At 63.6% G+C, this 112,810-nt stretch carries 109 protein-coding genes and 2 tRNA genes (2 of these 111 cut by a window edge); 69 read left to right on the top strand and 42 right to left on the bottom strand.

Annotated features, from left to right (window positions below; genetic code table 11):
* Positions 1-395, bottom strand: partial view of a hypothetical protein gene (locus HCN50_RS26670; RefSeq protein ID WP_171712861.1) — the 5' portion only. Its footprint begins 64 nt before the window's first position; the window shows 395 of its 459 coding nt (coding positions 1-395); its start codon is at positions 393-395; its stop codon lies beyond the left edge, outside the window.
* A gap of 114 nt (positions 396-509) precedes the next feature.
* Between HCN50_RS26670 and HCN50_RS26665 the strand changes: the two genes are divergently transcribed.
* The 3 genes from HCN50_RS26665 to HCN50_RS26655 all read left to right on the top strand — a co-directional run bounded on the left by HCN50_RS26665 (position 510) and on the right by HCN50_RS26655 (position 3,227).
* Complete coding sequence (locus tag HCN50_RS26665) at positions 510-1,331, top strand: pirin family protein (RefSeq protein WP_171712860.1); 822 nt, start codon at positions 510-512, stop codon at positions 1,329-1,331.
* A 64-nt stretch (positions 1,332-1,395) separates the two neighbouring features.
* Positions 1,396-2,310: a phosphoribosylaminoimidazolesuccinocarboxamide synthase gene (locus HCN50_RS26660; RefSeq protein WP_171712859.1), complete on the top strand. Its 915-nt coding sequence runs from the start codon at positions 1,396-1,398 to the stop codon at positions 2,308-2,310.
* 113 nt (positions 2,311-2,423) lie between these two features.
* Positions 2,424-3,227 (top strand): crotonase/enoyl-CoA hydratase family protein, encoded by an 804-nt coding sequence (locus HCN50_RS26655; protein ID WP_171712858.1) that lies wholly within the window; start codon positions 2,424-2,426, stop codon positions 3,225-3,227.
* 6 nt (positions 3,228-3,233) lie between these two features.
* Here HCN50_RS26655 and HCN50_RS26650 read toward each other — a convergent pair whose 3' ends face one another.
* Positions 3,234-4,727, bottom strand: coding sequence for an NAD-dependent succinate-semialdehyde dehydrogenase (locus HCN50_RS26650; RefSeq protein ID WP_171712857.1), 1,494 nt, complete (start codon positions 4,725-4,727; stop codon positions 3,234-3,236).
* 251 nt (positions 4,728-4,978) lie between these two features.
* Positions 4,979-5,299 carry a hypothetical protein gene (locus HCN50_RS26645; RefSeq protein ID WP_171712856.1) on the bottom strand — a complete coding sequence of 107 codons (321 nt, stop codon included), beginning with the start codon at positions 5,297-5,299 and terminating at the stop codon, positions 4,979-4,981.
* Between the two features lie 373 nt (positions 5,300-5,672).
* Here HCN50_RS26645 and HCN50_RS26640 point away from each other — a divergent pair, with 373 nt between their 5' ends.
* Positions 5,673-6,866 (top strand): serine hydrolase domain-containing protein, encoded by a 1,194-nt coding sequence (locus HCN50_RS26640; RefSeq protein ID WP_171712855.1) that lies wholly within the window; start codon positions 5,673-5,675, stop codon positions 6,864-6,866.
* Positions 6,867-7,066: 200 nt separating this feature from the next.
* Here HCN50_RS26640 and HCN50_RS26635 read toward each other — a convergent pair whose 3' ends face one another.
* The 4 genes from HCN50_RS26635 to HCN50_RS26620 all read right to left on the bottom strand — a co-directional run bounded on the left by HCN50_RS26635 (position 7,067) and on the right by HCN50_RS26620 (position 9,579).
* Positions 7,067-7,462: a PIN domain-containing protein gene (locus HCN50_RS26635; RefSeq protein ID WP_171712854.1), complete on the bottom strand. Its 396-nt coding sequence runs from the start codon at positions 7,460-7,462 to the stop codon at positions 7,067-7,069.
* Positions 7,459-7,689: an AbrB/MazE/SpoVT family DNA-binding domain-containing protein gene (locus tag HCN50_RS26630; protein WP_171712853.1), complete on the bottom strand. Its 231-nt coding sequence runs from the start codon at positions 7,687-7,689 to the stop codon at positions 7,459-7,461. Before HCN50_RS26630 ends, HCN50_RS26635 begins: the two co-directional genes overlap by 4 nt.
* Positions 7,690-8,054: 365 nt before the next feature.
* Positions 8,055-8,255 carry a hypothetical protein gene (locus tag HCN50_RS26625; RefSeq protein ID WP_171712852.1) on the bottom strand — a complete coding sequence of 67 codons (201 nt, stop codon included), beginning with the start codon at positions 8,253-8,255 and terminating at the stop codon, positions 8,055-8,057.
* Between the two features lie 322 nt (positions 8,256-8,577).
* Complete coding sequence (locus tag HCN50_RS26620) at positions 8,578-9,579, bottom strand: adenosine kinase (RefSeq protein WP_171712851.1); 1,002 nt, start codon at positions 9,577-9,579, stop codon at positions 8,578-8,580.
* A gap of 141 nt (positions 9,580-9,720) precedes the next feature.
* Between HCN50_RS26620 and murJ the strand changes: the two genes are divergently transcribed.
* From murJ to trmB, 17 genes are all read left to right on the top strand, one after another.
* On the top strand, positions 9,721-11,265 hold the full coding sequence (gene murJ, locus HCN50_RS26615; protein WP_171712850.1) for a murein biosynthesis integral membrane protein MurJ: 1,545 nt from the start codon (positions 9,721-9,723) through the stop codon (positions 11,263-11,265).
* A gap of 68 nt (positions 11,266-11,333) precedes the next feature.
* The gene (gene trpS, locus HCN50_RS26610; RefSeq protein WP_171712849.1) at positions 11,334-12,386 is read left to right on the top strand and encodes a tryptophan--tRNA ligase; all 1,053 of its coding nucleotides are present in this window, start codon (positions 11,334-11,336) and stop codon (positions 12,384-12,386) included.
* A gap of 147 nt (positions 12,387-12,533) precedes the next feature.
* Positions 12,534-13,028 carry a universal stress protein gene (locus HCN50_RS26605; protein WP_171712848.1) on the top strand — a complete coding sequence of 165 codons (495 nt, stop codon included), beginning with the start codon at positions 12,534-12,536 and terminating at the stop codon, positions 13,026-13,028.
* Positions 13,029-13,145: 117 nt separating this feature from the next.
* The gene (locus HCN50_RS26600) at positions 13,146-13,715 is read left to right on the top strand and encodes a NifU family protein (protein ID WP_171712847.1); all 570 of its coding nucleotides are present in this window, start codon (positions 13,146-13,148) and stop codon (positions 13,713-13,715) included.
* Between the two features lie 92 nt (positions 13,716-13,807).
* A complete protein-coding gene (gene tsaB, locus HCN50_RS26595) occupies positions 13,808-14,506 on the top strand; it encodes a tRNA (adenosine(37)-N6)-threonylcarbamoyltransferase complex dimerization subunit type 1 TsaB (protein WP_171712846.1) in 699 nt (232 codons plus the stop codon).
* Positions 14,507-14,516: 10 nt separating this feature from the next.
* Positions 14,517-15,002: a ribosomal protein S18-alanine N-acetyltransferase gene (gene rimI / locus HCN50_RS26590; protein ID WP_171712845.1), complete on the top strand. Its 486-nt coding sequence runs from the start codon at positions 14,517-14,519 to the stop codon at positions 15,000-15,002.
* A 52-nt stretch (positions 15,003-15,054) separates the two neighbouring features.
* Entirely contained in the window at positions 15,055-15,504 is a 450-nt protein-coding gene (locus HCN50_RS26585) for a Fur family transcriptional regulator (RefSeq protein WP_171712893.1), read from the top strand.
* A gap of 12 nt (positions 15,505-15,516) precedes the next feature.
* A complete protein-coding gene (locus tag HCN50_RS26580) occupies positions 15,517-16,188 on the top strand; it encodes an HAD family hydrolase (RefSeq protein ID WP_171712844.1) in 672 nt (223 codons plus the stop codon).
* A 168-nt stretch (positions 16,189-16,356) separates the two neighbouring features.
* Positions 16,357-16,752, top strand: a complete 396-nt coding sequence (locus tag HCN50_RS26575; protein ID WP_171712843.1) for a hypothetical protein — start codon at positions 16,357-16,359, stop codon at positions 16,750-16,752.
* A gap of 265 nt (positions 16,753-17,017) precedes the next feature.
* Complete coding sequence (miaB, locus tag HCN50_RS26570) at positions 17,018-18,454, top strand: tRNA (N6-isopentenyl adenosine(37)-C2)-methylthiotransferase MiaB (protein WP_171712842.1); 1,437 nt, start codon at positions 17,018-17,020, stop codon at positions 18,452-18,454.
* Positions 18,455-18,518: 64 nt separating this feature from the next.
* On the top strand, positions 18,519-19,514 hold the full coding sequence (locus tag HCN50_RS26565) for a PhoH family protein (protein ID WP_235977218.1): 996 nt from the start codon (positions 18,519-18,521) through the stop codon (positions 19,512-19,514).
* Positions 19,515-19,576: 62 nt separating this feature from the next.
* A complete protein-coding gene (ybeY, locus tag HCN50_RS26560; protein WP_171712840.1) occupies positions 19,577-20,101 on the top strand; it encodes an rRNA maturation RNase YbeY in 525 nt (174 codons plus the stop codon).
* Between the two features lies 1 nt (position 20,102).
* Positions 20,103-21,221 (top strand): hemolysin family protein, encoded by a 1,119-nt coding sequence (locus tag HCN50_RS26555; protein ID WP_376700322.1) that lies wholly within the window; start codon positions 20,103-20,105, stop codon positions 21,219-21,221.
* Positions 21,218-22,828: an apolipoprotein N-acyltransferase gene (gene lnt, locus HCN50_RS26550; RefSeq protein ID WP_171712838.1), complete on the top strand. Its 1,611-nt coding sequence runs from the start codon at positions 21,218-21,220 to the stop codon at positions 22,826-22,828. Before HCN50_RS26555 ends, lnt begins: the two co-directional genes overlap by 4 nt.
* 242 nt (positions 22,829-23,070) lie before the next feature.
* On the top strand, positions 23,071-23,487 hold the full coding sequence (locus HCN50_RS26545; RefSeq protein WP_171712837.1) for a helix-turn-helix domain-containing protein: 417 nt from the start codon (positions 23,071-23,073) through the stop codon (positions 23,485-23,487).
* 137 nt (positions 23,488-23,624) lie between these two features.
* On the top strand, positions 23,625-24,752 hold the full coding sequence (locus HCN50_RS26540) for a M20 family metallopeptidase (RefSeq protein WP_171712836.1): 1,128 nt from the start codon (positions 23,625-23,627) through the stop codon (positions 24,750-24,752).
* Between the two features lie 2 nt (positions 24,753-24,754).
* A complete protein-coding gene (gene trmB / locus HCN50_RS26535; RefSeq protein ID WP_376700326.1) occupies positions 24,755-25,492 on the top strand; it encodes a tRNA (guanosine(46)-N7)-methyltransferase TrmB in 738 nt (245 codons plus the stop codon).
* Between the two features lie 124 nt (positions 25,493-25,616).
* On the opposite strand, the gene HCN50_RS26530 is transcribed toward trmB, so the two are convergent.
* Positions 25,617-26,687: a DUF2336 domain-containing protein gene (locus HCN50_RS26530; RefSeq protein ID WP_171712834.1), complete on the bottom strand. Its 1,071-nt coding sequence runs from the start codon at positions 26,685-26,687 to the stop codon at positions 25,617-25,619.
* Positions 26,688-27,028: 341 nt separating this feature from the next.
* Here HCN50_RS26530 and rimP point away from each other — a divergent pair, with 341 nt between their 5' ends.
* The 10 genes from rimP (at position 27,029) to HCN50_RS26480 (ending at position 38,366) form a co-directional block, all read left to right on the top strand.
* Positions 27,029-27,799 (top strand): ribosome maturation factor RimP, encoded by a 771-nt coding sequence (rimP, locus tag HCN50_RS26525; protein ID WP_171712833.1) that lies wholly within the window; start codon positions 27,029-27,031, stop codon positions 27,797-27,799.
* Positions 27,800-27,802: 3 nt separating this feature from the next.
* On the top strand, positions 27,803-29,413 hold the full coding sequence (nusA, locus tag HCN50_RS26520; protein WP_171712832.1) for a transcription termination factor NusA: 1,611 nt from the start codon (positions 27,803-27,805) through the stop codon (positions 29,411-29,413).
* A 75-nt stretch (positions 29,414-29,488) separates the two neighbouring features.
* Positions 29,489-30,169, top strand: coding sequence for an RNA-binding protein (locus HCN50_RS26515; protein ID WP_171712831.1), 681 nt, complete (start codon positions 29,489-29,491; stop codon positions 30,167-30,169).
* Positions 30,170-30,242: 73 nt separating this feature from the next.
* Positions 30,243-32,906, top strand: coding sequence for a translation initiation factor IF-2 (gene infB / locus HCN50_RS26510; protein WP_171712830.1), 2,664 nt, complete (start codon positions 30,243-30,245; stop codon positions 32,904-32,906).
* 152 nt (positions 32,907-33,058) lie between these two features.
* On the top strand, positions 33,059-33,475 hold the full coding sequence (gene rbfA, locus HCN50_RS26505; protein WP_171712829.1) for a 30S ribosome-binding factor RbfA: 417 nt from the start codon (positions 33,059-33,061) through the stop codon (positions 33,473-33,475).
* Positions 33,472-34,647 (top strand): tRNA pseudouridine(55) synthase TruB, encoded by a 1,176-nt coding sequence (truB, locus tag HCN50_RS26500; protein ID WP_171712828.1) that lies wholly within the window; start codon positions 33,472-33,474, stop codon positions 34,645-34,647. The genes rbfA and truB overlap by 4 nt, the downstream gene beginning before the upstream one ends.
* A gap of 2 nt (positions 34,648-34,649) precedes the next feature.
* On the top strand, positions 34,650-34,919 hold the full coding sequence (rpsO, locus tag HCN50_RS26495) for a 30S ribosomal protein S15 (protein WP_171712827.1): 270 nt from the start codon (positions 34,650-34,652) through the stop codon (positions 34,917-34,919).
* Positions 34,920-35,000: 81 nt separating this feature from the next.
* The gene (locus HCN50_RS26490; RefSeq protein WP_171712826.1) at positions 35,001-35,147 is read left to right on the top strand and encodes a hypothetical protein; all 147 of its coding nucleotides are present in this window, start codon (positions 35,001-35,003) and stop codon (positions 35,145-35,147) included.
* 90 nt (positions 35,148-35,237) lie between these two features.
* The gene (gene pnp / locus HCN50_RS26485; protein WP_171712825.1) at positions 35,238-37,394 is read left to right on the top strand and encodes a polyribonucleotide nucleotidyltransferase; all 2,157 of its coding nucleotides are present in this window, start codon (positions 35,238-35,240) and stop codon (positions 37,392-37,394) included.
* 225 nt (positions 37,395-37,619) lie between these two features.
* On the top strand, positions 37,620-38,366 hold the full coding sequence (locus tag HCN50_RS26480) for a superoxide dismutase (RefSeq protein ID WP_171712824.1): 747 nt from the start codon (positions 37,620-37,622) through the stop codon (positions 38,364-38,366).
* A gap of 88 nt (positions 38,367-38,454) precedes the next feature.
* Here HCN50_RS26480 and katG read toward each other — a convergent pair whose 3' ends face one another.
* Positions 38,455-40,608, bottom strand: a complete 2,154-nt coding sequence (katG, locus tag HCN50_RS26475) for a catalase/peroxidase HPI (RefSeq protein ID WP_171712823.1) — start codon at positions 40,606-40,608, stop codon at positions 38,455-38,457.
* Between the two features lie 104 nt (positions 40,609-40,712).
* Here katG and HCN50_RS26470 point away from each other — a divergent pair, with 104 nt between their 5' ends.
* The 4 genes from HCN50_RS26470 to HCN50_RS26455 all read left to right on the top strand — a co-directional run bounded on the left by HCN50_RS26470 (position 40,713) and on the right by HCN50_RS26455 (position 43,672).
* Positions 40,713-41,651 (top strand): hydrogen peroxide-inducible genes activator, encoded by a 939-nt coding sequence (locus HCN50_RS26470; protein ID WP_171712822.1) that lies wholly within the window; start codon positions 40,713-40,715, stop codon positions 41,649-41,651.
* A gap of 26 nt (positions 41,652-41,677) precedes the next feature.
* Positions 41,678-42,133, top strand: a complete 456-nt coding sequence (locus HCN50_RS26465; protein WP_171712821.1) for a GNAT family N-acetyltransferase — start codon at positions 41,678-41,680, stop codon at positions 42,131-42,133.
* A gap of 600 nt (positions 42,134-42,733) precedes the next feature.
* The gene (locus tag HCN50_RS33795; protein ID WP_235977217.1) at positions 42,734-43,048 is read left to right on the top strand and encodes a hypothetical protein; all 315 of its coding nucleotides are present in this window, start codon (positions 42,734-42,736) and stop codon (positions 43,046-43,048) included.
* 27 nt (positions 43,049-43,075) lie between these two features.
* Positions 43,076-43,672 carry a glutathione S-transferase family protein gene (locus HCN50_RS26455; protein ID WP_171712820.1) on the top strand — a complete coding sequence of 199 codons (597 nt, stop codon included), beginning with the start codon at positions 43,076-43,078 and terminating at the stop codon, positions 43,670-43,672.
* Positions 43,673-43,774: 102 nt separating this feature from the next.
* Here HCN50_RS26455 and fabV read toward each other — a convergent pair whose 3' ends face one another.
* From fabV to fabA, 3 genes are read right to left on the bottom strand one after another with little or no spacing between them, the layout of a single operon-like run.
* On the bottom strand, positions 43,775-44,947 hold the full coding sequence (fabV, locus tag HCN50_RS26450; RefSeq protein ID WP_171712819.1) for an enoyl-ACP reductase FabV: 1,173 nt from the start codon (positions 44,945-44,947) through the stop codon (positions 43,775-43,777).
* A gap of 24 nt (positions 44,948-44,971) precedes the next feature.
* Positions 44,972-46,195: a beta-ketoacyl-ACP synthase I gene (gene fabB / locus HCN50_RS26445; protein ID WP_171712818.1), complete on the bottom strand. Its 1,224-nt coding sequence runs from the start codon at positions 46,193-46,195 to the stop codon at positions 44,972-44,974.
* 59 nt (positions 46,196-46,254) lie between these two features.
* A complete protein-coding gene (gene fabA, locus HCN50_RS26440; RefSeq protein WP_171712817.1) occupies positions 46,255-46,779 on the bottom strand; it encodes a 3-hydroxyacyl-[acyl-carrier-protein] dehydratase FabA in 525 nt (174 codons plus the stop codon).
* Between the two features lie 338 nt (positions 46,780-47,117).
* On the opposite strand from fabA, the gene irrA reads away from it, so the two are divergent.
* On the top strand, positions 47,118-47,609 hold the full coding sequence (gene irrA, locus HCN50_RS26435; RefSeq protein WP_171712816.1) for an iron response transcriptional regulator IrrA: 492 nt from the start codon (positions 47,118-47,120) through the stop codon (positions 47,607-47,609).
* A gap of 121 nt (positions 47,610-47,730) precedes the next feature.
* Here the strand turns inward: irrA and HCN50_RS26430 are convergent, their stop codons facing one another.
* Positions 47,731-48,258 carry an SH3 domain-containing protein gene (locus HCN50_RS26430; protein WP_171712815.1) on the bottom strand — a complete coding sequence of 176 codons (528 nt, stop codon included), beginning with the start codon at positions 48,256-48,258 and terminating at the stop codon, positions 47,731-47,733.
* 336 nt (positions 48,259-48,594) lie between these two features.
* Here HCN50_RS26430 and HCN50_RS26425 point away from each other — a divergent pair, with 336 nt between their 5' ends.
* Entirely contained in the window at positions 48,595-49,596 is a 1,002-nt protein-coding gene (locus HCN50_RS26425; protein WP_171712814.1) for a 2-hydroxyacid dehydrogenase, read from the top strand.
* Between the two features lie 49 nt (positions 49,597-49,645).
* Here HCN50_RS26425 and HCN50_RS26420 read toward each other — a convergent pair whose 3' ends face one another.
* Positions 49,646-50,566 (bottom strand): LysR family transcriptional regulator, encoded by a 921-nt coding sequence (locus tag HCN50_RS26420; protein ID WP_171712813.1) that lies wholly within the window; start codon positions 50,564-50,566, stop codon positions 49,646-49,648.
* 119 nt (positions 50,567-50,685) lie between these two features.
* Here HCN50_RS26420 and HCN50_RS26415 point away from each other — a divergent pair, with 119 nt between their 5' ends.
* Positions 50,686-51,693 carry an aldo/keto reductase gene (locus HCN50_RS26415; protein ID WP_171712812.1) on the top strand — a complete coding sequence of 336 codons (1,008 nt, stop codon included), beginning with the start codon at positions 50,686-50,688 and terminating at the stop codon, positions 51,691-51,693.
* A gap of 9 nt (positions 51,694-51,702) precedes the next feature.
* On the opposite strand, the gene HCN50_RS26410 is transcribed toward HCN50_RS26415, so the two are convergent.
* Positions 51,703-52,506, bottom strand: a complete 804-nt coding sequence (locus tag HCN50_RS26410; RefSeq protein WP_171712811.1) for a HesA/MoeB/ThiF family protein — start codon at positions 52,504-52,506, stop codon at positions 51,703-51,705.
* Between the two features lie 267 nt (positions 52,507-52,773).
* Between HCN50_RS26410 and HCN50_RS26405 the strand changes: the two genes are divergently transcribed.
* Together HCN50_RS26405 and HCN50_RS26400 are read left to right on the top strand one after the other, a co-directional pair.
* Complete coding sequence (locus HCN50_RS26405) at positions 52,774-54,153, top strand: serine protease (protein ID WP_171712810.1); 1,380 nt, start codon at positions 52,774-52,776, stop codon at positions 54,151-54,153.
* A 300-nt stretch (positions 54,154-54,453) separates the two neighbouring features.
* Positions 54,454-55,224 (top strand): nucleotide-binding protein, encoded by a 771-nt coding sequence (locus HCN50_RS26400; RefSeq protein ID WP_171712809.1) that lies wholly within the window; start codon positions 54,454-54,456, stop codon positions 55,222-55,224.
* 119 nt (positions 55,225-55,343) lie between these two features.
* On the opposite strand, the gene HCN50_RS26395 is transcribed toward HCN50_RS26400, so the two are convergent.
* Both HCN50_RS26395 and mutM read right to left on the bottom strand, forming a co-directional pair.
* On the bottom strand, positions 55,344-55,910 hold the full coding sequence (locus tag HCN50_RS26395) for a GNAT family N-acetyltransferase (RefSeq protein WP_171712808.1): 567 nt from the start codon (positions 55,908-55,910) through the stop codon (positions 55,344-55,346).
* The gene (gene mutM, locus HCN50_RS26390) at positions 55,898-56,779 is read right to left on the bottom strand and encodes a bifunctional DNA-formamidopyrimidine glycosylase/DNA-(apurinic or apyrimidinic site) lyase (RefSeq protein WP_171712807.1); all 882 of its coding nucleotides are present in this window, start codon (positions 56,777-56,779) and stop codon (positions 55,898-55,900) included. The genes HCN50_RS26395 and mutM overlap by 13 nt, the downstream gene beginning before the upstream one ends.
* 79 nt (positions 56,780-56,858) lie before the next feature.
* Between mutM and ubiE the strand changes: the two genes are divergently transcribed.
* The 13 genes from ubiE (at position 56,859) to HCN50_RS26325 (ending at position 75,835) form a co-directional block, all read left to right on the top strand.
* Positions 56,859-57,623 carry a bifunctional demethylmenaquinone methyltransferase/2-methoxy-6-polyprenyl-1,4-benzoquinol methylase UbiE gene (gene ubiE / locus HCN50_RS26385; protein ID WP_171712806.1) on the top strand — a complete coding sequence of 255 codons (765 nt, stop codon included), beginning with the start codon at positions 56,859-56,861 and terminating at the stop codon, positions 57,621-57,623.
* Positions 57,620-59,194: a 2-polyprenylphenol 6-hydroxylase gene (gene ubiB / locus HCN50_RS26380; RefSeq protein WP_171712892.1), complete on the top strand. Its 1,575-nt coding sequence runs from the start codon at positions 57,620-57,622 to the stop codon at positions 59,192-59,194. Before ubiE ends, ubiB begins: the two co-directional genes overlap by 4 nt.
* Before the next feature lie 57 nt (positions 59,195-59,251).
* Positions 59,252-60,682 carry a bifunctional phosphopantothenoylcysteine decarboxylase/phosphopantothenate--cysteine ligase CoaBC gene (gene coaBC, locus HCN50_RS26375; RefSeq protein WP_210265101.1) on the top strand — a complete coding sequence of 477 codons (1,431 nt, stop codon included), beginning with the start codon at positions 59,252-59,254 and terminating at the stop codon, positions 60,680-60,682.
* Positions 60,679-61,137, top strand: coding sequence for a dUTP diphosphatase (gene dut, locus HCN50_RS26370; protein WP_171712805.1), 459 nt, complete (start codon positions 60,679-60,681; stop codon positions 61,135-61,137). The genes coaBC and dut overlap by 4 nt, the downstream gene beginning before the upstream one ends.
* A gap of 279 nt (positions 61,138-61,416) precedes the next feature.
* Positions 61,417-63,933, top strand: coding sequence for a PAS domain-containing sensor histidine kinase (locus tag HCN50_RS26365; RefSeq protein WP_171712804.1), 2,517 nt, complete (start codon positions 61,417-61,419; stop codon positions 63,931-63,933).
* Positions 63,930-65,450 carry a tRNA (adenosine(37)-N6)-threonylcarbamoyltransferase complex ATPase subunit type 1 TsaE gene (gene tsaE / locus HCN50_RS26360; RefSeq protein WP_171712803.1) on the top strand — a complete coding sequence of 507 codons (1,521 nt, stop codon included), beginning with the start codon at positions 63,930-63,932 and terminating at the stop codon, positions 65,448-65,450. The genes HCN50_RS26365 and tsaE overlap by 4 nt, the downstream gene beginning before the upstream one ends.
* 90 nt (positions 65,451-65,540) lie before the next feature.
* A complete protein-coding gene (locus HCN50_RS26355) occupies positions 65,541-65,861 on the top strand; it encodes a PilZ domain-containing protein (RefSeq protein ID WP_171712802.1) in 321 nt (106 codons plus the stop codon).
* 128 nt (positions 65,862-65,989) lie between these two features.
* Entirely contained in the window at positions 65,990-66,712 is a 723-nt protein-coding gene (locus HCN50_RS26350) for a nucleotidyltransferase family protein (RefSeq protein ID WP_171712801.1), read from the top strand.
* A gap of 315 nt (positions 66,713-67,027) precedes the next feature.
* Complete coding sequence (gene addB / locus HCN50_RS26345) at positions 67,028-70,174, top strand: double-strand break repair protein AddB (RefSeq protein WP_171712800.1); 3,147 nt, start codon at positions 67,028-67,030, stop codon at positions 70,172-70,174.
* The gene (addA, locus tag HCN50_RS26340; RefSeq protein ID WP_171712799.1) at positions 70,168-73,665 is read left to right on the top strand and encodes a double-strand break repair helicase AddA; all 3,498 of its coding nucleotides are present in this window, start codon (positions 70,168-70,170) and stop codon (positions 73,663-73,665) included. Before addB ends, addA begins: the two co-directional genes overlap by 7 nt.
* A gap of 104 nt (positions 73,666-73,769) precedes the next feature.
* Entirely contained in the window at positions 73,770-74,090 is a 321-nt protein-coding gene (gene trxA / locus HCN50_RS26335; RefSeq protein WP_171712798.1) for a thioredoxin, read from the top strand.
* Between the two features lie 66 nt (positions 74,091-74,156).
* Positions 74,157-75,239: an ATP-dependent DNA ligase gene (locus HCN50_RS26330; RefSeq protein ID WP_283812127.1), complete on the top strand. Its 1,083-nt coding sequence runs from the start codon at positions 74,157-74,159 to the stop codon at positions 75,237-75,239.
* A 134-nt stretch (positions 75,240-75,373) separates the two neighbouring features.
* Positions 75,374-75,835 (top strand): DUF2231 domain-containing protein, encoded by a 462-nt coding sequence (locus HCN50_RS26325; protein WP_171712797.1) that lies wholly within the window; start codon positions 75,374-75,376, stop codon positions 75,833-75,835.
* Positions 75,836-75,884: 49 nt separating this feature from the next.
* On the opposite strand, the gene HCN50_RS26320 is transcribed toward HCN50_RS26325, so the two are convergent.
* The 12 genes from HCN50_RS26320 to aroA form a co-directional block, all read right to left on the bottom strand.
* Entirely contained in the window at positions 75,885-76,625 is a 741-nt protein-coding gene (locus tag HCN50_RS26320; protein ID WP_171712796.1) for a metallophosphoesterase family protein, read from the bottom strand.
* Positions 76,626-76,883: 258 nt separating this feature from the next.
* Positions 76,884-78,224, bottom strand: coding sequence for a bifunctional folylpolyglutamate synthase/dihydrofolate synthase (locus tag HCN50_RS26315; RefSeq protein ID WP_171712795.1), 1,341 nt, complete (start codon positions 78,222-78,224; stop codon positions 76,884-76,886).
* Positions 78,221-79,162 carry an acetyl-CoA carboxylase, carboxyltransferase subunit beta gene (gene accD, locus HCN50_RS26310; protein WP_171712794.1) on the bottom strand — a complete coding sequence of 314 codons (942 nt, stop codon included), beginning with the start codon at positions 79,160-79,162 and terminating at the stop codon, positions 78,221-78,223. The genes HCN50_RS26315 and accD overlap by 4 nt, the downstream gene beginning before the upstream one ends.
* 140 nt (positions 79,163-79,302) lie before the next feature.
* Positions 79,303-80,139 carry a tryptophan synthase subunit alpha gene (gene trpA / locus HCN50_RS26305; protein WP_171712793.1) on the bottom strand — a complete coding sequence of 279 codons (837 nt, stop codon included), beginning with the start codon at positions 80,137-80,139 and terminating at the stop codon, positions 79,303-79,305.
* Positions 80,136-81,353 carry a tryptophan synthase subunit beta gene (gene trpB, locus HCN50_RS26300; protein ID WP_171712792.1) on the bottom strand — a complete coding sequence of 406 codons (1,218 nt, stop codon included), beginning with the start codon at positions 81,351-81,353 and terminating at the stop codon, positions 80,136-80,138. Before trpB ends, trpA begins: the two co-directional genes overlap by 4 nt.
* Positions 81,350-82,009 (bottom strand): phosphoribosylanthranilate isomerase, encoded by a 660-nt coding sequence (locus HCN50_RS26295; protein WP_171712791.1) that lies wholly within the window; start codon positions 82,007-82,009, stop codon positions 81,350-81,352. Before HCN50_RS26295 ends, trpB begins: the two co-directional genes overlap by 4 nt.
* A 71-nt stretch (positions 82,010-82,080) precedes the next feature.
* Positions 82,081-82,473: a lipopolysaccharide assembly protein LapA domain-containing protein gene (locus tag HCN50_RS26290; protein ID WP_171712790.1), complete on the bottom strand. Its 393-nt coding sequence runs from the start codon at positions 82,471-82,473 to the stop codon at positions 82,081-82,083.
* 75 nt (positions 82,474-82,548) lie between these two features.
* Complete coding sequence (locus tag HCN50_RS26285; RefSeq protein WP_057844774.1) at positions 82,549-82,854, bottom strand: integration host factor subunit beta; 306 nt, start codon at positions 82,852-82,854, stop codon at positions 82,549-82,551.
* Between the two features lie 173 nt (positions 82,855-83,027).
* A complete protein-coding gene (sppA, locus tag HCN50_RS26280; RefSeq protein ID WP_171712789.1) occupies positions 83,028-84,008 on the bottom strand; it encodes a signal peptide peptidase SppA in 981 nt (326 codons plus the stop codon).
* Positions 84,009-84,343: 335 nt separating this feature from the next.
* Entirely contained in the window at positions 84,344-86,047 is a 1,704-nt protein-coding gene (rpsA, locus tag HCN50_RS26275) for a 30S ribosomal protein S1 (RefSeq protein ID WP_171712788.1), read from the bottom strand.
* 429 nt (positions 86,048-86,476) lie between these two features.
* Positions 86,477-87,109: a (d)CMP kinase gene (cmk, locus tag HCN50_RS26270; protein ID WP_171712787.1), complete on the bottom strand. Its 633-nt coding sequence runs from the start codon at positions 87,107-87,109 to the stop codon at positions 86,477-86,479.
* Entirely contained in the window at positions 87,106-88,443 is a 1,338-nt protein-coding gene (aroA, locus tag HCN50_RS26265; protein ID WP_171712786.1) for a 3-phosphoshikimate 1-carboxyvinyltransferase, read from the bottom strand. The genes cmk and aroA overlap by 4 nt, the downstream gene beginning before the upstream one ends.
* A 142-nt stretch (positions 88,444-88,585) precedes the next feature.
* On the opposite strand from aroA, the gene HCN50_RS26260 reads away from it, so the two are divergent.
* The 3 genes from HCN50_RS26260 to HCN50_RS26250 all read left to right on the top strand — a co-directional run bounded on the left by HCN50_RS26260 (position 88,586) and on the right by HCN50_RS26250 (position 89,554).
* Positions 88,586-89,002 carry a TIGR02300 family protein gene (locus HCN50_RS26260; protein WP_171712785.1) on the top strand — a complete coding sequence of 139 codons (417 nt, stop codon included), beginning with the start codon at positions 88,586-88,588 and terminating at the stop codon, positions 89,000-89,002.
* Positions 89,003-89,066: 64 nt separating this feature from the next.
* Positions 89,067-89,142, top strand: a tRNA-Ala gene (locus tag HCN50_RS26255).
* A 175-nt stretch (positions 89,143-89,317) separates the two neighbouring features.
* Positions 89,318-89,554 (top strand): GIY-YIG nuclease family protein, encoded by a 237-nt coding sequence (locus HCN50_RS26250; RefSeq protein WP_171712784.1) that lies wholly within the window; start codon positions 89,318-89,320, stop codon positions 89,552-89,554.
* Positions 89,555-89,561: 7 nt separating this feature from the next.
* On the opposite strand, the gene HCN50_RS26245 is transcribed toward HCN50_RS26250, so the two are convergent.
* Positions 89,562-90,020, bottom strand: coding sequence for a MarR family winged helix-turn-helix transcriptional regulator (locus tag HCN50_RS26245; protein ID WP_171712783.1), 459 nt, complete (start codon positions 90,018-90,020; stop codon positions 89,562-89,564).
* A 164-nt stretch (positions 90,021-90,184) separates the two neighbouring features.
* Between HCN50_RS26245 and HCN50_RS26240 the strand changes: the two genes are divergently transcribed.
* From HCN50_RS26240 to HCN50_RS26205, 8 genes are all read left to right on the top strand, one after another.
* Entirely contained in the window at positions 90,185-90,610 is a 426-nt protein-coding gene (locus HCN50_RS26240; protein ID WP_171712782.1) for an organic hydroperoxide resistance protein, read from the top strand.
* Between the two features lie 175 nt (positions 90,611-90,785).
* Positions 90,786-91,982 carry a CaiB/BaiF CoA transferase family protein gene (locus HCN50_RS26235; RefSeq protein WP_235977216.1) on the top strand — a complete coding sequence of 399 codons (1,197 nt, stop codon included), beginning with the start codon at positions 90,786-90,788 and terminating at the stop codon, positions 91,980-91,982.
* 268 nt (positions 91,983-92,250) lie between these two features.
* A complete protein-coding gene (ugpB, locus tag HCN50_RS26230; protein WP_171712781.1) occupies positions 92,251-93,564 on the top strand; it encodes a sn-glycerol-3-phosphate ABC transporter substrate-binding protein UgpB in 1,314 nt (437 codons plus the stop codon).
* Between the two features lie 113 nt (positions 93,565-93,677).
* Complete coding sequence (ugpA, locus tag HCN50_RS26225) at positions 93,678-94,559, top strand: sn-glycerol-3-phosphate ABC transporter permease UgpA (RefSeq protein ID WP_171712780.1); 882 nt, start codon at positions 93,678-93,680, stop codon at positions 94,557-94,559.
* The gene (gene ugpE / locus HCN50_RS26220) at positions 94,559-95,407 is read left to right on the top strand and encodes a sn-glycerol-3-phosphate ABC transporter permease UgpE (protein WP_171712779.1); all 849 of its coding nucleotides are present in this window, start codon (positions 94,559-94,561) and stop codon (positions 95,405-95,407) included. The genes ugpA and ugpE overlap by 1 nt, the downstream gene beginning before the upstream one ends.
* Position 95,408: 1 nt before the next feature.
* Positions 95,409-96,497 (top strand): sn-glycerol-3-phosphate import ATP-binding protein UgpC, encoded by a 1,089-nt coding sequence (locus HCN50_RS26215; RefSeq protein ID WP_171712778.1) that lies wholly within the window; start codon positions 95,409-95,411, stop codon positions 96,495-96,497.
* Positions 96,498-96,760: 263 nt separating this feature from the next.
* Positions 96,761-97,186 (top strand): Hsp20 family protein, encoded by a 426-nt coding sequence (locus tag HCN50_RS26210; protein ID WP_171712777.1) that lies wholly within the window; start codon positions 96,761-96,763, stop codon positions 97,184-97,186.
* Positions 97,187-97,238: 52 nt separating this feature from the next.
* Positions 97,239-97,505 carry a BQ00720 family protein gene (locus tag HCN50_RS26205; protein ID WP_057850486.1) on the top strand — a complete coding sequence of 89 codons (267 nt, stop codon included), beginning with the start codon at positions 97,239-97,241 and terminating at the stop codon, positions 97,503-97,505.
* Between the two features lie 237 nt (positions 97,506-97,742).
* Here HCN50_RS26205 and HCN50_RS26200 read toward each other — a convergent pair whose 3' ends face one another.
* The 9 genes from HCN50_RS26200 to HCN50_RS26160 all read right to left on the bottom strand — a co-directional run bounded on the left by HCN50_RS26200 (position 97,743) and on the right by HCN50_RS26160 (position 106,533).
* Positions 97,743-99,431, bottom strand: coding sequence for a methyl-accepting chemotaxis protein (locus tag HCN50_RS26200; protein WP_171712776.1), 1,689 nt, complete (start codon positions 99,429-99,431; stop codon positions 97,743-97,745).
* A 113-nt stretch (positions 99,432-99,544) separates the two neighbouring features.
* On the bottom strand, positions 99,545-100,006 hold the full coding sequence (gene ptsN, locus HCN50_RS26195) for a PTS IIA-like nitrogen regulatory protein PtsN (RefSeq protein ID WP_028347914.1): 462 nt from the start codon (positions 100,004-100,006) through the stop codon (positions 99,545-99,547).
* A gap of 232 nt (positions 100,007-100,238) precedes the next feature.
* Positions 100,239-100,841 carry a ribosome hibernation-promoting factor, HPF/YfiA family gene (gene hpf / locus HCN50_RS26190; protein WP_171712775.1) on the bottom strand — a complete coding sequence of 201 codons (603 nt, stop codon included), beginning with the start codon at positions 100,839-100,841 and terminating at the stop codon, positions 100,239-100,241.
* Positions 100,842-100,932: 91 nt separating this feature from the next.
* Positions 100,933-102,582: an RNA polymerase factor sigma-54 gene (gene rpoN / locus HCN50_RS26185; protein ID WP_171712774.1), complete on the bottom strand. Its 1,650-nt coding sequence runs from the start codon at positions 102,580-102,582 to the stop codon at positions 100,933-100,935.
* Between the two features lie 205 nt (positions 102,583-102,787).
* Positions 102,788-103,810: an LPS export ABC transporter ATP-binding protein gene (gene lptB / locus HCN50_RS26180; protein WP_171712773.1), complete on the bottom strand. Its 1,023-nt coding sequence runs from the start codon at positions 103,808-103,810 to the stop codon at positions 102,788-102,790.
* 195 nt (positions 103,811-104,005) lie between these two features.
* Entirely contained in the window at positions 104,006-104,683 is a 678-nt protein-coding gene (locus HCN50_RS26175; RefSeq protein WP_171712772.1) for an LptA/OstA family protein, read from the bottom strand.
* Positions 104,684-104,688: 5 nt separating this feature from the next.
* Positions 104,689-105,420, bottom strand: coding sequence for an LPS export ABC transporter periplasmic protein LptC (gene lptC / locus HCN50_RS26170; RefSeq protein ID WP_171712771.1), 732 nt, complete (start codon positions 105,418-105,420; stop codon positions 104,689-104,691).
* Between the two features lie 137 nt (positions 105,421-105,557).
* The gene (locus HCN50_RS26165; RefSeq protein WP_171712770.1) at positions 105,558-106,172 is read right to left on the bottom strand and encodes a ribonuclease D; all 615 of its coding nucleotides are present in this window, start codon (positions 106,170-106,172) and stop codon (positions 105,558-105,560) included.
* Between the two features lie 175 nt (positions 106,173-106,347).
* The gene (locus HCN50_RS26160) at positions 106,348-106,533 is read right to left on the bottom strand and encodes a hypothetical protein (protein WP_171712769.1); all 186 of its coding nucleotides are present in this window, start codon (positions 106,531-106,533) and stop codon (positions 106,348-106,350) included.
* Positions 106,534-106,705: 172 nt separating this feature from the next.
* On the opposite strand from HCN50_RS26160, the gene HCN50_RS26155 reads away from it, so the two are divergent.
* A complete protein-coding gene (locus HCN50_RS26155) occupies positions 106,706-106,939 on the top strand; it encodes a hypothetical protein (RefSeq protein WP_171712768.1) in 234 nt (77 codons plus the stop codon).
* A gap of 208 nt (positions 106,940-107,147) precedes the next feature.
* Positions 107,148-108,275 carry an acyltransferase family protein gene (locus HCN50_RS26150; RefSeq protein WP_235977223.1) on the top strand — a complete coding sequence of 376 codons (1,128 nt, stop codon included), beginning with the start codon at positions 107,148-107,150 and terminating at the stop codon, positions 108,273-108,275.
* 101 nt (positions 108,276-108,376) lie between these two features.
* Here the strand turns inward: HCN50_RS26150 and HCN50_RS26145 are convergent.
* A tRNA-Leu gene (locus HCN50_RS26145) sits at positions 108,377-108,463 on the bottom strand.
* Between the two features lie 148 nt (positions 108,464-108,611).
* Between HCN50_RS26145 and HCN50_RS26140 the strand changes: the two genes are divergently transcribed.
* Complete coding sequence (locus tag HCN50_RS26140) at positions 108,612-109,580, top strand: complex I NDUFA9 subunit family protein (protein WP_171712767.1); 969 nt, start codon at positions 108,612-108,614, stop codon at positions 109,578-109,580.
* A gap of 137 nt (positions 109,581-109,717) precedes the next feature.
* On the opposite strand, the gene HCN50_RS26135 is transcribed toward HCN50_RS26140, so the two are convergent.
* The gene (locus HCN50_RS26135) at positions 109,718-110,524 is read right to left on the bottom strand and encodes an undecaprenyl-diphosphate phosphatase (RefSeq protein ID WP_171712766.1); all 807 of its coding nucleotides are present in this window, start codon (positions 110,522-110,524) and stop codon (positions 109,718-109,720) included.
* A gap of 185 nt (positions 110,525-110,709) precedes the next feature.
* On the opposite strand from HCN50_RS26135, the gene HCN50_RS26130 reads away from it, so the two are divergent.
* Both HCN50_RS26130 and queG read left to right on the top strand, forming a co-directional pair.
* Positions 110,710-111,402, top strand: coding sequence for a glutathione S-transferase family protein (locus HCN50_RS26130; protein WP_171712765.1), 693 nt, complete (start codon positions 110,710-110,712; stop codon positions 111,400-111,402).
* Positions 111,351-112,538, top strand: a complete 1,188-nt coding sequence (queG, locus tag HCN50_RS26125; RefSeq protein WP_171712764.1) for a tRNA epoxyqueuosine(34) reductase QueG — start codon at positions 111,351-111,353, stop codon at positions 112,536-112,538. Before HCN50_RS26130 ends, queG begins: the two co-directional genes overlap by 52 nt.
* A gap of 18 nt (positions 112,539-112,556) precedes the next feature.
* Here queG and HCN50_RS26120 read toward each other — a convergent pair whose 3' ends face one another.
* Positions 112,557-112,810, bottom strand: partial view of a nuclear transport factor 2 family protein gene (locus HCN50_RS26120; protein ID WP_171712763.1) — the 3' portion only. The gene runs 217 nt beyond the window's last position; 254 of the gene's 471 nt are visible here — the last part of the coding sequence; its start codon lies off the right edge, out of view; the stop codon is at positions 112,557-112,559.

The raw sequence follows: 112,810 nt of genomic DNA, 5'->3' as shown, positions 1-112,810 counted from the left end.
CCGCCGTAGAGTGCCGCAGCACTGACTGATCGCGACGATCGAAAGCTGCACGCCGGATGCGGGGCCAGCCACATGCAATTGACGAAACTGAACGCCACGACCGCCGCGTGCCACCAGCGCAGCCGAAAGGTCTCGTCGAACAGCGCGCGCGTAAACAACCAGAACATCACGGCGTTGCCGGTCGATAACGCGATCACCGGCGCAAACGCCGGAGGCACCCTCGACGTCATACCGATCGAGGAGGTCACGGCATGCGCCGCCGATCCCAGCGCGAAGGCCGTGGCCAGCCGTCCTGCGAGCACCGTTCCAAAACCGCGAAACAGCGACACCGCAAGCACCAGAAGCAGCGCCACGGTGGCGCTGCGCAAGGCGATATCGAAGGTGGAAAGCGGCATCAAAGTTGGTCCACTCGCGCAATCATCTGCGCATTGGGAACTTAGTGCAGAACACCGCGCAGTTCAATTTTCCCGGCCCCGGTGTATGATCGCACAAAATTTCAAGGAGCCCCCATGAGCTGGCAGCCCTCCAACGATCCCGTGCTCGGCGATCCCATGACCTGCGACGCGCTCGACCTCATCATCGTGCCGCGCACCCGCGACCTCGGCGACGGATTTGCAGTGCGACGCGCGCTGCCGCATGGCAAGCGGCAGATGGTCGGGCCCTTCATCTTCTTCGATCATTTCGGCCCCGTGCAGTTCATGGCCGGCAAGGGGATGGACGTGCGGCCGCATCCGCATATCGGGCTTGCCACCGTCACCTACCTCTTCGACGGCTCGATCATGCACCGCGACAGCGAGGGCAACATCCAGGAGATCCAGCCCGGCGCGATGAACCTGATGACGGCGGGCCGCGGCATTGCGCATTCCGAACGCACTCCCGACGTGCAGCGCCGCGACGGCCAGAAGATGCTCGGCCTGCAAAGCTGGATCGCGCTGCCGGCAGGATCGGAAGAAATCGCGCCGTCGTTCCAGCACTACGCCGCCGAGGCGTTGCCGACGGTGAGGGAGAACGGCTTCACCGCGCGCATCATCGCAGGCAATGGGTTCGGCGTGAAATCGCCAGTCAGCATGGTCTCGCCTTGGTTCTATACCGAGGTGACGGCGCAGGCCGCGACCTCCGTGCCGCTCGATCCCGATCATGAGGAACGCGCGATCTATCTGGTCGATGGCGAGGTCGAAGTCGCGAACGAGCGCTTTGAAGGGCCGCGGCACATCTGGTGGAATTTCGTCTCCTCAAGCAAGGAGCGGATCGAGCAGGCCAAACAGGATTGGAAAACCGGCCGGTTTGCCGCCGTTCCGCACGAACATGAGTTCATTCCGCTGCCGGAGTGAGCTATTGCTCCGCTTTGCCGTTTCTGCACGCGCACCCCTGCGTGCCTGTTCGAAAGCCTGACCGATGAACGCGATGCTCGCCAGCGATTTGCCCCTGCCCCGGATCGGCCGCGGTAAGGTGCGCGATATCTATGCCGTCGGCAGCGATTGCGTGCTGCTGCTCACCACCGACCGGATCAGCGCGTTCGACGTCGTGATGGCCGAGACCATTCCGATGAAAGGCGCGGTGCTGACGCAGATCAGCGCCTGGTGGTTCCGCCAGCTCGAAGGTGTGGTGCCGCATCACATGATTAGCGCCGACGCCGACGAGATCATCCGCAAGGTACCTGGCCTGAAGGACCACCGCGCCGACATTCTCGGGCGTGCGATGCTGTGCCGGCGCACCGCCGTGTTTCCCGTCGAATGCGTGATCCGCGGCTATATCTCCGGCTCCGCCTGGAAGGAGTATGCGGCCTCTGGCACGCTGGCGGGTGAGGAGCTGGCGGAAGGCCTGCTCGAAAGCGGAAAGCTCGAGCCGCCGATCTTCAGTCCGGCCACCAAGGCCGAGACCGGTCATGACGAGAACATCACGGTGGCGCGCATGCGCGAGATTGTCGGTAACGACGTCGCCGAGAAGCTCGAGACCATGGCGCGCACGGTCTATAATTTCGGCGAGCGGATTGCCCGTCATCAAGGCATCATCATCGCCGACACCAAATTCGAGTTCGGCCGCGCGGCCGACGACCGCATCATTCTGATCGACGAGGTGATGACGCCGGACTCGTCGCGGTTCTGGGCCGCCGACGTCTACAAGCCCGGTCGGCCGCAACCCTCCTTCGACAAGCAGCCGCTGCGCGACTATCTCGACGCCGAGCGCCGCGCCGGCCGCTGGAACGGCGACGCCCCGCCGCCGCCACTGCCCGACAGCGTGGTGGATGCAACCAGCAAGCGGTACCTTGAGGCGTATCGGCGCGTTACGGGATCGGAGCTATCTGTTTGACTCCGTCATTCCGGGACGGTCCGAAGGACCGGACCCGGAATCTCGAGATTCTCAGGGGCGCAAGGCGCGCCCCATAGTTCGATGCTTCGCATGATACCGAGGGAGCGCCTGACATGTCCGAAACCGACACCGTGCTCGTCGAACGCGACGGCCCTATCACCGTCGTTTCCATCAACCGTCCGCATTGCCGCAACGCGGTCGACGGCGCAACGGCGCGCAAGCTGTATGACACGTTCCTTGCCTTTGACGCCGACGAGAGCGCGTCGGTCGCGGTGTTCGCCGGCACCGGCGGCTATTTCTGCGCCGGCGCCGACCTCAAGGCGGTTGCGTCGGGCGATCCGAACAAGAAGCGCGAGCTCGGCGGACACGGTTCGATTGCGCCGATGGGGCCGAGCCGCTTACGGCTGTCGAAGCCGGTGATCGCGGCGGTCGAGGGCTTTGCGGTAGCCGGCGGCATGGAGCTCGCGCTATGGGCCGACCTGCGCGTGGTCGCCGAGGATGCGACCTTCGGCGTCTTCTGCCGCCGCTTCGGCGTGCCCTTGATCGACCTCGGCACCATCCGCCTGCCGCGGCTGATCGGCCATTCGCAGGCGATCGACCTGATCCTCACCGGCCGCCCGGTCGGCGCCCAGGAAGCGCTGCGCATCGGGCTCGCCAACCGCGTCGTCGGCCGCGGCGAGGCCGTCGCGCAGGCGATCGCGCTGGCGCGGGAGATCGCGCGCTTCCCGCAGAAGTGCCTGCGCGCCGATCGGCTGTCGGCGCTAAGGCAGTGGGACCTTTCCGAGGAGGAGGCGATCGGCAACGAGATGCGCGGCGGCCTCGAAGTCATCGCCTCGGGCGAAACGCTGTCGGGCGCGACGCGCTTCGCCTCCGGCGTCGGGCGTCACGGCGCGTTTGCCGATGACGCCACCGATTGATCGGGGCTACACCCCGGCCATCATCACGTATTTGATCTCGACATATTCCTCCATGCCGTGATGCGAGCCTTCGCGGCCCAGGCCACTCTCCTTCACCCCGCCGAAGGGCGCGACTTCCGTCGTGATCAGGCCGGTGTTGACGCCGACCATGCCCGATTCCAGCGCTTCGGCGACGCGCCAGACGCGGCCGAGATCGCGGGAATAGAAATAGGACGCCAGGCCGAACGGCGAGTTGTTGCACATCGCGATCACATCGGCCTCGTCCTTGAAGCGGAACACCGGCGCTAACGGCCCGAACGTTTCCTCATGCGCGACCAATGCATCGGCCTTCACGTTCGACAGCACCGTCGGCTCGAAGAAGCTGCCGCCGAGCGAATGGCGCTTGCCGCCGGTGACGATCTTGGCGCCGCCCTTCACCGCGTCATCGATATGCTTCTCGACCTTGAGCACGGCATCCATATTGATCAGTGGGCCCTGCACCACGCCCTGCTCGGTGCCGTCGCCGATCTTCATCGCCGCGACCTTCTTCGACAGTTTCTCGACGAACTCATCGTAGATCTTGTCTTGGGCGTAGATGCGGTTGGCGCAGACGCAGGTCTGGCCCATGTTGCGATATTTCGAGATGATGGCGCCCTCGACGGCGGCATCGATGTCAGCGTCGTCGAACACCACGAACGGCGCGTTGCCGCCGAGCTCGAGGCCAAGTTTCTTCACGCCGACCGAAGCCTGCTGATAGAGGATCTTGCCGACCTCGGTCGAGCCGGTGAAGCCGACAAAGCGCACGGCCGGATGTTCGCACAACACCTTGCCGATCGCGGACGAATTGCCGGTCAGGATGTTGAACACGCCCTTCGGCACGCCGGCCTTTTCGGCGAGCGCGACCAGCGCCAGCGCAGTCAGCGGCGTTTCGTTGGCGGGCTTGAGCACGACGGTGCAGCCGGCAGCCAGCGCCGGCGAGACTTTTCGGGTGATCATCGAGCACGGGAAATTCCACGGCGTGATCGCGCCGCAGACACCGATCGGCTGCTTGATCGCGAGCAGCCGCGCATCCGGCCGCTGGGTCGGAATGGTTTCGCCATAGACGCGGCGGGCTTCTTCGGCGAAGAATTCGACATAGGCGCCGCCAATGTCGACCTCGCCGAGCGCTTCCGCCAGCGGCTTGCCCTGCTCGGAAGTCAGGATCAGCGCGAGGTCCTCGCGGTTGGCGGCGATCAGCTCGAACCACTTTCGCAAGATATTGGAGCGCTGCTTGGCGGTGAGTTTCGCCCAGGCCGGAAAGGCGCGTTCGGCGGCTTCGACCGCTTGCGTCGCTTCCGTGGTACCGAATACCGGCACCTTGGACAGTTCGACGCCGTTGACCGGATTGGTGACGGGGCGCGACGGCGCGCCGACCCAGCCGCCGTCGATGTAGCAGCGGTCGCGCAACAGCGACGGATCTTTCAGGCGGTCGTGCAGCGAGGGGGTTGAGGATTGGGCACGAGCGGCGACGGGTGGGTTCATGGCGTTGCTCCCTGGGAGTTTCTTGGGGTTGGGCGGGAGTATATGCCTGGATCGCCGGCAATGCATCGGCCGCGGACGCAGGTCTGCTTCAAGCAATGTTGAGGGCGATGCCGGACCACGTCATTCCGGGGCAATGCGCAGCATCGAACTATGGGGCGCCCCTTGCGCCCTGAGAATTTCGAGATTCCCTGGTGCGCAGTTGCGCACCTGAGGTCTGGTGCTAGCGCACCATCCCGGAATGACAGCGTCCCTTACGCCGCGCCGCTCATATAGGTCTCGCGCCTACCGATCATGCGCTGCGCGGCCGCCTTGGCGTCGGCTTTGGTGGAGGTGGCGCAGGTCCGGTATTCGAGGTCGGGCAGCTTGGCCGTATCGCGGCGGCCGAACCAGGATTTGGAGCCGACCGCGAGCTGCGCCAGCGCCTGGGCGACGTTGTCGACCGCCTCGAACGAGTGCAGCGCGCCGGTACCAGCGTAGCGGACTTCGTAAATTCCAGGCGAGATCGGCGCCTCGATATTTTCGCCACGCCCGGCACGGGGATAGCGCTTCCATTCACTCCAAGTCGAGATCATTGCGCACCTTCGCAACAGCAGAAATGACAACCATTTTGGTTAATTTGACCCAGCCAACACGCAACGTTTGCGCTGGAATCTGAACGCCTTACTGCAAAAAATCGGCGACGGGAATCGCGGGCCCAATCACGATACCGTGGATAGTTAAGCCGGTCACCGCCATGGCTGCTTGTCCACCGCGGAAAGCCGAGAGGTGTTGCAGTTTTGTGCCTGAGAGCCCCAAGCCCTGACGCCGACTGGCTCAGCGCCTCCCTCGCCCCTTGCCCATCACGAGATCGCGACATCGCCCGCTGTCGCCCGCGCCCGCTTGCGGCACGAAGCGGCCGGGAGGATGATCGCGCCACTTCCATAAAAACAAAACTGGAGGAGACCCATGCAGAGCAAGGCCGAGATCGATCAGAATCTGCGTCAGAAGTGCGAGGCGAAGGAGATCCCTGGCGTGGTCGCGATGGCGGCGACGGGAAGCGAGGTGATCTATGAGGGCGCTTTCGGCAAGCGCGACCTCGGCAAGGACGACGCCATGACCGCCGACAGCGTGTTCTGGATCGCCTCCATGACCAAGGCGATCACGACGGCGGCCGGCATGCAGCTTGTCGAGCAGGGCAAGCTCTCGCTCGACGAGCCGATCGGCAACGTGCTGCCCGATTTGGCCAGCCCGCAGGTGCTGGAAGGCTTTGACGCCAGCGGCGCGCCAAGACTGCGTCCCGCATCGCGGCCGATCACGCTGCGCCATCTCATGACGCACACCGCCGGCTTCGCCTACCACATGTGGAACGGCGACTGCGCGCAATATCATGAGAAGACCGGAACGCCGTACATCACCACCTGTCAGAACGCTTCGCTGACGGCGCCGATCATGTCCGATCCCGGCACGCGCTGGGAATACGGCATCAATATCGACTTCGTCGGCAAGGCGGTGGAAGCGGCGAGCGGCCAGCGGCTCGATGCCTATCTGCGCGATAACATCTTCGCGCCGCTCGGCATGAACGACACCGCCTTCAAGATCACCGATAGCATGCGCCAGCGCCTGGTCGGCATGCACGCGCGCGGCGATGGCGGCGTGCTGGCGCCGATCCCGTTCGAGCTCGAACAGGATCCGGAATTCCACATGGGCGGCGGCGGCCTTTACGGCACCGCGGGTGACTACATCAAGTTCACCCAGATGATCCTCAACAAGGGCCGCGGCAACGGCAACCAGGTCTTGAGGCCCGAGACGGTCGCGCTGATGGGCGAGAACCACATCGGCGAGCTCACCATGGGCAAGATGACGACGGTGATGCCGATCTACACCAACGATGTCGATCTCTATCCTGATATCGTCAAGAAGTGGGGCCTCTCCTTCCTGATCAACACCGTCAAGACGCCGGAAGGCCGCAGCGCCGGCAGCCTCGCCTGGGCCGGCCTTGCCAACACCTACTTCTGGATCGACCCGGCGCGCGACGTCACCGGGGTGATCCTGATGCAGCTCTTGCCGTTCGCCGACGCGAAGTGTCTGGAGGCTTTTGCAGCCTTCGAGCGCGGCGTTTATGCCGGGCTGGATGCCGGCAGCGGGCAGAAGGCGGCGTGAGAGAGAAGGAGGGCGGCGATACGTCCCCGTGTCGCACGCCCTCGCCTCGCCTGCGCGAGCCATGCCCCGCCACCGGGTCTCGCCTCCGGCACGACAAGCGCCGAGCTATCGGACTCCGGCAAAAAATATCGAAAACAACCCCATGCAAAGTAGCTTGGCGGCTGGATGGATGCGAAGCGTCATTGGCGCGTCATGGCATGCTACGCGAGAAACGGATTGACGATGGCGACATCGCCGAAGGCGCGGCCATGCTGCAGATCTTCGCTGTAGAGCGTGTCGCAGCCGGCTTCGACGGCGGCAGCGACGATCAGCGCGTCGAAAAAGGACAATCCATGCTCGCGGGCCAGCAGTACGGCAGCGGCATGTGTATTCATCGTGACGGGGACCACGTCATCGAGCGAGTCTCGAAACAGCTCGAGCGCAAACTCGATCTGCGGCCAGTCGTGGTGAAGCTTTCGCCGGGCGACATGGACGAACTCGTTGAATACCTGAACGCTGGCAATGCCGCGTCGGCGCAGACAATCGGCGGCCTGCCGCTTCTTTGCATCCGACGTTGCGGCGTAGACCAAAATGTTCGTATCGAAGAACGCCTTCACCGCTCGTTCGCCTCGTCCCGATCGAACTTGTAATCGGGCGGAAGCGTCCAGTTGAGAGAGGCCAAACGCTCAAGCGCGGCCTTGCGCCGGTCTTCCTTCTGTACGACCAGCGTTCGTTCGACGACATCGACGATCGCGAGTTCGTCGCCAGCCTTCAGGCCCATCTTCTCGACCAGCGCCTTGGGCAACCGAACCGCGAGGCTGTCACCCCATTTCGAGACCTGCATGGCTGCCTCCTTGGCTTGTACGTTCATGATATCATTATTATGATATCATTTCAAGTAGAGGCCTAACTCCCGTATGCATAAACCGCGGAGGATTCGCTCGTCGCTTCACCAGCAGGAGCCCCCTCTCTGCGCGGTCGAGCAGACCGCTGCGGTGTTCGTAGCACTAGCGGCAGCCACTGGACCTCTCGATGCTAGCGGGCTCGCCGCGCAATTCAGGCGGACCAGGACTACCGAAAAGAAGGTCGCCGAGGTTCTCGCGTCGCTGGCATGGCTCGGCTATGTCACTTCAGAAGATGGCCAGACGTTCGTGACGAGGCGCGTTGCATAGCGCCCGGCCGAGGAGTCCTTGATCAAAATCGACGCGGCTATTTGCCGGCATCGATCAGCCCGATGCCTGTCTTGAGCACCGCATTCACCAGCGAACTCCGCGAGACTCCCTGCGCGGAGGCTTGCTTGGAGAGATAGTCAAACACGTCGGGGTCAAGATGGATCGGCGGCGCAAAATGCGCCCCCACCCGAAAGAACTTGCCACGCTTGGCGGTCGAGAAGTCATACTCATCCTTCATCAAAATCGCTCGTCGACGAAGACACGCCGGTCCGATTCAGTTGGCGGGTCGTTAGGGATGCCATGCGGCAGGAATTCGCGTGCGCCGAGCTTGTCAAGACGCGCGAACCACGCCTCCGCATCAAACGTCGGCCCCGTCAGACGATAAAGTTCGTTCTGAACTTTGCTGGCGGCCTTGTCCTCCCGACGGCGTTGAACTCACTATCGATCAACTTGTAGGCGAAAGTGCGCCCGATCGGAAGCCTGCCGGCTCTACTTGCAGCGGGAGACAAGGCGTGGATGGCCGGGTCAAGCCCGGCCATGACGAGTGGAGAGGTGGCGTTCTACACCCCCAACCCGTTCTGCCCCGCCAGCTCCTTCAGCGACACCTGCGGCCGCGCGCCGATGTGCTGGATCACCTCGGCTGCAGCGAGCGCGCCAAGCCGCCCGCACGTCTCGTAGCTCGCATCCCGCACGAGGCCGAACAGGAAGCCGGCGGCGAAGAGGTCGCCGGCGCCGGTGGTGTCGACCAGCTTCTCGATCGGGAATGCGGGCGCCGATGTGACGCCGTCCTGGCTTACGACCACGCAGCCCTTTTCGCTGCGGGTGACGACAGCGAGCTTGGCATCTTCCCGGAGCTGTTTCAGCGCGCCGTCGAAATCCGAGGTCTGGTACAGCGAATGCAGCTCGGCCTCGTTGGCGAAGACGAGATCGACCGTGCGCTTGCGCATCAAATCGAGAAACTCGTCGCGATAGCGATCGACGCAGAAGGAATCCGACAGCGTCAGCGCCACTTGGCGGCCGGCAGAGTGCGCGATTGCAGCTGCCTTGACGAAGGCTTCCTTGGCATTCTTCGGATCCCATAGATAGCCTTCAAGATAGACAATGCGCGAGGCCGCGATCTGCGCCTCGTCGATATCCGAGGGGTTAAGATCCTGCGCCGCGCCGAGATAGGTGTTCATGGTGCGCTCGCCGTCCGGCGTCACCAGGATGTAGGAGCAGCCGGTGGCGGGGCCTTCCTCGGCCGCCCTGGTCTCGAAGGCGACGCCGGCGGCCCTGATATCGTGGGTGTAGAGGCCGCCGATCTGGTCGTTCTTGACCTTGCCGATGAAGGCGGCACGTGCGCCGAATCCGGCAAGGCCGACGATGGTATTGGCGCCGGAGCCGCCGGAAACTTCGGTGGCCGGCCCCATGTCGCGGTAGATCGAGGCGGCGCGGGCCTCGTCGATCAGCGCCATGCTGCCCTTGGCCATGCCGTGGTCGGCGAGGAATTTCTCGTCGGTCTGGGCGAAGACGTCGAAAATCGCATTGCCGATTCCGAGAACGTCGTATTTTGCGTCAGTCATTCATCCGTCCTGTTTCACGGCGTTTGCGATGAGGCTCGGGCTACCAGATCGGGCCTGTGGCAGCAAGGCTGCCTGCTCCTCATCCTGAGAGGATGAGGGTCTGCTGGCAGCAAGCCAGGCTGCTGCTATAAGGCCACTTCAATGATCCGCTCCTTTCTCACCGTATCCTCGGGAACGCTGGTGTCGCGGCTGCTCGGCTTCGCGCGCGATTCCGTGCTGGCCGCGCTGCTCGGCGCGGGGACGGTGGCGGATGCGTTCCTGGCGGCGTTTCAGCTGGTCAATGTCGTGAGAAGGCTGCTGACCGAGGGCGGGCTCAACGCGGCGCTGGTGCCGGCTTGGCTGCGGGTGCGCGAGAGCGGCGGCGCGGTTGCGGCGGCGGCGTTTGCCGGGCGCGTGCTCGGCACCATCGCGGTTATCCTGATCCTGGCAAGCGCGCTGCTGGCGCTGGCGATGCCGCTCGTCATCATCGTGCTGGCGCCGGGATTTGCGGGGCGCGAGAGCTTGCACCTCGCGGTCGACAATGCGCGGCTGATGCTGCCCTACCTCGCCTTTGCCGGCCCGGTGACGGTGATGATGGCGCTGCTGAACGCGCAAGGCCGGTTTGCGCTGACGGCGTTCTCGCCATTGCTGTTCAACGTCGCGCTGATCGCTGTCATGACCGTGCTGCTGATGACACGTGCGGATGCGGCGCGCGCGGCGCAGATCATCGCGGCCACCGTCGGCATTGCCGGGCTGCTGCAGCTCTCGATCCTGGTGCTGCGCCGTGGCGAAGCCATCGCCACGCCGCTGCGCATCTCGTTCGACAAGGAAATTCGCGGCTTTCTGGCCAAGGCCGCGCCGGGCATGATGGCATCGAGCGCGCCGCAGTTGTTGATGGTCGCCGGCGCGATCATCGCCTCGTCGTCGCCATCCGCCGTGTCGTGGCTCTATTTCGCGGGCCGCCTGGTCGAGCTGCCGCTCGGCATCGTCGGCGTTGCGATGGGCACGGTGCTGATCCCGGAACTGACGCGCGCGGTGCGCGGCGAAGATCATGCGGGCGTAGCGCATGCGGAATCACGCGGGCTCGAACTCGCGGTCGGGCTGGCGCTGCCAGCAACGGTCGGGCTGATCGTATTGGCTGCGCCGATCGTGCGGCTGTTGTTCGAGCACGGCGCCTTCACGGCGGATGATACGCGCGCCACGGCGCGTGCGCTGATGTGGCTGGCGCTGGCGCTGCCGGCGCATGTGCTGGTGAAAGCGCTGTCGCCGGCGTTCTTCGCGCGCGAGGATACGGTGACGCCGCTGGTCGCGGCGCTGAAGGGCGTCGTGCTCGCGGTCGCTTCCGCCTTCCTGCTCAGCCATTGGTACTGCGCAGACGGCATCGCGGCGGCGATTGCGCTCGGCGCGTGGAGCATGGCGCTCAGCCTGATCCGCCGCGGCGCGGCGACGTTCGGATTTTCGATCGATCCCGGTGCAAGGCAGCGGCTGCCGCGTATCGTGCTGGCGGCGCTCGCCATGGGCGCGCTGCTGTGGCTTGCGACGCGGCAGCTCCCTTCCCTCACCTCGGGCGCACACGGGTTGGTGCAGGCCGTCCTGCTGCTGGCCGTGATCGCGGCGGCAATCGCGAGTTACGGCGTTTTCTTACGGCTTTTCGGCGTCATCGGCTGGCGCGAGGCGGTTGACGCCGTCAGGCGGACCGCTGCCTAGCGGCTTGCACGGACACCGCCCGCGTGGCAAACGACGCGCCAATCAGACAGTCCTCGGGAAGCTGACCAATGGCCTTTGTTGAACGGGTTTTTTCCGGCGTCCAGCCGACCGGTAATCTGCATCTCGGCAATTACTTAGGGGCGATCGTCAACTTCGTGAAGATGCAGGAAACCCATAACTGCATCTATTGCGTCGTCGACATGCATGCGATCACGCAGGGCGTGGACGTCTGGGGCGGCCCGGCGGAGCTCGCCCGCAACACCCGCGAGGTCACCGCGGCCTTCATCGCCGCCGGCATCGACCCGAACAAGCACATCGTGTTCAACCAGAGCCAGGTCGCCGGCCACGCCGAGCTCGCCTGGATCTTCAACTGCGTGGCACGGGTCGGCTGGCTCAGCCGCATGACGCAATTCAAGGAGAAGGCCGGCAAGGACCGCGAGAACGCCTCCGTCGGGCTCTACGATTATCCGGTGCTGATGGCGGCGGACATTCTGCTCTATCGCGCCACCCATGTGCCGGTCGGCGAGGACCAGAAGCAGCATCTGGAGCTCTCGCGCGACATCGCGCAGAAGTTCAATAATGATTTCGGCGATTCGATCCGCGGCCACGGGTTCAACGATGGCCAGTTCTTTCCGCTGCCGGAGCCCTTCATCACCGGCCCGGCGACGCGGGTGATGTCGCTTCGCGACGGCACCAAGAAGATGTCGAAGTCGGACGCGTCAGATAATTCGCGGATCAACCTGACCGACGATGCCGATTTGATCGCGCAGAAGATCCGGAAAGCCAAGACCGATCCAGAACCGCTGCCGTCGGAGGAAAACGGCCTGGAGAACCGGCCCGAGGCCGACAACCTCGTCGGCATCTATGCGGCGCTGGCCGACCGGAGCAAATCGGACGTGCTCCGCGAATTCGGCGGCGGGCAGTTCTCCAGCTTCAAGAACGCGCTGGTGGAACTTTGCGTCGCCAAGCTCGCGCCGATCGCCGCCGAGATGAAGCGGCTGGTCGCCGACCCCGGCCATGTCGACAAGGTACTGGTCGACGGCGCCGATCGCGCCCGCGCGATCGCCGACGAAACCATGCGCCAGACCATGGACGTCGTCGGTTTCATCCGAAAGCGCTAGAACGTATCCGGAGATGGTGTGTTCACCCTCCCCTGAAGGGGGAGGGTAAAATTCGATCGCCGCGGGATTGAGGAACAGCGACGGCGCTTGTCGAAGGCGGCTGCGCCGTGGCAGCATGCGGCGGTTTGGCGCAGCACCGGGACATGCATGACCATCCAGCGACAAAGCTACGAGACGGGTCACAAGCCAAAATGCCTTGTCATTGTTGACGACACTGCGGAATGGGACCGCGCGGTGTACTACGCCAGCCGCTGGGCGGTACGCGTCGGCGGCGGCGTGGTGATGCTGCGCATCATCGCCATCGAGGACCAGAACCAGCAATGGCTGGGCGTTGCCGACATCATGCGCGCGGAGGCCGAGGAAGCCGCCAACGAGGCGCTCGACCGCGCGTCGGGGCGCGCCAACGGCATCGCCGCGATCACGCCCGAACGGGTGATCCGCGAGGGCGATCCGACCACCCAGCTCCTTGACGTGATCGACAAGGACGTCGACATCTCGATGCTGGTGCTGGCGGCCAATCCTGGTCCGGAGGGTCCCGGCCCCCTGATCACCATGATCGCCCAGGCTGCCGGTTCGTTCCCGATTCCGGTCGTTATCGTGCCCGGCGAATTGAGCGATTCCGACATCGACGCGCTCTCTTAACGCTTGATGCGCCTACAGAATTGCTGATTTGCGCCCCTTGATCGTGCGCGCCCCGTCGCCATCTGCTACAGGAGAACCCACGCGCCGGCCTTGAACCGGCGACGCCGGAGAAAAACCATGTTCATTCAGACCGAAGCCACGCCTAATCCCGCCACGCTGAAATTCATCCCTGGCCGCACCGTGCTCGACACCGGCACGATGGAATTTTCCAACCGCGAAGCCGCCGCCCGCTCGCCGCTCGCCGAGCGGCTGTTCAGCGTGCCGGGCGTATCCAGCGTGTTCTACGGCTACGATTTCGTCACCGTCACCAAGGCGGAGGGCGACTGGCAGCACCTCAAGCCGGCGATCCTCGGCGCCATCATGGAGCATTACATGTCTGGCGCGCCGCTGCTCGCGGACGGCACGGCCGGCAATGACGAAGCGGCAGACCAGGAAGACGAGTTCTTCAACGAGCAGGACGCCGAGACGGTCGCGACCATCAAGGACCTGATCGAGACGCGGGTGCGGCCGGCGGTGGCCAATGACGGCGGCGATATCACCTTCCGCGGCTTCAAGGACGGCGTCGTCTATCTCAACATGAAGGGCGCCTGCTCCGGCTGCCCGTCCTCGACGGCGACGCTGCAGCACGGCATCCAGAATCTCTTGAGGCATTTCGTGCCCGATGTGGTCGAAGTCCGGCCGATGTGATCGGAGAGGCGAATGGCGGGTAGCGAATGGCGAATAGGGACGAACTCGAATAATCTGTTCGCTATTCACCACTCGCCATTCGCACTCTCTCCATGCTGATCCTCTCCATCGATACCGCGCTCGATGCCTGCGCCGCGGCTGTGCTCGACACCGGCGCAGGCGGCGCGATCGCGTCAGAATCGCAGGCGATGAAGCGCGGTCATGCCGAAGCCCTGATGCCGCTGATCGCACGCGTGATGAAAGCGTCCGGCATCGCCTTTGCCGCGCTTGATCGCATTGCCGCAACGACCGGTCCCGGCAGCTTTACCGGATTGCGCGTCGGCCTTTCCGCCGCCCGCGGCATTGCGCTCGCCGCCGGCAAGCCAGTCGTGGGCGTGACGACGCTGACCGCTTTTGCCGCTCCCATCGTCAGCGAGAACAGCGAACATCCGGTCATCTCGGCGATCGATGCGCGGCATGATCACGTCTATTTCCAGGTGCTCGGCGGCGACGGCCATTCGCTGATCAAGCCGAAGGTCGCGCCGGTCGCCGAAGCGCTCGATGCCGCGCGGTTCGGCACGCCGCATCTGGTCGGCAATGCGGCAAACATTCTGGCCGAGCGCTGGCCGGCGGATGCGCCGCCGCCTGTTAAGATCGATCAGCAGGCCGCACCCGATATCGCCTGGGTGGCGTGGCTGGGCGCTGCGGTCAATCCCGAGAGCTCGCCGGCGCGGCCGTATTATCTGCGCGCCCCCGACGCCAAGCCGCCGAAGGATCCGCTGTCCGGCGGCTCGCAGCCGCTTGCATCATGATGATGGGATCATGATGGCATGGCTTTCCGATTGGTGGGGCGGCGGCACCGCGGTGATCGAGCCGGCCGGTCCGCGGGATGCCGCGCGCCTGGCCCAGTTGCATGGCGCATCGTTTCACCGCGGCTGGGGCGAAGGCGAATTCGAGGTGATGCTGACCGAGCGCAATACGCTCGTTCACCGTCTCCGGCTCGGACGCAAGATCATCGGCTTTGCAGTGTCGCGCATGGCGGCCGACGAGGCGGAGTTGTTGTCGATCGCAGTCGATGCGGCCCAACGCGGTCGCGGCCTGTCGCGCAACCTGCTGCTGACGCATCTCGGTCATCTCGCGGGTCGCGGCGTGCACAAGGTGTTTCTCGAGGTTGAAGAAAACAATCAGCCGGCGCGGCGTCTGTATGAATGGGCCGGATTTGAGGTTGTTGGCCGCCGGGAACGCTACTATCAGCAGCCTGGCGGCGAGCAATTGAATGCACTTCTGATGCGGCGTGACTTGTCGTAATATGCGGGCGGTGGCAAAACACCCCGAGCTGCTCGCCAAGGCCTTGAGGACCATGCCCGTACTGAAATCGCCGTCTGCGCAGAAAAATACCGGAATCGAAGCGCGCTGCGCGGCCACCGGCATGCGGATGACCGAACAGCGCCGCGTGATCGCGCGCGTGCTCGCGGATTCGGTCGACCATCCGGACGTCGAGGAACTCTACCGGCGCTGCGTTGCGGTTGACGACAAGATCTCGATCTCGACGGTCTACCGCACCGTCAAGCTGTTCGAGGATGCCGGCATCATCGAGCGGCACGATTTCCGCGAAGGACGCGCGCGCTATGAGCAGATGCCCGACAGCCATCACGACCATCTGATCAATCTGCGCGACGGCAAGGTGATCGAGTTCACCTCCGAGGAGATCGAGAAATTGCAGGCCGAGATCGCCCGCAAGCTCGGCTACAAGCTGATCGATCACCGGCTGGAGCTTTATTGCGTTCCGCTCGACGAAGACAAAAGCTGATCGCGAGCCAACTTGAACCCGAACTTCGATCTGGTCATCTTCGACTGCGACGGCGTGCTGGTCGACAGCGAGGTCATTTCATGCCGCGCGCATGCCGAGACGCTGACGCGTCACGGCTATCCGATCACCTCAGAACAGGTGCTCGTCCGCTTTCTCGGCGTGTCCGACCGCGAAGCGCGCCAGACGATCGAGCGCGAGATCGACCGGAAATTGCCTGACGATTTCGAACAACAGGTGAAGGCGGCCACGCTGAAATTCTACGAGGGTGATCTGCAGGCGATCGCCCATGTCGGCGAGGCGATTGGCGCAATACGCCTGACCAAATGCGTCGCTTCCAGCGGAACGCCGGAAAAGATTCGTCACGGCCTCACCTGCGCCGGCCTCTACGACCAACTCGCGCCGCATATTTTCTCCGCTACGCAGGTCAGCCGCGGCAAGCCGGCGCCCGACCTGTTTCTGTTCGCGGCCGAACAGATGAAGGTGCAACCGTCCCAGTGCCTCGTGATCGAGGACAGCGTCCCCGGCGTCACCGGCGGCCGCGCTGCAGGGATGACCGTGCTTGGCTTTCACGGCGGCAGCCATTGTCAGCCGGGCCATGCTGATCTCCTGCGCGCCGCCGGCGCCGCCGTGACATTCGACGATATGCGCCAGCTGCCCGGGCTTATTGAAAAGATCAGGGTTTAAGGCAACACCGTCCAGGCTATGTACTGAGAGTCGGTCAATGTCTGCTTTGCTTCATAAAGCAGGATCTTCACCGACACCTTCGGCATGGAAGGAACCACTGAATATCTGTGGACGTTTTCCTGTATCCCTCATGTCGAGCGAGAGAGACACCTCAAGCAGGAGGTTCAGATGTCTACACGCATAGCGACCGCAGCATTCGCCCTTATCCTCGCGTCGCCGGCGTTTGCTGATTGTAACCAGGAACTGAAGGCGCTCGAACAGAATGTCGTTTCCGCGGGGACGGGCGCGAGCCCGAGCGAATCGGGAATGCCGGGGACCAAGCACCAGGAAGAGGTTCTGGCCGGTAAGCAAAAGAGCGCTGAACCTGAAACCACCGGATCAACGGCAGCGGCCGTGCAGCCCACTTCACCGCATCAGGAGCAAGTCATTGGCAAACGCCGCACTCAGAGCGCCGAACATGCCAACCAACTGGTGGCTGAAGCCCGCAAGATGTCTGAGGCTGGCGACGAACAAGGGTGCATGAAGAAAGCGGCAGAACTCAAGGACGTCCTGGGAATAAAGTGAGCGTCAGTTTGCCGGGGCGCAAACTGGCAACGTCCCGGATCATTGCCTTCGATTCGTTGACTTTTCGTGGTGGCGCGTCGGACGGGCCAGCGAGGCCGCTTTTGCTTCGGCGGTAAATCCGGCTGGCCAGACCAGCGCCGCTGGTGGGTTTGCCGCCTTGCTTGCCCGCGGAAATGCCGCCTATCACGCTGGATTTCCGGCCCTTTAGCCTATACTTAAGCCCTGGGCCCGGATTGGCGCCCATAACCCCAGCACCCAAGGTTCCATGAAGCCGCCGCGCAAGCTGCACATCAAGTCTTATGGCTGCCAGATGAACGTCTACGATGCGCAACGCATGGTGGACACGCTGGCGGGTGAGGGCTTTGTCGAGACCGAAAGCGCTGACGATGCGGATCTGGTGATCCTCAACACCTGCCACATCAGGGAAAAGGCTTCCGAAAAGGTCTATTCCGAACTGGGCCGGCTGCGCGTCACCAAGGACGAGGCGGCGCGCAACGGGCGCGAGATGCGCATTGCGGTTGCGGGCTGCGTCGCGCAGGCCGAGGGCGAGGAGATCATCCGCCGCGCGCCGACGGTCGATGTCGTGGTCGGACCGCAGAGCTACCATCATCTGCCGCAGCTACTGGCGCGCGCAAAGAGCGAAGGCCGCGCGCTCGAGACCGAATTCCCGGTCGAGGACAAGTTCAGCTTTCTGCCCTATCCCAAGCCGGATGCGATCCGCGCGCGCGGCATTTCCGCATTCGTCACCGTGCAGGAAGGTTGCGACAAGTTCTGCACCTTCTGCGTGGTGCCTTATACGCGCGGCGCGGAAGTCTCGCGTCCGGTGGCAAAAATCATCGATGACGTAAAGCGGCTGGCCGACAATGGTGTTCGCGAGATCACCCTGATCGGGCAGAACGTCAACGCCTATCACGGCGAAGGCCCGGACGGACGAAGCTGGCCGCTCGGCAAATTGTTGCACCGGCTCGCCGAAATCGAAGGCATCGCACGGCTGCGCTATTCCACCAGCCATCCTCGCGACGTCGAGGATTCGCTTGTGGCAGCCCACCGCGATCTCGCCGCGCTGATGCCGTTCGTCCATCTCCCGGTGCAATCCGGCTCCGACCGGATTCTCGCCGCCATGAACCGCAAGCATACCGCCGATGATTACCGCCGCGTCATCGACCGTTTCCGGGCCGCCCGGCAAGATATTGCGTTTTCATCGGATTTTATCGTCGGCTTCCCCGGCGAAAGCGCGGGAGAATTCGCAGCGACACTCGCGCTCGTCAGGCAAATCGGGTACGCTGCGGCTTATTCGTTCAAATATTCGCCGCGGCCCGGCACACCGGCGGCGGACATGCAGGAGACGGTGTCAGCGGCTGAGATGGACGAGCGATTGGTGCGGCTCCAGGAATTGATCGACAGCCAGCAATCGGCCTTCAACAGGGCCATGATTGGCAAAACCGTCGATGTGCTGTTCGAACGCGCGGCCCGCAATCCCGGCCAGATCGTCGGCCGCACGGCCTATCTTCAGCCCGCGCATGTGTTCGCCTCGCCCGATATCATCGGACAGGTGCTGCCGGTCACGATCGAGAGCCTGGAGCGTTACAGCCTGCTCGGCGAACTCGCCGGCCCCGCCGCGCGGGATCGATCGTCAACGCCTTCCGCCATGGCCAAATCTTCTCAAGAAACCAAATCTTCTCAAGAAACATGGGGAGCCTGAACCCTTGCCAAAAAGCGCATCGGATTCATCTTCGCTTGCTCCCAGCCGCAAATTTGATCGCGACATGCAAATTCCGCCGGAGACCCAGGTCGTCATCGATTTCGACGACAACCGCGCCGCTTCCGTCCTGGTCGGCCCTTACGGCCAGAACCTGGCGCTGATCGAACGGCGGCTCGGCGTCGTCGTCGATTCCCGCGGCAACCACATCACCATCGGCGGCTCGCGCGACGGCTGCGACGCCGCGCGGCGGGTGCTGGAAACGCTGTATGCGCAGGCCGTGCAGGGCCACGACCTCTCGCAGGGCGAAGTCGAAGGCGCGATCCGCGCGGTGCTCGCGCAGGGCTCGCTGTTCGAATTCGACGCCAAGACCGCAAAGCCCACCTTCGAGACCATCAATTTGCGCAAGCGCCCGGTGCGCGCACGCACGGCGGCGCAGGATTCCTACATCCGCGCGCTGAAACGCCACGAACTGGTGTTCGGCACCGGCCCGGCCGGCACCGGCAAGACCTGGCTTGCGGTGGCGCATGCCGCGCAATTGTTCGAACGCAAGGAAGTCGATCGCATCATCCTGTCGCGGCCCGCGGTCGAGGCGGGCGAGCGGCTCGGTTTCCTGCCCGGCGACTTGCGCGAAAAGGTCGATCCTTATTTACGGCCGATCTACGACGCGCTGTACGACCTGATGGATTCGCGGATCGTGGAGCGCGCGCTGCAGGCCGGCGAGATCGAGATTGCGCCGCTCGCCTTCATGCGCGGCCGCACGCTGACCAATGCCGTCATCATCCTCGACGAGGCGCAGAACACCACCTCGATGCAGATGAAGATGTTCCTGACCAGGCTCGGCGAGAATAGCCGCATGATCGTCACCGGCGATCCATCGCAGGTCGACCTGCCGAACGGACAGGCTTCAGGGCTTGCCGAAGCCTGCAAGCTGCTCGACAACGTCGACGGCATTGCACAGGTGAAATTCACTGCGGAAGACGTCATCCGCCATGAACTGGTGGCGCGGATCGTCGCCGCCTATGAGGGATTGCCGCAGAAGCCGGCAACCGGCAAATCTTGACCCAGAAATCTTCGGCGTCGGGCCTGCCGCAGGCGGGCCGGGGCCGTAACCCGAACATGGCAATGCAAAGAGCTCGAACGCTCGTGTCCTCCGTCCTTCCACTCACCGAAGTTCTCGTCGTCGCCGATTGCTGGCAGACCGAGCCGGACGCGGAGGCGGTGATCCATCGCGCCATCGATGCCGCCGCCGAAATCGCCGATGCCGATGTCGGCGAGGCTGAGCTGGCGGTCATGCTGACCGACGATGCCGGCATCCGCACGCTGAACAGCAACTGGCGCGGCATCGACAAGCCGACCAACGTGCTCTCGTTTCCGGCGCTGCAGCCGAGCGCTAGCGCGCCTTCGGACGCGCCCCGCATGCTCGGCGATATCGCCATCGCCTATGAGACCACGCGGAAAGAGGCCGATGAGGAAGAAAAGCCGTTTGATCATCACCTCAGCCATCTTGCGGTTCACGGGTTCCTGCATTTGATCGGATACGACCACGAGAAAGATGACGACGCCGAAGCCATGGAAAGTCTCGAGCGCGAGATCCTCGCACAGCTCGGCATTCCCGATCCGTATGCGGACCGGGAGCGGATGGACTGAAATGCCGGACTCAGACCCGATACAGGATAACCCGCGCGAGACGCGCAACCTGCCGGTGGTGGTGCAGGAGGGCGAGGTACTGCGGCCGGCCGCGGAAAACTGGCTGTTGCGGGCGATCCGCACGCTGTTCGGCTGGAAATCGGGGTCGGTCCGCGCCGATCTTCAGGTGGTGCTCGACACTTCCACGCCCGACGATGTCGGCTTTTCCGCCATCGAACGCACCATGCTGCGCAACATACTCGGCCTCAACGAACGGCGCATCGCCGACGTGATGGTGCATCGCGCCGACATCGTTGCGGTCAAGCGTGACATTCCGCTCGGCGAGCTGATGAGCCTGTTCGAGAGCGCGGCGCATTCGCGGCTCGTGGTCTACAATGAAACGCTCGATGACCCCGAAGGCATCGTTCACATCCGCGACCTCCTGGCATTCATGACCGCCAAGGCGCGGGTCGGCGATACAACCAAGCCCAAGCGCAAGAAGCCGTTTCCGGCGGGCCTCGACCTGCGCGCGGTCGATCTCGCGATGCCGCTGGCCGAGACCAACATCATCCGCAAGCTGCTGTATGTGCCGCCGTCGATGCGGGCGATCGATCTGCTGGCGCAGATGCAGGCCTCGCGCATTCATTTGGCGCTGGTGGTTGACGAATATGGCGGCACCGACGGACTGGTGTCGATCGAGGACATCGTCGAGCAGATCGTCGGCGAGATCGACGACGAGCACGACAGCGACGAGCCACCGTCGATCGTGCGGCAGGGCGACAATGCCTTCATCGCAGACGCCCGCGCCAGCCTCGAAGATGCGCGCAAGATGATCGGCGAGGAATTCGTCACCGGCGAGGCCGGCGAGGAAGTCGAGACGCTGGGTGGCTATCTGGTCGCGCAGGTCGGCCGCCTGCCGGTGCGCGGCGAGGTGATTGCCGGTCCGGGCAATTTCGAGATCGAAGTGCTCGATGCCGACCCGCGGCGGGTCAAGCGACTGCGGATCGGAGTCCGGAAGGAACGTTCGGCGCCGCGCGTGACGCGCGACCGAGGCCGCCGCGAGGCAGCGCCGGACACCAACGCGCCGCCGACCAACGACAATACGCCGCCGGCCTCTGGCGATGGAGCCGGCTCGCAGTGATCTTGCCCAGTAAATTCCGTGCCGCGGGACTCTCGATCATCCTGGCCTGGGGCTGGAAGCGTGCAGTGATCGCGCTTGCCGCAGGCGCGCTGTCAACGCTTGCGATGGCGCCGTTCAATGCCTGGCCGGTGCTGTTCGTGACCTTTCCGGTTGCGGTCTGGCTGCTCGACGGCGCGGCGGCCGGCAAACGGCGCGGGCTGCCGGCCGCGGCGCTATCCGGCTTCTGGTTCGGGCTCGGCTATTTCGTGCCCGGCCTCTACTGGACCGGCAACGCCTTCCTGGTCGATGCACAAACCTTTGCCTGGCTGATGCCGTTTGCGGTGCTGGGCCTGCCGGCCTATCTAGCCTTATTTCCCGCGCTCGGCTTTGCGCTGGCGCGTCTGATCTGGACGCGGGATGCCTCGCGGGCGCTGGCGCTCGCCATCGGGCTCACGGTCAGCGAATGGCTGCGCGGCTATGTGCTGTCGGGATTTCCATGGAATGCCTTCGGCTACGCCTTGTCGGAGCCGCTGGCGCTGGCGCAGGCCGCTTCGCTGATCGGGCTGTGGGGCATGACCTTCGTCACGGTCGCCATCTTTGCCAGCCCGGCTGTGCTGATCGATGGATCTTCGCGCGCGCGAAAGCCCTGGCTCGCGCCGGTGGCGGCGCTCGCGCTGCTCGTGGCGATGGGCATCTATGGCGCCGTGCGGCTGTCGCTGCAGCCGACCGTCCTGACCAAGGTCAAGCTGCGCATCATGCAGCCGAACCTGCAGCAGGACGTCAAATTCAACTACGGCGCCAAGGCCGAGGTGATGCAGAAATATCTTGCTCTGTCCGATCGCGCCTCCGGACCGCAATCCACCGGCGTGCGCGACGCGCAGATCCTGATCTGGCCGGAATCGGCGTTCCCGTTCTTCCTGATGCGGGAAGCCGACGCGATGGCGCAAATCGCCGAGCTGTTGCCCAAGGGCACCGTGCTGATCACCGGGTCGGTACGCGCCCCCGACGGCCCCCCCGCTGCCCGCGTCACCCGCGCCTACAACTCGATCTATGTGATCGATCACGATGGCGGCGTGCTGTCGGTCTATGACAAGCTGCATCTGGTGCCGTTCGGCGAATATCTGCCGTTTCAGGAGTGGATGGAAAAGCTCGGCTTCGTGCAGCTAACAAAGGTGCATGGCGGCTTCATTCCCGGCACGCGCCGTCGCGCCATGGAAATACCTGATGCGCCGCGCGCGCTACCGCTGATTTGCTACGAAGCGATTTTTCCCGGGAATGTTGCAGCGCGCGACGACCGTCCTGGCTGGATCATCAACTTGACCAATGACGGCTGGTTCGGAAACTCCACCGGACCCTACCAGCACCTGCAACAAGCACGCTTGCGTGCGATCGAAGAAGGGCTGCCGATGGTGCGCGCCGCCAACACCGGCATCTCGGCGGTGATCGATCCTTCGGGGCGAATTGTGGCACGGCTCGGCCTCGGCATCGAAGGCGTGCTGGACGCCAGCCTGCCATCCGCGCTGTCGCCGACGGTTTATGCTCGTCTTGGAGATATCCCGGCTGCCGTCATCGTGGCCGCAGCCCTGCTGCTCGTCATCAGACGCCGCGCCACTAAGCACGCCGCCTGAGATTTACCTCGCCGGATGTCACTGGTTTACTAAAAACGTTGGCGGCGCGGTTCCACCAGTTGACAGACAGCCTGCGATTCGCTTTCTGCGGTTGCAAGCTAAGAACAACAACCAGTCAACTTCGCTGCTCAGATCGTCCGCAATTCCACCCGATCCTCCGAGCAGGATTTGACGGTACCGGCGCCTGAGGCATTGCAGTTTCACTGCCTCATCCCGGCGCTCATCCCAGGAGTGATGCAGATATGTCCACCAAAGCGCCCAATCCCGTTGACAAATATGTCGGGAGCCGCGTCCGGATGCGCCGCATCATGCTGGGCATGAGCCAGGAAAAGCTCGGTGAAGCGCTCGGCCTCACATTCCAGCAGGTTCAGAAATACGAAAAAGGCACCAACCGGGTCGGCGCCAGCCGCCTGCAGCAGATCTCCGAAATATTGCAGGTGCCGGTGTCGTTTCTGTTCGACGGCGGGCCGAGCGGCGCAGCGAATGGCGAGGGCTTCAGCGACGGCGGGTCCCCGGCCTATGTGTCCGATTTCCTCGCGACGTCGGAAGGCCTTGCGCTGACGCGCGCATTCACCCGCATCACCGATTCCAAGATGCGACGATCGATCGTCGAATTGGTCGAGCAGATCGCCTCGCGCGACGGGCCCGACCCGCGCTGATTTTCATCCGTCTGGGTTTGAGAATTTCGTATTCTGGAATATGCCATTATTCCTGGCGCACCATTGCGCTTCTCCGAGCGACCGCGATGCTGCAATTGCACATCAGGGAATGACGGCGTATCGGATACGATAGAAACATGACGACAGCCCATCCCTTCGATCCCACACCGATCCTCGAGGGCATTCGCCGTTGGGTCGAAATCGAGACCCCGACCGAATCGCCCGAGCAGGTCAACAAGCTCGCCGACCTCGTCACCGAGGGCTATCGCGGCCTGCCGGCGACGGTCGAGCGGATCGCGGGTCATTCCGGCTGCGGCGATCACCTGGTGGCGCGCTCATCGTGGGGGCAGGATGCGCCCGGAATCCTGGTGCTGAGCCATCTGGACACGGTGCATCCGCTTGGCTTTATCGAACGGCTGCCATTTCGGATCGCGGGCGACAGCGCTTTCGGTCCCGGCATCTACGACATGAAGGGCGGCGCCTATCTCGCCTATCATGCATTCCGCCAGGTTTGCGCCGACGGCGCGCGGCCGCCGCTCAGCATCACGCAGCTCTACGTATCCGATGAAGAGATCGGCAGCCCGACGTCGCGCGCGCTGATCGAGAGCGAGGGCCGCAAGGCGAAATATGTGCTGGTTACCGAACCGGCACGCGACGGCGGCAAAGTCGTCACCGGACGCAAGGGCGTCGGCCGCTTCGAGGTCTTCATCAAGGGCGTGCCCTCGCATGCCGGCACGCGGCCCCAGGATGGTCGCAGCGCCATCCGCGAACTCGGCAATGTCATCCAAACGCTGGAGGCGATGAACGACCTCAAGCGCGGCGTCACCGTCAATGTCGGGGTTGTGCGAGGCGGCACGCGGCCGAACGTGATCGCGGAGGAAGCCTATGCCGAGGTCGACACGCGCGTGCCGACGATCGCCGATTCCGAAGAGCTGGTTGCAAAGATCCTCAGTCTGAAATCCCGCACCGAAGGCGTCACGGTCAAGGTGATCGGCGAGTTGAATCGTCCGCCTTACGAAAAGAGCAATGCCGGCGCGGCGCTCTACGAGCACGCCAGGACGCTTGCGGCCGAAATCGGTTTCGATCTGATCGACACCTCGACCGGAGGCGGCTCCGATGGCAACTTCACCGCGCCGCATACCGCAACGCTGGACGGGCTCGGCGTCGACGGCCAGGGCGCGCATACCCATTACGAGCAGATGTACATCTCCTCGATCGAGCCGAGGGCGCGGCTGTTGTACCGGCTGTACCAGACGCTGCGATGATGATGGTACCGCGCGACATCGGCGACCGCGATGCGCCGCCGGAGACCGGCGCGTCGACGCATGCGCATGGCTCGTTCTTCGGCCGCCGCAAGGGCCACAAGCTCCGCATCCATCAGGCCGACCTGATCGACAATCTGCTGCCGCATCTGGCGCTCGATATCGGGGCGCCCGCGCCGACGCGGCTCGCCGATCTCTTCGATGGCGAGACGGAGGATGTCAGGCTCGAAATCGGCTTCGGCGGCGGCGAACATTTGATCGCGGAAGCGCAAGCCTTTCCGAATATCGGCTTCATCGGGTGCGAACCCTATGTCAACGGAATGGCGAAAATTCTGACGCAGATCGAGGCGCACAACATCGGCAATATCAAACTCTATGCCGGCGACGCCGCGGAATTGCTGGCCTGGTCCCCACCGCGTTCGCTTAAGCGGATCGACCTGATCCATCCCGACCCCTGGCCGAAGCGGCGGCACTGGAAGCGCCGCTTCGTGCAGGATGCAACGGTCAAAGCCATGGCGCGCATCCTGAAAGACGGCGGCGAATTCCGCTTTGTCAGCGACATCGATGACTACTGCGCCTGGACGCTGGCGCATTTGATGCGCAGCGCCGATTTTGTCTGGACCGCCGAGCGCGCCGACGATTGGCGCAAGCCCTGGGAAGGCTACACCATGACGCGCTACGGCCGCAAAGCCGAACGCGAGGGGCGCGTGGCGACGTATTTGCGGTTTCGGCGGGTGAGTTAAGCACGTCGTTCCGGGGCGATGCGAAGCATCAAGCCCGGAACCTCGATGTTCCGGGTTCGCTTCGCGCCCCGGAACGACTGACACGCCTGACGAAGCGATGACGAAGAGAAAGCATCGGGTCGGATTACCGCGTCTTCCAGAACTCGACGACGCGCTGGGCGGTCAAGGGCATCAGGCGCACGTAATTCACCCGCGCGTTTTCGATGTCGGCCGGAGATGCCGTCCGGTTCGGGCCGAGCCGCAGCAGGATCAGCGCGCGCACCGTCGCCCATTCGAGATCGATAGCCTTGCCGGCGATCAGGATCGGGTCGTAGCGTTCGCCGCTGATCAGACGGTCGAGGGTTTCGATCTTGACGCCGGTCATCGCCGACAGCGCGGCGATCGACTCTTCGTACTTGAAGACCCGGGCGAAGTTGAGCAGCGCGCCCTCGCCGAGTGCGCCCTCGCGGTGCAGCTTCAACACCGTACGCTGCGCCGACGTAAAGTCGCGCCGCTCCTCGCGTTCGGACGGGCCGTTGATGGCGGTCATCGCCTGCTTGATGTCGGCCTGCCGCTCGGGCTTGACGACCTGGAACAGCCGGCGGCGGATTACGTCGATGGAGCCGGAGAGCAACTCCTGCAATTGCGTAAGTGACAGGTCGTCGCGCTGGCCAAGCTTGATCGTCAGCACGCCGTCCTGGCCGGCGCGCTTGATCAGCGTCGAATAGCTGCTGGACGAGAACGCCGCGCCGGCATTGCCGGCCGCGCGCCTGAGCACGGCGCGATCGCCGCGCGCGACCATTATATCGGTGAGATCGGTTGAAAGCGTTGGCCGCTCCGCCATCGCCAGCAGATGCCCCTGGCCCTTCTCGGACGCGATTTCGACCAGCATTTTTTCATCGATGACCGCCGAGCGGCGCAGCAGCGGACCAGCGATGGTGATCTCGTCCTCATGGGCGAGCTGATTGACAAGGCCACGCGGCGCGTTCGCCAACAGCGACAGCCGCTCGGCCAATTCAGCGCGGGCTTCGAGTTCGGCATGCGGGACGAGACTGGTCAGGACACCGTCGAACAGATCGACATGATCCGGGCGGAAGGTCGCGGCCCCCTGCAAAAAAAGCTCGCTGACGCGGCGCGCGGCATCGGCGCGGCGCTTGGGATCGCCACGACTGACAATGTCGTCGAGTTCCGGGATCAGCGATGGTGAAATCGTCATAAACCCACCTAAACCAGCCGAATTGGCTGGTTTTTCGGGAAATCTAGGCAGCGTTCATGAATGAAGGGTTAGGCTTTGCCTCGCCGCTCAAAGCTTGGCAAAATCGGACTTAACGGGATCGCGGGCCTTGTCGGATTACGGAAAAACCGCTATATCCGCGGCAACTTATCGTTCTCATACGATCGCGTATTGAGAGTGGGCCCCCCGGGACCCGCTCTTTTTTATTACCTGAACCCGCCCCGCCCAGAACGGGCGTCGCGGGGTGGTTCGGGGAACCGGCCGGAACCTCCGGTTAGGGCCCGGCTTAAAACTATGCAAGTAACACGCTTTTGACCCTGGACATGACCGATCCAACTGCTGGTTCCGTGGATGCCGACCTGCTCGCCGAGCCCCGTCTCGTCGTCGAGCCGGGCGTGGCGGCGCGGGTATCGGCGGTCGCGGGCCCGGTACTGCAGGGAATGGGCTATCGGCTGGTCCGGATCAGAATATCGGGTGAAGCCGGCTGCACCGTTCAGATCATGGCCGAGCGGCCCGATGGATCGATGCATATCGAGGATTGCGAGGCGATCTCGCGGGCGCTGTCGCCGGTGCTCGACGTCGCCGATCCGATCGACCGCGCTTACCGGCTGGAGATATCCTCGCCCGGCATCGACCGTCCGTTGGTGCGCCGCTCCGATTTCGAGCGCTATGCCGGTCATCTCGTGAAAATCGAAATGGCCGTTGCCCATCAGGGCCGCAAGCGTTTTCGTGGTACGCTGGCCGGCGTCGAAGGTGACGCCGTACGGCTCCACCGGGACGATGCACGCGCCGACGAAGATGCCGACGTGCTTCTGGTGATGGAAGACATCGCCGATGCGCGGCTCGTTCTGACGGATGAGTTGATTGCGGAATCGATGCGGCGCGGCAAGCAGGCCGAGCGCGAATTGAAGCAGAACCTCGGGCTGGTGCCGCCGCCTCCGCCGCACGCGAAGAAGGGCGATCCGGCCAAGAGAGACAACAAGAGCAACAAATCGAAGCCCGGCAAGAAGCCGCTGCCGATCAACACCAAGAGACACCGCCTTGCCGCAGAAAGATTGCGCAGAGGCGAGATCGATCCTACCGAAGGAGACTAGACCATGGCCGTCAGCGCCAACAAACTCGAACTGCTGCAGATCGCAGACGCGGTCGCCCGCGAAAAGTCGATCGACCGCGGGATCGTGATTGCTGCGATGGAAGACGCCATCGCCAAAGCGGCCCGCGCCCGTTACGGCAGCGAGACCGACGTTCATGCCGAGATCGACGCCAAGAAGGGCGAACTGCGGCTGTCGCGCCACATGCTCGTTGTCGAGCAGGTCGAGAATTCCGCAAACCAGATTTCGCTGGCGGACGCGCAGCGCGCCAACCCGGGCGCCCAGGTCGGCGACACCATCGCCGACACGCTGCCGCCGCTGGAATATGGCCGCATCGCCGCGCAATCCGCCAAGCAGGTGATCGTGCAGAAGGTGCGCGAGGCCGAGCGTGACCGGCAATATCAGGAATTCAAGGACCGCATCGGCGACATCGTCAACGGCGTCGTCAAGCGCGTCGAATATGGCAGCGTGATCGTCGACCTCGGCCGCGGCGAAGCCATCATCCGCCGCGACGAAATGCTGCCGCGAGAGGTATTCCGTAACGGCGACCGCGTCCGCGCGTACATCTTCGATGTCCGGCGCGAAACCCGCGGGCCGCAGATTTTCCTCTCCCGCACCCATCCGCAATTCATGGCGAAACTGTTCGCGCAGGAAGTGCCGGAGATCTATGACGGCATCGTCGAGATCAAGGCAGTGGCCCGCGATCCCGGCTCTCGCGCGAAAATCGGCGTGATTTCCCGCGATTCCTCGGTGGATCCGGTCGGTGCCTGCGTCGGCATGCGCGGTTCGCGCGTGCAGGCGGTGGTGAACGAACTGCAGGGCGAGAAGATCGACATCATTCCGTGGTCGCCCGACATTGCGACCTTCGTCGTCAACGCGCTGGCGCCCGCTGAAGTCGCCAAGGTCGTGATCGACGAGGACCGCGAGCGGATCGAGGTCGTCGTTCCCGATACCAACAATCAGCTCTCGCTCGCGATCGGCCGGCGCGGCCAGAACGTGCGTCTCGCCTCGCAACTGACCGGCTGGGATATCGACATCCTGACCGAACAGGAGGAATCGGAGCGCCGTCAGGCCGACTTCGAGAATTCGACGCGGGTCTTCATGGAAGCGCTGAACGTCGACGAGGTGGTCGGCCAGTTGCTGGCGTCGGAAGGCTTCACGTCGGTCGAGGAACTTGCGCTGGTCGATGTCAAGGAACTGGCCGGCATCGAAGGTTTCGACGAGGAAACCGCCAACGAGCTGCAGAGCCGCGCGAGGGAATATCTCGAAAAGCTCGAAACCGAGTTGGAAAACAAGCGCAAGGAACTCGGCGTCGACGATGCCATGAAGAAGGTTCCGGGCGTGACCTCGAAGATGCTGGTGAAGTTCGGTGAGAATGACATCAAGACCGTCGAAGACCTCGCGGGCTGCGCCACCGACGATCTGGTCGGCTGGACCGAGCGCAAGGATGGCGGCGAGCAGACCAAGCACGCCGGCATTCTCGACGCCAACGAGATCTCGCGCGACGACGCCGAGCGCATGATCATGCAGGCCCGCGTCATTGCCGGCTGGATCACCGAGGCCGAGCTCGCCAAGCAGACCGAGGCGGCCCAGGCCACCGAAGAACAGACGGCGTAATGCGGGTGTTACGCAATGGCGGATATCTTTTCTGCGCGCTGACCGTGCGCAGATGACAGGAACCATCGAACACACATGCTTGCTTTGGCTGATCCCGAACTCGATCATGGGCCGCGGACCGATAAGTCCGCGACCATGCGGATGTGCGCGGTCAGCCGCGAGGTGCGCCCAATCGATGAACTGATCCGCTTTGTGGTCGCCCCGTCGGGCGAAGTCGTTCCCGATTTGAAGCGCAAGCTGCCCGGCCGCGGACTATGGGTCCGCGCGTCGCGCCGGACCGTTGCGGAAGCGGTCCGGCGTCACCAATTTAGCCGAGGGTTCAAGCGCGACGTCCGGGTTGCGGCGACCCTTCCCGCCGATACCGAGGCACTGCTGGAACGAAGCTGTACCGAGGCACTGGCCATGGCGGCCAAGGCCGGTCAGGTCATCTCCGGCTTTGCCAAGGTCGAGGGCCTGCTCGAGCAGGGCAGGGCCGAAGCCCTGATCCACGCTTCCGACGGCGCGGCCGACGGAATCCGCAAATTGGGCGCGATCGCAGGGCAAAGGAGCCGAAATATCGGTGAATCGCGGGATTTGCCGATCGTTACCGCTTTAACCTCGGAACAATTGGATTTGGCACTGGGCCGGTCAAATGTGATACATGCTGCCCTGCTCGCGGGCCCGGCGAGCAAGACGTTCCTGTCGCGCTGCCAGATCCTGGTTCGATACCGGACGGACGACGACGACAAGACCGGGGATAGCGGCCAGAAATTCTGACGACGATCGGTTCCAAAGATAGCTGCAATGACGGCGCGCAAGCGCCCAACGCTAACGAGATTAGGACTGCTGAATGGTTGATACTAAAACGCCTGGCGACAAGACTTTGAGTGTCCCGACCAAGACCTTGACGCTGAAGCCGCGGGTCGAGACGGGCACCGTGCGCCAGAGCTTCAGCCATGGCCGGACCAAGCAGGTCGTGGTCGAAAAGCGCGGCAAGCGCCGCGTCGGCGGAGAAGCGCCGGCGGCGGAGACGCACGCGCCCGAACAGGCGGCCGCCAAGGCGGCGCCCGCTGCCAAAGCTCCCCTCTCCCGGCCTGCGGCAACGCCGGCCGCTGCGCCGCGCAGCGGTTCGGGCGTCGTGCTGCGCACGCTGACCGAGGATGAGCGTTCCGCCCGCGCCAGCGCGCTGGCCGACGCCAAGGTGCGCGAGATCGAGGAACGGCGGCAGGCCGAGGAAGAGGCCAAGCGCCGCGCCAGCCGTGAAATCGCCGAGAAGGCCGAACGCGAGGCTGCCGAAGCCCGCCGCAAGGCCGAGGAAGAGCGGCACCGGCAGGAAGAAGAAGCCAAGCGCAAAGCCGAAGGCGAGGCCAAGAAGCGGTTCGGCGAGGGCGAGACCAAGACTGCGACGCCAGCGCCCGCGACGGCGACAGCGGCTGCGGCCCGACCTGCCGCGGCCCGGCCGGCTGGAGCCCGTCCGGCCACCGCGCCGGTTGCGCGCGCCCCGGGCATTGCCGCCGACGGTTCCGATGAGGACGAAGGTCCGCGCCAGGTCCGACGTGGCCCCGGCGGCGCCATGCGTCCCGTCGCTGCCCCCAAGACCACGCACAAGCCCGGGCCGCAGAAGGAGCGCGGCCGCCTCACCGTGGTCACGGCGCTCAATGACGACGTTCGCGAGCGTTCGATCGCCTCGTTCCGCCGCCGTACCCAGCGCCTGAAGGGCCACACTTCGAACGAGCCGAAGGAAAAGCTGATCCGCGAGGTCACGATCCCGGAAGCGATCACGATCCAGGAACTCGCCAACCGCATGTCGGAGCGCGCGGTCGACGTCATCCGCATGCTGATGAAGCAGGGTGCGATGCACAAGATCACCGACGTGATCGACGCCGATACCGCGCAACTGATCGCCGAGGAACTGGGCCACACCGTCAAGCGCGTCGCAGCCTCCGACGTTGAAGAGGGCCTGTTCGACGTCGTCGACGATACCACCGACACCGAGCCACGCTCGCCGGTCGTTACCGTGATGGGCCATGTCGACCACGGCAAGACCTCGCTGCTCGACGCGCTCCGCCACGCCAACGTGGTGTCGGGCGAAGCCGGCGGCATCACCCAGCATATCGGCGCCTATCAGGTGACCTCGCCGGAAAGCGGCAAGAAGATCACCTTCATCGATACGCCCGGCCACGCCGCGTTCACCGCGATGCGCGCCCGCGGCGCCAAGGTAACCGATATCGTGATCCTGGTGGTTGCGGCCGACGACGGCGTCATGCCGCAGACGGTGGAAGCGATCAACCACGCCAAGGCGGCGAAGGTTCCGATGATCGTTGCGATCAACAAGATCGACAAGCCCGACGCCAAGCCGGAGCGCGTGCGCACCGAACTTCTGCAGCACGAGGTCCAGGTCGAATCGTTCGGCGGTGAAGTGGTCGACGTCGAGGTTTCCGCCAAGAACAAGACCAATCTCGACAAGCTGCTGGAGATGATCGCGCTGCAGGCCGAACTGCTCGAGCTGAAGACCAATTCGGAACGGCCCGCCGAAGGTACCGTGATCGAAGCCAAGCTCGATCGCGGCCGCGGTCCGGTCGCGACCGTGCTGGTGCAGCGCGGCACGCTCAGGGTCGGCGACATCATCGTCGCCGGCGCCGAGATGGGCCGCGTCCGCGCGCTGATCTCCGACCAGGGCGACAACCTTGACGAGGCCGGACCGTCGGTGCCGGTCGAAGTGCTCGGCTTCAACGGACCGCCGGAAGCCGGCGACCGCCTCGCGGTCGTCGAGAACGAAGCCCGCGCCCGCCAGGTCACGAGCTATCGCGCCCACCAGAAGCGCGAGAATGCCGCCGCCTCGATTTCCGGCATGCGCGGCTCGCTCGAGCAGATGATGTCGCAGCTCAAGACGGCAGGCCGCAAGGAATTCCCGCTGATCGTGAAGGCCGACGTGCAGGGCTCGCTCGAAGCCATCCTCGGATCGCTGGAAAAGCTCGGTACCGAAGAAGTCGCCGCCCGCATCCTGCATGCAGGCGTCGGCGGCATCTCGGAATCCGACGTGACGCTGGCGGAAGGCTTCAATGCCGCGATCATCGGCTTCTCGGTGCGCGCCAACAAGGAAGCCGCGGCGGCCGCCAAGCGCAACGGCATCGAGATTCGCTACTACAACATCATCTACGATCTCGTTGACGACATCAAAAAGGCGATGTCCGGCCTGCTCGCGCCGACGCTGCGCGAAACCATGCTGGGCAATGCGCAGATCCTGGAGGTGTTCAACATCTCCAAGGTCGGCAAGGTGGCCGGCTGCCGTGTCACCGACGGCACCGTGGAGCGCGGCGCCAACGTTCGCCTGATCCGCGACAACGTCGTCGTGCACGAAGGCAAGCTCTCGACGCTGAAGCGCTTCAAGGATGAAGTGAAGGAAGTGCAATCCGGCCAGGAATGCGGCATGGCGTTCGAGAATTACGGCGACATGCGTGTCGGCGACGTGATCGAGTGTTATCGCATCGAGACCATCCAGCGCTCTCTGTAAGTCCAAATCTTGCGAAGAGCCTGGGATTTTATTGACTGAAAGCGTGACGTCATGACCGGACTTGTTCCGGCCATCCACGTCCTGATCCTGATTGAACAAGCAAGACGTGGATGCCCGCGACAAGCGGGCATGACGTCTTTTGAGAGACCGCAATGCCCCGCCATCACAACAAGGGTTCCGCTCCCGGCGGCTCGCAACGTCAATTGCGCGTTGGCGAGACCGTGCGCCACGCGGTCGCCGATATTCTATCGCACGGTAACGTGCACGACCCCGATCTCGAAGGCCACATCATCACCGTTCCCGAAGTGAGGATGTCGCCTGACCTGAAGCTCGCGACGATTTATGTGATGCCGCTCGGCGGCCGCGACACCGATATCGTGCTTGCGGCACTCGATCGTAACAAGAAATTCCTGCGCGGCGAGATCGCTCACCGCGTTAACTTAAAATTTGCCCCTGACCTCCGCTTTCGCGTCGACGAACGATTCGACGAAGCGGAACGGATCGAGAAATTACTGAGAACACCTGCGGTGCAACGAGACCTCGCACCCGACTCGGACGACAAGTCATGAATATGCCATCCGCCCACCGCGTGATCGCGCAGCAAACTGCCGATTCGCACGACGCTGAAGAAGATATTTTTTCAGATGAGTTGCGTGGCGACGACCAAGGTCGCGCTGGCGACGGCGAGCGCCGCGTCAAGGACGGCGAGCGCCGCGCGGACGATAGCAATCGCCGCACCAACAACGATCCACGCAACAAGCAGGCGCGCCAGAACAACCAGCCGCGGCGCGACAAGCGCGACGTTCATGGCTGGGTCGTTCTCGACAAGCCGATCGGCATGACCTCGACGCACGCGGTTGCCGTGCTCAAGCGGCTGTTCCAGGCCAAGCGCGCCGGCCATGCCGGCACGCTCGATCCGCTGGCGTCCGGCGGGCTGCCGATCGCGCTGGGCGAGGCCACCAAAACGGTTCCCTTTGTGATGGACGGCCGCAAGCGCTATCGCTTCACGGTAGCCTGGGGCGAAGAGCGCGACACCGACGATACCGAGGGCCGCGTGGTCAAGACCTCCGAGCTGCGGCCGTCGGCGGACGCGATCCGGGCCCTGCTGCCGCAGTTCACCGGCCTGATCGAGCAGATCCCGCCGCAATATTCCGCAATCAAGGTCCAGGGCGAGCGCGCCTATGACCTGGCGCGGGACGGCGAGACTGTCGAATTGAAGCCCCGCCCGGTCGAGATTCACGAATTAACCCTTATAGAACATGGAGATAACGGCCTATCCGTGTTCGAGGCCGAGTGCGGCAAGGGGACCTATGTCCGGGCGCTGGCCCGCGATATCGGCCGGATTCTGGGCTGTTTCGGCCATATCTGCGCATTGCGGCGGACCCTGGTGGGCCCGTTCCGCGAGACGGACATGATTCCGCTGGAAGAGTTGGAGGCTTTATGCAATAGAGCCGCGTCTGGCGAGGGAAGCCTCGCCGACGCGCTTTTGCCCGTTGAGACCGCGCTGGACGACATCCCGGCACTGGCCGTCACACGGGCTGATGCGGCAAGGCTCCACCGGGGCCAAGCCGTTTTGTTGCGCGGACGGGATGCGCCCAATAGTAGCGGCACAGTCTATGTCACGGTGGCAGGCCGCCTTCTGGCGCTTGCCGAAATTGGCAATGGCGAACTCATCCCCAAGCGCGTGTTCAACCTGACCGGGCTGACTGCCAGCCCCGGTCGCAGCAATGAGAGAGTTTGACGATGTCGATTACCGCCGAACGCAAAGCGGAAGTCATCAAGACGAATGCCACCAAAGCCGGCGACACCGGCTCGCCCGAGGTCCAGGTTGCGATCCTGTCGGAACGCATCAATAATCTGACGAGCCACTTCAAGACCCACGTGAAGGACAATCATTCACGCCGCGGCCTTCTGAAGCTCGTGTCGACGCGCCGTTCGCTTCTCGATTACATCAAGAGGAAGGACGAGGCGCGTTACAAGGCGTTGCTCGAAAAGCATAACATTCGTCGTTGATTTGAGCGTATGCGCGCGCAGTTTGCGCGCGTTTTCGCATGATCTTCCGAAGAAACCGGACTCCAATTTTTGGAGACGATCATGCGCAAGGAGCATCATCCGACCAGGATCATGCTCGACAACGCCCAGCAGCAATCCGGCCGCTGGACAGGGCAAGGTGCCCGTGACTGCCGAGAGGATGGACGCCATCCGAAAGATAAAGACCATGGCAGGATCGCCGGACGCTGATCTCGCATTGCGATCAGCGCCCCGCCATCTTGCGCATGGTCTTTATGTTTTTGGGCCCCGTTCTCTCGTGAACCCATGAAAGAAACCGATATGTTCAATAAGCATTCCGTCGAGATCGACTGGGGTGGACGTCCCCTCAAACTGGAAACCGGCAAGATCGCCCGTCAGGCCGACGGCGCCGTGATGGCCACCTATGGCGAGACCGTGGTGCTCGCCACCGTCGTCGCCGCCAAAGCGCCGCGCGAGGGCGTCGACTTCCTGCCGCTGACCGTCGACTACCAGGAAAAATCCTACGCCGCGGGCCGCATTCCCGGCGGCTATTTCAAGCGCGAGGGACGCCCGACCGAAAAGGAAACGCTGGTCTCCCGCCTGATCGACCGTCCGATCCGTCCGCTGTTCGCCGACGGCTGGCGCAACGAAACCCAGGTCATCGTCACCGTGCTCTCGCACGACATGGAAAACGATCCCGACGTGCTGTCGATGGTTGCCGCCTCCGCGGCGCTGACGCTGTCGGGCGTCCCGTTCAAGGGACCGATCGGCGCCGCCCGCGTCGCCTTCAGCAACGACGAGTACATCCTCAACCCGACGCTCGATGAGATGACCGACACGCAGCTCGATCTCGTCGTCGCCGGGACGTCGGATGCGGTGCTGATGGTCGAGTCCGAAGCCAAGGAGCTCTCGGAAGAGATCATGCTCGGCGCCGTGATGTTCGGCCATCGCCACTTCCAGCCGGTAATCAACGCGATCATCGAACTGGCCGAGAAGGCCGCCAAGGATCCGCGCGAAGTCACCGCCATCGATAATAGTGAGATCGAGAAGGAAATGCTCGGCCTGATCGAGCAGGACCTGCGTGCGGCTTACGCGATCCCGATCAAGCAGGACCGCTATGCGGCAGTCGGCGCGGCCAAGGAAAAGGTGATCGCGCACTACTTCCCCGAGGGGCAGGAGCCGAAGTACGACAAGCTGCGCATCGCCGGCGTATTCAAGGAGCTCGAGGCCAAGATCGTTCGCTGGAACATCCTCGACACCGGCAAGCGGATCGACGGCCGCGACGTCAAGACGGTCCGCAACATCGTCGCCGAGGTCGGCGTGCTGCCGCGCGCCCACGGCTCGGCGCTGTTCACCCGCGGCGAGACCCAGGCGATGGTCGTGACCACGCTGGGCACCGGCGAGGACGAGCAGTACATCGACGCGCTGTCGGGGACGTACAAGGAGACGTTCCTGCTGCACTACAACTTCCCGCCTTTCTCGGTCGGCGAAACCGGACGCCTCGGCGGCACCAAGCGCCGCGAGGTCGGCCACGGCAAGCTCGCTTGGCGCGCGATCCATCCGGTCCTGCCGCCGCACCACGAATTCCCTTACACGGTGCGCGTGGTCTCCGAGATCACCGAATCCAACGGTTCGTCCTCGATGGCCTCGGTGTGCGGCGCCTCGCTGGCGCTGATGGATGCGGGCGTGCCGCTGAAGCGGCCGACCGCGGGCATCGCGATGGGCCTGATCCTGGAAGGCTCCCGCTTTGCGGTCCTGTCCGACATCCTCGGTGACGAGGACCATCTCGGCGACATGGACTTCAAGGTGGCCGGCACCGACCAGGGCATCACCTCGCTGCAGATGGACATCAAGATCGAGGGCATCACCGAGGAGATCATGAAGGTCGCGCTCGGTCAGGCCAAGGAGGGCCGTGTCCACATCCTCGGCGAAATGGCCAAGGCGCTCACCAACGCCCGCGCCGAGCTCGGCGAGTACGCGCCGCGCATCGAGACCTTCAAGATTGCCACCGACAAGATCCGTGAAGTGATCGGCACCGGCGGCAAGGTGATCCGCGAGATCGTCGAGAAGACCGGCGCCAAGGTCAACATCGAGGACGACGGCACCGTCAAGGTCGCCTCCAACGACGGCGAGGCGATGAAGGCTGCGATCAAGTGGATCAAGTCGATCGCCTCCGATCCGGAAATCGGCCAGATCTACGACGGCACCGTGGTCAAGGTGATGGAGTTCGGCGCCTTCGTGAATTTCTTCGGCGCCAAGGACGGTCTCGTCCACATCAGCCAGCTTGCGGCCAACCGCGTGCAGAAGACCTCCGACGTCGTCAAGGAAGGCGACAAGGTCAAGGTCAAGCTGCTCGGCTTCGACGACCGCGGCAAGACCCGCCTGTCGATGAAGGTGGTCGACCAGACGACCGGCGAGGACCTCGAGGCCAAGCAGAAGGCGGAGGCCCAGGCGCCGCGCGAAGCGGCCGGCGAGTAAGGCATCGCTAAAATGTGAACAAGAGGGCGGCCGAACGGCCGCCCTTTTTTGTTGGCTGCCCGAGTTACATTGTCGGGACGGCCGCACCTGTGCGATTACGTCGCAGGCTCATGAGGACAGAAAACGAAACCCGATCCTGCCCATCACCCGTACCTTGCCGCGCGCAGCGGCCTAACGGCGTTCCGTCCAACAGATATTCACTCAGTTCACTTACAGGAGAAGTCGATGTCATCCATGTCCCGGCGCCATCTGATGTTTGCTGCAACCGGCCTCGCAGCCGTGGCCGCGGCCCCACGTGTCGTCTTCGCGCAGGCTGCCGCACCTGCCCCGGCGGCCGCCCCAACCGGTCCCTTCACGCTGCCGCCGCTGGCCTATCCGACCAACGCCTTCGAGCCGCATATCGACGCCAAGACGATGGAAATCCATCATGACAAGCACCACGCGGCCTATGTCGCCAACGTCAACAACGTCGCCAAGACCAATCCGCAACTGGGGACGGCGAAGATCGAGGATGTGCTCGGCAACCTGAACGCGCTCGACGACAGCATCAAATTCACCGTCCGCAACAATCTCGGCGGCCACGCCAACCACACCATGTTCTGGGAGATCATGGGCCCGAACGGCGGCAAGCCGGAGGGCGAATTGCTGGCCGCGATCGATCGCGACCTCGGCGGCATGGAAAAATTCCAAAACGATTTTAATGCCGCCGGCGGACGCCAGTTCGGCTCCGGCTGGGTGTTCGTCACGGTAGCCAAGGACGGCAAGCTCGCGATCGAGACGCGTCCGAACCAGGACAATCCGATGATGGACGGCAAGCGCGCGCTGATGGGCAACGACGTCTGGGAGCACGCCTATTATCTCAACTACCAGAACCGCCGCGCCGATTATCTCAAGGCGTGGTGGAATACGGTGAACTGGGCCAAGGTTGCCGAGCGTTATGCTGCTGCGAAGGCTGGTACGCTCGGCGTGTGAGCCCGACGCTCAGGCTGCCAGCGCGAAGCTGGCACGGAAAACAAAAAGGGCGGCCAAAAGGCCGCCCTTTCACGTGAATCGCGAGCGATCAGGCGATGTCGAAGCGGTCGAGGTTCATCACCTTGGTCCATGCCGCCACGAAGTCCTTCGCGAACTTCTCCTTAGAATCGGCGGCGGCGTACACTTCCGCAAACGCCCGCAGCTGGGCGTGCGATCCGAAGATCAGGTCGACGCGGGTGCCGGTCCACCTGGCCGCATTGGTCTTGCGGTCGCGGCCCTCATACACACCATCGGAGCCGGCGGGCTGCCACTGTGTAGCCATGTCGAGCAGGTTGACGAAGAAGTCGTTCGTCAGCGTGTCCGGCTTGCTGGTGAACACGCCATGCTTGGAGCCGCCGAAATTTGCGCCGAGGACACGCAGGCCGCCGACCAGAACCGTCATCTCAGGTCCCGTCAGCCGCAGCAATTGCGCCCGGTCCACTAGCGCCTCCTCAGGCTTCATGAACTGGTGCCTCTTGCTGCTGATGTAGTTGCGGAAGCCGTCGGCACGCGGCTCGAGCGGGGCAAAGGACTCGACGTCGGTCTGGTCCTGCGACGCATCCATGCGGCCCGGCGTGAAGGGTACCTTCACGTCTAGGCCTGCATCCCTGGCGGCCTTCTCCACCGCCGCGCAGCCGCCGAGAACGATCAGGTCGGCCAGCGAAACCTTCTTGCCGAACTCCTTCTGGATCGCTTCGAGCTTCGCCAGCACGGTCTTGAGCTCGGCCGGCTGGTTGACCTCCCAGTCCTTCTGCGGGCTGAGGCGAATACGCGCGCCGTTGGCGCCACCGCGCTTGTCGGAACCGCGGAACGTCGAGGCCGAGGCCCATGCAGTCGAGACGAGCTGCGACACCGACAGGCCGGAGCCGAGAATCTTCGCCTTCAACGCGGCGATGTCCTGCTCGCCGATCAGGGGATGATCGACCGCCGGGATCGGATCCTGCCAGATCAGCGTTTCCTTCGGCACCAGCGGGCCGAGATAGCGCGCGATCGGGCCCATGTCGCGGTGCGTGAGCTTGAACCAGGCCCGCGCAAACGCATCGGCGAACTGATCGGGATTTTCGTAGAAGCGCCGCGAGATCTTTTCATAGACGGGATCGAAGCGCAGCGACAGGTCGGTGGTGAGCATGGTCGGCACATGCTTCTTCGACTTGTCGTAGGCGTCCGGGATCGTGGCTTCGGCATTTTTGGCCCGCCATTGCTTTGCCCCGGCCGGGCTCTGCGTCAGCTCCCATTCGTTTTCGAACAGGTTCTTGAAGAACAGATTGCTGAACTTGGTCGGCGTCTGGGTCCAGGTGACTTCCGGGCCGCCGGTGATGGCATCAGGGCCGACGCCGGTGCCGTGCTTGCTCTTCCAGCCGAGGCCCTGATCCTCGAGCGCACCGCTTTCCGGGTCGGGGCCGACCAGCGACGGATCGCCGGCGCCGTGGGTCTTGCCGAACGAGTGGCCGCCGGCAATCAGCGCGACGGTTTCCTCGTCGTTCATCGCCATGCGGAAGAAGGTCTCGCGGATATCCTTGGCCGCCGCGACCGGGTCGGGATTGCCGTTCGGCCCTTCCGGATTGACGTAGATGAGGCCCATCTGCACGGCGCCGAGCGGCTCGGCAAGCTGGCGTTCGCCGCTGTAGCGTTCGTCGCCAAGCCAGGTGCCCTCGGGACCCCAGTAGAGCTCTTCCGGCTCCCAAACGTCGGCGCGGCCGCCGGCGAAGCCGAAGGTCTTGAAGCCCATCGATTCCAGCGCGACGTTGCCGGCGAGAATCATCAGGTCGGCCCACGAAATCTTGCGGCCGTATTTCTGCTTGATCGGCCAAAGAAGCCGGCGTGCCTTGTCGAGATTGGCGTTGTCAGGCCAGCTATTCAGCGGCGCGAAGCGCTGCTGACCGGCACCGGCGCCGCCGCGGCCGTCCGTGATGCGGTAGGTGCCTGCGCTGTGCCAGGCCATACGGATCATCAGACCGCCGTAATGACCGAAGTCGGCCGGCCACCATTCCTGTGAGTCCGTCATCAACGCATGCAGATCCTTGATCACGGCGTTGAGGTCGAGTGTCTTGAATTCCTTGGCGTAGTCGAACGCCTCCCCCATCGGATCGGAGAGCGTGGAATTGCGGTGTAGGACCGAAACATCCAGCGAATCCGGCCACCAATCGCGGTTTGTACGTGCGCGATTGCCGCCCGAGAACGGGCATTTGGTTTTGTCATCCATGATTGTCTCCTGAGGGTCGCTTCCTGTTCGGATTGGAAGCACTCTAAGCACCCCCTTCCATCAGGTGAAGTTGATTTTAATGATCGATCCGATAAGATTGCCTGATGATCCAGATCACCCTCCGGCAGCTTCGCTATTTCGACGCGCTGGCGCGTCACGGCCATTTCGGCCGCGCTGCCGAGGCCTGTTCGATTTCGCAGCCGGCCTTGTCGATGCAGATCAAGGAAATGGAGGAGGTGCTGGGCGGCGCACTGCTGGAGCGCAACGCCCGCCAGGTCACGCTGACGAAATTCGGCGAGGAAATCATCCAGCGTGTCCGCGATATCCTGCGCTCCGTCGACGAACTCGGAGACTTCGCGCGCGCCTCGCGTGACCGGCTCGCGGGACGCTTGCGCATCGGCATGATCCCGACGATTGCGCCCTACCTCTTGCCCAAGGTGATCGAGAATCTCGCGCGCATGCACCCCGAGCTCGACATTCACGTGCGCGAGACGCTGACGCCGAAACTGATCAAGGAGGTCGCGGAGGGGCGGCTCGATACCGCGATCGTGGCGCTGCCGGTATCCGAACCATCACTGACCGAGGTGGCGTGTTTTTCCGAAAATTTCCTGCTGGTGCGGCCGGGCGAGGACGAGGGAACGCCGGTGCCGAGCCACGAGACGCTGCGCGAGATGCGGCTGTTGCTGCTTGAAGAGGGACATTGCTTTCGCGACCAGGCGCTGTCGTTCTGCAACATGCAGTCCTCGCCGCCGCGAGAGGTGCTGGACGCAAGCTCGCTGTCGACGCTCGTGCAAATGGTCGGCGCCGGCATCGGCGTCACCCTGATCCCGGAAATGGCGGTCGCGGTAGAAACGCGCTCGGCCCCGGTATCCGTTGCCCGTTTCAAAAATCCGCAGCCGGCGCGAACCATCGGCATGGTCTGGCGCAAGACAAGCCCGCTCGCCGGACAGCTCATGCAAATCTCCGAAGTGGTTTGCGTCGCCGCCGATGCGCTGCGCGAGCAACGCGGGGCGAAATTATCACCGCGAAAAGCGCGGGCCTGAAACGAACCCCGGGGGAAACGTCGACCATGCCGCCGCCCACCATCCGCCCTGCCCGGGCAGACGAATATGACGAAATTGCCCGCGTCTGGATGGAGAGCTGGGTCTCGACCGGGCTGGAAGGCCCCAGCGATCTCCTGCTGGCGAGATTGCGGGCGCGTGTCCCGATGGAAGTGGAGAAGGGCTGGAGCCTTTACGTCGCCGACGATGCCGGGAAAGTAGCGGCGATGCTCGCGCTGCACCTGCCAAACTGCTACCTCGACCAGTTGTTCGTCGCGCCGCAATATCAGGGCAACAGCGTCGGACGCCAACTGCTCACTTTTACGCGACAGCATCTGCCTGACGAAATCTGGCTGCGCTGCGTGCGAGAGAATGACAAGGCGTGGCGCTGGTATGAGCGCGAAGGTTTCGTGTTCGAGAGGGAGCAGGTCGAGCCGATAACCGGGCTTATGATGAAGTATTACCGATGGCGGAAATCGGCATGAAGGCTGTCGCTCCGCTTGCGAAGGGTGCGTGCACCCTGTAGTTTTCGCATTCAGCGCCATCAACTTTTGTGTTCAGGTCATGTTGCGTAGTTTCGCTGCCGTAGTCATTCTCATGTCATCCTTCACGGCAACTGGATGGGCGCAAACTCCTTCAACGGCGAATCCGGCGGCATCACCACCTTCCAAGCCCGTCACAAAGAAAGCGTCATCGAAAGCCAAGGCCGGCGGCGCGACACAGCCGGTTGTCGAAACCGGCCTTTGCCGGGTTGGCATCATTTCGGCACTCGAGGACCGCTTTGCCGTACAGAAATTCGGGCTAACGATCTTCGAGACGGAGGAAAGTGCGGTCCCGGTCAACGGATGGGGACTCGACGATCTCGTCGTCGCTCGGATCCGCGCAGTAACCGGCGCCGATCCAGCAGTGCGGCGGATTGCATATCCGAAGGGCGCGTTTGAGCCCTTCTATAATCCAACCTCGCGATTCTTGCCTGATCCCCGCGGGGCCTTCCGGCGATCGTCAAAAGCATCGCACCGGCCGCAAACTGCGAACGATACCTTGTCGTGACGAGATTCAAGGGGCAGCATCCGGGCACCAATCTCATGCTGGACGGCGTCGGCGCCTATAATCGCGGACTTGGGTCGGTGCTTAGGCACTCGCACCTGTTCGCCAATGTTTCGTTGAGCATGCTCGACGGGAGCACCTACGAGCAGATCAACCGTCCGCTCGGGAATCTTGGCGCGAGACTGGCCCGGGGACTGCAATTGACCGAGGATCCGCTCACGAAGCTCGATAACTCGCTGTTTCCCGAGCCGGCGGCCACGGCCGCGGGCAACGCAGCCCTTCGCGAGAGGACCCGCGCGCTGATTGCGGCACGGCTCGACGAAGTGCTGCCAAGTTATCTGAGCAATGACTGACGTGCCACGCCGATGAAAGGTTCCACCATGATAAAGCTTTACTGGTCGCCGCGCTCGCGCTCGTTCTCCGCGATCTGGCTTCTTGAGGAATCCGGTCTGCCCTATGAGCGTGTGCTGACCGATATTACGACCGGCGCGCAGAAGGCGCCGGAGTATCTCGCGATCAATCCGATGGGCAAGGTGCCCGGGCTGAAGGACGGCGACGCCGCGCTCGGTGAGGCGGCTGCGATCTGCGCCTATATCGCCGACCGCTATCCCGAAACGGGCCTCGCGCCTGCTGTCAGCGATCCACTGCGGGCGCGCTATCTGCAGTGGCTGTTCTTCTCGCCAAGCTGCATTGAACCGGCGATCATCCAGATCTTCACCAAGCTCGAAGTGCCGCCGAGCACGGCGGCATGGGGCAGCGCGACCCAGACCTTCGACGTGCTCGATGCCGCCCTGCAGAAGGGCCCATGGATTCTTGGCGAAAAATTCTCGGCCGCTGATATCACCATCGGCTCCGGGCTGAATTTTGCGGTGCGGGTGTTCAAGATGCTGCCGTCGCGGCCGTCGTTCGATGCCTATCTCGAGCGCATCGTGGCACGCCCGGCGTTCCAGCGCGCGGAGAAGATCGCGGCGGGGTGAATGCGTCAGGAGGGCAAAGTGCAGCATGCCCGCCATCAAGACACGATCTGACGATAGATGGTGGGCACGGCGCTCATGCGCCTTTGCCCACGCTGTAAAACCTCAAGCCGGCACGACGCGCGGATCCACGTCCTGCGCGTAGTCGACGCCGTCGATGCCGAAGCCGAACAGGCGAAGGAATTGGCTCCTGTATTCTGCGAGATCGGCCAATTCGCCGAGCGTTTCGGTGGACAGCAGAGGCCAGCGTCGCGACACTTCCGCCTGAACCTCAGGCGAAAGCTCCCAGTCGTCGAGCCTGACGCGCTGCGCCTCGTCGACTTCGACAGCCGGGCCAAGGCGTGTCCGGAACAGGCGATCGATCTGTTCGATGCATCCTTCGTGGAGCCCGAGCTGCTTCATGACCTTGAACAGCACCGTCCCATAGAGCGGCACCACCGGGATGGCTGAACTGGCCTGGGTAACCACGGCCTTCAGCGCCACCACGCGCGCCGCGTCCTGACCGAGCCGGCTCCGGATCGCTTCCGCCTTGCGGTCGAGATCGACCTTGGCGCGCCCGAGAGTGCCTCTCCAGTAGATAGGCCACGTCAGTTCGCTGCCGATATACGTATAGTTGAGCGTCCGGAAGCCCGGCGCCAAAATGCCGGCGTCCGCGAGCTGGTCGATCCAGCGCTTCCAGTCATCGCCGCCCATCACCGCGACGGTGGCGATCGCTTCATCCTCACTCGCCGGCGCAAGGGTTGTCTCGAAGACCTCGCCGGTTTCGGTGTTAAGGGTCTTGATTTCGACAGGGGCACCCAGCGGCTTGATCGCCGAGCGATAGGTCTTGCCGGTGTCCGGGTCTGTCCGGACCGGTGCGGCCATGCTGTAGACAAGCAAGTCCAGTTGATCGAAACGTTCGCGCACACGATCGATGAAGGTCTTCTTCATGTCGTCCGAAAAGGCGTCGCCCTCCAGCGTGAGGGGAGATCGTCCGATCTTCTGCGCCTCGATTTCAAATGCGCGGTTGTTGTACCAGCCGGCGCTTCCCGTCCTGCTGGCTGAAGGCTCGCGCTCCAACGACACGCCGATGGTTTCCGCTCCGCCGGCGAACGTCGCAACAATGCGGCTCGCGAGGCCGTAACCCGTCGAACATCCCAAGACGGCGACGCGCTTGGGGCAATCGGGAATGGGCCCTTGGCGTAGAACATAAGCGATCTGTTCGCGGACGTTTTTAGCGCAGCCGGCCGGATGCGCCGTCGTGCAGATGAACCCTCGCACGCGCGGTTCAATAATCATGCCCACTCCGTTTCGGATCGAAAGTCACGCATCCAGCCGCTGGAACACCAGCGTGGCGTTGGTGCCGCCGAAGCCGAAGGAGTTCGACAGCACGGTGTTTAGCTTGGCGTTGTCGATGCGCTTGCGCACGATCGGCATGTCAGCGAACATCGGATCAAGTTCGGTGATATGCGCGCTCTCGCAAATGAAGCTGTTGTTCAACATCAGGAGCGAATAGATCGCCTCCTGCACGCCGGTCGCGCCGAGCGAGTGCCCGGTCAACGCCTTGGTCGCCGAGATCGGCGGGCATTTGTCGCCGGTGCCAAATACTTTTCGGATCGCCTCGATCTCCGGCGGATCGCCGGCCGGTGTCGAGGTCGCGTGCGGGTTGATGTAGTCGATCGGCCCCTTCACGGTCGAAAGCGCCATGCGCATGCAGCGCTCTGCGCCCTCACCCGACGGCGCGACCATGTCGTAGCCGTCCGACGTCGCGCCGTAACCGACCACTTCGCCGTAGATGCGCGCGCCGCGCGCCTTGGCGTGCTCGAGCTCTTCCAGCACCACAACACCGGCACCGCCCGCGATCACAAAGCCGTCGCGGCTGATGTCGTAGGGACGCGAGGCGGTCGCGGGCGTATCGTTGTATTTCGAGGACATTGCCCCCATCGCGTCGAACAGAACCGACAGCGTCCAGTCAAGCTCCTCGCATCCGCCGGCGAAGATCACGTCCTGCTTGCCGATCTGGATCGTCTCATAGGCGTTGCCGATGCAATGGTTTGAGGTCGCGCAGGCTGACGAGATCGAGTAGTTCACGCCTTTGATTTTGAACCAGGTGGCAAGCGTCGCGGATGCGGTCGATGACATGCCCTTGGGCACGGCGAACGGACCGACCCGCTTCGGGCCCTTGGTGCGGGCGATATCGGCGGCTTCCACCAGCGTTCGCGTCGATGGTCCTCCCGACCCCATGATGATGCCGGTGCGCTCGTTCGAGACCTCGTTGGCCTCGAGTCCGGAATCGCGGATCGCCTGCTCCATTGCGACGTGATTCCACGCTGCACCCTCCGCCAGAAACCGCATGGCGCGGCGATCGATCACCTCGGCCGGATTGAGCGTGGGGGCGCCCTGCACCTGCGAACGAAAGCCGAGCTCGGCATATTTCTCCGCGCGCTTGATGCCGGATTTCGCGTCGTGAAGGCTCGCAAGCACTTCCTGGGTGTTGTTTCCGATGGATGAGACAATGCCCATCCCCGTGATGACAACCCGCTTCATGATCGCCTCGCCTTAACCGTTTCAGTTCTCGTGTGAAGATATGTTGCTGGTCGCGCTGCTTAGCCGCCCGGCGCGGAGCCCTGCTTGAACAGCCCGACCTTCAAATCCTTGGCGCGATAGATAATCTCGCCATCCATGGAAAGCCAGCCGTCGCCAACGCCCAGCACCAGCTTTGAACGCATCACGCGCTTCATGTCGACGTTGTACACAACCTTGCGGACGTTCGGCAGCACCTGACCGGAGAACTTGAGTTCGCCCAGTCCCAGCGCCCGGCCGCGTCCCTCGCCGCCGATCCAGCCAAGGTAGAACCCGACCATCTGCCACATCGCGTCCAGCCCAAGACAGCCCGGCATGACCGGATCGTTCTTGAAGTGGCAGCCGAAAAACCACAGGTCCGGCTTCACATCGAGTTCGGCGCGGATAAGGCCCTTGCCGAACTCGCCGCCGTTGTCGTTGATGTCAGTGATGCGGTCAAACATCAGCATCGGCGGCAGCGGCAGTTGGGCATTGCCGGGGCCGAACATCTCGCCGCGGGCGCAGGCGAGCAAATCCTCGTATTCATAACCGCTGCGCCGATCCAGCATCGCTTTCCGCCTTTACCTTTGATGTCCCGATGGAGCGCTTTCTGAGCGAACCGGACCCGTTTCCCCTACGGGAGAACGTTTGTTTCCCGCATTCGGCGCTACTTAGGGTGCTATCGGCATTAGCCTCTGCCGAAATCGCATATGTGGCCCGCGCGCTCTGTAACATAGGCATCCGGGCCCGGCAAAGCACCGGAAACAGCAAAATCAGCGCATCCGGACAATGGTTCCTCCCTTGACCTTGGGCCTGTTCTAGTTGCGAAAAACTTGCATCTACCTGATTTCCTTTTATATTGGGCAAGAATATTGCCCCAAGTTAGCGCGTGGTACCCGAAGTGGACATGAACGACCAAGCCTCATCCGTGAACGACGACGGTATCGATCCGGCCGCCCGTGCCGCCGGACATCAGCCGGCGTTGACCGGCTGCCCTTGGCATGACGTCAACGAAATGCTGCAGGCCGCAGGCCTCCGGCCCACCCGCCAGCGCATGGCTCTGGGCTGGCTGCTGTTCGGCAAGGGCGCCCGCCATCTGACCGCGGAAATGCTGTACGAGGAAGCGACGCTGGCCAAGGTCCCGGTGTCGCTGGCGACCGTTTACAACACGCTCAACCAGCTCACCGATGCCGGCCTGTTGCGCCAGGTTTCGGTCGACGGCACCAAGACCTATTTCGACACCAACGTCACTGCACACCACCACTTCTATCTCGAGAACAACCACGAGCTGGTCGACATTCCCGATCCGCATCTGATGCTGTCGAAGATGCCCGACGTGCCCGAGGGCTACGAGATTTCCCGCATCGACATGGTCGTGCGGCTGCGCAAGAAGCGCTGAGGCAAGTACAGTTGTCATACGCGGGCTTGATCCGCGTATCCATCGATCTTCACAGAGCGCTTTTTCTGAGTGGATGGATTGCCGGGTCAAGCCCGGCAATGACGGGTTGGCATCCGGCGTCTCAATCCACCTTCTCGTCGGCGTAGACGCCCCACAGGCGCTGCTGCTCGATCCAGCCGTCAAAGCCGTTACCGACCACGCGGCACCAGCCGTTGGTGCATTTCTTGACCTGGGCGACGACGCCGGCCTGCAGGCGGGCCGCAACCGCGCTGGTCGGATCGGGACGATCATAGAGCGAGGCAAGCTCGTCCTTGCTCTTCATGGTGACGACCGCCGTGCGGCGACCGGACAGGAGCGAATGATAGACCCACCCCTCGGCGCCTTCGGAATCGCGCACGCGCCGCCAGTTCTCGAACTCGGCGGTGATTTCGACCGGCAGGCCCGGACGGGTATAGACCCAGGCGACGTCATTGTCCTTGGTCGGACCGGCCCGGACATTCACATGATCGGATTTGAGGCTGACATATCGCGGCACCGGCAGGCCGCTCGAAGTGGTGGCCGAATCCTTTGCCGAAAACCCTGTGCTGACGGAAGCGACAAACCAGCACGCCGCCAGCACCGCCACCGAACAGAAACGCCCCAACGCCATCAACTCACCTCCCGCCGAGCATCCGCAACCCGGGTTCTTCCGAGTTGAAACCGCCCGCTAACGCCCGAAAGCCCCAGACCCTGTGCCCCGCTTTGACCGCACCCGGCTTGCGATTTCCGAGGGGTTCTTGTCTTGGCCCGGCCATCTGATAGAGAGGACGGAACGCCAAGAACCAGAACGCCCGGATTTTCTGCCGAAAATCCAAGGCAAGTATTGGGGAACCCAAGGGACTTACCTAGCGAAACAGCCGGGACCGCGTGGCCAACGCAGTGTCGAACAACCGGGTTAATGAGGTCTGAACGGCACGCTCAGGCCGTCCCCTCATGAGAGCAGGACATGTCGGTTAAGAAAAAACCTCTCGTCGTCGTCACTCGTAAACTACCGGACTCGATCGAGACCCGGATGCGCGAGCTGTTCGACGCGACGTTGAATCTCGACGACACGCCGATGACGCCGCAGCAGATTGCCGAAGCCAGCCGCTCGGCCGACGTGCTGGTGCCGACCGTCACCGACATGATCAGTGAGGAGATGCTCAAGCATCCCGACTGCAAGCTGCGCATGATCGCCAATTTCGGTAACGGCGTCGACAATATCGACGTCGCGGCGGCGCATGCGCGCGGCATCACGGTGACCAACACGCCGAAGGTTTTGACCGAAGACACCGCCGACATGACCATGGCACTGATCCTCGCGGTGCCACGGCGGCTGATCGAAGGCGCAACGATCCTCCCCGACGGCAAGAACTGGCCCGGCTGGTCGCCGACCTGGATGCTGGGCCATCGCATCGGCGGCAAGCGCCTCGGCATCATCGGCATGGGCCGGATCGGCCAGGCTGTGGCTCGCCGCGCGCGCGCCTTCGGCCTGCAGATCCACTATCATAACCGCCGTCCCGTGGCGCCCGTTATCGCCGAGGAACTCGGCGCGACCTATTGGGAAAGCCTCGACCAGATGCTGGCGCGGATGGACATCATTTCGGTGAACTGTCCGCATACGCCGGCGACCTATCACCTGTTGTCGGCGCGGCGACTGAAGCTGATCCGCAAGGACGCCTATATCGTCAACACCGCACGCGGCGGCGTGATCGACGAGGATACGCTGATCAAGCTGATCGAAGCCGGTGAAGTCGGCGGCGCCGGGCTCGACGTTTACGAGCACGAGCCCGCGGTCAACCCGAAGCTGGTGCGGCTCGCCAAAGCCGGCAAGGTGACGCTGCTGCCGCATATGGGCTCGGCGACGATCGAAGGCCGCGTCGAGATGGGCGAGAAGGTGATCATCAATATCAGAACCTTCCTCGACAACCACAAGCCGCCGGATCGCGTGCTGCCGAGCATGTTGTGAGGCGTCGGATTGGCCCTGCGCTTACCCTTCCCTGGAGGCAGGGTAACAACTACGGCGTCTTGCCCTTCCGCCGCTCCCGCTTCCGCCAATCCGCCACAAACGTCACCAACGCGGCCAGCGCCGGCGGCGGCTGACGCCGGCTCGGGTAATACAGAAACGGACCAGGAAACGGCGCGCACCAGTCATCGAGCACGCTGACCAGCGCGCCTGATTTGATGCCGTAGCGAACGTACCCCTCGAATGTCAGCCAGAAGCCGACGCCGTCATGTACGGCGCGTAGCGCGAGCCCAAGATAAGTCGCAACCAGTTTTGCCGGCGGCGCGACCTTGACGATACGGCCAGCCTTTTCAAATTCCCAATCGAGCATCGCCCCGCTGCCGAAGCGGGTGCGAATACAGGAATGCTCGAGCAGCTCCTTGGGATGTTTCGGCCGTCCATGCTGCGCAACATATTCGCGCGAGGCCACCACAGCGTAGCGCTGCGGCGCCCCGAGCGGCACCGCGATCATGTCCTGCGCCAGATGTTCGCCATAGCGCACGCCGGCGTCGAAACCGCCGGCCACGATGTCGACAAACGAGCTCTCGCCGACAATCTCCAGCTCGATTTTGGGATGCTTCGCAAGGAACGGCGCCACCATCGGCGCCAGCACCAGGTCGATCGCCGGCGGCGGCGCGTTGATGCGCAGACGTCCCGACGGCACGGCCCGCAGGCCGCGCACCTGATCCAGCGCCGCGCCGACATCCGATATTGCCGGGCCGACACGCGCCAGGAGCAATTCGCCGGCTTCGGTGAGCGCGACGCTGCGCGTGGTGCGATTCATCAGCCGCACCCCGAGCCGCTCCTCCATGTCGCGCAGCCGCTGGCTGAGGCTCGAAACGGAGACGCCCTGCTCGACCGCGGCACGGCGGAAATTCCGCGTGCGCGCCACGGCGATGAAGGCATCGAGGTCGCGGAGGTCAAAATCCTTCATTGTTCGATATAGTGAACAAGCTATTTCGAATTGTCCAGCTTATCGGTTCGCGCGCAAGGGTCCATATCAGCCGCGTCATCACGGCGCGCATAGCCGCCACCGACACGAGGAGAATCATCATGGAAAAGCGCAATCTCGGCACGACCGGTCCAACCGTCTCCGTCATTGGCCTCGGCTGCATGGGCATGTCGGATTTTTACGGCCCGGCCGACCGCAGCGAGAGCATCGCCACCATTCATGCTGCGCTCGACGCCGGCATCACCCTGCTCGACACCGGCGATTTCTACGGCATGGGCCACAACGAGATGCTGATCCGCGAGGCGCTCACGTCGCGCAATCGCGACAATCTGCAGATCAGCGTGAAATTCGGCGCGCTGCGCGATCCCGCGAGGAATTGGTCCGGCTATGACAGCCGCCCGGCGGCGATCAAGAATTTCCTCGCCTATTCGCTGCAGCGGCTCGGCGTCGACGCGATCGACATCTATCGTCCCGCACGGCTCGATCCCAATGTGCCGATCGAAGAAACCATCGGTGCGATGGCCGACATGGTGAAAGCCGGCTGGATCCGACATGTCGGGCTTTCCGAAGTGGGCTCCGACACCATTCGCCGTGCGCATGCCGTGCATCCGATCGTCGATCTCCAGATCGAGTATTCGCTGCTCGCACGCGGCATCGAGGAGGATATCCTGAAGACTTGCCGGGAACTGGGCATCGGCATCACGGCCTATGGCGTATTGGCGCGTGGCCTGATCAGCGGCCACTGGAGCAAGGATCGGTCCGGCGCGCAGGATTTTCGCACCATGAGCCCGCGCTTTCAGGGCTCCAATCTCGACGCCAACCTGATGCTGGCCGACTCGTTGCGGCGAATTGCCGGTGGCGTCGGCGCTTCGCCGGCGCAGGTCGCCATCGCCTGGGTCGCCGCGCAGGGCAGCGATATCGTGCCGCTGGTCGGCGCCCGCCGCCGCGATCGTCTCGCCGAAGCGCTTGGTGCACTCGACGTCAAGCTGACACCGGCCCACTTGGCCGCACTGGCCGAGGCGTTTCCGCCCGGCGTGGCCGCCGGCGCCCGTTATCCCGAAGCCCAGCTCGCGCACATGGACAGCGAGAAGCGCGTCGCGCGTGAGTAGCTCGGCAGGCTATGCCGCGTGTCCGCTCAAATCGACAATGATGGGCGTGTCGCCATTGAGCGGATTTTGCGGATCGCGCGTGTAGCGCAGGGTTTCGAAGCGCATCGCGCGCGCATCCACCATCACCAGCCGTCCGACCAGGCTTTCGCCGAAGCCGACGACTTCCCGAATGGCTTCCAGCGCCATCATCGATCCCAGCATGCCCGCCAGCGCGCCCATCACGCCGGCCTCGGCGCAGGCCGGCACGGTGCCGGGCGGCGGCGGTTCGGGAAACAGGCAACGATAGGTTGGATTGTAGTGGCCATCGGCATCCCGTTCATGCGCCCGGATCGTGGTCAACGACCCGTCGAACTGACCCAAAGCCGCCGTGATCAGCGGCTTGCCGGCAAAGAAGCAGGCATCGGAAACCAGATAGCGGGTCTCGAAATTATCTGAGCCGTCGAGCACGAGATCGTAGTCACTGATCAGCGATATCGCGTTCCTGGCATTGAGGCGAACCGCATGCGCCTCGAACGCGACATGGGGGTTGAGCGAGCGAACCGTCTCCGCGGCGCTGTCGACCTTTAGCCGGCCGATATCAGGCGTGGTGTGGATGATCTGGCGCTGCAGATTGGACAGCGAGACGATGTCGTCGTCGACCGCGCCGAGCCTGCCGACGCCGGCGGCCGCGAGATACATCAGGACCGGCGCGCCGAGACCGCCGGCGCCGATCACCAGCACGGACGCCTCCTTCAGCGCGGCCTGGCCCGGGCCGCCGACGTCGCGCAGCACGATATGGCGGGCGTAGCGTTCGAGTTCGTCAGCCGTCAGCATGGTCGCACGACTTTCTCCTGCCTCGACACCGACCGTCAGACCCTCTTGGTGAGGAGCGCGCAACGCGCGTCTACCGGACGATGCTTCGCATCGCCGGGAGAACCATGCGGCTCCACTCGGGCCTTCATCCTTCGAGACGCGGCTGACGCCGCTCCTCAGGATGAGGGGAAACTGCTGAACCGGGGCGCGGTTGTTGCCGACTAAGCAGATGTGCTTCATTGGCGGGGCGTCAATGATCGCACTCCCCTTATTCCGCCGGGTTTTGTCATGAGATTGGTGCCTTCAGCAACATCGATGATCGCGGTCTCGGCTTTTGTGATCGCCGGGACGGCCGCGCAGGCGCAAATGACGCCGCCATCTACGGCGGGTGCCACGCCGAAACAAGTCACGACGGTGCCGATCCGTCCCGCGGTGCAGAAGCCGGAGGACACGGCCAAGGCGTTGGGGCAGGCGGAGCGGCTGGCGCTGCAGTCGGACCTTGCCTGGGTCGGACAATACAACGGCGCCATCACCGGCGACGTCAGCGAGCGCATGGTCAATGCGATCAAAGAATTCCAGAAGTCGCGCGGCGCGAAGCCAACCGGCGTGCTCAATCCGCAGGAGCGCGGCGCCCTTGCGGAGACCGCCAGGAAGAAGCAGGAGAGCGTTGGCTGGAAGATCGTCACCGATCCCGGCACCGGGGCGCGGCTCGGCATTCCCGCCAAGCTGGTGCCGCAGCAAGCCAGCGACGCCAACGGCACCAAATGGAGCTCGTCGACCGGCACGATCCAGATTCAACTGGCACGCCGCAAGGAGGCCGGTCCCACCACTTCAAAACTCGCCGAGCGCGAGAAGAAAGAGCCCGGACGCAATGTCGACTACACCGTCGTCAAGCCGGACTTCTTCGTGCTGTCCGGCCTGCAGGGCCTGAAGAAGTTCTACATCCGCGGCACGTTCAGGGGTGACGAGGTCCGCATTCTCACGATCATGTACGACCAGGCGACCGAGAATACCGTGGAACCGGTCGTGATCGCGATGTCGAGCGCATTCACCGCGTTTCCGGCCGCGGCGCAAACGGCGGGCCCGCCTCCGCGCAAGACCGTCGAATACGGCACCGGCGTCGTCGTCAGCGACGATGGCGCTATCCTGACCGACCGCCAGATCACCGACGGCTGCCTCACGGTCGCGATCCCGGGCTTTGGCAATGCCGATCGCGTCGCGGAGGACAAGCCGCACGATCTCGCGCTATTGCGCATCTATGGCGCGCGCGGACTGAAAGCGCTCGACCTCGCCAAAGCCGCCACGAAGACGGCGCTCGACGTCACGGGCATTGCCGACCCGCAAGTTCAAGGCGGCGGCGGCGCCGTGACCAGCGTCAAGGCCTCCGTGACCCAGCTTGGCGGCAGCAGCGACATCGCGCTGACGCCCGCGCCCACGCTCGGTTTTTCCGGCGCCGTCGCGCAAGATGGCGACGGCAGGTTTGCCGGCATCGCATTGCTAAAGCCGGTTCAACTCGCCGGTCCGGCGAACGATGCGCCCGCGGCGCAGGCGGTGCTGGTGAGCGCCGACACGTCGCGCGGTTTCCTCAAGGCGAATGGCGTCAACGCGGCCGGGGGATCGACGGACGCAAAGGCATCAGTCGTTCGCGTGATCTGCGTACGAAAATAACAACTCGTGTCCCGGACGCGGCGCACCGCGTCAGCGCTGCTCCGCATAGCCCGGACGTAAGCTGCACCAGCAAGTTGTCGTTTTTCATCGGCACAATTGCGCCGCCCGGCAGTATTTGCCCGGATGACCGCAATTCCATAATCGGGCATCATTGCAAGCTGACTGATTCGGACTACCGCGATCCCCTGACCTTGGATCGGGCTGGGCACGTCTGGACGAGCGCGTAACTCGGCGTCGCAGAATGCGGCGCAGCTCGTGTGCCGTAACCAAAATGCCTGAAAGCCATCCAGAGGATCTGAAATGCAGACGATCGTATTGGCCACCCAGAAGGGAGGCTCCGGCAAGAGCACGCTCGCCATCAGCCTTGCGCTTGCCGCCATCCGGGCCGGACACAATGTCCGCGTGATCGAGACTGATACGCAGGGCACCCTTTCGAACTGGAAGCGCCGCCGCCCGTATGCCGCGCCGGTCGTCGAGCCGATCTACGCCGCCAGGGAGGTCGAACAACGCCTGCAATCGCTTGGCCGTGAGGGCGTGACGGTAGCGATCGTGGACACCGCCGGCGGCATCACCGCCGCGACCAATTCAGCCATTCGCTATGCCGACTTCTGCCTGATCCCGACGCGCCCGAGCATCGCCGATATCGAGGCGACTGCCGCGACGCTCAGCGTCATCAGGGCCTGGCACAAGCCGTTTGCCTATGTCCTGAATCAGGCCCCGATCCGCGGCGCAGCGCGCCTCGCCGGCGCGGAGAACGCGCTGAGTAACGAGGCCGCGCTCGACATCGACGATATCGTTGCCCGACCCATCATCATGATGCGCAACGATCACCAGGACGCGCTGAGTGCCGGTCTTGCGGTCTGCGAATACGCCCCAGGCAGCAAATCCGCCGAGGAAATCCGCGATCTCTGGCAGTGGGTCGAAGCCCGTTTGGGCAACATGGCGATAGCCATCGACGAGCCGATCATCGAGGCGTTCGTCGAAAAGCCCACCATTCTCCCCGTCATGGCTGCGCTCCCGTCCATCCAGAACGACAGCGCTTTCTTCCTGAGAGCACCGGCTCGAACCTGACATTCCCGCTTCGCGCAGCGTCATTGCGCGAGGCGAACCAGAAGCAATCCAGCCGCCAGCTCCGCTGGATTGCTTCGCGGAGCCTGTCATCCGGCGGCGCTTCGCGCCGACCGGATGGCCTACGTGTGCCGGCGCAGCCAATTCTCCCGCGTCATACGCCACCGTTCTGCCAGCGTCTGACCGTTGTGATGGGATAGCTCGAGGTAGCCAACCAATTCGGCGCCTGTCTTTTGCTTGACCCGGCGGGACGCCACGTTGGTCGCCGCATTGCAGGCGTAGAAAACCTCGACGCCCAGGACGCGGAAGGCAAAATCGTTCACTGCCGAGACGGCCTCGGTCATCAGGCCCTGATTCCAGTAGCGCTCCGCGAGCCAAAATCCGCGGTTGCCGTTCGGATCCTCTACCCACGGGCGCAGGCGAATATTCCCGATCGCCTCGCCATCACCGCCGCGCAGGACCAACATCCAATTATAGATCTCTTCCCCCGCGGCGACCCTCTCCAGCTCCCTCCGGATGAACGTCTCCGCGCCATCCTCCGGATATGGCCAGGGGACAGCCGACGCGAGATGCTGGATAATGTTCCAGTTGTTGAAATGGCGTTGGATCGCCGGCGCGTCAGACAGCGCAAGCGGCCTCAGGATCAGTCGCCTCGTTTCGAGTGTCGGGGTGCTGGTTATTTCTGACATTTCGGACACCAGAAGGTCGAGCGGCCATTCTGCACGAAGCGCCGCACGACGCCGCCGCAGCCCCTTTTCTGGCACTTCTCGCCCTCGCGATCGTAGACCTGAAAGGAGTGCTGGAAGTAGCCGAGCTCGCCCGAGGTCAGGCGATGGTCGCTGATCGAGGAGCCGCCGGCCTTGATCGCCTGATTAAGCACTGCGTGGATCGCATCGACCAGCCGCCCGGCATGGTCGGTCGGCTCGCCATTCTTCGTCGACAGCGTCGCCGCCAGCCGGCGCGGCGACAGATGCGACCGGTACAACGCCTCGCAGACATAGATGTTGCCGAGGCCGGCCACCACGCGCTGGTCGAGCAGCGCGGCCTTCAGGCTGGTCTTCTTGTTGAAGCACGATCGCGCCAGCATCGCGGCGTCGAATTCGTTGCCGAGCGGCTCCGGGCCGAGGTCCTTCAGAAGCGGCTCATCCTCCAGCACGTCGCGGGCGATGACCTTCATGTAACCAAAGCGGCGCGGATCGTTGAACACGATCGCCGCGCCCGATGACATGTGAAACACCACGTGGTCGTGCGCGCGGTCCTCGCTGCGCGGATGGTGAAATTGGCCGGGCGTGTTGTTATTGCCGCCTTCGAGCACCCGGAACGAGCCGGACATGCCCAGATGCATCAGGAGCACGTCACCGGAGCCGAGGTCCGCCATCAGGTATTTGGCGCGGCGGCCGAGACCGGTCACGGTCTGGCCTTCCAGCCGCGCGATAAAGTCCTTTTGAAAGGGAAACCGCAGATCCTTGCGCCGGGCTTCCGCTTTGAGGATTTTCGACCCCTCCATGGCCGGCTGCAGGCCGCGGCGGACGGTTTCGACTTCGGGCAATTCAGGCATACAGGCATTCACCTTATGGGGGTGACGTGATAGCGCCATTGCGACGGGCGCGCTATGGTCCGGTAGTGGAGTACATCTAATGGTTCGGCAGCCGGATCAAACCACCCATTTTGGCTTCAGGGACATACCCCTAAGCGACAAGCAGACGCTGGTGAACGACGTGTTTCACAGCGTGGCGTCCCGTTACGACCTGATGAACGATCTGATGTCGGCGGGCCTGCACCGGGCCTGGAAGGACGTCATGATCACGGCGCTCAATCCGCCGAAAAACGACGCCCCGTTTGCGCTGCTCGATGTCGCCGGCGGCACTGGCGACATCGCCTTCCGTGCGGCCGAGGCGGCAGGCATGGGCTTCCAAGCCACCGTCTGCGACATCAACAGCGATATGCTCGAAATTGGCCGCAATCGCGCGCTGGCGCGGCATCTCGACCATCAGGTGTCGTTTGTCGAGGGCAATGCCGAAGCACTGGCGTTTCCGGACCGTTCTTTCGATGGCTACACCATCGCATTCGGCATCCGCAACGTGCCGCGGATCGACGCCGCATTGCGCGAGGCCTATCGCGTGCTGCGGCCGGGCAGCCGCTTCCTCTGCCTGGAATTCTCCACCGTCGATGTTCCCGGACTGGACTGGCTGTACGATCAGTTCTCGTTCAGGGTGATCCCGCCCCTCGGCCGCGCCGTGACGGGCGATGCGGAATCCTATCGGTATCTCGTCGAATCGATTCGGAAATTCCCGCGGCCCAATATATTCGCCGAGATGATCCGTGGCGCCGGCTTTTCGCGGGTGAAATGGCAGAGCCTCTCCGGCGGCATCGTGGCGTTGCATTCGGGCTGGCGTTTGTGATTTCTGCAGCGACCCACATCGCGCGGCTCGTCCGCGCCGCTTACGTGTTCGCGCGCGAGGGCGTGTTCGGCGTGGTCGATCCGGGCCTGGTGCCGCCGCCCGGGCAGCTCGCGCTGCGCCTGGCGCGGCTGATCGAACGGCCCGGCGCCAAGGCCGGCCCGCGGCTGTCGCGCGCACTGACGCGGCTCGGACCCGCCTATCTCAAGCTCGGGCAGTTTCTGGCGACCCGGCCCGACGTGGTCGGTGTCGCCATGGCGCGCGATCTGGAAAGCCTGCAGGACCGCCTGCCGCCGTTTTCGCAGGGCGAAGCCGAGGCCGTGATCGCAGCCTCGCTGGAGCGCCCGCTGGCGCAGGCCTTTGTCAGTTTGGGCCCGCCGGTCGCCGCCGCTTCCATTGCCCAGGTCCATCGCGGCGAGGTCGAGCGCAACGGCGTGCGCCAGCCGGTCGCCGTCAAGGTGCTCCGGCCCAATGTCGCATCGCGCTTCCGTCGCGATCTCTCCGATTTCTTCTTTGTCGCGCGCAACGCGGAAGCGCATTCTGCCGAGGCGCGGCGGCTGCGGCTGATCGAGGTCATCAACACGATGTCGCGCTCGGTCGCGATGGAGATGGACCTGCGGCTCGAGGCTGCCGCCCTATCCGAGATGGCGGAGAACACGCGCGACGATCCGGATTTCCGCGTGCCGGTCGTCGACTGGGACCGCACCACCCACAACGTGCTGACAATGGAATGGATCGACGGCATCGCGCTCAACGATCACGCGCGCCTCGCCGCCGCGCAGGTCGACCTGCCCGACCTCGGCCGCAAGGTGATCCAGAGCTTCCTGCGCCATGCGCTGCGTGACGGCTTCTTTCATGCCGACATGCATCCCGGCAATCTGTTTCTCGACGATTCCGGCCGCCTGGTCGCCGTCGATTTCGGTATCATGGGCCGGCTTGGCCTGAAGGAACGGCGTTTCCTTGCGGAGATTCTGCTGGGCTTCATCACGCGCGACTACCGTCGCGTCGCCGAGGTGCATTTTGAGGCGGGTTACGTGCCGGGCCATCACTCGGTCGAGAATTTCGCGCAAGCCATCCGTGCCATCGGCGAACCGATCCACAATCGCACCGCCGAAGAAATCTCGATGGCGAAGCTGTTGACCCTGCTGCTCGAGGTTACCGGGCTGTTCGACATGCAGACCCGGCCGGAACTGATCCTGCTGCAAAAGACCATGGTGGTGGTCGAGGGGGTCGCGCGAGGCTTCGATCCGAAACTGGATATCTGGAAGGTCGCCGATCCCGTCGTCCGCGAATGGATCGAGCGCAACCTTGGCCCGCTCGGGCGGATTGAGGGCGCAATGTCCGGCGCGGGCGAGCTCGGCCGCGTGATGACGGGCGTGCCGGCGATCGCCTCGCGGGCGGTTGCCGTGATCGAGCACATGGAGAAGATGACCCGGGAAGGCCTGACGCTGTCACCGGAGACGATCGCGGCGCTAGGCCGCGCCGAGGGTCGCAAGAGCCGCTGGCGAACGGTGGCGCTCTGGATCATCGCGGCAACCTTTATCGGAATTCTGATCGCTATCCGCCAATTGTGATTGCAGTGACAGCATCAATCCGATAGCAATGCTAGCAATCCATGCTGGAGGCGATCCATGGCCAGCCTGACCATCCGAAAGCTCGACGACGGCATCAAGTCCTACCTGCGACTGCGCTCGGCGAAGAACGGCCGCTCGGTGGAGGAGGAAGTCCGGGTGATCCTGCGCGAATATTGCGAGGGCAGCCCGGCGCCGGCCTCTTCGCTGCCGCCTCCGTCACCCGCGCCGACTGAGAGCCCGGCAGTCGAACGCACCGGTCCCTCCGTTGGCCAGCCCAGCGTCACCCTGATCATCGGCGGCGGCATCGCCGCCTTCAAGGCGCTGGAACTGATCCGGCGGCTGAAGGAGCGACACATCGACGTCCGCTGCGTGCTGACCAGGGCCGCGCAGCAATTCGTCACGCCGCTTTCCGCCAGCGCGCTGTCGCATGAGCGCGTCTATACCGACCTGTTCGACCCCGGCAGCGAATTCGATGCCGGCCATATCCGGCTGGCGCGCGAATGCGATCTGATCGTGGTGGCGCCGGCAACCGCCGACCTGATGGCGAAGATGGCGCACGGCCATGCCGACGATCTCGCCAGCGCAATCCTGCTTGCGGCCAACCGGCCGATCCTGCTGGCGCCTGCGATGAACCCGCTGATGTGGAACAATGCCGCCACCCGCCGCAACGTGATGCAGTTGCGTCGCGACGGCATCCACATGATCGGCCCGAACGCCGGCGAAATGGCTGAATCCAATGAGGCCGGCGTCGGGCGGATGTCGGAGGCGGCCGAAATCGCCGCCGCCGCCGTCGATATCCTGCGCCCACCGCGACCGCGTCCGCTCGCGGGCAAGCGCGTGCTGATCACGGCAGGCCCGACACATGAGGCGATCGATCCGGTGCGCTATATCGCCAACCGCTCTTCCGGCAAGCAGGGTTTTGCCATCGCCGCCGCAGCGCAAGCCGCAGGCGCCGACGTCACGCTGGTCTCCGGCCCGGTCGAATTGCGCGATCCCCCGGGCGTCACGGTGATCCGAGTGGAATCGGCGCGCGATATGCTGCATCGGGTGCAGGCCGCTTTGCCGGCCGATATTGCGATCTTCGCAGCCGCCGTCGCCGATTGGCGAGTGGCCAACGAAGGCGAGCAGAAACTGAAAAAGACGCCGGCCGGCATGCCGCCACTGCAACTCGTCGAAAACCCCGACATTCTCGCAACCATCTCGAAGCTGGAGGATAAGCGACCGCCGCTGGTAATCGGCTTTGCCGCCGAGACCGAGCATCTGATCGACAACGCCAAGGCCAAGATCGCGCGCAAGGGCTGCGACTGGATCGTCGCCAACGACGTCTCGCCTTCGACCGGCGTGATGGGTGGCGATCGCAACACCGTCCACCTGCTGACGCGCAATGGTGCGGATATCGAGGTTGATTCCTGGCCTGTCATGACCAAGGAACAGGTTGCAGCCGAACTGGTCGCGAAGATTGCCAAAGCCGTGGAGAATGATTCGTGAGCACGAGGGTGAAGGTGGAGGTCTGCCAATTGCCGCATGGCGCAGGCTTGGAGCTACCGGCCTATCAGAGCTCCGACGCCGCCGGCCTCGACCTGCTCGCGGCGGTGCCGGCGGATACGCCACTGATGCTGCAGGCCGGAAAATTCGCGATGGTGCCGACCGGGCTCACAATCGCGCTCCCTTCAGGCTATGAGGCACAGGTGCGGCCGCGTTCCGGGCTTGCGGCCAAACACGGCGTCACCGTGTTGAATTCGCCGGGCACGGTGGACGCGGATTATCGCGGCGAGATCAACGTGCTCCTGATCAACCATGGCGATGCGCCGTTTCCGATCAAGCGCGGCGAACGCATCGCGCAGATGGTGATCGCGCCCGTCGTGCAGGGGGAGCTGGTTCCGGTCGCCGTGCTGTCTGCCACCGAGCGCGGCAGCGGCGGTTTCGGCTCGACCGGACGCTGAATTATGCTGATCAGCGCCGCTGAGATCGGTGATTGGCCGATTTTGTTCACAGCCCGATTCACGTTCACGATCTGGACTCTTACCCCCTGAGTCTCCTTTGGGGATACTCTCGGTCGATTCGTGTAGAGCGCGGCCAGCAAAAGTGGGGTCCGATTTTGCGCCCGGGCGCGCTCAATCCATTAGTCGGCGCACAATCTCAACGCCAAACCGCTCACATTTTGGCGGGATTATGCGATGGGGGTAGTGCCGGGCCTGCAGTCGTGCGTTTTGGGGCAAATAATGTCGGGCGTAGTCGCTGCGATGCGTCGAACCCTGCTGTCGTGCACCTCACTGGCGCGCCACGGCATGATCGCGCTCGCCACCCTGTCCGCTTGGCCGGAACCCGCATTGGCCACTGATTCGATCATCGCCCAGACGCTTTCGACCCTGTTCGACCTCAATCAGCAGGAATTCGCGGCGCTAATGACGGCGCTTTCCCTGCTCGGCTTTACCGTCGTGGCCGCGATCCTGCTGATGCGGACCCGTATTCGGGCCTCCCGGACGGAACTCAGCCTACGCTCGGATATCGCCGACCTGCAGGTGCAGGCCGACCGGCTGCGTGCGCTGCTGTTCGCCGAGCCCCAGATCCTGATCGCGTGGGCCGCCGGCGATAACCGGCCTCAGATCAGCGGCGACACCTCGCTATTGATCTCGCAGGACGCATTGTCGAGCTCACCGCAACGCATCCTCGCCTTTGGAACCTGGCTGCCGCCGGAACCGGCGCTGCAGATGGACCATGCGGTCGACGCGCTGCGCGAGGCCGGCGAGGGCTTCCTGCTCAATCTCTCCACCTCGAATGGCCGCGCCATCGAAGCGATGGGCCGCGCCATCGGAGGACAAGCCATTGTACGGATTCGCGAACTCGGCGGGTTGCGCCGTGAACTCGCCGAGTCCAATCTCCGTTACCGGACGCTTTTGGAGGAGACCGAACTGTTGCGCGACTTCGCCGCCGCGGCGCCGTGGCCGATCTGGGCCAAGAGCGTCGAGGGCAATCTGCGTTACGCAAATACGGCCTATGTGCGCGCCACCGAAGGCAAGAGCATCGCGGATGCGATTCATCGCAACCTCGAACTCCTCGAGCACGACCAGCGCGGCGAGATGGCCCGGGTGCTGAACGACAATTCCACCTTTAGCGCGCGGTTGCCGATCGTGGTCGGTGGCGAGCGGCGCATCTATGACGTTCAGGCCCTCAGGCTCAGCGGCGGCAGCGCCGGCATCGCCATCGACGCCGGCGAGGCGACCCAGTTGCGCGACGCCATGGAGCGGATGGCGGAAGCCCATCGCCGCACCCTCGACCAGTTGTCCTCGGGGGTCGCAGTATTCGACGGCCAGCGGCGGCTCGCCTTCTACAATGAGTCCTACCGGCGGCTATGGGGCCTCGATCAGGCCTTCCTCGATTCCAATCCCGACGATTCCAGCGTGCTCGACCGGCTGCGCGCGGCGCGCAAATTGCCCGAACAGCCCGACTTCCGGGCCTGGAAGGCCAAGCTGCACGAAGCCTATCGCGCCGTCGAGCCGGAGAACTACACCTGGTTCCTGCCCGACGGCCGCGCCGTCAGCGTCGTCACCACGCCGAACCTCGAAGGCGGCGTCACCTATCTGTTCGACAATGTCACCGAGAGCCTCGATCTCGCACGCCGCTACGACCGGCTGACCCGGGTCCAGCATGAAACGCTCGACAATCTCGCAGAAGCCGTCGCGGTGTTCGGCAGCAACGGACGGGTGGAATTGTTCAACCCCGCCTTCGCCAGAATGTGGAAGCTTTCGGCCGAATCGCTGAAGGAGCAGCCGCACATCGAGACCGTGGAAGCGTGGTGCAAGCCGCTGTTCGACGACGCGCTGACCTGGCGGGCGCTGCGCGAGGCGATCACGGGAATCGAGAACCGGGCGCAGGTCGCGCTCAAACTCGAGCGCAAGGACGGCAGCGTGCTGGATTGCATGACCATGCCGTTGCCCGACGGCGCGACGCTCTTGACCTTCCAGGACATCACCGACACCGAAAATGTCGAGCGCGCGCTGCGCGAGCGCAACGAGGCGCTGGAGGCAGCCGACCAGATGAAGGTGGATTTCGTCCACCACGTCTCATACGAATTGCGCGCTCCCCTCACCACCATCATCGGCTTTGCGCATTTCCTCAGCGATCCCTCGACCGGCCCGCTGACGCCGAAGCAGGCCGAGTATCTCGACTACGTCACCAAGTCGACCAACGCGCTGCTGGCGCTCACCAACAACATCCTCGATCTCGCCACCATCGATGCCGGCGCCATGAAGCTCGAACTCGGTCCGGTCAACATTGAAAAGGCCATCCAGGCCGCCGCCGAAGGCATTCAGGACCGCCTGGCGACAGACCGCATCGAGCTCAAGATCGACATCGATCCCAATATCGGCAACTTCACCGGCGACGAGCGGCGGGTAGTGCAGGTGCTCTATAACCTGCTCGCCAACGCCGTCGGGTTCTCGCCGCACGATGCCGCGGTCACGATCAGCGCACGGCGAACCGAGCATCGCGTGATCTTCACCGTCAGCGATTGCGGCCCCGGCATTCCGGCCGAGGTGAAAGACAAGGTGTTCGACTGGTTCGAAAGCCACTCCCACGGCTCGCGGCACCGCGGCGCCGGCCTCGGCCTCTCATTGGTGCGCTCCTTCGTCGAGCTGCATGGCGGCAAGGTGCGCGTCGATTCGGTGGTCGGCAAGGGCACGACGGTCACCTGCGACTTCCCCGTCGACCAGAACGCGCATCGCAACGCCGCCGAATGACCGCGCCTGTGACATTTACGGTGGCGCTGGCGAACGAGACGGCGACCGCGCATCTGATGGCCGATCTCGCGCTTCTGATCAGTCCAGGCGACGTGATCACGCTCTCGGGCGATCTCGGCGCGGGCAAGACCGCGGCGGCGCGCGCGATGATCCGCTATCTCGCCGGCGATCCGGCGCTGGAAGTGCCGAGCCCGACCTTCACGCTGGCGCAGAGCTACGAGCTGCCGTTTCCGCTTCTCCATGCCGATCTCTACCGCATCAATGATGCGAGCGAGCTCGAGGAGATCGGGTTGTCGCCGTTGCCCGACGGCACGCTGGCGCTGATCGAATGGCCGGAGCGCGCACCCGATGCGCTGCCCGAAGATCGCATCAACATCGCCTTGAGCCATCGCCCCGCGCTTGGCTCCGCCGCGCGCGCTGCCGAAATCACCGGCTACGGCACGGCGGCCGCGCAGGTAACGCGATTGGAAACGTTGCGCAAATTTCTCGCCGACGCCGGTTTTCTGGACGCCGCGCGCGAGCGCATGCCCGGCGACGCCTCGACGCGCTCCTATGCACGGCTGATCCGCGAGGACGGCACGTCGATCCTGATGAATTCACCGCGCCGTCCGGATGGACCACCGATCTATCACGGAAAATCCTACAGCGCGGCCGTTCATCTCGCCGAGGATGTCAAACCGTTCGTCGCCATCGACAACGGCCTGCGCGCGCACGGTTTCTCGGCGCCGGCCATCCGTCATTCCGATCTCGATTCCGGCTTCCTGATCACCGAGGATTTCGGCAACGCCGGCGTCATCGAAGGCGACCCGCCGCGGCCGATCGCCGAGCGCTACGAGGCGGCGACCGACATGCTGGCGGAGCTGCATCGCAAACTCCTGCCAGATACCGTGCCGCTCACGCCGCAGGCCTCATACCAAATTCCGGTCTACGACATCGATGCATGGCTGGTCGAGATCGGCCTGATGCTCGAATGGTATCTGCCGGCCCGCGGCGCCGAAGTCAGCCAGGCGCGGCGCGACGAATTCGTCGCGATGTGGCGAACGCTCCTGGAAAAGCCGGCGGCTGCGCCGCGAACCTGGGTGATGCGCGATTTTCATTCGCCCAACATCATCTGGCTCGGCGACCGCACCGGGATCTTGCGCGTCGGAATCATCGACTTCCAGGATGCCGTGCTCGGCCCTGCGGCCTACGATCTGGTGTCGCTCTTGCAGGATGCGCGGCTCGACGTTCCCGAGCAGCTCGAGTTGACGCTATTGACCCGCTACATCAAGGCGCGCCGTGCGACGGATGCTGAGTTCGATCCGGCCGGCTTTGCCGAGCTCTATGCCATCATGTCGGCGCAGCGGAATACGCGCCTGCTCGGCACCTTCGCCCGGCTCAACGGGCGCGACGGCAAGCCGCAATATCTGCGCCACCAGCCGCGGATCTGGACCTACCTGAACCGCTCGCTGGCGCATCCGGCGCTGGCGGCGTTTCGCGAATGGTATGCCGCCAACGTGCCGCCGCCAATTGCCTGATTTACCTCCTGTTAGCCACCCCGCATCTAATCTGGAAACCGGCCATGCCGTGCCGGCGTGGCGCAGCCAACTTGAACTGGGAAGACGGCCATGGCGGGCGCGGAACGGCGCAGGGGAGATCGAGTCGTATTCGAGCGCGGCTTTGCCGCGCACATGATGGGGATCGATGGCACCTGGCGGCGTGACTGCGTGATGGAAGACGTCTCCGAAACCGGCGCCAAACTGACGGTTGAAGGCTCGGTCGAGGGCCTGCATCTGAAGGAATTCTTCCTGCTGCTGTCGTCCACGGGGCTGGCCTATCGGCGCTGCGAGCTGGCCTGGGTCAATGGCGACCAGATCGGCGTCAACTTCCTGAAGCAGGGCGACAAGAAGAAGAAGGCGGCCAAGCGCGGGGAGGACGCCGACGCCTGATGTTCGAGCGCCAACGGCTGTCGTACCGCCGTCATATGCGCCAACTATGGCCTCTCGGTCACTGCAATAGACGAATCGCCGTGGTATGATCCGCGGCGCGATTTTGGATGGTTCGAGAAATTCCAGAGATGTCCGTTACGCCCACCAAAGCCATGGTCCTTGCCGCCGGTCTCGGCTTGCGCATGCGCCCGTTGACCGACCACATGCCGAAGCCATTGGTGCGCGTCGCGGGCCAGCCATTGCTCGATCACGTGCTGGACAAGCTCGCCGGCGCCGGCGTCAGCGAGGCTGTGGTGAACGTGCATTACCTGCCCGACCAGATCATCCAGCATACCGCGAGCCGCAGCCGGCCCCGCGTCATCATTTCCGACGAACGCGACGTGGTGCTCGGCACCGGCGGCGCGGTGGTGAAGGCGCTGCCTCTGCTCGGCAAGGAGCCGTTCTTTCACGTCAACGCCGACACGATGTGGATCGACGGCGTGCGATCTAACTTGATGCGGCTCGCCGAAACCTTCGATCCCGCGCGAATGGACATCCTGCTCCTGATGGCGCCGACCACCAGCAGCATCGGCTATGCCGGTCGCGGCGACTACGCCATGCTGCCCGACGGCGCATTGCGCAAGCGGCGAGAGCATCAGGTGGTGCCGTTCGTCTATGCGGGTGCCGCGATCATGTCGCCAGCGCTGTTTGCCGACGCACCGACCGGCGATTTCTCGCTGACCAAGATGTTCGACCGCGCCAACGATCAGGAGCGATTGTTCGGCCTCAGGCTCGACGGCGTCTGGATGCACGTTGGAACCCCCGACGCGGTGCAGGCGGCGGAAGAGGCGTTTCTGGAAAGCGTGGCGTAGGCCCGCCCACGGCTGTCATGCCCCGCCACCGGGTCGGCCGAACGGCCGCCCGATGACAGGCTCCGGCGGGGCATCCAATACGCTGCGGCCTCTCAATTCGATCACGAATGTCTCCGGGATACTGGATCACCGGCCCTCGCCTTCGCGGGTGATGACAGCTTCGCAGCGCTCAGACAAAAATCTCGAAAACAACCCCATGCAAAGTAAAATGGGCCGGACTGCTTTGGCCGTGAGTAGCGGGGACGCCGCCCTCACCCGCATGACCTCTCCCTCATCCCCCTCTATATTGGCGCCTGAATTCGAATCAGGAAGCCCATGCGCGTTTTCAGCGTTCCCCTCTCCGTGCCGTTCCTGCGCACCGTCATCGCGGCGCTGGTTGACGGCCGGCTGGTCGAAGGGTTCGAGGCGCGTCAGGATCCGCTTAGTCTCGCGCGCGCCACGCTCTATCTGCCGACCCGGCGCGCCGGGCGGCTCGCGCGCGAAATCTTTCTCGACGAACTGAAGACGGACGCTGCGATCCTGCCGCGCATCGTGGCGCTCGGCGATATCGACGAGGACGAACTGGCCTTCTCGGAAGGCTCCGAACAGTTCAGTGGCACAGCGCCGCTCGACATTCCGCCGCGGCTCGGCGAGCTGGAGCGGCGGCTGACGCTGGCGCATCTGGTGGCGGCATGGGCGAAAAGTCCGGTGTCGGCGCCGCTTGTGGTTGGCGGCCCGGCCTCGACGCTTGCGCTGGCCGGCGATCTGGCGCGGCTGATGGACGACATGGTGACGCGCGGCGTCGCCTGGGAAGCGCTCGACAGGCTGGTGCCCGACCAGTTCGACAAATACTGGCAGCATTCGCTGGAATTTTTGCGCATCGCGCGCAAGGCTTGGCCGGAGCACCTCAAGGAAATCGGCCGGATCGAGCCCGCGGAACGGCGCGACCGCCTGATCGAGGCGGAAGCCGCCCGCCTGACCGCGCATCATGAAGGGCCGGTGGTTGCGGCGGGTTCGACGGGCTCGATGCCGGCGACCGCGAAATTCCTCAATGCCGTGGCCGGCCTGAAGCAGGGCGCGGTGGTGCTGCCGGGGCTCGACACCGATCTCGACGAGGAAGCCTGGCGGACAATCGGCGGCGTCAGGGACGCGCAGGGCAAATTCACCACGCAGCCCGCCTCCAACCATCCGCAATTCGCGATGCAGGGCTTGCTCGAGCGCTTCGGCATCAAGCGAAGCGACGTCGAAATCCTCGGCACGCCGGCGCCATCCGGGCGCGAGGTGCTGATGTCCGAAACGATGCGGCCCTCGACCGCGACCGAGCAATGGCATGACCGGCTGGCGCAGCCCGATGTATCGGCGAAGATCGCTGGCGGCATGACGAAGCTTGCGGTCGTCGAAGCGCCAAGCTCGGAGATGGAGGCGCTGGCGATTGCGGTGGCGATGCGCGAGGCGCGGCATCTGGGAAAATCGGCTGCGCTGGTGACGCCGGATCGCGCGCTGGCGCGACGGGTGATGGCAGCGCTGACCCGCTGGAATCTCGAATTCAACGATTCCGGCGGCGACGCGCTGACGGATACGCCAAGCGGCATCTTTGCCCGCCTCGCCGCGGAAGCCGCCGCCAAGGGGCTGGAGCCGCCAACCTTGCTCGCGCTGCTCAAACATCCGCTATTCCGGCTCGGCGGCAAGGATGGCGCGTTCAAACGCGCCACTGAGATTCTCGAGCTGGCGCTGTTGCGCGGCACCCGGCCGCAAGCCGGCACGAGCGGCTTGGCACGCGACTTCGATCGTTTCCGCGTCGAGCTTAGGAAGCTCCGGAGTCACGAGACGTCCTCGCTTCACGCTTCCGAACCCCGCGCGAAATTGCGGGACGACGAGCTCGACCAGGCTCAATCGCTGATCGCTGCGTTGCAGAGGGCGCTGTCGCCGCTGGAAGTTGTCGGCTCGACGAAGCCATTCGATTTCGCCGAACTGGCGCATCGCCATCGCGAGGCGCTGATCGCCCTGTCGTCGGATCAGAACGGCGTTGCCATCGTCTTCGAGGAAGCGCAGGGCGCGGTGCTGGCCGCGGCGTTTGACGACCTGCTTACCGAGCAAAAGCCGAGCGGCCTGATGGTCCAGCTCGGCGATTACCCGGATGTGTTCCAGACCGCCTATGCCGACCGCATCGTGCGGCGGCCGGAGTCCGCCAATGCGCAATTGCAGATCTATGGCCAGCTCGAAGCGCGGCTGACCGAATCCGACCGCGTCATTCTCGGCGGGCTGGTCGAGGGCGTATGGCCCCCGGCGCCGCGGGTCGATCCGTGGCTGAGCCGGCCGATGCGCCACGAACTCGGCCTCGATCTGCCGGAGCGACGTATCGGCCTCTCTGCGCACGATTTTGCGCAACTGTTGGGAACGGACGATGTGATCCTGACCCATTCGGCCAAGGTTGGCGGCGCGCCGGCAGTCGCCTCGCGCTTTCTGCATCGGCTGGAGGCGGTGGCCGGCGAAGCGCGCTGGGATGAAGCCAGGAGCGCCGGACAGAAATATGTCAGCTTCGCCGCCGAACTGGATCAGCCTGATGAAGTGAAGCCGATCGAGCAGCCCGCGCCGAAGCCGCCAGTTGCGACGCGGCCGCTGAAATTGTCGGTGACGGCGATCGAGGACTGGCTGCGCGATCCCTATACGATCTATGCGAAATACATCCTGCGGCTCGATCCGCTCGACCCCGTGGACATGCCGCTGTCGGCGGCCGACCGCGGCTCGGCGATCCATGACGCGCTCGGCGAGTTTACGCAAAGATTCGCCGACGCCCTTCCCGAACAGCCCGCGCTGGCGCTGCGCGGGATCGGTGAAAAGTACTTCGCGCCACTGATGGAGCGGCCCGAGGCCCGCGCGCTGTGGTGGCCGAGGTTCCAGCGCATCGCCACCTGGTTTGCGGATTGGGAGAAGGCGCGGCGCGACGATATCGAGAAAATTGCCGCCGAGATCAGGGGCGAAATCAAGATTCCGCTCGGCAACGAACGCATTTTCACGCTATCCGCACGCGCCGACCGGATCGAACAGCGCCATGACGGCAGCTTTGCGATCCTCGATTACAAGACCGGTCAACCGCCGACCGGCAAGCAGGTGCGGATGGGCCTGTCGCCGCAGTTGACGCTGGAGGCCGCGATCCTGCGTGAAGGCGGATTTGAGAATATCCATGCCGGATCATCTGTCGGCGAGCTCGTCTATGTCAGGCTGAGCGGCAACAATCCGCCCGGCGAGCAACGCTCGCTGGAGCTGAAGATCAGGAACAACGACACGCCGCAGCCGCCGGATGAGGCCGCCGACTACGCCCGCGAGCAGTTAGAGGCCTTGATCCGCAAATTCGAGAACGAGGAGACCGCCTACACGTCGCTGAACCTGTCGATGTGGTCGAACCGCTACGGCGCCTATGACGACCTCGCCCGCATCAAGGAATGGTCGGCCGCCGGCGGCCTGGGAATCGAGGAATGGTGAAGGCTGCCCGCATCATTCCCGATGCCGTTCGCGCCACGCAGGCCCGCGCGTCCGATCCAGCCGCGTCCGCCTTCGTTTCGGCGAATGCCGGCTCGGGCAAGACGCACGTCCTGGTGCAGCGCGTGATCCGCCTGCTGCTCGACGGCGTGGCGCCGGAAAAGATCCTCTGCATCACCTTCACCAAGGCTGCCGCCGCCAACATGGCGGAGCGCGTGTTCACCACGCTCGGTCACTGGGTGACGCTCGACGATGACGCGCTGGACGCGGCGATCCGCGAGGCCGGCATTCCACATCCAAGCCCTCGCTTGCGAAAGTCGGCGCGAAAACTGTTCGCCTGCGCGCTGGAAACGCCGGGCGGGCTGAAGGTGCAGACCATCCACGCGTTGTGCACGCGGCTGCTGCAGCAATTCCCGTTCGAGGCCAACGTGCCGGCGCGGTTTGCCGTGCTCGACGAGCGCGACCAGAACGAGATGATGGAGCGCGCCAACCTCGCTGTCTTCCTCGAGGCGTCGCGCAACCCCGATAGCGCCACCGGGCGCGCGCTGATGACGGCGATGGCGAGCGCCGCCGATGTCACCTTCAAGGACGTGGTGCGCGAAGCCTGTCTCAGCCGCGATCATTTCATGGCCTGGACCGATGCCGCCGGCACTGCGCAGGCGGCGGCTGCGCAGATTTCGGCGGCGCTTGGCGTTGACCCGAACGACCGCATTGAAGACGTCGAACGCGATATCGTCGACGGCCCAAACCTGCCGCGCGCGCGATGGCTGGAGATTGCGCTGGTTCTCGAAACCGGCAACAAGTCCGATCAGGATCAGGCGGCACGGCTGCGCGATGCGCTGGTGTTCAGCGGCGCCGCCCAGGTTGACCAATATCTCACCCTGTTTCTCACCGACACCGAGCGCACGCCGCGCAAATCGGTGGTGACGAAAAAATTCTGCGACAACAATCCTGCGATCGGCCGGCTGATCGAAGCGGAAGCCCGTCGCGTCGTGCCCCTGATCGAACGCCGCCGCGCACTGGTGGCGCGCGACCGCACCGAGGCGCTGTTGCATATCGCGACCGCCGCGGCGGCTAACTACCGCCGCGAGAAGCAGGAGCGCGGCCTGCTCGATTATGACGATCTGATCGACAAGACGCTGGACATGCTCGATCGCGTCTCCTCGGGCTGGGTGCATTACAAGCTCGACCGCGGCGTCGACCATGTGCTGATCGACGAGGCGCAGGACACCAGCCCCCGGCAGTGGGACATTGTCGCGCATATCATCTCCGAATTCACTTCAGGTGCGGGCGCGCGCGACGGCGTAGTGCGAACGGTGTTCGCCGTGGGCGACGAGAAGCAGTCGATCTTCTCGTTTCAGGGCGCGGCCCCGCGCGAATTCGACCTGCGCCGCCGCGCACTTCAGAGAAAGTTCGAGGGCGCCGGGCTGAAGTTCGATCCGGTGTCCTTTACCTATTCGTTCCGCTCGGGACCGGCGATCCTGCACGCGGTCGATCAGGTGTTTCGCGAGCAGGACATCTATCGCAGCATTCATGCGATCGATATCGGCAACCCGATCCATCACGCACTGGCCGACGCCGGTCCGAGCCAGATCGATCTCTGGGAGCTTGCGGAAGCCGACGACCGGCAGGACATCGAAGGCTGGCGCGCGCCGTTCGACGGCGTGTCTGCGACCAGCCCCGAAGTGAAGCTGGCCCGCCGCATTCAGGCCGAGATCAAGGCACTGGTCACAAGCGGCGCGATGACCGGAGCCAAGGGCGACCGCCGGCCGCTGCGTTATGGTGACATGCTGGTGCTGGTGCGCCGGCGCGGCAATGCGTTCGACGCCGTGATCCAGGCGCTGAAGCATGCCGGCATTCCGGTGGCGGGTGCCGATCGCCTCAAGCTGACCGAGCACATCGCGATCATCGACCTGATGAATCTGGCGGATGCACTGCTGCTGCCGCAGGACGACCTGGCGCTCGCCGTGGCACTGAAGAGCCCGCTGTTCGGGCTCGACGATGACGACTTGTTCAAGATCGCCTGGGACCGCAAGGGATCGCTGCGCGTCGCACTGAGCGCGCGCGCCGCTTCCGACGGCCGGCTGCGGGATGCGCTGTGGCGGCTCGAACAATGCGAACGTCGTTTCGCCAGCGAGACGCCTTTTGCGTTCTACGCCTGGCTGCTTGGCGGCGACGGCGGCCGCGCGCGAATCCTGCGCCGGCTCGGCCACGAGGCGAACGACGCGCTCGACGAATTTCTGGAGCTGGCGCTGAGCTATGAACGCAAGGCGCCGGCCTCGCTGCAGGGTTTCATGGCGTGGCTGCGCACGGCCGATCTCGAGGTGAAGCGCGACATGGAGATCTCGCGCGACGAGGTCCGTGTCATGACGGTGCATGGCGCCAAGGGGCTGGAGGCTTCCGTGGTCTTCCTGGTGGACACCACGACGTCGCCTTCGGACACGCAGCGGCTGAAGCTCATCCACCTGCCGCAGGGCAATGGCGATCCGCACGCACCTGGCGTGGTGGTCTGGGCCGGCCGCAAAGCCGAGGATCCGCCGGCCGTCGTCGCGGCCCGCGCGGCGATGATTGGCGATACCGAGGATGAATACCGCCGCCTGCTCTATGTGGCGATGACGCGCGCCGCCGACCGCCTGATCGTCGGCGGCTGCATGCCCGGCAACATGAAAAGCGTCCGGCCGCTGTCCTGGTACGATCTGATCACCAAGGGGCTCGCTGGCTCCGGCTTGCAGCTTCAGGAGATCGAGACCACGGCCGGCCGGGTGAAACGCTATACGCGACCCGAGGAGGCCGTGCTGTCGGCCGCTCCGGCGGCTGCGCCGTCCGCGCCGGCCCCGATCGTGCTGCCCAACTGGCTGCTGACCCCGGCGCAGCCGGAAGTTTCCCCGGAAAGCCTGCTGCGGCCCTCGGACCCCGCGGACAGCGAAGGTTATTCGATACGGACGGCCGAATCGCTGCTGCAGCGCGCCCGCGCCCTGCAGCGCGGCACGCTGGTGCACCGTCTCCTGCAATCGCTGCCCGATATCGCCGCCGAGCGCCGCCGCGACGCCGCACTGACTTACCTGGCCCGCAATGCCGATGGCTGGACCGACGAGGAGCGGCAGCGGCTGGCCGAGAGCACGCTGGCGCTGATTGCGGATGCGCGCTTTGCGCACGCTTTCGCCCCCGGCAGCCGCGCCGAAGTCTCGATCGTCGGGCGGCTGGAGCGGCCGGGCGGGCGGCCGGTGCTGGTGTCCGGGCAGATCGACCGCCTTGTGGTGACCGAGCAGGAGGTCCTGATCGTCGATTTCAAGACCAACCATGCACCCCCAAGCCGGCCTGACGACGCGCCAAGGGGCTATGTCCGCCAGCTCGCGATGTACCGGGCGATGCTGGCCAAGCTTTATCCCCAGCGGTCGGTCCGCGCCGCGCTGCTTTGGACCGAAACCGCTGAATTGATGGAGATTTCGGCCCCCGCGCTGGAAGCCGAGCTGGCATCCATCATCTCGGCGTGACCCCTGCTTGACCCGGCAGGATCGCGTTCATAGGTTTGACACTATCATCCCGGGCGCGATTCTTGACCGCGCCCTTTAATTTCTAACTGAACGAGGTAATTCCGATGGCCGTTGGCAAGGTTTCTGACGCCGATTTCGAAGCCGAAGTGCTCAAGGCGACCGGGCCGGTGGTCGTCGACTTCTGGGCCGAATGGTGCGGCCCGTGCCGCATGATCGCGCCGGCGCTCGACGAGATTTCCGGCGCCATGGGCGACAAGGTCAAGATCGTCAAGCTGAACGTCGACGAGAGCCCGAAGACGGCCTCGAAATACGGCGTGATGTCGATCCCGACCCTGATGATCTTCAAGGGCGGCGAGATGGCCTCCCGCCAGGTTGGCGCTGCCCCGAAGGCAAAGCTGCAGCAGTGGATCTCTGCTGCGGTCTGATCAACCCCAGGCAATATTTTTCTTAAAGACGGCCGGCGAATAGCCGGCCGTTTGCGTTGAGATGGCATGTCTCGCGTTGAAGAGTCCTTACGCCCGCCATCGTCAAAGACGCGTCGGCGCCCCGCCCCGCTCGCGGCGATGGAGGCGCGCTCGGTCGATGCGATCCCGAAGGGGGCGGAATGGCACTACGAGCCCAAATGGGATGGCTTTCGCTGCCTGATGTCCCGTCATGGTGAGAGTGTCGATCTCCGCTCCAAATCCGGCGAGGACCTTGCCCGCTACTTTCCCGAACTGGTCCAGGCCGCACTTGCGTTGAAGGCAAGTGAATTCGTGCTCGACGGCGAAATCGTCGTGCCGCACGGGAAGGCGTTTTCGTTCGATGACCTGCTGCAACGGATTCATCCCGCCGCCAGCCGGATCAAAAAATTATCGGAGGAAACGCCGGCGCTGTTTCTCGCTTTCGACCTGCTGGCATCACAGGCCGACAGGAAGCTCGCTGGATTACCCTTGCGCGAGCGCCGCCCCGTACTGGAAGCCTTCGCAAAAACCCAGTTCAAATCGCAGCCGGCATTTCGTCTGTCGCCGGCCACCACGAACTATGCGGTCGCACGAAAATGGCTGAAGCAATCCGGCGGCGGCTCGGACGGCGTGATCGCTAAACGCATCGACCTGCCCTATCAGGCCGGCAACCGCGACGGCATGCAGAAGATCAAGAAATTCCGCAGCGCCGATTGCGTCGTTGGTGGTTTCCGTTACGCCGCCAACAAAATCGCAAACCGCAAGGTCATAGGCTCGCTGCTGCTCGGGCTTTATGATGACAAGGGCCTTTTGCATCACGTGGGCTTCACCTCCGCCATCAAGCAGGCGGACAAGCCGGCGCTGACGAACAGGCTCGAGCCGCTGATCTCCCCGCCCGGCTTCACCGGCAACGCGCCGGGCGGGCCAAGCCGATGGTCGACCGATCGCTCGGCCAAGTGGTGTCCGCTGAAGCCGAAGCTCGTCATCGAGGTCTGCTATGACCATGTCAGCGGCGAGCGCTTCCGGCACGGTACTTCCATCCTGCGCTGGCGGCCCGATAAGGCGCCGCGGCAGTGCACCTTCGATCAACTGCGTCAGAAGGCCGCCGACCCGATGAAGCTGCTGAAGTGAGCCCCGTACGTCGTGAGGCCGCCGCTCCGCGACGTTGATTTTGCGGCGCACCTACCGGGCCCTTTCCAGCGCGGCGCAGGAACTTTGCCTCATAACCGGTAGTTTAATGCCTATTGCCCATTGAGGAGGCATTCATGACGAACCCAAAATCGACCGCGCAAATCGCCGGTCACCCGATCCATCCGATGCTTATTCCGTTTCCAGTCGCCTGCTTCGTTCTGGCCTTTGTCTCAGATGTCGCATTCTGGCAAACCTCGAATGATTTCTGGGCGACGGCCTCGCTCTGGCTGTTGGGCATCGGCCTGATCATGGCCGCGCTCGCGGCCGTTATGGGCTTGATCGACCTGATCGGAGACGATCGTATCCGTAATCTCAACGACGCCTGGCTGCATGCCGGCGGCAATGTCATTGCGGTCCTGATCGAGCTTTACAACTGGTATTCGCGCTATACCGAGGGGACGTCGGCCATTGTCCCGACGGGTCTGGTGCTGTCATTCATCGTGGTGCTGATCCTGCTCTTCACCGGCTGGAAGGGCTGGGAGATGGTCTATCGAGAGCACGTCGGCGTTGCAGACGAGACCCCTGTAACGCGGTGATACAGAGGCATCCGTAGCCCGGGTGGAGCCACCGGGCTACAGGCGTCGGCTACCTGATCCATCCCGTCGCCAACGCGGCTGCCAATTCAGGTTGACCGTTCTGCCGCGCCAAGGCCGCCATCGCCTCGTGATCATACGGCACATGCCGGAAGGTGACGCGCCAGTTGGCCGACGCCAATTCCAGGATCGCGTAACGGGCGTCGGGCGTGCCGGCCTCGATCAAATGGGGATACGGATCGCTGTACCGAAAGCCGGGCCCGCCGACGCTTCCGGGGTTGACCACGAGACGGCCATCGCTCAGCCGCACGGCACGAGCGAGATGGGTGTGGCCGCACAGAATCAGCGACTGCGGGATCCCTTTCGCCTCCTTCTCGATCGCTTCCAGCGCCGTCATCCTGACCGAACCGTCCGGCGTCACCGTCTCCAGCCAGTAGGTGTTATCGTCTGAGGGCGTGGCGTGGCAGAGAAAGACCTGGTTTCGGAAGACCTGCGTTGCAGGCACCTGGCGCAGCCAGTCGAGATGGCTGGCATCGAGTTGCGGAAGCGCGCAGCGCTCCCAGGAGCCCATTTTGTCGAACGGCCGGTCGATCAGCCAGCGGTCATGATTGCCACGAACGTGGACTGCGTCGATCGCCATCAATGCATCCATCGTTCGTCGGGCATCCAGCGGACCGCTCGCCATGTCGCCGAGATTGACGATTTCCTTGATGCCCTGCGCGCGGATGTCGGCAAGGACTGCCTCAAGCGCGAGATGATTTCCATGGACGTCGGCAATCGCAGCGAAACGCATGTTGATTCCAGCTCTCCCGATTGTGTTTCACAAAGCAAAAGCGATGCAACACGATCTACCCCATTTGGGTGAAACCAGCCTGCAACATTCGCCATTGGTTCTATAGCATGCCTGCCAGTTCCGACTCGCAGCTTTCAAACACCTTGGCTAGTCTTTGCGAACACCGGGGCTGGCGAATTCATTAACAATCGATATTTTTTCCCGGGCGGCCGCTGGAAGCGATTCCAGCGGTCATTAATTTTTCAGCCGGGCTAATTTTCAGTTCGGTGGCGTGCCGTTGATGGCGAGCACATGGCCGGCGAGATAGAGCGAGCCGGTTATCAGAATCCGTGGCGGCACTTCGTAAGCGAGGCACGACAGCGCGTGCAGAGCGGCTTCGACGCTTGCAGCATTTTCGACCCGCATGCCGAGCACGCGCGCCGCATCCGCCAGTTGGTCCGGCGGCATCGCATTGTCGCGGCCGGGAATCGGCACCGCGATGATATGGCGCGTCAGCCCTGCGAAATTCGCGAGGAACGCACCGGCATCCTTGTTCGCCATCATGCCTGCGATCACCACCAGCGGACGCGACACCCGCTCTTCGAGATCGCCGAGCGCCGCCGCCGTGACGCGGCCGCCTTCGGCATTGTGCGCACCGTCGAGCCAGATCTCGCAAGCCTTCGGCCCCTGATCGGCCAGTGCACCCGACGCCAGCCGTTGCATCCGCGCCGGCCATTCGGCGTTGACGATGCCGGCTTCAAATGCGCCCATCCCGATCCTGATCGTCCCGATCGCGCGCAAGGTTGCGATGGCAAGACCGGCATTGTCGAACTGATGCCGGCCAAACAGCTTTGGCGCCGCCAGGTCCATCAGGCCACGTTCGTCCTGATACACCAGCCGTCCACGCTCGACGCCAACATGCCAATGCTGCCCGGCCGCATGCAGCGGCGCGCGCATGCGATTGCCCTGCGTCTCGATTACTGACATCGCCTCCGGCGCCTGCTCCGCGCAAATCACCGGCACGCCGCGTTTGATGATCGCGGCCTTCTCGCCGGCGATCGCGGTCAGCGAGCTGCCGAGAAATTCGGTGTGGTCCATGCTGACCGGCGTGATCACGGTCGCACTCGGCCGGTCGATGACGTTGGTGGCGTCCAGCCGCCCGCCGAGACCGGTCTCCAGCAGCACGACATCGGCCTCATGTTCCGCGAAAAGGCAGAATGCCGCAGCGGTCTCCATCTCGAAAATCGTGATCGGCTCGCCCTGATTGACCTGTTCGCAGTACTCCAGCACCCGGCGCAGCTCCGCATCGCTCACCAGTCGTCCGCCGCCATTCTCGCCGAGGCGATAGCATTCGTTGATCCGCACCAGGTAGGGCGAGGTGTAGACGTGGACGCGCAGCGCTGCGGCTTCGAGGATCGCGCGCAAGTAAGCGATCGTGGAGCCCTTGCCATTGGTGCCCGCGACGTGGATCACCGGTGGCAGCGACCGCTCGGGATGATCGAGCCGCGCCAGCAGACGGTGCATGCGATCGAGGCTGAGATCGATGCGCTTCGGATGCAACGCAGCCAGCCGCGCGATCAGGTCACCGAGCGGCTGCGATCTGGCGGCAGGCAGGCTCACGCGTGGGGCGCAGCCGGCACGGCTTCCGGCGCCGAGACGATCTGGGCCGGGTCCGTGACCTGCGGCGAAGGCTTTGAGGTCACCTCGAGCGGCGGCGACTTGGTCAGTAGCCGACACAGCCGCGCCAGCGTCGGACGCATCTCGTGGCGATGCACCACCATGTCGATCATGCCGTGGTCGAGCAGATATTCGGCCCGCTGGAACCCTTCCGGCAGCTTCTCGCGGATGGTCTGCTCGATGACGCGCGCGCCGGCGAAGCCGATCAGCGCACCGGGCTCGGCGATATGGACGTCCCCCAGCATGGCGTAGGAGGCGGTGACGCCGCCGGTGGTCGGATTGGTCAGCACGACGATATAGGGCAGCTTCGCTTCACGCAGCATCTGCACGCCGACGGTGGTGCGCGGCATCTGCATCAGCGACAGGATGCCTTCCTGCATCCGCGCACCGCCCGAGGCCGCGAACATGATGAAGGGTGATTTCTTTTCGAGCGCGAGTTCGAGTCCGCGCACGATCGCCTCGCCCGCGGCCATGCCGAGCGAACCGCCCATGAAATCGAAATCCTGCACCGCGATGACGACGCCGGCGCCTTCCAGCTTGCCGTAGCCGACCTTGATGGCATCGTTCATCCCGGTCTTGGCGCGGGCATCCTTGATGCGGTCGACATATTTGCGCTCGTCGCGAAACTTGAGCGGATCGGCCGTCACTTCGGGCAGCGCGATGTCATACCAGGTCTCGTTGTCGAAGATCGACTTCAATCGCGCCACCGCACCCATGCGCATGTGGTAGTTCGAGCCGGGGATGACGAACTGGTTGGCCTCGACGTCCTTGTAGAACACGAGCTGCCCGGAATCCGGGCACTTGATCCACAAATTCTCCGGCGTCTCTCGTCGCAGGATGTTGCGGATTTTGGGCCGGACGACGTTGGTGAGCCAATTCATGGTTCGCTCCGAAATGCGGTTAACGCATCAGATAGATATATGGCCACCCGCCCGGGGGCCGGCAAGTCGCCACGTTTTGGTTTGGGCATGGTCCCCGCCTTTCCGGATCATGGCCCGCCTGTTTCCACGTCAATTGTGGCTTATTCCGCAGCCTGTTTCGCTCCCCGCACACCCTGCGCCAGCGATCCCACAAGATCGGCCACGGCCGCCACCGTCTTGGTGGTCGCCCGCCCCTGGGTGTCGAGGCTGTCGCGCAACGCATCGACCAGGGCGGTGCCGACCACTGCGCCGTTGGCCTTCTCGGCAATCGCGCGCGCCGCCTGCGGGGTGCGGATGCCGAAGCCGACGCACACCGGAAGCTTGGTGTGGCGCTTGATCCGGGCCACCGCATCGCCGACGGCCTTCGAATCGGCCGCCGCAGCGCCGGTGATGCCGGTGATCGAGACGTAGTAGACAAAGCCGGAGGTGTTTGCGAGCACGGCCGGCAGGCGCTTGTCGTCCGTCGTAGGTGTCGCCAGGCGAATGAAGTTAAGCCCTGCCTTCAGCGCGGGAATGCAAAGCTCATCGTCTTCCTCCGGCGGCAGGTCGACGATGATGAGGCCATCGACGCCGGCGACCTTGGCGTCGGTGAGGAACTTGTCGACGCCATAAATGTAGATCGGATTGTAGTAACCCATCAGCACCAGCGGCGTGCTGTCGTCTTCCTTGCGGAAGCCGCGCACCATCTCGAGCGTCTTCCTCAGGGTCATGCCGCCCTTGAGCGCGCGCAGGCCTGCGGCCTGGATCGACGGACCATCCGCCATCGGATCGGTAAAGGGCATGCCGATCTCGATAATATCGGCGCCCGCCTTGGGCAGCGCCTTGATGATGTTGAGCGAAGTCGCAGGATCTGGATCGCCGGCCATCAGGAAGGTCACCAGCGCCGAGCGGCCTTCTTTTGCGAGGTCGGCAAAGCGTGCGTCGATGCGGGTGGTCACTGCTTCCTGCCTTTCAAGATCTCCGTGATCTGCGGAATGTCCTTGTCGCCACGGCCGGAAAGATTGACCACCATCAGATGGTCCTTCGACCGCTTCGGCGCGAGCTCCGCGACTTTGGCGATCGCGTGCGCGGATTCCAGCGCGGGTGGGATGCCTTCCAGCCGCGACAGCAGCATGAACGCTGCGAGCGCTTCGTCATCGGTCGCGGAAAGATAGGTGACGCGGCCCGTCTCGTGCAGCCAGGAATGCTCCGGGCCGATGCCGGGATAATCAAGCCCGGCCGAGATCGAATGCGCGTCCTGGATCTGGCCGTCATCGTCCATCAGGAGATAGGTGCGATTGCCATGCAGCACCCCGGGCCTGCCGCCGGCGATCGAGGCGGCATGCAGTTGCGTCAGCCCATGCCCGGCCGCTTCGACGCCGAAAATTTCGACGGAGGGATCGTCGAGGAAGGGATGAAACAGCCCCATCGCGTTGGAGCCGCCGCCGATGCAGGCGATCAGCGAATCCGGTAGCCGGCCTTCAGCCTCCTGCATCTGCTTGCGCGTTTCCTCGCCGATCACCGACTGGAAGTCACGCACCATCATCGGATAGGGATGCGGACCCGCCACCGTGCCGATGCAGTAGAACGTGTTGTGCACGTTGGTGACCCAGTCGCGCAGCGCCTCGTTCATCGCGTCTTTCAGCGTGCGCGTCCCCGACTGTACTGGCACGACCTTGGCGCCCAGCATCTCCATGCGGAACACGTTCGGCGCCTGACGGGCGACGTCCACCGCCCCCATATAAACCACGCATTCGAGACCGAAGCGCGCGCACAGCGTCGCGGTGGCGACACCATGCTGGCCGGCGCCGGTCTCGGCGATGATGCGCTTCTTGCCCATGCGCCGCGCGACCATGATCTGGCCGAGCACATTGTTCACCTTGTGCGAGCCGGTGTGGTTGAGCTCTTCGCGCTTCAGATAAATCTTGGCGCCGCCGAGATGCTCGGTGAGGCGCTCAGCAAGATAGAGCGGCGACGGCCGGCCGACATAGTCCTTCAAGTACCCGTTCATCTCGGCATGGAACGCCGGATCGGCCTTGGCCACCGCATAGGCTTTTTCGAGGTCGAGGATCAGCGGCATCAGCGTTTCCGCGACGAAGCGGCCGCCGAAATTGCCAAAGTGCCCGCGCTCGTCGGGACCGCTGCGGAATGAATTTGGAAGTCTTGGATTCATCGGACCATCAATTCTTCGGTGGCGCGTGCGGCGCGAATGAAATTGCGGATCATCTCGGGATCCTTGACACCCGGCGCGCTTTCCACGCCGGAGGATACATCGACGCCGCCGGCGCGGGTGACGCGGACCGCCTCGGCGATGTTGTCGGCGGAGAGACCGCCCGAGACCATGAAGGGCACTTGAAGATCAAGCTTTTCCAGAACGTGCCAGTCGAACACGGCCCCTAATCCGCCGGGGCGGGTGGCACCCTTCGGCGCGCGGGCATCGAACAGGATGCGGTCGGCTACGTCAGCATAGCCCGGCAGGGCCGCGAGATCGGCAGATGTTTCGACCGCAATCACCTTCATGACCGGAACGGCGAATTTCGCCTTGATGTCGCGCACGCGCGCGATGGTTTCGTTACCGTGCAATTGCAGGAGGTCCGGCCGCAGCGTCTCGACGATATTTTCGAGCGTCGCATCGTCGGCATCGACGGTAAGCGCCACCTTGGTCGCGCGGCCCTTGGCCTGCCGGCCGAGCTCGCGCGCAGTCTCAAGGTTGAGATGGCGCGGCGATGGGGAGAAGAACACAAACCCCACCATGTCGGCGCCCGCCTCAAGCGCTGCTTCGAGCGTCTCGCGCGTGGACAGGCCGCAAATTTTGACGAGCAGGGACATGGTCTCTCAGGGGTGGCCCGCGGCCGCCAAGGCAAATTGGAACAAGGCAAATTGGAACAAGCCGGCGGGTTCTACAACGTCGCGCCCTGCTTGTCTCGCCCGGCGGCTCCATAGATGCCGTACTGGGAGGGCGCCGGAAGCCGCTGCTGATCGGCCCGGGAAACCGCCGCCGCAGCCCGCAAATCGGCCGCCTCAGTCCTGGCCCGGCGGGCATCTGCCTCATGGTGGCGCGCTGCCCGCCGCCAACGGCGCTGCCGGAACCAGGTCGCCATGCCGCCGGCCACGACCCCCAGAATGGCGACCGTAATGATGACGGCAAACAGCGGCATGCTCACCGCGATCGCCGGATCGGTCGAATTGAAGGGATCGAACGACACCGTCACGAAATGGCGGTTAGCGACCGCAAAGACGATAAAGATCAGGCCTAAGGGAATGACGACCAGCGCCGTGAAGAACTTTCGCATGACCATCTCTCGTCGTGATGGAGAAAGGCGGGTACGCGACCCGCAACACGGCAACAACCAGACCAACCAAAATGCTTACGCGCCGGCCTCGGGCGAGCCGTTGTCGCGGTTCAGCCGCTCGCGCATTTCCTTGCCGGTCTTGAAGAACGGAACGCTCTTCTGGTCGACCGGCACATGCGCGCCGGTGCGCGGGTTGCGGCCTGCGCGCGCTGGTCGATGCTTGACCGAGAAGGCACCGAAGCCGCGCAGCTCGACACGGTCGCCGCGGGCAAGCGCTGCCACGATCTCATCGAGGATCGCGTTCACAATGTTCTCCACATCCCGCTGATAGAGGTGCGGGTTGTGCTCGGCGATGCGCTGAACAAGTTCGGATTTGATCATCGAAGTTGGGATCCGGGGGTCGTGCGGATATCCATTTCCGTGAAAATACCTTGAACTGTCAAGACGCTAAATCACTTTTGGGCAGTGCCAAATGCCGTGACAAACGGCCCCGATGGGCTTTGTGACAACACCCGCAGTGCGGGAAAATGCGACAAAGAGCAGCCGGATGCGGCTCAATTGGGTGCTGTGGGGCGCCACAACGCCAGCATGCCGTCGAGTGAGAGCTGATCGACTGCCTGCGCGACGCCAGCCTGTTCAATCTGCCGTGCAATGGAACTCAGGCCAAGCGCATCGAATGCGATGGACGCCGCTGTGCGCAGAAAGGTCAGATCGCCAAACTGCGGATTCAGCTTGTAATCGCGCACCGGCAGATCGCTTTTGATTTTCTTTTCGGCGACCAGCCATGCGATGGCAGCCCTTTCATCGCCGAGCTGATCGACCAGCTTCAATTCGACCGCCTGGCGGCCGGTGAAGACCCGCCCGTCCGCGACCTTCTCCAGGAGTGCGTCATCCATGCCGCGACGGTCCTTCACCAGGCCGCGGAACCAGGCGTAGGAATCCTTCACCAGCGCATCGAGCGCGGCGCGCGCCTCCGGGCTGGTCGGCTCGAAACCGTTCGGGGCCGCCTTCAACGGCGAGGATTTCACCTCCTCGACCTTGACGCCAACCGTCTTCAACAGCTCGGCGAAATTCGGAAATTGAAACAGCACGCCGATCGAACCGACTAGCGAGCTCTGGCGGGCGACAATATGATCGGCGGCCATCGCCGTGATGTAACCGCCGGAAGCGGCCAGCCCCTCGACCACCACGACCAGCGGCTTCTTGGCTTTCAGCCGCATCAACGACTCGTAGAGCTGCTCGGAGCCGGCCGTGGTGCCGCCCGGCGAATTGATGTGCACGATGACCGCGGCGTAGCTCGATTTCTCCAGCCGCTCCAGCGCCTCGACGCGCTGCTGGTCGCTGCGGATCAGCCCCTCGATGTTGACGCGCGCGATCGATCCCGATGGCGTCAGCGCGGCCGGACCACTCCTTGTCGCGATCGCGCCAAAAGTGACGATCGCGGCGATCGTGACAAGGCCCGCCACCAGCCGCCAGAAAGTCAGCTTGCGGCGAATCCTGCGGCGATCGACGATCACGTCCGAATCGAGCGACATAGAATTTCTCCTGAAATAATCGGCGCGTTTTGCATCTTGAGCGCTAGCGAAGCGTAACCTGATTACATCAATTGCGGCGCAATTTGAAGAAAACAAGGCTCCATCCGCCGTCGTCCCCCCGCACGCGGGACCCATAACCACAGGCGCTGTTTTTTGCGTCGATGCGGCTCCAGCCTCGCCCAATACAATCCGCCGGTGGTTATGGGTCCCGGATCGCGCGAAGCCTGTCATCGGGCGCGCATTCGCGCGACCCGCTGGCTTGTCCGGGACGACCGATAGCAAAAAGGCCCCGGTCGAGACCGGGGCCTGATGTTCGCAGACAGAAAGCGAAAAGCTTACTTCTCGCGGTTCTTGAGCGCGGTGCCGAGAATGTCGCCCAGCGTGGCGCCCGAATCCGAGGAACCGTACTGCGCGATGGCTTCCTTCTCCTCGGCCACTTCCAGCGCCTTGATCGAGACCTGCACCTTGCGGGCTTTCTTGTCGAACTGGATCACGCGCGCGTCGACCTTCTCGCCGACGGCGAACCGTTCGGCGCGCTGATCGTTGCGGTCACGGGCGAGCTCGGAGCGCTTGATGAAGGTGGTGAAGTCGGTGCCCGAGATCTTCACCTCGATACCGGCTTCCTTCACTTCGAGCACTTCGCAGGTCACAACCGCACCCTTCTTGACGTCGCCAGGCTCGGCGAAGGGATCGCCTTCGAGCTGCTTGACGCCGAGCGAGATGCGCTCCTTCTCGACATCGACGTCGAGCACCACGGCCTTGACCATGTCGCCCTTCTTGAAGTTGTCGATGACCTGTTCACCCGGCAGCTTCCAGTCGAGATCCGACAGATGGACCATGCCGTCGACGTCGCCCTCGAGGCCGAGGAACAGACCGAACTCGGTCTTGTTCTTGACCTCGCCTTCGACCACCGAACCGACCGGGAACTTCTCGACGAAGACTTCCCAGGGATTGCGCATGGTCTGCTTGAGGCCGAGCGAGATGCGGCGCTTGACCGAATCGACTTCCAAAACCTGCACTTCGACTTCCTGCGAAGTCGAGACGATCTTGCCGGGGTGCATGTTCTTCTTGGTCCACGACATTTCCGAGACGTGGATCAGGCCTTCGATGCCCGGCTCCAGTTCGACGAACGCGCCGTAGTCGGTGATGTTGGTGACGCGGCCGGTGAAGCGCGCGTTCAGCGGGTACTTCGCCTCGATGCCCTGCCACGGATCGTCCAGCAACTGCTTCATGCCGAGCGAAATGCGGTGGGTCTCATGGTTGATCTTGATGATCTTGACCTTCACGGTCTGGCCGATGGTCAGCACTTCCGTCGGGTGATTGACCCGGCGCCAGGCGATATCGGTGACGTGGAGCAGGCCGTCGATGCCGCCGAGATCGACGAACGCACCGTAATCGGTGATGTTCTTGACCACGCCGTCGATCACCTGACCTTCTTCGAGGTTCTGCACCAGCTCCTGGCGCTGCTCGGCACGGGTCTCTTCGAGAACCGTGCGGCGAGACACCACGATGTTGCCGCGGCGGCGGTCCATCTTGAGGATCTGGAACGGCTGCGAGTTGTTCATCAGCGGGGCGACGTCGCGGATCGGACGGATGTCGACCTGCGAGCGCGGCAGGAAGGCGACGGCGCCGTCGAGATCGACGGTGAAGCCGCCCTTGACCTGGTTGAAGATGACGCCGTGAACCTTCTCGTTGTTGTTGAAGGCCTTCTCGAGCTTGCCCCAGCTTTCCTCGCGGCGCGCCTTGTCGCGCGACAGCACGGCTTCGCCGAGCGCATTTTCGATCCTGTCGAGGAACACCTCGACCTCGTCGCCGATCTTGAGATCGCTTTCACGGCCGGGGCCGGCAAATTCGCGCAGCGCGACGCGGCCCTCAGTCTTCAGGCCGACATCGATAACGGCCATGTCCTTTTCAATTGCAACCACCTTGCCCTTGATGACCGAGCTTTCCTGCAGATTGCCGCCGGCAAAGGACTCGTCCAGCATCGCAGCGAAATCGTCGCGGGTAGGATTATAGGAAGCAGCAGTATTCGAAGCCATTTGTTCTCCAATGCGGGAAATCGCCGGCCGTTCGGGTTAATGGGCGCATCGCGCGTGAAGTGTCAGGGGTCCGCAAACCCTGACGACCGCGTTTGCGAGTAGCGCAAAAGCGGGCCGGCAGCATGCCTGCACGTTCGATACGTTTGATGTCGCGTCTTCCGCAAAAGCGGGCACCGGTTTTGCGGGAAGAATGCGCGTCGCGTTAAGAAGTCCGGAGCCTGAAACGAGCATATCGACTTCAGAAGCCTGGAGCGGGCTTTCCTCCAATGACGGCGGAGGCTCAAACCTCGCAACCGGCCCGCTCGGACAGCCCTGATCTCATCGATGGCGGCCCGGATGGCCGTGGATATAGACCCCAGGGCCATTTTCGGCAAGCCGGAAATGCCCGATTTGGAGCCGTTTCGGCCGCCGACAGAGGGCTAGACCCCGCTATTTTCGCTGGGCGCGAACGGCCTCGACGATGGCAATCGCGGCCTGCACGCCAGCCTCGATATCGAGATTGGAATTATCGAGGATATGAGCGTCCGCCGCAGCCTTGAGCGGCGCGGCGGCGCGGTTCCTGTCCCTTTCATCGCGCTTGAGGATGTCGGCCAGCACCGCCGCCTCGTCGGCGGCTTCGCCACGCGCCAGCGCTTCCAGCGTCCGGCGGCGGGCTCGTACCTGAGGATCGGCGACGACGAAGATCTTCACGTCGGCATGCGGGCAGATCACGGTTCCAATATCGCGACCGTCGAGCACGGCGCCCGGCGGATCGGCCGCGAACTGGCGCTGAAAGTTAACGAGAGCTTCCCGCACACTCGGGATCGCCGATACGACCGACGCGGCATCGCCGATGTGCTGCGTTTTCAGTTCGGGATGGCCGAATTTTTCGGGATCGAGTTCCATTGCAACAGCGACTGCCCGCGCCTCATTGTTAAGGTCGAAACCCTGGTCGAGCAGCGCCTTCGCCACCGCGCGATAGATCACGCCGGTATCGAGATGGCGATAGCCGTAGTGATGGGCGAGGCGTTTGCCGAGCGTGCCCTTGCCGGAAGCCGCCGGCCCGTCGATGGCGATGATCATGAGAACTCGGCTCCGAGCGAGCGCATCATCGGAATGAAATCCGGAAAGCTGGTGGCGATGAAGGCGGTGTCGTCGACCTTAACCGGCTTGACGGCAGCGAGCCCCATCACCAGTGCCGACATCGCGATGCGGTGATCCATGTGGGTGGCGACGAGGCCGCCGCCGGGCACATGGCCGCGGCCTTCGACGATCAGGTCATCGCCTGCGATCTCGACCTTGACGCCGTTGACGCGCAGCATCGCGGCGGTCGCCTCCAGGCGGTCGGATTCCTTGACGCGCAATTCCTGCAGGCCGCGCATGATGGTGGTGCCCTCGGCAAAGGAGGCTGCGACCGCGAGCACCAGATATTCATCGATCATCGAGGGTGCGCGCTCCGGCGGTACCTCGACGCCGCGCAGCTTTGAGGCGCGCACGCGCAGGCGCGCCATCGGCTCGCCGGCGTCGCGGCGGACATCGCTTTCCTCGATGGAAGCGCCCATCTCGCGCAGCGTCGTGAACAGGCCGGTGCGCAACGGATTGGTCATGACGTCGGAAAAGGTCACGTCGGACCCCTCGACGATCAGCGCCGCCACGATCGGGAATGCCGCCGACGACGGATCGGCAGGCACGACAACCTCGGCGCCGTGCAGTTCGGGCTGGCCGGTCAGCGCGATCTTGCGGCCGTGACTGCCTTCCTTGGTCGAGACGATGTCCGCGCCGAAATGTTTCAGCATCAGCTCGGTGTGGTCGCGGCTGGCTTCCTGCTCGATGACCGTAGTGATGCCAGGCGCGGCAAGGCCAGCCAGCAGCACCGCCGACTTGATCTGGGCCGAGGCCACCGGGGTCCGGTAAAGGATCGGCACCGGATCGCGGGCGCCGTGCAGCGTCAGCGGCAGACGGCCCCCCTCTTTGGCCTCGCCGGCCTTCGCCCCCATCAATTCGAGCGGATCGAGGATCCGCCGCATCGGGCGGGAGCGCAGCGAAGCGTCGCCGTCGAACACGGCCGTGATCGGGCAGCCCGCAACCGCCCCCATCACCAGCCGGCATCCGGTACCGGAATTGCCGAAATCGAGCGGGGCGGCCGGCTGGGCAAAGCCGCCCACCCCGACGCCCCGGACCTGCCAGGCGAACGGACCCGTCCGCTCGACCGTTGCGCCCAGCGCCTGCATCGATTTGGCGGTGTTCAGGACGTCTTCGCCCTCGAGCAGGCCAGAAATGCGGGTTTCGCCGACCGAAAGCGCCCCAAGAATGAGAGCACGGTGTGAAATCGACTTGTCGCCGGGAACGCGGACTTTCCCGGCCAGGGGACCGCTGGCGCGGGCTTCCAGCGGGGTGGGCGTGGCTGTATGGGTCAAATTGTGGTCCTCTGCGGGGGCGGCAGTATCACATGGGCCCCGCGGCGTCACGCGGCCGTCAAATGCTTCAAAGCGCTATTGACACCAGCCTCTTAACTAGCCAAGTGAAGCACCGTTTTTCAGAATTTCCCAGGATCAACACGTGGCCAAATCCGATCTCGGAACCAAGCGCATTTGCCCGACCACGGGTAAGAAATTCTATGACTTGAACAAGAACCCGGTGATTTCGCCCTACACCGGCGAGGTTGTGCCGATCGCGCCGATCGCGCCGCCGCGCGCAGCGCGTGGCGATGCCGCCCGCGCCGCTGCCGCGACCACTGCCGCCGACATGCCGGAGCCCGCCGAGGCCGAAGAGTTGGTCTCGCTCGAGGAAGCCGACGCCGAGGAGAATACCGGCAAGGTCAAGGCCGTGGTTCCCGAATCGGAAGACGACATCGAGATCGACGAGACCATCGAGGACGATGACGACGACGATTCCACCTTCATTCCCGACGAGGAAGAGGGTGACGAGGACGTTACCGACATCATTGGTGACGTCGGAGGTGACGAAGAGACTTGAGATCGGCCCAGAACTGTGGTTCAGGGTCATGCCCGCACGCCGAACTTTAGGCGCGCGATTCTAAGGGGCCATAGCTCAGCTGGGAGAGCGCTTGCATGGCATGCAAGAGGTCGGCGGTTCGATCCCGCCTGGCTCCACCAGCCTTCGCTTGCTTCGCAAGCTACGGCTCGGCAAGCCACGCCGTGCTCTGTGGTAGCGAAGCTAGCGAAGGCTGCCGCGGCGTAGCCCAGAGGACGAAGCCGGGCTCTGTCCGTCAGGACTCGTTTTGCAAGCCGCGGACAGTGCCGATAGGTTGGTCGGCGGAGGCGATCCGCCATGAAATACGTCTACATCCTCGAAAATTTCGACTCTCTACCTTTCTACGTCGGCATTGCCGACGACTTGCGCGCGCGGCTGGCGAAGCACAATGCCGGAGAGGTCCCGCACACGTCGAAGCACGGGCCCTGGCGAATTAAGACTTACGTAGCGTTTAGCGATGCAGCGCAGGCCGTTGCGTTCGAAAAATACCTGAAGTCAGCGTCCGGCTGCACCTTCGCCAAGAAGCGCCTCTAACCGTCCCCTACTCCCCCAGCACCGCATTCAGCCTGTTACGTAACGCGACGATCTCGTTCTTCATTGCCACGAGTTCGCCGACCGAGCAGGCTGACGCCGCGAGGATCGATTGCGGCACGGCGCGAGCTTTCTCCCTGAGCGCCTCGCCCTTTGCCGTCAGCGCGATCAACACCTGCCGCTCGTCCTCGGTGCTGCGTGTCCGTTTGATCAACTCGGCCGCCTCCAACCGCTTGAGCAGCGGCGTCAGCGTGCCGGAATCCAGGAGCAGCCGCTCACCGATCTCCTTCACCGGTACGTCGTCGCGCTCCCACAGCACCAGCATGACGAGGTATTGCGGGTAGGTCAGGCCGAGCTTGTCGAGCAGCGGCTTGTAGACGCGGTTGAACGCGTGCGCGGTGGAATACACCGCGAAGCAAATTTGATTGTCGAGCCGGAGCGGAAAGTCCGCTGCAGATTTCCTGGCCATCACGACCTCGTTAACGAGCAGCACAAGGACACTGATTTGGTGGCCTAAGCGCTTGATTTCAATTGCATACAATTAAATCGCGCCATTCGCAATAATTTATATTGCGCGCAATCTAATTGTGTGCAATACGATTGCCGAAACGGCAAACCCAAGGGGAGACCGACATGTCCGTGAACGTGCTCTACAAGACCAGCGCCAAGGCGACCGGCGGCCGCGATGGCCACGCCGCCACCCTCGACGGCGCATTCGACGTCAAGCTCGCCACACCGAAAGAACTCGGCGGCGGTGGTGGCGCCGGCAATAATCCCGAGCAACTGTTCGCGGCCGGCTACGCCGCCTGCTTCATCGGCGCGATGAAGTTCGTCGCTTCGCAGGGCGGCCCGAAGGTGCCCGCCGATGCTTCGGTGACTTCCACCGTCGGCATCGGCCCGCGTTCGGCCGGCGGTTTCGGCCTCGACGTCGAGCTGGCCGTCTCGCTGCCCGGCATTCCCAAGGCCGAAGCCGAGGCTCTCGTCGCGAAAGCCCACCAGGTATGCCCCTATTCCAACGCCACCCGCGGCAATGTAGATGTGCGCCTGACGGTCGTCTGACGTCCCCGCACAAGCGGCCCGCCGCTAATGCCGGCGGGCCGTTCGTCTCACGGAATTTTCGGGTCCGCGCTCCGGCGGCCGCGTCATGCGCCTGTGCGCGCGACGCCATTGCCGCCGCGCCTGAAGACCGCTAGCTCAGGATTTCCATTCTCACCCCTGAGCAAAGGTTTTCTCCATGAGTTCTACCGGCGCAATGACCGGCCTGCGCGTGATCGATCTGACGCGCGTGCTCGGCGGCCCCTATTGCACGCAAATCCTGGCCGACCACGGCGCCGACGTCATCAAGGTCGAGCCGCCGGCCGGCGACGAGGTGCGCGATTGGGGCCCTCCGTTCCACGAGGAGGACGCGGCCTATTTCGTCGGCATCAACCGCAACAAGCGCTCCGTCGGGCTCGACCTTGCTTCCGAAGGCGGGCGCACGGTTCTGATGAAGCTGCTGGAGACGGCCGACGTCCTGATCGAGAATTTCAAGCCGGGCACGCTCGACAAATGGGGCATCGGCAACGAGGTGCTGCGCGCGAAATTTCCGAAGCTGGTGCACTGCCGGATTTCCGGCTTCGGCGCCGACGGTCCGCGCGGCGGCAATCCCGGCTATGACGCGATCATCCAGGCCATGACCGGAATGATCGCGGCGACCGGCTCGCCTGAAAGCGGCCCAATGCGAATCGGCGTTCCCCTGGTCGACATCACCACCGGGCTCTACGCGGCAATCGGCATCCTGATGGCGCTGTCGGAGCGGCAGCGTTCGGGTCTCGGCCAGTTCCTCGAAACCACGCTGTACGAGGCCGGCCTTGCCATCATGCATCCGCACACGGCGAACTACTTCATGCACGGCAAGCCGCCCTCGCTCACCGGCAACGAGCATCCGAACCTCGTTCCTTACGCGATCTTCCCGACCAAGACCGACAACATCTTCATCGGCGTTGGCAATGACGGCACCTTCCGCAAGCTCGCCAAGGAAATCGGCAAACCCGAACTCGGCACCGATCCGCGCTTTGCCCGCAACAAGGACCGCATCGCCAACCGCGACGCGCTGCGCGCCGAGCTCGCGGCCGTGTTCAGCCAGCACGAGGCCGAGCCGCTCTGCAATCGCCTGCTGGCGGCGGGCCTGCCGGCCGGCCCGGTGCAGAAGATCGACCAGGCGCTGACCAATCCGCATACGCTGCATCGCGGCGATATCATCGAAAAGGACTGGTACAAGGGCGTCGCCTCCCCGATCCGGCTGGAGCGGACCAAGCCCAGCCTGCGGCGGACGCCGCCGAAATTCAGCCAGCACACAGCGGAAGTGCTGCGCGAGTTCGGTTATTCGAAGAATGAGATCGAGGCGCTGGTCGCTGAGGGCGCGGTCTGCGGCTCGGAGCGGAAGCGCTAAACGTCGTCGCCCCTGCGAAACGCAGGGGCCCACACGCCGCGGCTTCGCTTTGGGCGCGGCGGTAGCCATCTCCGCAATCACAGACGGCTGTGGTTATGGGCCCTGCGTTCGCAGGCGCGACGGTTGCCATTTCCCCTTCGCCTATTTTCCGGCTTCCCTCCGCGCACGCTTTCCCACTACCATCCTTTCGCTTATACGGTCATTTGCACGTCATCCGGCGCTGTTATCGCGCGAAACGAAGGTGACGACCTTAACCCGGAGGGATTCCATGGCACTTCGACAATTCGGCGCAGCGGCGGCAGTGAGTGCTGCGCTGGCGCTTGCAACGCCTGCCCATGCTGCGATCGAGATCCAGTGGTGGCACGCCATGACCGGCGCCAACAATGATGTCGTCAACAAGCTCGCCGAGGAATTCAACGCCAGCCAGTCCGATTACAAGGTCATTCCGTCCTACAAAGGCGGCTATCCCGACACCATGAACGCCGGCATCGCCGCGTTCCGCGCCGGCAACGCGCCTCATATCATCCAGGTGTTCGAGGTCGGCACCGCAACCATGATGGGCGCCACCGGCGCCATCAAGCCGGTTCACCAGCTCATGAAGGAGGCCGGCGAGCCGTTCGACCCCAAGGCCTACCTGCCGACCATCACCGGCTATTACTCGACCTCGAAGGGCGAGATGCTGTCCTTCCCCTTCAATTCGTCCTCCATGGTCATGTGGATCAACAAGGATGAATTGAAGAAGGCCGGCATCAACGAAATCCCGAAGACCTGGCCGGAAGTGTTCGCCGCCGCCAAGAAGCTGAAGGCGGCCGGCCACGACAGCTGCGGCTTCTCCAATGCCTGGGCAAGCTGGGCGCATATCGAGCAGTTCTCGGCCTGGCACAATGTGCCGATCGGCACCAAGGCAAACGGCCTTGACGGCTTCGACACCGAATTGAAGTTCAACTCGCCGCTGCACGTGAAACACCTGCAGAACCTCGTCGATCTGCAGAAGGACAAGACTTACGACTATGGCGGGCGCACCAACACCAACGAAGCCCGCTTCAGCTCGGGCGAATGCGCGATTTTCCTGACCTCGTCCGGCTATTACGGCACCGCAAAGGCCACTTCCAAGTTCGACTTCACCTCGGCGCCGATGCCGTACTATCCAGACGTTCAGGGCGCGCCGCAGAACTCGATCATCGGGGGCGCTTCGCTGTGGGTGATGGGCGGCAAGAAGCCGGAGGAATACAAGGGGGTCGCAAAGTTCTTCACGTTCCTGTCGGACACCAACCGCCAGGCCAAGCTGCACCAGGAATCCGGCTATCTGCCGATCACCAAGGCAGCTTACGAAAAGTCCATCAAGGACGGGTTCTACGAGAAGAATCCGACCCTGCAGACTCCCTTGAAGGAACTCACCAACAAGGAGCCGACCGAGAACTCGCGCGGCCTGCGCTTCGGCAATATGGTGCAGATGCGCGACGTCTGGTCTGAGGAGATCGAGGCGGCGCTGGCCGGCAAGAAGGGTGCCAAGGAAGCGCTTGATTCGGCCGTCCAGCGCGGCAACGCCATGTTGCGCGCGTTCGAGAAGACTGCAAAGTAGGACGGACACCTCGGGGGGCGTCATTGCGAGCGAAGCGAAGCAATCCATTGTGCCGCACAACCGGTCAATGGATTGCTTCGTCGTTTCGCTCCTCGCAATGACGTAAGTGCTGAATGGAAAAATCGACCGTCTTCAACAACCGCCTGCTGCCCTATCTGCTGCTTTTGCCGCAGCTCGTCATCACAGTTGTCTTCTTCTATTGGCCGGCAAGCCAGGCGATCTGGCAATCCTTCCTGCGCGAGGATGCGTTCGGCCTCGTCTCCGAATTCGTCGGCCTGGAAAATTACCAAGCGCTGTTCGCTCAGCCCGAATATTACCGGTCGATGCTGACGACGGTGATCTTCTCGACGCTGGTCGCAGCGCTGTCGCTCTCGATCGCGCTGTTGTTCGCCACCCAGGCCGACAAGAACCTGAAGGCAGCGCCCGCCTACAAGACGCTGATGATCTGGCCCTATGCGGTGGCGCCGGCGGTGGCTGGCGTGCTTTGGTTCTTCATGTTTCAGCCCTCGCTCGGCATGCTGTCGCGGCCGCTGCGCGGCATGGGCCTCGATTGGAATCCGCTGCTGAACGAGAACCATGCGATGATTCTGGTGGTCATGGCCGCCGTGTGGAAGCAGATCTCCTACAATTTCCTGTTCTTCCTGGCCGGCCTCCAGGCCATTCCACGGAGCGTGCTCGAAGCCGGTGCGATCGACGGCGCCCGGCCGCTGCGCCGCTTCTGGACCATCACGTTCCCGCTGCTGTCACCGACGACGTTCTTCCTCCTGGTCGTCAACATCGTCTACGTCTTCTTCGACACCTTCGGCATCATCGATGCGGTCACCGGCGGGGGACCTGCCGGCGCCACCACCACCATGGTCTACAAGGTCTACGCGGATGGCCGTCTCGGCGGCGACCTCGGCGGCTCGGCCGCGCAGTCGGTAATACTGATGATCATCGTGATCGCGCTCACCGCGATCCAGTTCCGCTATGTCGAACGCAAGGTGCAGTACTGATGGTCGAGCACCGCCCCTTCACCGACTTCATCGCCTACGCGATCCTGACGCTTGGCGTTTTCATCGTGGCTTTCCCGGTCTATCTGGCGTTGATCGCCTCGACCCATGATGCCGCAACCGTGGTCGGCGGCCACATGCCGGCGTCGCCCGGCAGCCAAACGCTGGAAAATTACTACCGCGCCGTCTTTGTCGGCGGCTCGCGCACCAGCCGTGAACCCGTCGCCAACATGCTGATCAACTCCTTTGTCTCGGCGATCGGGATTGCGTTGGGCAAGATCTTTATCTCGATCCTGTCCGCATACGCGGTGGTCTATTTCCGCTTCCCGTTCCGCAAGACCGCGTTCTGGATCATCTTCATCACTCTGATGCTGCCGGTCGAGGTGCGCATCTATCCGACCTACAAGGTGGTCGCAGACTTGAAGATGCTCGACACTTACGCCGGCCTGATCCTGCCGCTGATTGCATCCGCCACCGGCACGCTGTTGTTCCGCCAGTTCTTCATGACAGTGCCGGACGAGTTGCTGGAAGCCTCGCGCATCGACGGCGCTGGCCCCTTCCGCTTCTTCTGGGATACGCTGCTGCCGCTGTCGATCACGACGATCGCCGCGTTGTTCGTGATTCAGTTCATCTATGGCTGGAATCAGTATCTCTGGCCGCTTCTGATCACCACGAAGGATTCGATGCAGACCATCGTGATTGGCATCAAGAAGATGCTGGTCACGAGCGACGAGCTCGCCGAATGGCAGCTTGCGATGGCAACAGCGGTCCTTGCCATGCTGCCGCCGGTCGCGGTCGTGATCTTCATGCAGCGGCTGTTTGTGCGCGGCCTGGTCCAGACGGAAAAATGAAATGGCTAACGTCACCCTCCGCAACGTCCGCAAGACCTATGCCGGCGGTTTCGAGGCCATCAAGGGCATCGATTTCGAGGTCGGCGACGGCCAGTTCTGCGTGCTGGTCGGCCCGTCCGGCTGCGGCAAGTCCACGCTGTTGCGGATGGTCGCGGGGCTGGAGACGATCACCGGCGGCGAGATCGACATCGGCGGTCGCGTCGTCAACCAGATCGAGCCGGCCGACCGCGACATCGCGATGGTGTTTCAGAACTACGCGCTCTACCCGCATATGAGTGTCTACAACAACATGGCCTACGGCCTGCGCAACCGCGGCATGGCGGAAGCAGAAATCAAGACGCGGGTGGAGGAAGCCGCGCGCATTCTCGAGCTCGGCGCGATGCTCGACCGCAAGCCGCGGCAATTGTCCGGCGGCCAGCGCCAGCGCGTGGCGATGGGCCGCGCGATCGTGCGGCAGCCAAAAGTGTTTCTGTTTGACGAACCGCTGTCGAACCTCGACGCCAAGCTGCGCATCGCCATGCGGGTCGAGATTCGAAAACTGCAGCGCCGGCTCTCGACCACCTCGATCTACGTCACCCACGACCAGCTCGAGGCGATGACGCTGGCCGATATTCTCGTCGTCATGAATGGCGGCCAGGTCGAGCAGATCGGCAATCCGCTGGAAATCTACCAGAAGCCAGCCACCACCTTCGTCGCCTCCTTCATCGGCGCGCCGCCGATGAACCTGATGCCGCTGCGCTCCGATGAGCTGAAGTCGCAACTAACTGGCGATATCAGAGCCAGCGCGGCCGGCATCCTCGGCATTCGGCCCGAGGATTTCGTCATCTCCAACGAAAGGGGCGCGGGCGGCGTGGCGCTCGGCCTCACCGTGGAAGCGATCGAGCGGGTCGGCGCCGAGACCTTCGTTTACGGCACAAGGCAAAAGGAGGAGCAGGGCGTCGCCGCCACCCCCGGCGAATTGCCACCCGGCGAGATCATTGTCCGGATTCCCGGCGCCGTCGGCCCGGCTATCGGTGAACGAATCAGGGTGGTGGCCGCCGGCGACAAGCTGCATCTATTTACCGCCGATGGACGGAAGCGGGTGGGTTAGCACCGTCATTCCGGGGCGCGAAGCGCACTACGGTGCGCCCGTGCGCACCTGAGAATCTCGAGATTCCGGGTTCAACGCTACGCGTTGACCCGGAGTGGCCGGCCGGAAAGACCCGCACCACGGCCGATTTACACAGCTTTCAGAGGTGCTTGAACCCTCCCCAAATCACCCCCATATTGTTCCTTGACCGGACGGCAAGTCGGCCGGCCGGTTGAATGGGGCGCCGCAAGGGCCCCTCAAAGTCGCTTCGAGAGGACTTTGTAATGTCTCGTGTTCCTTCGTTGTCCAGTCCGTTCCTGCTTGGGTTCGACGAAATCGAGCGTGCGCTCGATCGCGTTGTCAAAGGCGCCGACGGCTATCCTCCGTACAACATCGAGCGGTGTGACCGCACCAACGGCCAGCCCGAACGGCTGCGCATCACGCTGGCGGTGGCGGGTTTTACCCGCGACCAACTCGATGTGACCATTGAGGAAAACCAGCTCGTAATTCGGGGCCGCCAGCAGGACGACAAGGCCCGGCAATACATCCATCGCGGCATCGCCGCGCGCCACTTCCAGCGCACCTTTGTGCTGGCAGAGGGGATGCTGGTGCTGGGCGCGGATCTGAAAAACGGGCTTTTGTCGATCGATCTGGCCAGGCCGGAGCCTGAACGGGTCGTTAAGACAATCGCTATCAATGAACACGAATAATAGTGGAACAAGGAGCGGACTCGACCGCTTAATCTCCAGAGGAGTCGAGACCATGAGTGACGTGAGTGTGACCTTCGAACCTGAAAAGGTTTCCGTTGAGGCGCTGGCCCATCTTGGTGAAGGCCATATTGCCTATGTGAAGCAAGTCCGTTCCGAGGACGTGCCGGGACTGTTTCCGCAGGCGCCGAAGATCGCGCCGGGACTGAAACTGTTCGCGCTGCATGCCGCCGACGGCACCCCGATCATGCTGACCGACAGCCGCGAGGCGGCGATCGCCAACGCATGGAGCAACGAGCTTCAGGCCGTCAGCGTGCATTGAGGAAGCTTCGCCGGCATCGGCTGATCGGATGCCGAGCGAGTGCGAGAAGAGGGTTTCGGATACGCGGGCACAGCCCGCGTATCGTCGTTCAGAGCAAATTCCGGTTCGCATCGAGCGAGATGGCTTTTCTTCGAATCGTCATCTCGCTCTATCTCTTTGATTTGAGCATGATCTCCGCGCAAACGCCTTCGCGTTTGTCGCGAGGGAAGACCGGTTTCCACTTTTCCGGATCATGCCTTAGGCCGCGCGAACGGTTGAGAGGAATTTCTCCACCTCACCCTTGAGATGATTGCTCTGTCCCAGCAGGGATCGGGCCAGCCCGTGCACGTGGCTAGATGCTGTGCCAGTATCGGTCGCGCCGCGATTGACGTCGGTGATGCTGCCGGCGACTTGCGTGGCGCCCTGCGCCGCCTGCTGCACATTGCGCGAAATTTCCTGAGTCGTGGCACCCTGCTCTTCCACGGCCGCCGCGATCGCTTGTGAGATTTCCGCGATGCGGCCGATCGTGCCGCCGATTTCCTGGATCGCCGACACCGACTGATTGGTCGCCGACTGCATCTGGCTGATCTGCTCGCCGATTTCCTCGGTCGCCTTCGCGGTCTGCGCAGCGAGCGCCTTGACCTCGGATGCGACAACCGCAAATCCGCGTCCCGCCTCGCCGGCCCGCGCCGCCTCGATCGTGGCGTTCAGCGCCAGCAGGTTGGTCTGCTCCGCCACCGCGCTGATCATCTTGACCACTTCGCCGATCCGGCTGGCGGACTGCGCGAGATCGGCAATCCGCGCATTGGTCTGCTCGACCTGGCTCACCGCCTCGCGCGATATCTTGTGCGAATCCTGAACCTGGCGGCTGATCTCGGAGACCGACGAGGCCATCTCTTCCGCCGCCGCCGCGGCGGACTGCGCATTGGCCGAGGATTGCTCCGATGCGGAGGCAACCGTCGCCGAGAGCATCTGGGTCACTTCAGCGGTCTTGGTCAACCGGCCGGCGGATGATTCGAGCTCGGAGGAAGCGCTCGACACGGTCTGGATGATCTTCCCGATCACGGAGTCGAAGCCGTCTGCCATCTGCTGCATCGCGGCCTTGCGCTCGCCTTCCGCCTTGAGCTTCAGGTTGGCCTGCTCCGATTCCATCGATAGAACGCGCAGCGCGTTGTCCTTGAACACCTGAACCGCGCGCGCCATGGCACCCACTTCATCGCCACGGCTGAGCGCCGGCACCGAAACGTTGAGGTCGCCGCCGGCAAGGCCCTTCATCACGTCGGTCATTTGCGCGATGGGCCTGATAACGCCGAACGCTACGCCGAAAATGCCCGCGCCGATGACGAGAAACACCGCGGCAGAGACGCCCCACAGCAGGAACGTGAAGGTGCTGACGCGCCCCGTCGCCGCGACTTCGGTCGCCGCATTCTGGTCATTGGTCTGCTTGACGATGTCGTCGATGATGGCGCGGTGCGCGGTATAACGCGCGGTGATTTCCGCATAGGATTTCGCCGCAGCCGCGCTGTCGCCCTTGCCGAGTGCGGGAAGAAGTCCGTCCTGGATCGCGGTCCAGAACCGGCGCACCTCGCCGTCGGACTTCTCGACCAGCTTGGTCTTCAGCACCGGATCGAGATCCGACTTGACCCAGTAGTCGTGCCGCTCGTCATATTCCTTCTTGAGCTCTGCAATCCGGTCGCGATGCGCCGCAAGCTTGGCCGGGTCATGCAGCACAAGCGTGGCCTCGAGATAGGCCTCGATGACATATTCCGGCGGTGGCAAGATATCGGCAATGAGGTCGTTGCCGAGCTTGATCTGGTTGTAGAGTGGGCCGCCGACCTTGAGCTGTGACAGCGCGTAAACGCTGGTAGCAATGACGGCACCGAGACCTAATGCGGTGACCAATCCAAAAATCAATATCGCGCGCGAAATCGTCAGTCGCAGCGTCATGGCAATGTTCTCCGGGCGTTGAAAAAATCCCAGCGACCGAAATAACCGCTATTTAGCTTAAAATTGCGTTTAACGCGTTCACTACTTACGGGAAAAGGAGTTCCCGGAGGGAATTAGGCTGCGCTGGCCGGCGGCAGGGCCAGCACCGAATAGATCGCCTGCGCGTCGCGCGAGGCGCGAAGCTTCTTGGCGACGTCCTGGTCACGCAACAGGCGCGCAATCCGCGCCAGCGCCTTCAGATGATCGGCGCCCGCGCCCTCCGGCGCCAGCAGCAGGAAGATCAGGTCGACCGGCTGGCCGTCCATCGCCTCGAAATCGATCGGCCGTTCAAGCCGGGCGAACAGCCCGAACAGCTTTTCCAGCTTCGGCAGTTTGCCGTGCGGAATGGCGACGCCATAACCGACGGCGGTGGTGCCCAGCTTCTCCCGCTGCAACAACACCTCGAACACCGAGCGCTCGTTCTGGCCGGTCAGGGCGGACGCCCGCGCCGCCAGCTCCTGCAGCGCCTGCTTCTTGCTGATCACCTTCAATGCGGGGAGAATCGCCTCGGGTGCGACCAGATCGGTAATCGTCATGGGGCGTTCCGAGGTGAATTAACCGTCAGGTTGCGAGATAGGTTCTAGAACCGGGGCGTCAAGAAGATGAAGCGGGAGGCGGGCTTAACCCGGGTCCCGATTTGCACGGCTTCTACTCCAATGCATGCGCAGTGCCAACTCCCGAAAGGCCAGTTTCCTGCTCGCTCTGCTTGAAGAGCGGCGGACCATAGGGAGGGCTAACGGGGGCGTCAATGCCATGGGAGCCAGATTGTCAGGGGGTAACCACGGGGGGATCGATCCAGCCGACATTGCCGTCCGCCCGGCGGTAAATGATGTTCACCCGGCCGCTGGACCCGTGCTGGAACACGATGCAGGCGGCCCCGGTCAGGTCGAGTTCCATGACTGCCTCGCTCACCGAAAGCCGCTTCAGCGACGTGGTCGCCTCGGCAATGATGACGGGGCTATAGGAGGTCACCTCCTCCTCGCCTTCCGACGGCGCCTCGATCACGTAGCTCGGCGCATCGAGCGCAGGGGCGTCGATCTCCGCGAGTGCCGCGGTGGCCGCATAGGCCTTGCGGGCGGAGCGGTCCTTCAGCCGGCTCTTGTAGCGGCGCAGGCGCTTCTCGATCATCAGGAGCGCCTGGTCGGCGCTGGCATAGGCGTCGGTAGCGTTGGAATCCGCCTCCAGCGTGATTCCCGAATCAAGGTGCAGCGCGCAATCGGTGCGGAAGCCGAAGCCGTCCTTGCTCAACGTGATATGGCCGGAATAATTGCCGTCGAAATATTTTCTCAAGACCTCATCAGTGCGCTCGCTGACGCGCGAACGAAGCGCCTCGCCGACGCTGATGCTCTTGCCGGAGATTCGAAGGGTCATTTGCTGCCTCGCTTGATGCTTCGACTACTCTGGTTTTTTCCGGATCGGCTCTATGGCGAACCGAGAGTATCGCGATTTGACGCGAACGCAATCAGGCCGGGGCCATATCGCGGGACCGGTCGGAGGAAGTGGCGGAAGCGGAAAGGGCATTACCGAGCGTGCTCTGTTTGTCGCGGCGGCGCTGGACCGAGGAAGGAATGCGCATCGCTTCGCGGTATTTCGCGACCGTGCGGCGGGCAATATCAATGCCGGATTCGCGCAATCGTTCCACGATGGTATCGTCGGAGAGGATTGCATTCGGAGCTTCCGCATCGATCAGCTGCTTGATGTGGTGACGCACCGCTTCGGCCGAATGCGCCTCACCGCCGTCGGCCGACGCAATCGAGGCCGTGAAGAAATATTTCAATTCGAAGGTCCCACGATTGGTCGCCATATATTTGTTGGCGGTGACGCGGGACACCGTCGATTCGTGCATCTGGATTGCATCCGCTACCGCTTTCAGATTGAGCGGCCGCAAATGCGCGACGCCGTGGGTGAAGAAACCGTCCTGCTGACGGACGATCTCGGTGGCGACCTTTAAAATGGTGCGGGCGCGCTGATCGAGTGCGCGCACAAGCCAGGTCGCGTTCTGCAGGCAGTCGCTGAAATAGGATTTGTCGCCGTCCTTGCGGATCGTCTTCGACAACTCGGTGTAGTAGACCTGATTGACCAGCACGCGCGGCAGAGTGTCGCTGTTGAGCTCGACATGCCAGCCGCCATCCGGACCGGGCCGGACATAAACATCCGGCACCATGGTCTGCGTGCGCGCCGTGCCGAACCGCAAGCCCGGCTTCGGATCAAGGCGCCGGATCTCGCCGATCATATCGGTGATGTCTTCGTCATCGACGCCGCACAATTTGCGTAACGCGGCAATGTCGCGTTTCGCGAGCAGATCGAGATTTTCCACCAGCGCCTGCATGGCGGGGTCGTAACGGTTGAGTTCGCGAAGCTGAATCGCGAGGCACTCGCTCAAGTTTCGCGCACAGACGCCGGGCGGATCGAACTTCTGCAGCGCCGCGAGGACCGCATCGACATCGGCCTGCGAGGCGCCGAGGCGCTCGGCGGCCTGCCCGAGATCCGGCGGCAGGTAGCCGGCATCGTCGACGAGATCGATCAGATATTGCCCGATCATGCGCTGCGCCGGCGCGCTGAATGCAACTGCAAGCTGTTCGGCGAGGTGGCTACCGAGCGTCACCTCGGCGGCGACGAAGGCTTCCAAATTGTACTCATCGTCGTTGGAGGCGCCGCCGCCCCATTCGGTATAGGCGGTCGGCGCCGCGTCCTGTGCGGCGCGCGCGGCGGCTTCAGCGGGCTCTTCGGAAAAAACGTTGTCGAGCGGGGCGTCAAACGTCTGCTCGATTTCGGTACGGCTGCCAAGATCGCGATTCAGCCAGTCCTCCTGGCCGGGCTCGAAGGCCTCGCCGCCCGGGCCGGCGCTCATATCAGAGGCATCGCTGCCACCGTCGTCGCCATCACTGCCAGAGTTCGAGAAATCGGCGCCTTCGGCGGCCGGCTCGCCCGCGACCGGCGGTTCCGGGCCATCGCTGGCCCTTTCCAACAGCGGATTGCGCTCGAGTTCCTCCTCGACAAAGGCCGACAGGTCGAGATTCGACAATTGCAGCAGCTTGATCGCCTGCATCAATTGCGGCGTCATGACCAGCGACTGTGACTGGCGGAACTCTAATCTCTGCGTCAGCGCCATAGCGACAAGAACCGATCCACTGAAAAGTTGGTCCGATTCTTGCTTATATTAGTCCAGAGCCCTTGTACACGCCTTGACGCGCGCGAAAATTGGGATATGGCGCGCCCGGCACCAATGGGCACCGGTTCGACGCCCGCGCACCGATCGATTCCCAAGCGAACGCAAGACCTTATCGCCAAACCGCCAACACGTGGCGCTTCGGACGCTAAAGCCGGAATTCCTCGCCAAGGTAAAGACGGCGTACATCCGGATCGTTGACGATTTCTTCCGGACTGCCCTCGGTCAAAATCTGGCCGGCATAGACGATGTAGGCGCGGTCGGTCAGGCCGAGCGTTTCCCGCACATTGTGGTCGGTGATCAGGACGCCGATGCCGCGGTTGGTGAGGTGGCGAACCAGGTCCTGGATGTCGCCGACTGCGATCGGATCGATGCCGGCAAAGGGTTCGTCGAGCAGCATGTAGTTCGGGCGCGTTGCGAGCGCACGCGCGATTTCGACGCGGCGGCGCTCGCCGCCGGAGAGCGCAATCGAGGGCGATTTGCGCAGGCGCGTGACGTTGAATTCGTCGAGTAGCGCGTCGAGCTCGCGCTCGCGCTTCTTGCGGCTGGGCTCGACGACCTCGAGCACCGCGCGGATGTTCTGCTCCACGGTGAGGCCGCGAAAGATCGAGGCTTCCTGTGGCAGGTAGCCGATGCCAAGCCGCGCGCGCTGATACATCGGCAGCTTGGTGACGTCGTGCCCGTCGAGTTCGATGGCGCCGCGATCGGCCTTGATCAGGCCGGTGATCATGTAGAAGACCGTTGTCTTGCCGGCGCCGTTCGGGCCGAGCAGGCCAACCGCCTCGCCGCGGCGGACATAGATGCTGACGCCGCGCACGACCTGCCGCGTGCCGAAACTCTTCTCCACGCTGTGCACGGCAAGAAAGCCGGGCCGCTTGATCAGATGCGGGGCTGCGCCGCCATTGGACTTGGCATTGGCATTAGACTTGGGACGAGATGCCTGTGTGCGCGGACGCGATTCGCGCGGCGGCGCGATGTCGGGCTCCGGCTCCGGCAGTTCAAGCCCCGGCAATGAAGCCGAACGCGCCACCGGCGGCGCATCGCGCACCGGGCTCGCCAGCATGTCGCCGATGGAGTCGCCGAGCGCGGTTATGTCCTCACGCGAACGCGCAAACCCCGCAGGGCCGCGCTTCGCGGGACGTCGACGAAACATGCCGAGTAAATCCATCATCCCGCTTCGCTTCAGCCTTTCACGGTGAGTCCGCTACGCGCCCGCCGGCGAAGCGCTTCGCTAGCGAACCATGAATGAATGGATGTCCCCCTGCCCGGTGAAACACCCCCCGTGCCCCCGCTTGAGTAGATACAGGCTCACGCTATCAGCTTCAACCGCGCGGGCCCGAGTTAATCTTTAAGGCGCTGATCTGCCTTATTTTTTTCCGGGGATCAGCGACGGTATCTGCACCGGAGCGGGCTTCGCCCCGCCCGATCCGGACCCGCAATTCTCTCCCTGGATAAACATGCCCTGCACCTTGCCACTGTCGGATTCGACCCGCGAGACGCCGGTCGTCATGTCAACCTTGAGGCGGTCGCCGCGGAGCACGTTCTTGCACTGGGTCAGCACGACTCCGCCCACCATGGTGATGAGGTTGGCGCGCGTGTCGAAGATCGCGGTTTCTCCGGTGACGACCTGATCCTTCTGCGTCACCACGACGGAGCCCTTGGCCTCCAGCCGGCGGATCGACGAGCTGCCGCCGGGCCCAGGGGTTGCGGACTGCATCGCGCCGGATTTCGATGCCTTCGGCGCGGCGGGCGGCGGGGAGGCTGGTGCCGGGCCGGAATCGTAGAACACCACCAGCGACTTCGAGGTCATGGTGGTGTCGCCCTGCACGACCTTCACGTTGCCGGAAAAGGTCGCCTCCTTTTTCTTGTCGCGCATTTCGAGCGAGGCGGCCTCGATCTGAATCGGCTGATCGCGGTTTTGCGAAAAGCCCTGCATCGCATTGGGCACGCCCGACATGGCGCCCTGAGCGTGGGCGTCGCCGGGGGCGACCAGCGCGAGCGCAAGCACGGCGGCCACAACACTGCGCGAGAAGAACTGCATCATGAAAATCACTTCGTGTTGGCGGACTTGCCGGTGACGGACCGCGTCTTCGGCGCTGTCGGCGCCTCGGGCTCAGGTTCGGGTGCCGCAGGGGTTTCCATGATCAGGTTCATCACGACATTGCCTTCGAAGCGCACCACCTCGCCGCTGTTGATGATCCTGAGCCGGTCGGCGGTGAGCGTACCGTTCAGCAATTTGACGTCGACATGTTCGTCCGATGTCACCGTTCCCTTGTTGATGTCGACATAGGCCTGCGACAGCTTCGCTTCATAGCCGGTCGAGGATTGCAGGAAGATGTCCTTGCGCAGGTCCAGCATCTGCTGCTTGCTGTCGAAGAAACCGGTGCGCGCATCCATCGTCACCGTGCTCTTGTCCTCCATCATGACCTTGGCCCGCAGCGTCTGGAGTTCGACATGATCGGGGTTGGTCAGATCCTGGATCGCGGCCTTGGCCCACAATTCGTAGGGACGCTGGTCGGTCGAGAAACCGGCGAGGTGCGGCGTTTCCATCGTGATCTTGGTGCCCGACACAACGAGGTTGCCCATGTCGACGGGCAGCTTCGCCAACGCCGTCTGGAATGGGTTCAAGAAGACCTGGATCAGGACGATGCTGGCCAGGGCCAGCACCACGGCCGCCGGGACCGCGACCCGCAGCATACGTACCATCCGGCTGTGGCGGGCAGCCGCCGCGAAGCGGACCTCCAGTCCGGGGTCGTAGGCAGGGTTCTGTACCGAGTTCACCGCGGCTCCAAGGGCGCTAAGACGCCAGGAAGGCGTCATTCTACCCGCAATTGCGGGATTATGCAGCCCGGACACTCGCGATCAGTGTGACCGAAACGGGGCGGAAGCGGCCGCCGAACCGCTTCAAATGGTCCCGGTCACGAATGCGCGAAGATGTCCTCGGCCTCCCAGCCGCCGAGATCGAGCTTGGCCCGGGTTGGCAGGAAGTCGAAACAGGCCTGCGCCAGCGGTGTGCGGCCTTCGCGGGTCAGCATGGCGTCGAGCCGTTCGCGCAAGGCGTGCAAATGCAGCACATCGGAGGCGGCATAAGCGAGTTGCGCCTCGCTCAGACTGGCCGAACCCCAGTCGCTCGATTGCTGCTGCTTCGAAAGGTCGATGTTGAGCAGCTCGCGCACCAGATCCTTCAGCCCGTGCCGGTCGGTATAGGTGCGCGTCAGCCGCGAGGCGATCTTGGTGCAGTAGACCGGCTGCGGCATCACGCCGAAAGTCTTGTACAGCACCGCGATATCGAACCGCGCGAAATGGAAGATCTTGGTGATGGCAGGATTGGCCAGCAGCGCCTTGAGGTTCGGCGCATCGGCATGGTCCTTCGGGATCTGGATGACATCGGCGCTGCCGTCGCCGTTCGACATCTGCACCACGCAGAGCCGGTCGCGATGCGGATTGAGCCCCAGGGTCTCGGTATCGATTGCCACCGAATCCTTGTAGCGGGACAAATCGGGCAGATCGCCGCGATGCAGGCGGATGGTCATGAAGGAAAGCCTCGTGTCTCAAGTCGATTCGACGGAAACACTAGCGCTCGGAGACGCGTGAGGCGAGCGGCTGGGCACGGCTTATAGGCCGGGAATTGACAACTTCATGGCGATTTTGTCCGCTTTATCGGACGTCGGTTGTTTTACGCGGGGCGAAGCGCCGCGTGGCCGACGGTCAGCGGTTTCTCAACGTCCGGGTCGTTCGGGCCGGTTTCGTATCGGAGGACACGGGCGGCTGAAGCTCTGGACTATTGGCCCAGCGGTCGAGATTTTCGATGACGTCGGCGTGGCTCGGCCGCTGCGGAGGCGGCTGCTCCCGCTCCTCGGACAGCTTGCGCGGCAGCTTGATGTTTTCGGTCATGGCCATTCTCCACGACCGGATTATGCGCCTCGATCGACCCAAGATCAACGATCAACTTATTGTTTTTATTGATGTATTTAGCTAAGTTGGCAGCGGAATCTCGATTGTTGGAACCGGCGCCAGCGGCGCGCGTTGAGTAAATTACTTAATCCACTCAGTTTGGCTGGAACCCATGTCCGACATTCGTGTTGAACGGCTCCAGGTGATGCTTTCGCCGGATGAGCTGACGGCCATTGACGATTTTCGCTTCAAGCACCGCATGCCGACCCGGGCAGCCGCCATCCGCGAGCTGCTGAAGCTCGGGCTCACCGCCCTTGCCGCCGATGGCGACGGAACGAAATCCAGTGATTACGGGGTGTTTGGACGCGGCCCGGACGGCCATACGACGGCCCCTGATCGGGACTAGACGGCCGGATGGTCCGGCAGCATCCCTAGCTGCAGGCAAAGTTCATCCTACACTGACGGTCATTTACGTTTCGCTGGCATTTCCCTGCTATGTCCGATTGCTGCTATCGACGCTTGCAGCCTTAACAGGTGGTTGAGCGGCGCAATCTGTTTCGCCCGGGGCTCCATCGCGAGATCCGGGCTCGGTCAGCCCACGGACTGCGGATTTGATGCCCAGCATTGGAAGCGTACTCGAGAGCAAAAAGGGCGTCGGACCAGGTTTCGATACGCTACGCATCGCGCTGGCCTTCTCCGTTATCGGCTGGCATTCGTTCCATATCGCGGAAGGTGAACCTCACCCGCTGGGAGACCTGCACTTCTTCTGGTTTCCGGGATACGCCGTTCTTTCGATGTTCTTCGCGCTGAGCGGTTTTCTGATTACCGCAAGCGCGATACGGCTGTCGCTCGGTAACTTTATCCTCAATCGAGGACTGCGCATCGTTCCCGCTCTGCTGGTCGAAGTGGTGCTCTCGGCGATCGTGCTTGGCGCCATACTTACGACGTTGCCGCTGTCGGAATACTTTCGAAGCGACGGATTTTGGCGCTACTTCGGAAACGTAGTGGGGTTTGTCAGCCTGACACTTCCGGGAGTCTTCGCGAGCAATCCGGATCACTCGGTCAACCTGTCGCTTTGGACCATTCCGTTCGAGATCGGCTGCTACGTCCTGATAGCCGGCCTGATCCTGGGCAAATGCCTTCATGGGCCACGGCTGGTGCTGATACTGTGCGCGGCGTTCGGCGCAACGGCGATCGCGATTTATCTGGCCGACCCGGGCTTTACGTCCACTTCCAAGCTCGATTGGCGCAACATTTTTGTAGGCAGCGGCTCGCGTCTGTTCATCTCATTCCTGCTCGGCATCGCCATCTATCTGTATCGATTCGAGATCGAATACAGCCGTCGGACGGCTTGCGCGTGTTTGTTGTTCTGCCTGGTCGTTGCCACCGTAGGGCCATTGCCCGGCGCGCTCCTCAACGTCCTTGTCACGCCGGCGCTGGCCTATCTCACGGCCTATATCGGCGTTTCCGATCTTCCCAAATTGCCGTTCTTTCATCGAGGCGATTATTCTTACGGCGTCTATCTTTATGGATATCCCATCCAGCAAACCATCGTCGCCGTCTGGCCCTCGCATATCAACGTAGCCGTGCTCTTTGTTCTCGCTGCGTTTGCGACAACCGCATTCGCCATGTTCTCCTGGCACGTGATCGAACTTCCGATCCTCAGGCTGCGCAGGCGCTTTTCGTTCGTTGTCGGGACGCGGATGCAGGCCCTCGAGCCGGCGGCCGGCGGCACGAAGTGAGCCCGTCGAAAAGGTGGAGGCGACGTTGGGATGCGCCGGCCTTGCGCGCCGGTCAGCGGATCTAACAGTCCGCACTTCCGAGAATCATGGACAAGGGCAAATGGTGCCCAGGAAAGGACTCGAACCTTCACGGCCGTGAAGCCACTGGCACCTGAAGCCAGCGCGTCTACCAATTCCGCCACCTGGGCACGTGGCGCGCTTAGTAAGGATCGGTCACGCGCTTGTCAAATCGCTTCAATGCCGACCGAATACGCTGTACAGGAAAGCCGGGGTGGCGTATCGCGAAACCGCAAAATTTCACCGAAATCTCTCGAATTCGACCGGCAGGAACTGACCATGGCATCGAACCTCGAAACGCTCGTCACGGTCTTTGGCGGATCGGGCTTTCTGGGGCGAAACGTGGTCCGGGCGCTGGCCAAGCGCGATTACCGGATCAGGGTGGCGGTGCGGCGACCTGAACTGGCCGGGCACCTGCAGCCGCTCGGCCGCGTCGGCCAGATCCACCCTGTGCAGGCCAATGTACGCTATCCGGCATCCGTCGAGGCCGCGATGCGCGATTCGGCGGTCGCCATCAACCTGACCGGCACCTTGATCGAGAGCGGCGCGCAGACCTTCGACGCCGTCCAGACCAAGGGCGCCGAGACGATCGCCCGGACTGCCGCTGCCGCCGGTGCGCGGATGGTGCATGTATCGGCGATCGGTGCCGATGAGAACGCGCCCTCGGCGTACAGCCGCACCAAGGCGGCCGGCGAGAAGGCCGTGCTGGCGGCCGTGCCTTCGGCGACCATCCTGCGGCCATCGCTGTTGTTCGGGCCCGAGGATCAATTCACCAACCGCTTTGCGGCACTGGCCCGGATATCGCCCTTCCTGCCGCTGATCGGCGGCGGGGTGACGCGCCTGCAGCCGGCCTATGTCGGCGACGTTGCAGCCGCAGTCGCTGATGCGGTCGACGGCAAGACGAAGGCAGGCAGCGTCTACGAGCTCGGCGGACCGGAAGTGCTGACCATGCGCGAGATCATGGAAGTCATTCTCAAGATCACCGAACGCAAGCGCATACTGATTTCGCTGCCATGGGAACTGGCGAAAATGCAGGCGCTGTTCCTGCAATTTGCGCCCGGGCCGTTCAAGCTGACGCCGGACCAGGTGGCAATGCTGCAGTCGGACAATGTGGTGTCGGACACGGCCAAGGCCGCCGGGCTGACGCTGGAGGGGCTCGGCATCACGCCCGAATCGATCGAGGCGATCGCCCCGCAATATCTCTGGCGCTTCCGCGCCGCCGGACAGTTTCAGCGCAAGAGCGCGTAAAGTTTCGCAGTGCGGCAAAGCCAAACGGGTCGCGCGAATGCGCGCCCGATGACAGGCTCCGCGTGCCCACCATCCAGCGCGCTGATGGATAGGTGGGCACGGCGCAAGCGCCTTTGCTCACCCCCCAAATTTGCGTTCTACTTCCCCACCGCCAGCGCGATCAGGCCGAGCGCGCCGATAACCACGCGCCACCAGGCGAAGAACGTAAATCCATGGCGGGTGACGTAGGTGAGAAACGTCTTCACCACGATCATCGCGGTGATGAAGGAGACCACGAATCCGATCGCGAGGATGCCGACGTGATCGACCGTCATCTCGGCGCGGTTCTTGTAGAAGTCATAGGCGAACGCGCCGATCATGGTCGGAATCGCCAGAAAGAACGAAAACTCCGCCGCCGAGCGCTTGTCGGCGCCAAGCAGCATCGCCGCCACGATGCTGGCGCCGGAACGCGATACGCCCGGAATCATCGCCACGCATTGAGCGATGCCGATCCACAGATACATCAGCAGCGGATAGCGCGTGGCGTCATCCTCGACCGGCTTCAGGTTGAGCTGATCGACCCACAGCAGGATCGCACCGCCGACGATCAGCGTGAAGTTCACCACCCATGGATTGAACAGCAGCTCTTTGATGTACTTTCCCGCAATCAGGCCGACCACGACCGCAGGCAGAAAGGCTACCAGCACGCCAATCACGAAGCGGCGATCGTCGGGATTTGTGAACATGCCGAGCGCCACGCGCGACAGCTTGACGAAATACAGCATGACGATGGCGAGGATCGCGCCGAGCTGAATCAGGATCACGAAACTCTGCCAGAACGCGCCCTCGCCGAGGCCGAAGAAGCGTTGTGCCAGCAGCATATGGCCCGTCGAAGAAACCGGCAGAAATTCCGTGATACCTTCGATGATGCCGAGAATCACTGCCTTCACTGCATCCGACATCATGATGGGATCCATTTTTGACGGGAAAAGCCGCGCTCTTCTCGCCCAATTGTCCTAAGGCCGCAATCGCAAAAAAACGCCAAACATAGGTTGCCTCGTGCGCCTGCTTGGCTAGTGTCGCGATTCGCGTGCCGCGGACCTGACCGCTTGGGGTTCCCGGAGCACTGCGAATTTACCTCAAGGATTTCATGTATACGCTCTATCATCACCCGTTCTGTCCGCTATCGCGCTTCATTCGCCTGGCGCTCGGCGAACACGGCCTGGACCTACGTCTGGTGGAAGAGCGGACCTGGGAGCGGCGCGAGGGGTTTCTCGTGCTCAATCCCGCGGGCACCACGCCGGTGTTGATAGCCGACGGCTTCCCGCCGATTCCCGGTGCGAGCGTCATCGCCGAATATCTCGACGAGACGCACGGTCTGGAGGCCGGCGATCGGCGGCTGCTACCGGCCTCGATGGGCGAGCGTGTCGAGGTTCGCCGGCTGATGGCATGGTTCAACGAAAAATTCTTCGAGGAGGCCTCGAACCCGCTGGTGACCGAGCGTATCTACAAGCGCTTCATGAGCGAGGAGAATGGCGGCGGGGCGCCGGCGGCCGACGTGATCCGCGCGGCCAAGGTCAATGTGCGCTATCATCTGGCCTATATCGGCTGGCTGGCGCAGACGCGGAACTTCCTCGCCGGCGACCGGCTGAGCTACGCGGATCTCGCCGCCGCGGCGCATCTTTCGGCGATCGACTATCTGGGCGACGTGCCATGGAGCGAGGACGAGGCAGCAAAGGCATGGTACGCGCGGGTGAAATCCCGCCCGTCGTTCCGTCCGCTGCTCAGCGAGTGGCTGGCGGGCGTGCCGGCGTCGCGCACTTACGTGGACCTCGACTTCTGAACAAGGACGTCAGACTCTCCGCCGCCGGCCTCAAGGCTGCGCTCATGCGCGAAGCGGAGACGCTCGGGTTTGACTGCATCGGCGTGACCGATCCTGAGGGAATCGGCAGCGCGGCAAAATATTTCCGCGAATTCCTCGATGCCGGCGCCCATGGCGAGATGGATTGGCTTGCATCTCAACCCGAGCGGCGGATGGATCCGCGCGTGCTGTGGCCTGGGGTGCGCTCGATCATCATGCTCGGCGTCAACTATGGTCCCACGGATGATCCGCTCGCATTGCTGGCGAAGCGCACGCGCGGCGCGATCTCGGCCTACGCGCAAGGTGACGACTATCACGACGTCATCAAGAAGCGCCTGAAGACGCTGGCGCGCTGGCTGGCCACTGAGACCGGCGAAGAGGTGAAAGTGTTCATCGATACCGCTGCGGTGATGGAAAAGCCGCTGGCGCAGGCGGCCGGGCTCGGCTGGCAGGGCAAGCACACCAACCTCGTCTCGCGCGAGTTCGGCTCCTGGCTGTTTCTCGGCGCGATCTTCACCGCATCCGACCTGCCGCGCGACGAGGCCGACACCGACCATTGCGGCTCCTGCAATGCCTGCCAGGAAATCTGCCCGACCGCGGCATTCCCGGCGCCCTACAAGCTCGATGCGCGGCGCTGCATTTCGTACCTGACGATCGAGAACAAGGGCCCGATCCCGCACGAATTCCGCAAGAGCATCGGCAATCGCATCTATGGCTGCGACGACTGCCTCGCGGTTTGCCCGTGGAACAAATTCGCGCGGGAGGGCCGCGAAGCGAAACTCGCCGCGCGCGCTGAATTGCGTGCGCCCTCGCTGGCCGAACTGGCGCGGCTCGACGACGCCGCGTTTCGCGCCCTGTTTTCGAAATCGCCGGTCAAGCGCATCGGCCGCGACCGCTTCATCCGCAACGTGCTGATCGCGATCGGCAACGCGGAGGATCCGTCGCTGGCGGCGGAAGCCGAACGCTTGCTCGATGATGCAAGCCCGCTGGTTCGCGGCGCGGCGGTATGGGCGCTATCGCAGTTGGCGGATCGGGAGAAGTTCGACGCGCTGGCACTGAGGGCTTCGAAGAGTGAAGCCGATGAAAGCGTTCGGCAGGAATGGCTGCAAGCTTCCTAAGGCGGCCACCATGCGTCATCACCCCGCCAAATGTCGCTTCATCTCCGGCCGCGCCTTGAGCGCCGCACCTTGCTTGGCGACGATCTTGACGATGCGCTCGGGCGCGAATTGGAGGTCGACGAAGGCCGGCGCGGTATTGGCGACCTCGTGGTACTCCGTGATCTTGCCATCGCGCAGCCGCATGATCGCGACACCCTCGAACATTGCCCGCGCGCCCTTCGCTTCCGGTAGCGTCGAGCGGTAGCTGAAGGTGTAGCGCGCGTAGAGCCGCT

Source organism: Bradyrhizobium archetypum, from assembly GCF_013114835.1.
Taxonomy (GTDB): Bacteria; Pseudomonadota; Alphaproteobacteria; order Rhizobiales; family Xanthobacteraceae; genus Bradyrhizobium; species Bradyrhizobium archetypum.
The sequence above is the reverse complement of the archived record's forward strand: the minus strand, read 5'-3'. Positions and strand labels throughout refer to the sequence as shown.

Coding starts and splice junctions, on each gene's coding strand:
- HCN50_RS26665 (WP_171712860.1), top strand. CDS start 510: ATGAGCTGGCAGCCCTCCAACGATCCCGTGCTCGGCGATCCCATGACC.
- HCN50_RS26660 (WP_171712859.1), top strand. CDS start 1,396: ATGAACGCGATGCTCGCCAGCGATTTGCCCCTGCCCCGGATCGGCCGC.
- HCN50_RS26655 (WP_171712858.1), top strand. CDS start 2,424: ATGTCCGAAACCGACACCGTGCTCGTCGAACGCGACGGCCCTATCACC.
- HCN50_RS26650 (WP_171712857.1), bottom strand. CDS start 4,727: ATGAACCCACCCGTCGCCGCTCGTGCCCAATCCTCAACCCCCTCGCTG.
- HCN50_RS26645 (WP_171712856.1), bottom strand. CDS start 5,299: ATGATCTCGACTTGGAGTGAATGGAAGCGCTATCCCCGTGCCGGGCGT.
- HCN50_RS26640 (WP_171712855.1), top strand. CDS start 5,673: ATGCAGAGCAAGGCCGAGATCGATCAGAATCTGCGTCAGAAGTGCGAG.
- HCN50_RS26630 (WP_171712853.1), bottom strand. CDS start 7,689: ATGCAGGTCTCGAAATGGGGTGACAGCCTCGCGGTTCGGTTGCCCAAG.
- HCN50_RS26625 (WP_171712852.1), bottom strand. CDS start 8,255: ATGAAGGATGAGTATGACTTCTCGACCGCCAAGCGTGGCAAGTTCTTT.
- HCN50_RS26620 (WP_171712851.1), bottom strand. CDS start 9,579: ATGACTGACGCAAAATACGACGTTCTCGGAATCGGCAATGCGATTTTC.
- murJ (WP_171712850.1), top strand. CDS start 9,721: ATGATCCGCTCCTTTCTCACCGTATCCTCGGGAACGCTGGTGTCGCGG.
- trpS (WP_171712849.1), top strand. CDS start 11,334: ATGGCCTTTGTTGAACGGGTTTTTTCCGGCGTCCAGCCGACCGGTAAT.
- HCN50_RS26605 (WP_171712848.1), top strand. CDS start 12,534: ATGACCATCCAGCGACAAAGCTACGAGACGGGTCACAAGCCAAAATGC.
- HCN50_RS26600 (WP_171712847.1), top strand. CDS start 13,146: ATGTTCATTCAGACCGAAGCCACGCCTAATCCCGCCACGCTGAAATTC.
- tsaB (WP_171712846.1), top strand. CDS start 13,808: ATGCTGATCCTCTCCATCGATACCGCGCTCGATGCCTGCGCCGCGGCT.
- rimI (WP_171712845.1), top strand. CDS start 14,517: ATGATGGCATGGCTTTCCGATTGGTGGGGCGGCGGCACCGCGGTGATC.
- HCN50_RS26585 (WP_171712893.1), top strand. CDS start 15,055: ATGCCCGTACTGAAATCGCCGTCTGCGCAGAAAAATACCGGAATCGAA.
- HCN50_RS26575 (WP_171712843.1), top strand. CDS start 16,357: ATGTCTACACGCATAGCGACCGCAGCATTCGCCCTTATCCTCGCGTCG.
- miaB (WP_171712842.1), top strand. CDS start 17,018: ATGAAGCCGCCGCGCAAGCTGCACATCAAGTCTTATGGCTGCCAGATG.
- HCN50_RS26565 (WP_235977218.1), top strand. CDS start 18,519: ATGCAAATTCCGCCGGAGACCCAGGTCGTCATCGATTTCGACGACAAC.
- ybeY (WP_171712840.1), top strand. CDS start 19,577: ATGCAAAGAGCTCGAACGCTCGTGTCCTCCGTCCTTCCACTCACCGAA.
- HCN50_RS26555 (WP_376700322.1), top strand. CDS start 20,103: ATGCCGGACTCAGACCCGATACAGGATAACCCGCGCGAGACGCGCAAC.
- HCN50_RS26545 (WP_171712837.1), top strand. CDS start 23,071: ATGTCCACCAAAGCGCCCAATCCCGTTGACAAATATGTCGGGAGCCGC.
- HCN50_RS26540 (WP_171712836.1), top strand. CDS start 23,625: ATGACGACAGCCCATCCCTTCGATCCCACACCGATCCTCGAGGGCATT.
- trmB (WP_376700326.1), top strand. CDS start 24,755: ATGGTACCGCGCGACATCGGCGACCGCGATGCGCCGCCGGAGACCGGC.
- HCN50_RS26530 (WP_171712834.1), bottom strand. CDS start 26,687: ATGACGATTTCACCATCGCTGATCCCGGAACTCGACGACATTGTCAGT.
- rimP (WP_171712833.1), top strand. CDS start 27,029: ATGACCGATCCAACTGCTGGTTCCGTGGATGCCGACCTGCTCGCCGAG.
- nusA (WP_171712832.1), top strand. CDS start 27,803: ATGGCCGTCAGCGCCAACAAACTCGAACTGCTGCAGATCGCAGACGCG.
- HCN50_RS26515 (WP_171712831.1), top strand. CDS start 29,489: ATGCTTGCTTTGGCTGATCCCGAACTCGATCATGGGCCGCGGACCGAT.
- infB (WP_171712830.1), top strand. CDS start 30,243: ATGGTTGATACTAAAACGCCTGGCGACAAGACTTTGAGTGTCCCGACC.
- rbfA (WP_171712829.1), top strand. CDS start 33,059: ATGCCCCGCCATCACAACAAGGGTTCCGCTCCCGGCGGCTCGCAACGT.
- truB (WP_171712828.1), top strand. CDS start 33,472: ATGAATATGCCATCCGCCCACCGCGTGATCGCGCAGCAAACTGCCGAT.
- rpsO (WP_171712827.1), top strand. CDS start 34,650: ATGTCGATTACCGCCGAACGCAAAGCGGAAGTCATCAAGACGAATGCC.
- HCN50_RS26490 (WP_171712826.1), top strand. CDS start 35,001: ATGCGCAAGGAGCATCATCCGACCAGGATCATGCTCGACAACGCCCAG.
- pnp (WP_171712825.1), top strand. CDS start 35,238: ATGTTCAATAAGCATTCCGTCGAGATCGACTGGGGTGGACGTCCCCTC.
- HCN50_RS26480 (WP_171712824.1), top strand. CDS start 37,620: ATGTCATCCATGTCCCGGCGCCATCTGATGTTTGCTGCAACCGGCCTC.
- katG (WP_171712823.1), bottom strand. CDS start 40,608: ATGGATGACAAAACCAAATGCCCGTTCTCGGGCGGCAATCGCGCACGT.
- HCN50_RS26470 (WP_171712822.1), top strand. CDS start 40,713: ATGATCCAGATCACCCTCCGGCAGCTTCGCTATTTCGACGCGCTGGCG.
- HCN50_RS26465 (WP_171712821.1), top strand. CDS start 41,678: ATGCCGCCGCCCACCATCCGCCCTGCCCGGGCAGACGAATATGACGAA.
- HCN50_RS33795 (WP_235977217.1), top strand. CDS start 42,734: ATGCTGGACGGCGTCGGCGCCTATAATCGCGGACTTGGGTCGGTGCTT.
- HCN50_RS26455 (WP_171712820.1), top strand. CDS start 43,076: ATGATAAAGCTTTACTGGTCGCCGCGCTCGCGCTCGTTCTCCGCGATC.
- fabV (WP_171712819.1), bottom strand. CDS start 44,947: ATGATTATTGAACCGCGCGTGCGAGGGTTCATCTGCACGACGGCGCAT.
- fabB (WP_171712818.1), bottom strand. CDS start 46,195: ATGAAGCGGGTTGTCATCACGGGGATGGGCATTGTCTCATCCATCGGA.
- fabA (WP_171712817.1), bottom strand. CDS start 46,779: ATGCTGGATCGGCGCAGCGGTTATGAATACGAGGATTTGCTCGCCTGC.
- irrA (WP_171712816.1), top strand. CDS start 47,118: ATGAACGACCAAGCCTCATCCGTGAACGACGACGGTATCGATCCGGCC.
- HCN50_RS26430 (WP_171712815.1), bottom strand. CDS start 48,258: ATGGCGTTGGGGCGTTTCTGTTCGGTGGCGGTGCTGGCGGCGTGCTGG.
- HCN50_RS26425 (WP_171712814.1), top strand. CDS start 48,595: ATGTCGGTTAAGAAAAAACCTCTCGTCGTCGTCACTCGTAAACTACCG.
- HCN50_RS26420 (WP_171712813.1), bottom strand. CDS start 50,566: ATGAAGGATTTTGACCTCCGCGACCTCGATGCCTTCATCGCCGTGGCG.
- HCN50_RS26415 (WP_171712812.1), top strand. CDS start 50,686: ATGGAAAAGCGCAATCTCGGCACGACCGGTCCAACCGTCTCCGTCATT.
- HCN50_RS26410 (WP_171712811.1), bottom strand. CDS start 52,506: ATGCTGACGGCTGACGAACTCGAACGCTACGCCCGCCATATCGTGCTG.
- HCN50_RS26405 (WP_171712810.1), top strand. CDS start 52,774: ATGAGATTGGTGCCTTCAGCAACATCGATGATCGCGGTCTCGGCTTTT.
- HCN50_RS26400 (WP_171712809.1), top strand. CDS start 54,454: ATGCAGACGATCGTATTGGCCACCCAGAAGGGAGGCTCCGGCAAGAGC.
- HCN50_RS26395 (WP_171712808.1), bottom strand. CDS start 55,910: ATGTCAGAAATAACCAGCACCCCGACACTCGAAACGAGGCGACTGATC.
- mutM (WP_171712807.1), bottom strand. CDS start 56,779: ATGCCTGAATTGCCCGAAGTCGAAACCGTCCGCCGCGGCCTGCAGCCG.
- ubiE (WP_171712806.1), top strand. CDS start 56,859: ATGGTTCGGCAGCCGGATCAAACCACCCATTTTGGCTTCAGGGACATA.
- coaBC (WP_210265101.1), top strand. CDS start 59,252: ATGGCCAGCCTGACCATCCGAAAGCTCGACGACGGCATCAAGTCCTAC.
- HCN50_RS26365 (WP_171712804.1), top strand. CDS start 61,417: ATGTCGGGCGTAGTCGCTGCGATGCGTCGAACCCTGCTGTCGTGCACC.
- tsaE (WP_171712803.1), top strand. CDS start 63,930: ATGACCGCGCCTGTGACATTTACGGTGGCGCTGGCGAACGAGACGGCG.
- HCN50_RS26355 (WP_171712802.1), top strand. CDS start 65,541: ATGGCGGGCGCGGAACGGCGCAGGGGAGATCGAGTCGTATTCGAGCGC.
- HCN50_RS26350 (WP_171712801.1), top strand. CDS start 65,990: ATGTCCGTTACGCCCACCAAAGCCATGGTCCTTGCCGCCGGTCTCGGC.
- addB (WP_171712800.1), top strand. CDS start 67,028: ATGCGCGTTTTCAGCGTTCCCCTCTCCGTGCCGTTCCTGCGCACCGTC.
- addA (WP_171712799.1), top strand. CDS start 70,168: ATGGTGAAGGCTGCCCGCATCATTCCCGATGCCGTTCGCGCCACGCAG.
- trxA (WP_171712798.1), top strand. CDS start 73,770: ATGGCCGTTGGCAAGGTTTCTGACGCCGATTTCGAAGCCGAAGTGCTC.
- HCN50_RS26330 (WP_283812127.1), top strand. CDS start 74,157: ATGTCTCGCGTTGAAGAGTCCTTACGCCCGCCATCGTCAAAGACGCGT.
- HCN50_RS26325 (WP_171712797.1), top strand. CDS start 75,374: ATGACGAACCCAAAATCGACCGCGCAAATCGCCGGTCACCCGATCCAT.
- HCN50_RS26320 (WP_171712796.1), bottom strand. CDS start 76,625: ATGCGTTTCGCTGCGATTGCCGACGTCCATGGAAATCATCTCGCGCTT.
- accD (WP_171712794.1), bottom strand. CDS start 79,162: ATGAATTGGCTCACCAACGTCGTCCGGCCCAAAATCCGCAACATCCTG.
- trpB (WP_171712792.1), bottom strand. CDS start 81,353: ATGAATCCAAGACTTCCAAATTCATTCCGCAGCGGTCCCGACGAGCGC.
- HCN50_RS26295 (WP_171712791.1), bottom strand. CDS start 82,009: ATGTCCCTGCTCGTCAAAATTTGCGGCCTGTCCACGCGCGAGACGCTC.
- HCN50_RS26290 (WP_171712790.1), bottom strand. CDS start 82,473: ATGCGAAAGTTCTTCACGGCGCTGGTCGTCATTCCCTTAGGCCTGATC.
- HCN50_RS26285 (WP_057844774.1), bottom strand. CDS start 82,854: ATGATCAAATCCGAACTTGTTCAGCGCATCGCCGAGCACAACCCGCAC.
- sppA (WP_171712789.1), bottom strand. CDS start 84,008: ATGTCGCTCGATTCGGACGTGATCGTCGATCGCCGCAGGATTCGCCGC.
- rpsA (WP_171712788.1), bottom strand. CDS start 86,047: ATGGCTTCGAATACTGCTGCTTCCTATAATCCTACCCGCGACGATTTC.
- cmk (WP_171712787.1), bottom strand. CDS start 87,109: ATGATCATCGCCATCGACGGGCCGGCGGCTTCCGGCAAGGGCACGCTC.
- HCN50_RS26250 (WP_171712784.1), top strand. CDS start 89,318: ATGAAATACGTCTACATCCTCGAAAATTTCGACTCTCTACCTTTCTAC.
- HCN50_RS26245 (WP_171712783.1), bottom strand. CDS start 90,020: ATGGCCAGGAAATCTGCAGCGGACTTTCCGCTCCGGCTCGACAATCAA.
- HCN50_RS26240 (WP_171712782.1), top strand. CDS start 90,185: ATGTCCGTGAACGTGCTCTACAAGACCAGCGCCAAGGCGACCGGCGGC.
- HCN50_RS26235 (WP_235977216.1), top strand. CDS start 90,786: ATGAGTTCTACCGGCGCAATGACCGGCCTGCGCGTGATCGATCTGACG.
- ugpB (WP_171712781.1), top strand. CDS start 92,251: ATGGCACTTCGACAATTCGGCGCAGCGGCGGCAGTGAGTGCTGCGCTG.
- ugpA (WP_171712780.1), top strand. CDS start 93,678: ATGGAAAAATCGACCGTCTTCAACAACCGCCTGCTGCCCTATCTGCTG.
- ugpE (WP_171712779.1), top strand. CDS start 94,559: ATGGTCGAGCACCGCCCCTTCACCGACTTCATCGCCTACGCGATCCTG.
- HCN50_RS26215 (WP_171712778.1), top strand. CDS start 95,409: ATGGCTAACGTCACCCTCCGCAACGTCCGCAAGACCTATGCCGGCGGT.
- HCN50_RS26210 (WP_171712777.1), top strand. CDS start 96,761: ATGTCTCGTGTTCCTTCGTTGTCCAGTCCGTTCCTGCTTGGGTTCGAC.
- HCN50_RS26205 (WP_057850486.1), top strand. CDS start 97,239: ATGAGTGACGTGAGTGTGACCTTCGAACCTGAAAAGGTTTCCGTTGAG.
- HCN50_RS26200 (WP_171712776.1), bottom strand. CDS start 99,431: ATGACGCTGCGACTGACGATTTCGCGCGCGATATTGATTTTTGGATTG.
- ptsN (WP_028347914.1), bottom strand. CDS start 100,006: ATGACGATTACCGATCTGGTCGCACCCGAGGCGATTCTCCCCGCATTG.
- hpf (WP_171712775.1), bottom strand. CDS start 100,841: ATGACCCTTCGAATCTCCGGCAAGAGCATCAGCGTCGGCGAGGCGCTT.
- rpoN (WP_171712774.1), bottom strand. CDS start 102,582: ATGGCGCTGACGCAGAGATTAGAGTTCCGCCAGTCACAGTCGCTGGTC.
- lptB (WP_171712773.1), bottom strand. CDS start 103,810: ATGATGGATTTACTCGGCATGTTTCGTCGACGTCCCGCGAAGCGCGGC.
- HCN50_RS26175 (WP_171712772.1), bottom strand. CDS start 104,683: ATGATGCAGTTCTTCTCGCGCAGTGTTGTGGCCGCCGTGCTTGCGCTC.
- HCN50_RS26165 (WP_171712770.1), bottom strand. CDS start 106,172: ATGACCATCCGCCTGCATCGCGGCGATCTGCCCGATTTGTCCCGCTAC.
- HCN50_RS26160 (WP_171712769.1), bottom strand. CDS start 106,533: ATGACCGAAAACATCAAGCTGCCGCGCAAGCTGTCCGAGGAGCGGGAG.
- HCN50_RS26155 (WP_171712768.1), top strand. CDS start 106,706: ATGTCCGACATTCGTGTTGAACGGCTCCAGGTGATGCTTTCGCCGGAT.
- HCN50_RS26150 (WP_235977223.1), top strand. CDS start 107,148: ATGCCCAGCATTGGAAGCGTACTCGAGAGCAAAAAGGGCGTCGGACCA.
- HCN50_RS26140 (WP_171712767.1), top strand. CDS start 108,612: ATGGCATCGAACCTCGAAACGCTCGTCACGGTCTTTGGCGGATCGGGC.
- HCN50_RS26135 (WP_171712766.1), bottom strand. CDS start 110,524: ATGATGTCGGATGCAGTGAAGGCAGTGATTCTCGGCATCATCGAAGGT.
- HCN50_RS26130 (WP_171712765.1), top strand. CDS start 110,710: ATGTATACGCTCTATCATCACCCGTTCTGTCCGCTATCGCGCTTCATT.